At 36.6% G+C, this 108,727-nt stretch carries 92 protein-coding genes, 1 tRNA gene and 1 riboswitch (1 of these 94 running past the window's edge); of the genes, 47 read left to right on the top strand and 46 right to left on the bottom strand.

The window, feature by feature from the left end; translation table 11 throughout:
- Nucleotides 1-2: 2 nt before the first annotated feature.
- A tRNA-Met gene (locus ACFRAE_RS07830) sits at nucleotides 3-75 on the bottom strand.
- 113 nt (nucleotides 76-188) lie between these two features.
- Here ACFRAE_RS07830 and era point away from each other — a divergent pair.
- Nucleotides 189-1,067 carry a GTPase Era gene (era, locus tag ACFRAE_RS07825; RefSeq protein ID WP_422796583.1) on the top strand — a complete coding sequence of 293 codons (879 nt, stop codon included), beginning with the start codon at nucleotides 189-191 and terminating at the stop codon, nucleotides 1,065-1,067.
- 144 nt (nucleotides 1,068-1,211) lie between these two features.
- Here the strand turns inward: era and ACFRAE_RS07820 are convergent, their stop codons facing one another.
- The 3 genes from ACFRAE_RS07820 to ACFRAE_RS07810 all read right to left on the bottom strand — a co-directional run bounded on the left by ACFRAE_RS07820 (nucleotide 1,212) and on the right by ACFRAE_RS07810 (nucleotide 3,860).
- Entirely contained in the window at nucleotides 1,212-2,513 is a 1,302-nt protein-coding gene (locus tag ACFRAE_RS07820; RefSeq protein WP_422796582.1) for a cation:proton antiporter, read from the bottom strand.
- A 10-nt stretch (nucleotides 2,514-2,523) separates the two neighbouring features.
- Nucleotides 2,524-3,003: a cation:proton antiporter regulatory subunit gene (locus ACFRAE_RS07815; protein ID WP_422796581.1), complete on the bottom strand. Its 480-nt coding sequence runs from the start codon at nucleotides 3,001-3,003 to the stop codon at nucleotides 2,524-2,526.
- 77 nt (nucleotides 3,004-3,080) lie between these two features.
- On the bottom strand, nucleotides 3,081-3,860 hold the full coding sequence (locus ACFRAE_RS07810; protein WP_422796580.1) for an MBL fold metallo-hydrolase: 780 nt from the start codon (nucleotides 3,858-3,860) through the stop codon (nucleotides 3,081-3,083).
- Nucleotides 3,861-3,974: 114 nt separating this feature from the next.
- Here ACFRAE_RS07810 and recJ point away from each other — a divergent pair, with 114 nt between their 5' ends.
- The 4 genes from recJ (at nucleotide 3,975) to ACFRAE_RS07790 (ending at nucleotide 9,772) form a co-directional block, all read left to right on the top strand.
- Nucleotides 3,975-5,675, top strand: a complete 1,701-nt coding sequence (gene recJ, locus ACFRAE_RS07805) for a single-stranded-DNA-specific exonuclease RecJ (protein ID WP_422796579.1) — start codon at nucleotides 3,975-3,977, stop codon at nucleotides 5,673-5,675.
- 30 nt (nucleotides 5,676-5,705) lie between these two features.
- Entirely contained in the window at nucleotides 5,706-6,440 is a 735-nt protein-coding gene (gene lptB, locus ACFRAE_RS07800; RefSeq protein WP_422796578.1) for an LPS export ABC transporter ATP-binding protein, read from the top strand.
- 23 nt (nucleotides 6,441-6,463) lie between these two features.
- A complete protein-coding gene (locus ACFRAE_RS07795) occupies nucleotides 6,464-7,975 on the top strand; it encodes a GH3 auxin-responsive promoter family protein (RefSeq protein ID WP_422796577.1) in 1,512 nt (503 codons plus the stop codon).
- A 726-nt stretch (nucleotides 7,976-8,701) separates the two neighbouring features.
- Nucleotides 8,702-9,772 carry a branched-chain amino acid aminotransferase gene (locus ACFRAE_RS07790; protein ID WP_422796576.1) on the top strand — a complete coding sequence of 357 codons (1,071 nt, stop codon included), beginning with the start codon at nucleotides 8,702-8,704 and terminating at the stop codon, nucleotides 9,770-9,772.
- A gap of 72 nt (nucleotides 9,773-9,844) precedes the next feature.
- Here ACFRAE_RS07790 and idi read toward each other — a convergent pair whose 3' ends face one another.
- The 12 genes from idi to pdxA all read right to left on the bottom strand — a co-directional run bounded on the left by idi (nucleotide 9,845) and on the right by pdxA (nucleotide 20,722).
- Nucleotides 9,845-10,381, bottom strand: coding sequence for an isopentenyl-diphosphate Delta-isomerase (gene idi, locus ACFRAE_RS07785; protein WP_422796575.1), 537 nt, complete (start codon nucleotides 10,379-10,381; stop codon nucleotides 9,845-9,847).
- A gap of 8 nt (nucleotides 10,382-10,389) precedes the next feature.
- On the bottom strand, nucleotides 10,390-11,688 hold the full coding sequence (locus ACFRAE_RS07780) for a cryptochrome/photolyase family protein (protein WP_422796574.1): 1,299 nt from the start codon (nucleotides 11,686-11,688) through the stop codon (nucleotides 10,390-10,392).
- Between the two features lie 3 nt (nucleotides 11,689-11,691).
- The gene (locus ACFRAE_RS07775) at nucleotides 11,692-12,402 is read right to left on the bottom strand and encodes a lycopene cyclase domain-containing protein (RefSeq protein ID WP_422796573.1); all 711 of its coding nucleotides are present in this window, start codon (nucleotides 12,400-12,402) and stop codon (nucleotides 11,692-11,694) included.
- Complete coding sequence (locus ACFRAE_RS07770) at nucleotides 12,403-12,852, bottom strand: beta-carotene hydroxylase (RefSeq protein WP_422796572.1); 450 nt, start codon at nucleotides 12,850-12,852, stop codon at nucleotides 12,403-12,405.
- A 2-nt stretch (nucleotides 12,853-12,854) separates the two neighbouring features.
- A complete protein-coding gene (locus ACFRAE_RS07765; protein WP_422796571.1) occupies nucleotides 12,855-13,310 on the bottom strand; it encodes a hypothetical protein in 456 nt (151 codons plus the stop codon).
- Nucleotides 13,307-14,143: a phytoene/squalene synthase family protein gene (locus tag ACFRAE_RS07760; RefSeq protein WP_422796570.1), complete on the bottom strand. Its 837-nt coding sequence runs from the start codon at nucleotides 14,141-14,143 to the stop codon at nucleotides 13,307-13,309. Before ACFRAE_RS07760 ends, ACFRAE_RS07765 begins: the two co-directional genes overlap by 4 nt.
- Nucleotides 14,144-14,153: 10 nt before the next feature.
- Nucleotides 14,154-15,617 (bottom strand): phytoene desaturase family protein, encoded by a 1,464-nt coding sequence (locus ACFRAE_RS07755; RefSeq protein ID WP_422796569.1) that lies wholly within the window; start codon nucleotides 15,615-15,617, stop codon nucleotides 14,154-14,156.
- Between the two features lie 6 nt (nucleotides 15,618-15,623).
- A complete protein-coding gene (locus ACFRAE_RS07750) occupies nucleotides 15,624-16,289 on the bottom strand; it encodes a MarR family winged helix-turn-helix transcriptional regulator (RefSeq protein ID WP_422796568.1) in 666 nt (221 codons plus the stop codon).
- Between the two features lie 231 nt (nucleotides 16,290-16,520).
- Nucleotides 16,521-17,459, bottom strand: coding sequence for a tRNA (adenosine(37)-N6)-dimethylallyltransferase MiaA (miaA, locus tag ACFRAE_RS07745; protein ID WP_422796567.1), 939 nt, complete (start codon nucleotides 17,457-17,459; stop codon nucleotides 16,521-16,523).
- A gap of 77 nt (nucleotides 17,460-17,536) precedes the next feature.
- Nucleotides 17,537-18,118: an IS1096 element passenger TnpR family protein gene (locus ACFRAE_RS07740; protein WP_422796566.1), complete on the bottom strand. Its 582-nt coding sequence runs from the start codon at nucleotides 18,116-18,118 to the stop codon at nucleotides 17,537-17,539.
- Nucleotides 18,119-18,179: 61 nt separating this feature from the next.
- Complete coding sequence (locus ACFRAE_RS07735) at nucleotides 18,180-19,592, bottom strand: CCA tRNA nucleotidyltransferase (RefSeq protein ID WP_422796565.1); 1,413 nt, start codon at nucleotides 19,590-19,592, stop codon at nucleotides 18,180-18,182.
- 74 nt (nucleotides 19,593-19,666) lie between these two features.
- A complete protein-coding gene (gene pdxA, locus ACFRAE_RS07730) occupies nucleotides 19,667-20,722 on the bottom strand; it encodes a 4-hydroxythreonine-4-phosphate dehydrogenase PdxA (protein ID WP_422796564.1) in 1,056 nt (351 codons plus the stop codon).
- A 136-nt stretch (nucleotides 20,723-20,858) separates the two neighbouring features.
- On the opposite strand from pdxA, the gene rsmA reads away from it, so the two are divergent.
- The 3 genes from rsmA (at nucleotide 20,859) to ACFRAE_RS07715 (ending at nucleotide 24,134) form a co-directional block, all read left to right on the top strand.
- Entirely contained in the window at nucleotides 20,859-21,638 is a 780-nt protein-coding gene (rsmA, locus tag ACFRAE_RS07725) for a 16S rRNA (adenine(1518)-N(6)/adenine(1519)-N(6))-dimethyltransferase RsmA (protein WP_422796563.1), read from the top strand.
- A gap of 416 nt (nucleotides 21,639-22,054) precedes the next feature.
- Nucleotides 22,055-23,086: an acyltransferase family protein gene (locus tag ACFRAE_RS07720; RefSeq protein ID WP_422796562.1), complete on the top strand. Its 1,032-nt coding sequence runs from the start codon at nucleotides 22,055-22,057 to the stop codon at nucleotides 23,084-23,086.
- Between the two features lie 118 nt (nucleotides 23,087-23,204).
- On the top strand, nucleotides 23,205-24,134 hold the full coding sequence (locus ACFRAE_RS07715) for an NAD(P)-dependent oxidoreductase (RefSeq protein ID WP_422796561.1): 930 nt from the start codon (nucleotides 23,205-23,207) through the stop codon (nucleotides 24,132-24,134).
- Here ACFRAE_RS07715 and ACFRAE_RS07710 read toward each other — a convergent pair.
- On the bottom strand, nucleotides 24,111-24,983 hold the full coding sequence (locus ACFRAE_RS07710) for a hypothetical protein (protein WP_422796560.1): 873 nt from the start codon (nucleotides 24,981-24,983) through the stop codon (nucleotides 24,111-24,113). The genes ACFRAE_RS07715 and ACFRAE_RS07710 overlap by 24 nt on opposite strands.
- 180 nt (nucleotides 24,984-25,163) lie before the next feature.
- On the opposite strand from ACFRAE_RS07710, the gene acs reads away from it, so the two are divergent.
- Together acs and ACFRAE_RS07700 are read left to right on the top strand one after the other, a co-directional pair.
- The gene (acs, locus tag ACFRAE_RS07705; RefSeq protein WP_422796559.1) at nucleotides 25,164-27,077 is read left to right on the top strand and encodes an acetate--CoA ligase; all 1,914 of its coding nucleotides are present in this window, start codon (nucleotides 25,164-25,166) and stop codon (nucleotides 27,075-27,077) included.
- A gap of 648 nt (nucleotides 27,078-27,725) precedes the next feature.
- On the top strand, nucleotides 27,726-28,997 hold the full coding sequence (locus ACFRAE_RS07700) for a hypothetical protein (protein ID WP_422796558.1): 1,272 nt from the start codon (nucleotides 27,726-27,728) through the stop codon (nucleotides 28,995-28,997).
- Between the two features lie 22 nt (nucleotides 28,998-29,019).
- Here the strand turns inward: ACFRAE_RS07700 and ACFRAE_RS07695 are convergent, their stop codons facing one another.
- Complete coding sequence (locus ACFRAE_RS07695; RefSeq protein ID WP_422796557.1) at nucleotides 29,020-30,174, bottom strand: acyl-CoA dehydrogenase family protein; 1,155 nt, start codon at nucleotides 30,172-30,174, stop codon at nucleotides 29,020-29,022.
- Nucleotides 30,175-30,392: 218 nt separating this feature from the next.
- Between ACFRAE_RS07695 and ACFRAE_RS07690 the strand changes: the two genes are divergently transcribed.
- The 6 genes from ACFRAE_RS07690 to ACFRAE_RS07665 all read left to right on the top strand — a co-directional run bounded on the left by ACFRAE_RS07690 (nucleotide 30,393) and on the right by ACFRAE_RS07665 (nucleotide 37,955).
- On the top strand, nucleotides 30,393-31,922 hold the full coding sequence (locus ACFRAE_RS07690) for an aldehyde dehydrogenase family protein (RefSeq protein WP_422796556.1): 1,530 nt from the start codon (nucleotides 30,393-30,395) through the stop codon (nucleotides 31,920-31,922).
- 5 nt (nucleotides 31,923-31,927) lie between these two features.
- On the top strand, nucleotides 31,928-33,220 hold the full coding sequence (gene lat / locus ACFRAE_RS07685; protein WP_422796555.1) for an L-lysine 6-transaminase: 1,293 nt from the start codon (nucleotides 31,928-31,930) through the stop codon (nucleotides 33,218-33,220).
- A gap of 177 nt (nucleotides 33,221-33,397) precedes the next feature.
- Nucleotides 33,398-35,260 (top strand): DNA mismatch repair endonuclease MutL, encoded by a 1,863-nt coding sequence (mutL, locus tag ACFRAE_RS07680; RefSeq protein ID WP_422796554.1) that lies wholly within the window; start codon nucleotides 33,398-33,400, stop codon nucleotides 35,258-35,260.
- A 14-nt stretch (nucleotides 35,261-35,274) separates the two neighbouring features.
- On the top strand, nucleotides 35,275-35,973 hold the full coding sequence (locus tag ACFRAE_RS07675) for a rhomboid family intramembrane serine protease (RefSeq protein WP_422796553.1): 699 nt from the start codon (nucleotides 35,275-35,277) through the stop codon (nucleotides 35,971-35,973).
- Between the two features lie 9 nt (nucleotides 35,974-35,982).
- Nucleotides 35,983-36,858 (top strand): rhomboid family intramembrane serine protease, encoded by an 876-nt coding sequence (locus tag ACFRAE_RS07670; protein WP_422796552.1) that lies wholly within the window; start codon nucleotides 35,983-35,985, stop codon nucleotides 36,856-36,858.
- Complete coding sequence (locus ACFRAE_RS07665) at nucleotides 36,858-37,955, top strand: endonuclease/exonuclease/phosphatase family protein (RefSeq protein ID WP_422796551.1); 1,098 nt, start codon at nucleotides 36,858-36,860, stop codon at nucleotides 37,953-37,955. Before ACFRAE_RS07670 ends, ACFRAE_RS07665 begins: the two co-directional genes overlap by 1 nt.
- A 7-nt stretch (nucleotides 37,956-37,962) precedes the next feature.
- On the opposite strand, the gene ACFRAE_RS07660 is transcribed toward ACFRAE_RS07665, so the two are convergent.
- Entirely contained in the window at nucleotides 37,963-39,573 is a 1,611-nt protein-coding gene (locus ACFRAE_RS07660) for a S41 family peptidase (RefSeq protein WP_422796550.1), read from the bottom strand.
- A gap of 137 nt (nucleotides 39,574-39,710) precedes the next feature.
- Between ACFRAE_RS07660 and ACFRAE_RS07655 the strand changes: the two genes are divergently transcribed.
- From ACFRAE_RS07655 to ACFRAE_RS07645, 3 genes are all read left to right on the top strand, one after another.
- Nucleotides 39,711-40,277: a hypothetical protein gene (locus ACFRAE_RS07655; protein ID WP_422796549.1), complete on the top strand. Its 567-nt coding sequence runs from the start codon at nucleotides 39,711-39,713 to the stop codon at nucleotides 40,275-40,277.
- Between the two features lie 81 nt (nucleotides 40,278-40,358).
- Nucleotides 40,359-41,759, top strand: a complete 1,401-nt coding sequence (fumC, locus tag ACFRAE_RS07650) for a class II fumarate hydratase (RefSeq protein WP_422796548.1) — start codon at nucleotides 40,359-40,361, stop codon at nucleotides 41,757-41,759.
- A 1-nt stretch (nucleotide 41,760) separates the two neighbouring features.
- Nucleotides 41,761-42,294, top strand: a complete 534-nt coding sequence (locus ACFRAE_RS07645; protein ID WP_422796547.1) for a fumarate hydratase — start codon at nucleotides 41,761-41,763, stop codon at nucleotides 42,292-42,294.
- 67 nt (nucleotides 42,295-42,361) lie between these two features.
- On the opposite strand, the gene ACFRAE_RS07640 is transcribed toward ACFRAE_RS07645, so the two are convergent.
- The 3 genes from ACFRAE_RS07640 to ACFRAE_RS07630 all read right to left on the bottom strand — a co-directional run bounded on the left by ACFRAE_RS07640 (nucleotide 42,362) and on the right by ACFRAE_RS07630 (nucleotide 45,972).
- The gene (locus ACFRAE_RS07640; RefSeq protein ID WP_422796546.1) at nucleotides 42,362-43,468 is read right to left on the bottom strand and encodes a toxic anion resistance protein; all 1,107 of its coding nucleotides are present in this window, start codon (nucleotides 43,466-43,468) and stop codon (nucleotides 42,362-42,364) included.
- A 7-nt stretch (nucleotides 43,469-43,475) separates the two neighbouring features.
- Nucleotides 43,476-44,261, bottom strand: coding sequence for a hypothetical protein (locus tag ACFRAE_RS07635; protein WP_422796545.1), 786 nt, complete (start codon nucleotides 44,259-44,261; stop codon nucleotides 43,476-43,478).
- Between the two features lie 196 nt (nucleotides 44,262-44,457).
- Nucleotides 44,458-45,972 carry a hypothetical protein gene (locus ACFRAE_RS07630; RefSeq protein WP_422796544.1) on the bottom strand — a complete coding sequence of 505 codons (1,515 nt, stop codon included), beginning with the start codon at nucleotides 45,970-45,972 and terminating at the stop codon, nucleotides 44,458-44,460.
- Nucleotides 45,973-46,101: 129 nt separating this feature from the next.
- Between ACFRAE_RS07630 and yiaA the strand changes: the two genes are divergently transcribed.
- The 4 genes from yiaA to ACFRAE_RS07610 all read left to right on the top strand — a co-directional run bounded on the left by yiaA (nucleotide 46,102) and on the right by ACFRAE_RS07610 (nucleotide 49,184).
- Nucleotides 46,102-46,569 carry an inner membrane protein YiaA gene (gene yiaA, locus ACFRAE_RS07625; protein ID WP_422796543.1) on the top strand — a complete coding sequence of 156 codons (468 nt, stop codon included), beginning with the start codon at nucleotides 46,102-46,104 and terminating at the stop codon, nucleotides 46,567-46,569.
- An 81-nt stretch (nucleotides 46,570-46,650) separates the two neighbouring features.
- Nucleotides 46,651-47,610: a DUF2157 domain-containing protein gene (locus ACFRAE_RS07620; RefSeq protein ID WP_422796542.1), complete on the top strand. Its 960-nt coding sequence runs from the start codon at nucleotides 46,651-46,653 to the stop codon at nucleotides 47,608-47,610.
- Nucleotides 47,594-48,712, top strand: coding sequence for a DUF4401 domain-containing protein (locus ACFRAE_RS07615; protein WP_422796541.1), 1,119 nt, complete (start codon nucleotides 47,594-47,596; stop codon nucleotides 48,710-48,712). Before ACFRAE_RS07620 ends, ACFRAE_RS07615 begins: the two co-directional genes overlap by 17 nt.
- Nucleotides 48,699-49,184: a GDYXXLXY domain-containing protein gene (locus ACFRAE_RS07610; RefSeq protein WP_422796540.1), complete on the top strand. Its 486-nt coding sequence runs from the start codon at nucleotides 48,699-48,701 to the stop codon at nucleotides 49,182-49,184. The genes ACFRAE_RS07615 and ACFRAE_RS07610 overlap by 14 nt, the downstream gene beginning before the upstream one ends.
- Nucleotides 49,185-49,254: 70 nt before the next feature.
- Here ACFRAE_RS07610 and ACFRAE_RS07605 read toward each other — a convergent pair whose 3' ends face one another.
- Nucleotides 49,255-49,629: a DUF3127 domain-containing protein gene (locus ACFRAE_RS07605; RefSeq protein ID WP_422796539.1), complete on the bottom strand. Its 375-nt coding sequence runs from the start codon at nucleotides 49,627-49,629 to the stop codon at nucleotides 49,255-49,257.
- Between the two features lie 65 nt (nucleotides 49,630-49,694).
- Here ACFRAE_RS07605 and ACFRAE_RS07600 point away from each other — a divergent pair, with 65 nt between their 5' ends.
- The 9 genes from ACFRAE_RS07600 to ACFRAE_RS07560 all read left to right on the top strand — a co-directional run bounded on the left by ACFRAE_RS07600 (nucleotide 49,695) and on the right by ACFRAE_RS07560 (nucleotide 57,760).
- Entirely contained in the window at nucleotides 49,695-50,858 is a 1,164-nt protein-coding gene (locus ACFRAE_RS07600) for a THUMP domain-containing class I SAM-dependent RNA methyltransferase (RefSeq protein WP_422796538.1), read from the top strand.
- Nucleotides 50,836-51,504 (top strand): HD domain-containing protein, encoded by a 669-nt coding sequence (locus tag ACFRAE_RS07595; protein WP_422796537.1) that lies wholly within the window; start codon nucleotides 50,836-50,838, stop codon nucleotides 51,502-51,504. The genes ACFRAE_RS07600 and ACFRAE_RS07595 overlap by 23 nt, the downstream gene beginning before the upstream one ends.
- Before the next feature lie 55 nt (nucleotides 51,505-51,559).
- Nucleotides 51,560-52,411 carry a phosphodiester glycosidase family protein gene (locus ACFRAE_RS07590; RefSeq protein ID WP_422796536.1) on the top strand — a complete coding sequence of 284 codons (852 nt, stop codon included), beginning with the start codon at nucleotides 51,560-51,562 and terminating at the stop codon, nucleotides 52,409-52,411.
- A 19-nt stretch (nucleotides 52,412-52,430) separates the two neighbouring features.
- Nucleotides 52,431-53,192 (top strand): glycerophosphodiester phosphodiesterase, encoded by a 762-nt coding sequence (locus tag ACFRAE_RS07585; RefSeq protein ID WP_422796535.1) that lies wholly within the window; start codon nucleotides 52,431-52,433, stop codon nucleotides 53,190-53,192.
- A gap of 1 nt (nucleotide 53,193) precedes the next feature.
- Complete coding sequence (locus tag ACFRAE_RS07580) at nucleotides 53,194-54,030, top strand: endonuclease/exonuclease/phosphatase family protein (protein ID WP_422796534.1); 837 nt, start codon at nucleotides 53,194-53,196, stop codon at nucleotides 54,028-54,030.
- A 120-nt stretch (nucleotides 54,031-54,150) separates the two neighbouring features.
- On the top strand, nucleotides 54,151-54,981 hold the full coding sequence (locus tag ACFRAE_RS07575; RefSeq protein ID WP_422796533.1) for an endonuclease/exonuclease/phosphatase family protein: 831 nt from the start codon (nucleotides 54,151-54,153) through the stop codon (nucleotides 54,979-54,981).
- Between the two features lie 61 nt (nucleotides 54,982-55,042).
- Nucleotides 55,043-55,798: a DUF4197 domain-containing protein gene (locus ACFRAE_RS07570; RefSeq protein ID WP_422796532.1), complete on the top strand. Its 756-nt coding sequence runs from the start codon at nucleotides 55,043-55,045 to the stop codon at nucleotides 55,796-55,798.
- 96 nt (nucleotides 55,799-55,894) lie between these two features.
- Nucleotides 55,895-57,148, top strand: a complete 1,254-nt coding sequence (pepT, locus tag ACFRAE_RS07565) for a peptidase T (protein ID WP_422796531.1) — start codon at nucleotides 55,895-55,897, stop codon at nucleotides 57,146-57,148.
- 45 nt (nucleotides 57,149-57,193) lie between these two features.
- Nucleotides 57,194-57,760, top strand: coding sequence for a nitroreductase family protein (locus tag ACFRAE_RS07560; protein ID WP_422796530.1), 567 nt, complete (start codon nucleotides 57,194-57,196; stop codon nucleotides 57,758-57,760).
- A 65-nt stretch (nucleotides 57,761-57,825) separates the two neighbouring features.
- Here the strand turns inward: ACFRAE_RS07560 and ACFRAE_RS07555 are convergent, their stop codons facing one another.
- From ACFRAE_RS07555 to ACFRAE_RS07500, 12 genes are all read right to left on the bottom strand, one after another.
- Nucleotides 57,826-58,461: a hypothetical protein gene (locus ACFRAE_RS07555; RefSeq protein ID WP_422796529.1), complete on the bottom strand. Its 636-nt coding sequence runs from the start codon at nucleotides 58,459-58,461 to the stop codon at nucleotides 57,826-57,828.
- Nucleotides 58,461-58,997, bottom strand: a complete 537-nt coding sequence (locus ACFRAE_RS07550; protein ID WP_422796528.1) for an RNA polymerase sigma factor — start codon at nucleotides 58,995-58,997, stop codon at nucleotides 58,461-58,463. Before ACFRAE_RS07550 ends, ACFRAE_RS07555 begins: the two co-directional genes overlap by 1 nt.
- Nucleotides 58,998-59,073: 76 nt before the next feature.
- Nucleotides 59,074-59,883, bottom strand: a complete 810-nt coding sequence (locus ACFRAE_RS07545) for a LuxR C-terminal-related transcriptional regulator (RefSeq protein WP_422796527.1) — start codon at nucleotides 59,881-59,883, stop codon at nucleotides 59,074-59,076.
- Between the two features lie 51 nt (nucleotides 59,884-59,934).
- The gene (locus ACFRAE_RS07540; protein ID WP_422796526.1) at nucleotides 59,935-60,225 is read right to left on the bottom strand and encodes a hypothetical protein; all 291 of its coding nucleotides are present in this window, start codon (nucleotides 60,223-60,225) and stop codon (nucleotides 59,935-59,937) included.
- 263 nt (nucleotides 60,226-60,488) lie between these two features.
- Nucleotides 60,489-61,748, bottom strand: a complete 1,260-nt coding sequence (locus ACFRAE_RS07535; protein WP_422796525.1) for a YeiH family protein — start codon at nucleotides 61,746-61,748, stop codon at nucleotides 60,489-60,491.
- 4 nt (nucleotides 61,749-61,752) lie between these two features.
- Nucleotides 61,753-62,673 carry a TIGR01777 family oxidoreductase gene (locus ACFRAE_RS07530; protein WP_422796524.1) on the bottom strand — a complete coding sequence of 307 codons (921 nt, stop codon included), beginning with the start codon at nucleotides 62,671-62,673 and terminating at the stop codon, nucleotides 61,753-61,755.
- Nucleotide 62,674: 1 nt separating this feature from the next.
- Complete coding sequence (locus tag ACFRAE_RS07525; RefSeq protein WP_422796523.1) at nucleotides 62,675-64,108, bottom strand: phytoene desaturase family protein; 1,434 nt, start codon at nucleotides 64,106-64,108, stop codon at nucleotides 62,675-62,677.
- A gap of 130 nt (nucleotides 64,109-64,238) precedes the next feature.
- Entirely contained in the window at nucleotides 64,239-66,032 is a 1,794-nt protein-coding gene (locus ACFRAE_RS07520) for an acyl-CoA dehydrogenase family protein (RefSeq protein WP_422796522.1), read from the bottom strand.
- A gap of 95 nt (nucleotides 66,033-66,127) precedes the next feature.
- Nucleotides 66,128-67,300, bottom strand: a complete 1,173-nt coding sequence (locus ACFRAE_RS07515; RefSeq protein ID WP_422796521.1) for an acetyl-CoA C-acyltransferase — start codon at nucleotides 67,298-67,300, stop codon at nucleotides 66,128-66,130.
- Nucleotides 67,301-67,452: 152 nt separating this feature from the next.
- A complete protein-coding gene (locus ACFRAE_RS07510) occupies nucleotides 67,453-67,755 on the bottom strand; it encodes a four helix bundle protein (RefSeq protein WP_422796520.1) in 303 nt (100 codons plus the stop codon).
- Between the two features lie 64 nt (nucleotides 67,756-67,819).
- The gene (locus ACFRAE_RS07505) at nucleotides 67,820-70,246 is read right to left on the bottom strand and encodes a 3-hydroxyacyl-CoA dehydrogenase NAD-binding domain-containing protein (RefSeq protein ID WP_422796519.1); all 2,427 of its coding nucleotides are present in this window, start codon (nucleotides 70,244-70,246) and stop codon (nucleotides 67,820-67,822) included.
- A 24-nt stretch (nucleotides 70,247-70,270) separates the two neighbouring features.
- The gene (locus tag ACFRAE_RS07500; RefSeq protein ID WP_422796518.1) at nucleotides 70,271-70,720 is read right to left on the bottom strand and encodes a MarR family winged helix-turn-helix transcriptional regulator; all 450 of its coding nucleotides are present in this window, start codon (nucleotides 70,718-70,720) and stop codon (nucleotides 70,271-70,273) included.
- A 270-nt stretch (nucleotides 70,721-70,990) separates the two neighbouring features.
- Here ACFRAE_RS07500 and ACFRAE_RS07495 point away from each other — a divergent pair, with 270 nt between their 5' ends.
- From ACFRAE_RS07495 to ACFRAE_RS07485, 3 genes are all read left to right on the top strand, one after another.
- Nucleotides 70,991-71,953: an isopenicillin N synthase family dioxygenase gene (locus ACFRAE_RS07495; protein WP_422796517.1), complete on the top strand. Its 963-nt coding sequence runs from the start codon at nucleotides 70,991-70,993 to the stop codon at nucleotides 71,951-71,953.
- Between the two features lie 470 nt (nucleotides 71,954-72,423).
- Nucleotides 72,424-73,476, top strand: a complete 1,053-nt coding sequence (locus tag ACFRAE_RS07490; protein WP_422796516.1) for a sensor histidine kinase — start codon at nucleotides 72,424-72,426, stop codon at nucleotides 73,474-73,476.
- Nucleotides 73,477-73,489: 13 nt separating this feature from the next.
- On the top strand, nucleotides 73,490-74,194 hold the full coding sequence (locus ACFRAE_RS07485; protein WP_422796515.1) for a LytR/AlgR family response regulator transcription factor: 705 nt from the start codon (nucleotides 73,490-73,492) through the stop codon (nucleotides 74,192-74,194).
- Here the strand turns inward: ACFRAE_RS07485 and ACFRAE_RS07480 are convergent.
- Nucleotides 74,175-74,543 (bottom strand): MmcQ/YjbR family DNA-binding protein, encoded by a 369-nt coding sequence (locus ACFRAE_RS07480; RefSeq protein ID WP_422796514.1) that lies wholly within the window; start codon nucleotides 74,541-74,543, stop codon nucleotides 74,175-74,177. The two genes, ACFRAE_RS07485 and ACFRAE_RS07480, sit on opposite strands and share 20 nt — an antisense overlap.
- Nucleotides 74,544-75,210: 667 nt before the next feature.
- On the opposite strand from ACFRAE_RS07480, the gene ACFRAE_RS07475 reads away from it, so the two are divergent.
- Genes ACFRAE_RS07475 through ACFRAE_RS07465 form a run of 3 tightly spaced genes read left to right on the top strand, consistent with a single transcriptional unit; the run spans nucleotide 75,211 to nucleotide 80,345 of the window.
- A complete protein-coding gene (locus ACFRAE_RS07475; protein WP_422796513.1) occupies nucleotides 75,211-78,354 on the top strand; it encodes a SusC/RagA family TonB-linked outer membrane protein in 3,144 nt (1,047 codons plus the stop codon).
- Between the two features lie 11 nt (nucleotides 78,355-78,365).
- Nucleotides 78,366-79,832, top strand: a complete 1,467-nt coding sequence (locus ACFRAE_RS07470) for a SusD/RagB family nutrient-binding outer membrane lipoprotein (RefSeq protein WP_422796512.1) — start codon at nucleotides 78,366-78,368, stop codon at nucleotides 79,830-79,832.
- A gap of 6 nt (nucleotides 79,833-79,838) precedes the next feature.
- Entirely contained in the window at nucleotides 79,839-80,345 is a 507-nt protein-coding gene (locus tag ACFRAE_RS07465; protein WP_422796511.1) for a hypothetical protein, read from the top strand.
- Between the two features lie 81 nt (nucleotides 80,346-80,426).
- On the opposite strand, the gene ACFRAE_RS07460 is transcribed toward ACFRAE_RS07465, so the two are convergent.
- Nucleotides 80,427-80,984 (bottom strand): thioredoxin family protein, encoded by a 558-nt coding sequence (locus ACFRAE_RS07460; RefSeq protein WP_422796510.1) that lies wholly within the window; start codon nucleotides 80,982-80,984, stop codon nucleotides 80,427-80,429.
- 188 nt (nucleotides 80,985-81,172) lie between these two features.
- Here ACFRAE_RS07460 and dnaK point away from each other — a divergent pair, with 188 nt between their 5' ends.
- Entirely contained in the window at nucleotides 81,173-83,089 is a 1,917-nt protein-coding gene (gene dnaK, locus ACFRAE_RS07455; protein ID WP_422796509.1) for a molecular chaperone DnaK, read from the top strand.
- 396 nt (nucleotides 83,090-83,485) lie between these two features.
- Here dnaK and ACFRAE_RS07450 read toward each other — a convergent pair whose 3' ends face one another.
- From ACFRAE_RS07450 to ACFRAE_RS07440, 3 genes are all read right to left on the bottom strand, one after another.
- Nucleotides 83,486-84,151, bottom strand: coding sequence for a TIGR02117 family protein (locus tag ACFRAE_RS07450; protein ID WP_422796508.1), 666 nt, complete (start codon nucleotides 84,149-84,151; stop codon nucleotides 83,486-83,488).
- A 106-nt stretch (nucleotides 84,152-84,257) separates the two neighbouring features.
- Nucleotides 84,258-85,172, bottom strand: a complete 915-nt coding sequence (locus ACFRAE_RS07445; protein ID WP_422796507.1) for a nucleotidyltransferase family protein — start codon at nucleotides 85,170-85,172, stop codon at nucleotides 84,258-84,260.
- A 56-nt stretch (nucleotides 85,173-85,228) separates the two neighbouring features.
- Nucleotides 85,229-86,776, bottom strand: a complete 1,548-nt coding sequence (locus tag ACFRAE_RS07440) for a helicase HerA-like domain-containing protein (protein WP_422796506.1) — start codon at nucleotides 86,774-86,776, stop codon at nucleotides 85,229-85,231.
- Between the two features lie 193 nt (nucleotides 86,777-86,969).
- On the opposite strand from ACFRAE_RS07440, the gene ACFRAE_RS07435 reads away from it, so the two are divergent.
- The 3 genes from ACFRAE_RS07435 (at nucleotide 86,970) to ACFRAE_RS07425 (ending at nucleotide 89,738) form a co-directional block, all read left to right on the top strand.
- The gene (locus ACFRAE_RS07435) at nucleotides 86,970-87,332 is read left to right on the top strand and encodes a hypothetical protein (RefSeq protein WP_422796505.1); all 363 of its coding nucleotides are present in this window, start codon (nucleotides 86,970-86,972) and stop codon (nucleotides 87,330-87,332) included.
- Between the two features lie 108 nt (nucleotides 87,333-87,440).
- On the top strand, nucleotides 87,441-89,021 hold the full coding sequence (locus ACFRAE_RS07430) for a SulP family inorganic anion transporter (protein ID WP_422796504.1): 1,581 nt from the start codon (nucleotides 87,441-87,443) through the stop codon (nucleotides 89,019-89,021).
- Nucleotides 89,022-89,087: 66 nt separating this feature from the next.
- Entirely contained in the window at nucleotides 89,088-89,738 is a 651-nt protein-coding gene (locus tag ACFRAE_RS07425; RefSeq protein WP_422796503.1) for a carbonic anhydrase, read from the top strand.
- Between the two features lie 56 nt (nucleotides 89,739-89,794).
- On the opposite strand, the gene ACFRAE_RS07420 is transcribed toward ACFRAE_RS07425, so the two are convergent.
- Nucleotides 89,795-91,069, bottom strand: coding sequence for an FAD-dependent oxidoreductase (locus ACFRAE_RS07420; protein WP_422796502.1), 1,275 nt, complete (start codon nucleotides 91,067-91,069; stop codon nucleotides 89,795-89,797).
- Between the two features lie 94 nt (nucleotides 91,070-91,163).
- Here ACFRAE_RS07420 and ACFRAE_RS07415 point away from each other — a divergent pair, with 94 nt between their 5' ends.
- Nucleotides 91,164-92,837 (top strand): glutamine--tRNA ligase/YqeY domain fusion protein, encoded by a 1,674-nt coding sequence (locus ACFRAE_RS07415; protein ID WP_422796501.1) that lies wholly within the window; start codon nucleotides 91,164-91,166, stop codon nucleotides 92,835-92,837.
- Nucleotides 92,838-92,871: 34 nt separating this feature from the next.
- Here the strand turns inward: ACFRAE_RS07415 and ACFRAE_RS07410 are convergent, their stop codons facing one another.
- The 4 genes from ACFRAE_RS07410 to rimM form a co-directional block, all read right to left on the bottom strand.
- Nucleotides 92,872-95,883 (bottom strand): DUF2723 domain-containing protein, encoded by a 3,012-nt coding sequence (locus ACFRAE_RS07410; protein ID WP_422796500.1) that lies wholly within the window; start codon nucleotides 95,881-95,883, stop codon nucleotides 92,872-92,874.
- A gap of 165 nt (nucleotides 95,884-96,048) precedes the next feature.
- The gene (locus ACFRAE_RS07405; RefSeq protein WP_422796499.1) at nucleotides 96,049-96,255 is read right to left on the bottom strand and encodes a YwbE family protein; all 207 of its coding nucleotides are present in this window, start codon (nucleotides 96,253-96,255) and stop codon (nucleotides 96,049-96,051) included.
- A 124-nt stretch (nucleotides 96,256-96,379) separates the two neighbouring features.
- Nucleotides 96,380-97,336, bottom strand: coding sequence for a methylenetetrahydrofolate reductase (locus ACFRAE_RS07400; protein WP_422796498.1), 957 nt, complete (start codon nucleotides 97,334-97,336; stop codon nucleotides 96,380-96,382).
- A 47-nt stretch (nucleotides 97,337-97,383) separates the two neighbouring features.
- Nucleotides 97,384-97,481: riboswitch (SAM riboswitch) on the bottom strand.
- Between the two features lie 67 nt (nucleotides 97,482-97,548).
- Entirely contained in the window at nucleotides 97,549-98,076 is a 528-nt protein-coding gene (gene rimM / locus ACFRAE_RS07395) for a ribosome maturation factor RimM (RefSeq protein WP_422796497.1), read from the bottom strand.
- Between the two features lie 335 nt (nucleotides 98,077-98,411).
- Between rimM and ACFRAE_RS07390 the strand changes: the two genes are divergently transcribed.
- Both ACFRAE_RS07390 and ACFRAE_RS07385 read left to right on the top strand, forming a co-directional pair.
- Nucleotides 98,412-101,498, top strand: a complete 3,087-nt coding sequence (locus tag ACFRAE_RS07390) for a SusC/RagA family TonB-linked outer membrane protein (protein ID WP_422796496.1) — start codon at nucleotides 98,412-98,414, stop codon at nucleotides 101,496-101,498.
- Nucleotides 101,499-101,516: 18 nt separating this feature from the next.
- Nucleotides 101,517-103,220 (top strand): RagB/SusD family nutrient uptake outer membrane protein, encoded by a 1,704-nt coding sequence (locus ACFRAE_RS07385; RefSeq protein ID WP_422796495.1) that lies wholly within the window; start codon nucleotides 101,517-101,519, stop codon nucleotides 103,218-103,220.
- Between the two features lie 173 nt (nucleotides 103,221-103,393).
- On the opposite strand, the gene ACFRAE_RS07380 is transcribed toward ACFRAE_RS07385, so the two are convergent.
- Nucleotides 103,394-103,921, bottom strand: a complete 528-nt coding sequence (locus ACFRAE_RS07380; RefSeq protein WP_422796494.1) for a 30S ribosomal protein S16 — start codon at nucleotides 103,919-103,921, stop codon at nucleotides 103,394-103,396.
- A gap of 225 nt (nucleotides 103,922-104,146) precedes the next feature.
- Between ACFRAE_RS07380 and ACFRAE_RS07375 the strand changes: the two genes are divergently transcribed.
- Nucleotides 104,147-107,512 (top strand): UvrD-helicase domain-containing protein, encoded by a 3,366-nt coding sequence (locus tag ACFRAE_RS07375; RefSeq protein ID WP_422796493.1) that lies wholly within the window; start codon nucleotides 104,147-104,149, stop codon nucleotides 107,510-107,512.
- Nucleotides 107,513-107,518: 6 nt separating this feature from the next.
- Nucleotides 107,519-108,727, top strand: partial view of a PD-(D/E)XK nuclease family protein gene (locus ACFRAE_RS07370; protein WP_422796492.1) — the 5' portion only. The gene runs 1,698 nt beyond the window's last position; only the first 1,209 of its 2,907 coding nucleotides appear in the window; its start codon is at nucleotides 107,519-107,521; the stop codon falls past the right edge of the window.

The raw sequence follows: 108,727 nt of genomic DNA, 5'->3' as shown, positions 1-108,727 counted from the left end.
AGTAGCGGGGATCAGACTCGAACTGATGACCTTCGGGTTATGAGCCCGACGAGCTACCAACTGCTCCACCCCGCAATATATTTTTCGAAAATCTTGCTTCTGTTGATAATTAAGCAGATTATATTATCTCCGAATTGGAGCACAAAGATATTATTTGTTTCTTTGTAAAACAAATAAAAAATTAAAAAATGTCACATAAAGCAGGTTTCGTTAGTATAATTGGAAAACCAAATGCAGGTAAATCCACCTTAATGAACGCTTTAGTGGGTGAAAAGATGTCTATCATCACTCCTAAAGCACAAACTACACGTCATCGAATTATTGGCATTGTCAATGATGAAGACCATCAAATTGTCTTTTCAGACACCCCTGGAGTGATAAAACCTAATTATTCTTTGCAGGAATCAATGATGAACTTCGTCATGGGATCAATTATTGATGCAGATATTCTTTTATTTGTTACAGATATTCATGAGCGATATGATGAGAATGATGTTTTAGAGAAATTAAGAAATACCAGTTCACCTGTCGCTGTTATAATCAACAAAGTAGATAAATCCTCTGAGGAAGAAGTGAAAGCCAAAATAGATTTTTGGCAAGAGAAGATTAATCCAGCTATTATATTTCCAATATCTGCCTTATTAGGGTATAATGTGGAAGCGGTTATGAACTACATCAAAGATAACCTTCCTGAACATGCACCATATTATGAAAAAGACGAGTTAACGGATAAAACCCTGCGTTTTTTTGTTTCTGAAATCATCCGTGAGAAGGTTTTTAAGCTTTATGACAAGGAGATCCCTTACAGCACCGAGGTAATTGTCACTTCCTATAAAGAAGAGCCTCACATCACTAGAATTGCTGCAGAAATCATTGTAGAAAGAGATTCCCAGAAAAACATCATCATTGGAAAAGCAGGTGCAATGATTAAAAAGGTTGGAACTTACGCAAGAGAAGATATTGAAGTATTTATCGATGGAAAAGTATTCTTAGAGCTCTTTGTGAAAGTACTTCCAGACTGGCGTAGTAAAAAGAATTATTTGAAAAGATTTGGATACGAAGATTAGTCCAATTGCTTTAAACATAGTACATCAACTAAAAAACGTCCAAAGAAAATCTTTGGACGTTTTTTAATTATCATGTTTCTTTTTTCAAAATATAATATCAGCGCAATTAGTAGTCGATATAAACTTATAAAGACTTATCTGTACTTAGGATTCTGAAACAGAAGATTCCAGATCGCTCAATTTCTTTTTCATCTTTTTCGGCGCTTCTTTTTGACCCGCCAATCGATTCCAAATAGTCCGAGATTCTTTGGTCAATAAGGGAGAGATCACAGAAAGTATCAATACATAGACTACCACAAACGATTGAATGATGGGCAGTAGTTTTCCGGCTTTTCCAATATTGGCCATAATGATTGAAAACTCCCCTCTTGCGGAAAGGGTAAAGCCTATATCCACGGAAGTTTTGGTTTTCAAGTTAGAAAATCTACTTGCAAAGTACCCTGAAGCTACATTACAAATCACAGTAATAACTGCGGCAAATGCTGCCCAACCTACAGCCCCTCCAAGGGAATACATATCTATGGATAATCCAAAACTAAAGAAGAACATGGCTCCAAAGAAATCTTTATAGGGCAATACCATAGCTTCGATCTTCTTCAGATACTTAGAATCTGCAAAAACAAGACCGGCCATTAATGCGCCAATAGCTTCCGCTACATGGATGGTCTCAGAGAAACCAGCAATACAGAACAATAAGCTAAAAATAACTAAGATGAAGAGTTCAGAGGATTTATCCTGTAAGAGTTTATCGATGAAAGGAACAAGTTTACGACCGAGTATTAGAAAAGAAAGAATAAACGTTAACGCTAATAAAGAGGTTCCGGCAACCGTCCAAAATGAACTACTGCCAGTCAGAATCAATCCTGATAAGAAAGAAATATGCATGGCAATAAATAAATCGTCAAACATAATCATCCCCATTATTACTTCCGTTTCTGGATTAGCTGTCCTTTTTAAATCGGTTAATACTTTAGCCACAATTGCAGTAGAGGAACTGGTCATAATACCACAAAGAACCATCATTTCTTTAAATGGAAGATCCATCATCCAGCCTACTAATAATCCTGAGAAAAAATTAAGCAGCACATAAATGGTTCCTCCCGATACGATAGATTTCCCTGATTTTATCAACCTACCAACCGAAAATTCTAGCCCTAGATAAAACAACAGAAACAGTACACCCAATCTCCCCATAAAATCGATGAAGGGTTTACTTTCCGTAAAAGTGAAAAATCCCCAAATGGAATTCACCGAATTTGTAAGGGTTGAATTTCCAATACTATCTAACCAATTGGCTATAAATGTCGGATAGGTTTCATTGCCCAATACCATACCAATGACAATAAAAAATGGAATAACAGAAAACCGAAGTCTGTTGGCTAAAAGTCCTACAGAAGCAACTAATAATACAGCGATTCCTATTTCAATGATAATGGTGTTTTGCATAAATATGATTTTACAATAAAATTTCTTTCAATAGTTTGATGTTTTTTTGCTTGCCTGCGATGACCAACGTAGTGCCTGGCGTAATGATATAATCAGGACCTGGATTAATAATGGTTTCCTCCTCGCGTATAGCAGCTATGATGGAAGCGCCTGTACGATGCCTAACTTCCAACTGACCAATGCTTTTATTGACACCATCATTGGAAGGTTCTACTTTATACCATTCAATCCGCAAATCATCCAATGCAACTTCAATGGTTTCTAACGCTTTAGGTTTATAAGACAAACCGCCTAGAATACCCGCTATTTGTCGGGATTCTTCATCAGAAAGCGTCATGACACAATGGGTTTCATTATCTTCATCTTCATGGCGATACAACTCTCGCCTACCATCATCATGAATGACAACGACCATATTATCGCCAGCTTCTGTTTCTATTTGGTACTTTTTGCCAATACCAATAAGATCACTTTCTCTAACTATCGACATGATTTTAAAATATTTTTTTAAAAAGTTAAATTATTAAAATTAAGGCTACTATCTCAAATATAGGGAATTGAGGGGAATTATTCCCCTGGAATGAGTTTATATTGCCCATCTTCCTTAAGTGCTGGTTTTCCAACTGTTATATTTTTCGAATGATAAAACAAATACAACCAACCTGCGGATGCTCCTTCTGCCCAATATGCTGCACGTAAGTCTCGCGCTCGTCGCCCATCGAAATCATATTTTGCAATAAAACTTCGGAAAATCTCCTCAGGTTCTGGTAATTCATCCCCACCGAAAAAATAATGCTTTCCTTCGGTTTTTATATGAAAGACTTGATGGAATTTACTGTGTCCACTAGACAACTCAAAACTTATTTCATCATTTAATTGGCCGTCACCCTTCACAAATAAGATGTTTCCACTTCGTTGCAGTACATCAAAAACATCGGTTTTATACGAACTGGATTCCGTACTATAGGCATATTCCCATTCTTGTTCTTGAATAACATATTCCGCATTCGGAAAAGCCAATCGCTTAACACCATCTTTGACATCAACCATACCATTCGCATGATCTTTATGCAGATGTGACATTAAAACGTATCGAACATCATCAATGGCAAAGCCAAGTTTTTTAATATTAGCATGAATGACTAATTCATCATCCACTGTGCGTTGTCCTAATCCAGTATCAATGACTATTAATCCATTTTTTGTTTCAATTAAAAATGGATGAACCTGGATAAATAAAGACCCTGGTCTATCTTTAGGATCGTCCATTGCAGGATCAAAAGGGATAAATTGTTTGCTGGAATCAACCGAATAGGAACCTTCAAATAAGGAATATGCTCTCGCCATTATATGTATTTGTATTCTTGATAGTTAAGTATTAACAAGCTACTCTTACTTTCGCCACATTAGGTTAGTAGCTTCAGATAACGTATATTTACACGTTAATAAGTATGCAAAGATATGCAAAAAAGGTGGGTCCTGAAACCAAAAAAGAATATCCAAAAGATCACCAAGATTCAGCAAGAACTTGGTGTAAATCCCATAATTGCAGAGCTCTTAATTAATCGTGAAATTGAAACCTTCGAAGAAGCCAGAATATTCTTTAGACCATCCTTAGACTATCTTTTAGATCCTTTTTTAATGAAAGATATGGATCTCGCTATTGCTCGGATAGAGCAAGCAATTGGCAATAAAGAAAAAATACTGATTTATGGCGATTATGACGTAGATGGCACCACTGCCGTTTCGGTAGTTTATAGCTTCTTTAGAAATTTCCATTCAGGAATCGCTTATTACATACCCGACCGATATAGTGAGGGCTACGGCATCTCTACCCAAGGAATTGACTATGCAGAAGCGCATGGCTTCTCCCTGATTATTGCATTGGATTGCGGCATCAAAGCACTCGATAAAATTGAATATGCAAATTCAAAAAACATAGACTTTATTATTGGTGACCACCATTTACCTGGTCCGGAAATCCCAAATGCGGTGGCTGTATTGGATCCAAAACGATCCGATTGTCCTTACCCCTACAAAGAACTATCAGGATGCGGTATAGGCTTTAAAATCATACAAGCATTTATCCTTAGGAATCAAATGCAAATGGAGTTAGCCTACCAATACCTCGACTTAGTCGCTGTCTCCATTGCTTCTGATATTGTTCCTATAACTGGTGAAAATAGGTTACTTACCCATTTTGGACTCAAGAAATTAAATAGCAATCCATCCTTTGGTTTACGGGCATTAATTGACCTATCCTCCAATAAAACGGGAAAATTTACGGTTAATGACATAGTCTTTCAAATAGGTCCTCGGATCAATGCCGCAGGAAGAATTGACCATGCTAAAGACGCCGTACAATTGCTCAACGCCAAGTCTCTAGCGGAAGCGAAGGGATTTTCAGAAAGCATCGATGATCAAAACAACACGCGAAAAGGGTTTGATTTACGAATAACCGAAGAAGCCTTATCTTTATTAGACAATAACGAATTACTGCAAAGTAAAAACACCACCGTACTTTATAAAGAAGATTGGCATAAAGGAGTCATTGGTATTGTGGCATCAAGGCTCACGGAAAAGTATTACCGCCCTACCATCATCCTAACAAATACCAATGGACACATTGCAGGCTCTGCTCGATCGGTCATAGGATTTGATCTTTATGAGGCCTTGAGTGAATGTAGTGATTTATTAGACCAATATGGTGGGCATAAATATGCCGCAGGATTAACCATGAAAGAAGATAATATTTCTTTATTTCAACAACGATTTGAAGAAGTCGTTAGCAAATCCATAAAACCTGAGATGCTTCAGCAAGAGGTGTTAATAGAACGTGAAATTGATTTTGAAGATATAGACAGTAAATTTTACCGACTTCTTCAACAATTTGAACCCTACGGCCCACAAAACGAAGCACCAATATTTTTGACAAAAGGCGTAACATTTGCTTATCCAGCGTATATTGTCGGTAGTACGCATTTAAAATTTAGTGTTCGTCAAAAAGACTCTATCGTATTTGAATGTATTGGTTTTGGTTTAGCAGACCATGTCGATGCCATAAATGCTGGCAAACCCTTTGATATCTGTTACAGCATTGAAGAAAACAATTGGAGAGGCAAAAGAAATTTGCAATTAAATGTGAAGGCAATTCGATTTTAAAAATATATTTGCATGTAAAGTGTTTAACACATGATTCTAAAAGCGGAAAATCTAATCAAAAAATACAAACAACGTACAGTTGTAAATGATGTTTCCTTCCATGTAGAACAAGGGGAAATTGTAGGATTATTAGGCCCCAATGGAGCTGGTAAAACAACTTCGTTTTACATGATCGTTGGACTGATAAAACCCAATGACGGCCACGTGTATTTGGATGATCTAGAAATTACGCAAGACGCCATGTATAAACGAGCGCAGCGAGGCATTGGTTACCTAGCACAAGAAGCTTCTGTTTTTCGTAAGCTTTCTGTGGAAAACAACATCCTATCGGTTCTAGAAATTCATCATCCCAACAAAGCAGACAGAAAAGAAAAGCTGGAAGAGCTGTTGACGGAGTTTAGTCTTCATCGCGTTCGTAAAAATCGAGGCGATTTATTATCCGGAGGTGAAAGAAGAAGAACTGAAATTGCGCGCGCATTAGCGGCAAACCCTAATTTCATACTCCTGGATGAACCATTTGCTGGTGTAGACCCAATTGCTGTAGAAGAAATTCAAACTATCGTAGCAAAGTTAAAAACAAGAAATATCGGCATCCTTATTACCGATCATAATGTACAAGAAACCTTATCAATTACCGATCGGGCTTACCTTTTAACAGAAGGAAAAATCATGTTAACGGGCACCCCTGAAGAAATTGCTAATAATGAGCTTGCGCGTAAATTCTATTTAGGTAGACATTTTGAATTAAGAAGAAAAAAATTCTAAATTTAACCTAAACAACCAATTACATGGCATTACTTAATTCCCTTTTTACCTGGATCATGAAAAAGCGAATTCATCAAATTGAGCTTTTCATGAAGTATCCACATGATGTTCAAGATGAATGGTTTCAGAGTTTAATTTCTGCGGCAGAAGCTACAGAATGGGGTAAGATGCATGGTTACAACAGTATCTACACGGTTGAAGAGTTTAAAAATCGTGTTCCCATTCAAGATTATGATGACATAAAGGGTTACGTAGATCGAATGATTAAAGGAGAACAAAACATCCTTTGGCCTTCGGACATCAAGTGGTTTGCAAAATCATCTGGAACAACTTCTGACCGAAGCAAGTTTATTCCAGTCAGCATTGAAGCCTTGGAAGAATGTCATTACCAAGGAGGTAAGGATATGCTATCGATCTATTGCCATAACCAACCCGACAACAAATTATTCAGTGGCAAAACCGTTGTTATCGGAGGATCTTCACAGATCAATAATTTTAGTCCAGATTCCTATTACGGAGACTTATCCTCAATATTAATTCGAAACTTACCTTTTTGGGCAGAGTTTAAACGTACTCCAAATATTGAGGTAACCTTAAACCCTAACTTTGAGGAAAAAATTGAACAAATTGCCCAAATCACCATTAAAGAAAATGTGACCAGCCTAGCGGGAGTTCCAACCTGGAATATCGTAATGGCCAATCGTATTCTTGATATCACGGGTAAAGACAATTTACTTGAAGTATGGCCCAACTTAGAATTCTATGGCCATGGAGGGGTAAGTTTTAAACCATACCGGGAACAATTTAAAAAGCTGATCCCTTCCGACAACATGTATTATCTTGAAAATTACAATGCCTCTGAAGGTTATTTTGGTATTCAAGACCAGTCCGATTCTGAGGATTTATTACTCATGTTAGACTATGGTGTTTATTATGAATTTTTACCCACAGAAAACTTACAGGAAGCGCATCCTAAAACGCTCGCATTACACGAAGTAGAATTGGGGAAAAATTACGCTTTAATCATTTCTACCAATGCAGGATTATGGCGATATAAAATAGGTGATACCATTAAATTCACCTCCATAGCGCCTTATCGTTTTCAAATTTCAGGCAGAACAAAACAATACATTAACACCTTCGGCGAGGAATTAATCGTTGATAATGCTGAGATGGCCCTACAGGAAGCCTGCCGCCAAACAGACGCTTCCATTCGTGATTACACCGCCGGACCTGTATATTTTAAGGAAAAAGGAGTAGGTGCTCATGAATGGATTATAGAATTTGAAAAATCCCCTAGTAATTTCAATAGATTTTGTGAATTGCTCGATCAAAAACTACGTGAAGTCAATTCCGATTATGACGCTAAGCGCTACAAAAACATGGCTCTAAACAGCCCTATCATTCATGAAGTAGCCAAAGACACCTTTTACAATTGGATGAAAAGCAGAGGTAAATTAGGGGGGCAAAATAAAGTTCCAAGGTTAGCAAATAATAGAGAATTTATTGACTCCATTTTAGAACAACTAAAATAACAAGATTTTACTAACGAGGCTTGAATCAACACAAGGCAAGATAAATTAGATTATTAAACTATCTAACAGCCTATTCAATGCATTGAAAAGCGCTGATGGGTTATTCCTATGAAGTATAAAACCTCCAATAAACCCCAAAGAAGAGAATAATTAAGGACGAATAGCTGTTTTATATAAAAACACAAAAAATCCCATAATGAATTTCCATGTACTTAAAGGCTTGGTTTCACGCACTTCTATATTTGTCAGATTCCTTTCCATAAATTTATTATTAGATTAATATCTTTTTTTGAGAATTCTCACCACTGTTGTCTGAAAAGACAACAGTCCTAACCTATCCTAAATCTATATAACAAAATAAAGAATAGCTTAACGTATTTCCTCAAATAGAAAATAGGTGAGAAAGCATATATACTTTTACCCAAAAAGCAATCACGTATACCAAATACTGTACCGAACCCTAAAATCTCTGAAATTAACTTATTGCAGATCAAATTTATCGGGCAGTGTATAGTAAACGATATACCGGATTGCCTAGGAAAACAGACAATCCATGGTGTTAAAGACTTAAGTAATTCCAATCAAGTCGACTAGGGAACACTAATTCCAGATTTTGGTCCAGAACTATCTTTCAAATCTCTAGCTATACATCATATTTTACAGACTAATTTCAGCCATGCTATAAATTATTTTAATTAACTTGCACCATTTAACATACAATTTGATATGAGCGCGACAGAACAAATTTCCATTCGCGTAGAGCCAACACAAAATTCAAGACTCTCGCAAGTAGATTTCAACAACTTAAAATTTGGACAAATCATGTCAGACCATATGCTAGTTGCTGAATATAGCAATGGCCGATGGGAAGACATCAGTATTGTACCCTATGGTGACCTGACCATGAGCCCTTCCATGTCTGCTTTGCATTATGGCCAAGCAATTTTTGAAGGTATTAAAGCTTATAAATTTGAAGATGGTACAGTCAGTGTGTTTCGTGCTGACAAAAACTGGGAAAGATTTAATAAATCAGCACATCGTTTACAGATGCCAGAAGTGCCACAAGAAATCTTTCTAGATGGCTTAAAACAATTATTAGACATCGATCGTAATTGGATCCCTTCCAAAGAAGGAACTTCATTATACATTCGTCCTTTTATGTATGCGACGGAATCAGCATTAGGCGTACACCCATCCATTTCCTATAAGTTTATTATCATTACTTGCCCTGTAGGAGCATATTATAGCAAACCTATTAGTTTAAAAGTCGAAACCCATTACACTCGTGCAGCTGAAGGTGGTGTAGGATTTTCTAAAAATGCAGGAAACTATGCATTGTCTTTATATCCAACCCAATTAGCTAACGATGAAGGATACGATCAAATTATGTGGACTGATGCCTTGGAACATAAATATATTGAAGAAGCGGGTACTGCAAACTTAATTTTCCGAATCGGAGATACCATCATCACTCCTCATGGAGACACTATTTTACATGGTGTAACCCGAAGAACGATTATGGAATTAGCGGAAAAATGGGGATTCCAAGCAGAGCAAAGAAGAGTTTCTGTACAGGAGTTAATCGACGGAATTAAAGATGGTAAAGTAACGGAGGCATTTGCAGCTGGAACGGCAGCTACCATTACGCATATCGATCGTATAGGTTTCGAAGGACAGGATTATCAACTTCCTCCAATTGAAGGTAGAGATTTCTCCAATAAAGTACTAAGCTACTTGAATGATTTACGTTACGGAAAAATTGAAGATCCGTATGGATGGAATATACTCGTTAAATAACGAATAAATAAGGTCAACAAGAAGGAGCAACTTAAGATTGCTCCTTCTTGTTTTAGTATACTCGCAATTAACCTATTTATAATGGATAGATAAACGATCTAATACGTTGGGCAAAGCCTCTTTAAACCAATATGTAAATTCTTGAGGACTTGTTTGGGTTAATGCATACACTTCTTTCGGGTTAATCCAACGATATGCGGCCACTTCATCAGCATGAATACGCGGTTCATCATCCGAATAACCTACAAAAACATGGTCAAACTCATGTTCTACCAATCCTTTTTCCACTGTAGCATGGTAAAGAAAGGAGAATAATTTCTCCAATTTACAAGACAATCCCATCTCATATGCTAATCTCGCTTCCGCACTAGCTATTAATTCATCTCCCCATTGCGGGTGAGAACAACAAGCATTCGTCCATAAGCCTCCACCATGGTATTTGTCAAATGCCCGTTGATGAATGAGCATATCCCCTTGGCTATTAAAAATAAACACAGAAAATGCGCGATGAAGTAATCCTAACTGATGGGCTTCCAATTTATCCATCTCCGAAATACCTTCATCCGATTCATTCACCAAAACCACTTTATCCCAAGTCTTATTTTCCATAGTATACATTAAAAACTTTCTCTAAATTGCCGATACACTGATAAAGCCCGTTTACTCGCTTCCTGTAGGTCAACAATAGGTTTTATATCCTTTTGTTCCCATTCAGGCACCCACCTTCGCACATAGACCGCATCAGGGTCAAATCGCTTAGCCTGTACTAAAGGATTGAAGATTCTAAAAAATGGAGCAGCATCACATCCCGTACCTGCTACCCATTGCCAGTTACCATTATTCGAGGATAAATCATAATCCAATAATTTCGCTGCAAAATATGCTTCTCCCCATCGCCAATCGATCAACAAATGTTTGCATAAAAAGCTAGCAACGATCATGCGCACCCGATTATGCATAAATCCAGTCTCATTCAATTCGCGCATTCCTGCATCCACCATGGGGATCCCAGTTCTACCTAAGCACCAACATACAAATTCTTCTTCATTATTCCTCCATGGAAAGGTTTCAAATCGTTTTTTAAAGGGTTGATGTTCCACATCAGGAAAGTGGTACAAAATCTGTTTAAAAAATTCCCTCCATATCAATTCATTCAGCCATACTTCACTTAAATTTATCGCTTTTAGTACACATTGTCGAATACTGATCGTTCCAAACCGTAAAGCCACCCCTATTCTGGTAGTCGCACCCTTGCCTGGAAAATCACGCAAGTCGCCATATTGACTTATCTGATATTCATCCCATTCATAGGCCGCAAATTCAACATCTGTTTTCAAGTAACCCAATTGCCTAAGGCTCAAAAACTCTTGCCATTCTGTTTGGTAGAAATTAGTCAAAGCTGCAGGTTGCGCCTCCAGCTGAATCGTCTGTAATTTTTCCTTCCACTTCCTTGCATAGGCACCATAAACCGAATAGGGTGTACCATCTTTCTTCAAAATATCATGCTGCTCAAAAATCACCTGATCTTTAGCATCCCATAGTAAAATCCCAGTACCTTGCAGTTGATCTTTTAAAATGCTTATACGCTGATAATAAGCTGGCTCATAATCACGATTACAGTATATGCCTTGAATATCAAATTGTTCTGCTAGCGATTGGAAGACCTCTAATGGCTTACCTATATACCCATGCAATCGGGAACCATAAGTTTTCAAATTCAGATTGACATGCACTAATGCCTGATGCATATAATCTATAGATCGATCTTCGATACATTCATGCTCATGAACCAAAGTAGGATCAATAATAAATACAGGATATACCGGAATCCCTTGCGCCAAAGCAAGCGCTAAACCTACATTATCCGCTATCCGCAAATCCCGTTGAAACCAAAAGATAAGTACCTTTTCCTTCATTTGCTAGGCGGTCTGGGTCGGGAAGAATCCTCGCTTAATCAATTCGAAGAAATAAATATTTAACAAAAATTGACTATAGCCATATACTGCATCTTCAATCGGAATGGTCCACATTCTAATCCCCAAAAACTGTTCTGGATTATAATTTACAATGGGAGAAGGGATTCCTGAACCGGTCAATACCCCATTCACAGGAAAAAAACCAAGCATTAATATCCCAAAAACCAAAGATGCTTGCCCTATCCAAGGACATTTAGCTATAAAATGCAAGTATATTAATGTACCCAAGGTTACTACAGCAGTAACTAAGGTGTAGGTTTTATCAGGGTGCAATAAAGCAATCAATACACAAACTATGGATGATAAGAATACGATGATATTATTAAACGCATTTGCCCAAGACAAATTGAAAAATTTATTCAAACAGAAATAGGTAAAAACACAAGCAAAAGGAATACAATAAAAAAATAAGATTTCTTCTATTGGCAAGCCTGCCAGCGTAAACCCTAAGGTATATTGCAGATCAAACCACCAGATTCCATGCGCTGTAAACCAAATATCCCACAGGATAAATGGAATTGCGACAATCGTACTTGAAATCAGAAAGGTGAAAAAATATCGATCAAATCGAATCCTTTTGTCAAAAGATGCTATAAAACAAATGATGATTGTCAAGAAATTGACGAGCAAATACGTAAAAGAGTAAGCAGTCATTTATTTTTTAAAATAGAGTTTAAAATATTTAATAGGAACCCACAAAAACCCAAAGCACTCGCCTTCCTCTTTCCCCAAATGCTTATGATGTTGTTTATGCGCTCGCCTTATTGCTCTAAAATAGGGACTCTCCGTTTGTCTGAAGATACTTAAACGCTGATGGATAAAGACATCATGCACTAAGAAATAAGCAAGACCGTACAACGTGATTCCTAAGCCAATATAAAAGGATGGGCTATACCCATTTTTTACACCTACAAACATCAATAAGATGGCTGGAATAGCGAAAATGATAAAGAATAGATCATTGCGCTCTAATGGTCCATCGGTACTGTGGTCATGGTGATCTCGATGCAACACCCATAGAAAACCATGCATTACATATTTATGGATGAGCCAGGTTGCGCCCTCCATCGCAATAAATGTGATCAATACAATTAGTATATTCATCCTTAATTACCTTTTGTTATTAGATCTTGGCACATTTCCTTCAGTTTTACAGAGGAAATTTTATGCAAATGATCTTTTATAAATTGTTTATCTTCTTTGATATGCTCATCATAACCTAAAAACTTTGGACAATTCAATTGTACAGATAATCGAACAAATCGGATATCTATATTCTTAGGGTCTTTCCGAACAGCTTCATCTATATTTTTTTTCCCTTTATTAAAGGTTTTCAATTTTTGAATAGGATTGAATACATGATTTGCCCAAATGGTTTGATAGCCACCCAAGTACGCCTGATGTACTGCTGATAATTCCTTCTCTTCCAATTCGTTTATGATTTGACTACAAATTTCTTTTTGATGAATCGCCTCAGGATAATTCAACCGCAGGTCTTCTGTAGAAAAGCCAGCGAACATAGGTAGGCTCAACATCGCGATTATAGCGATCCAATTCATCATAAGTAAGCCATTTTATACTGCACATAACTTCGCATCATCAACGACATCTTATGGCTATTTGGAATACGTATTCTTTTTTGCATGATTTCATGCGGCGCAGTTTTTTTAATTTTTTTAAACAAGGATAAATAATATCGATAAGCCAAATACACCCCAAATTTCGAATTGTTAGGAAGCATCTTTATGCCACGCAAAGCTTCCTTAAATTCACACTCTATTTCATGTTCAATTTTAACTTTCGTTTCATGATCAAAAATATTTAAATCTATATGTGGGAAATATGATCGTCCTAAATCCTGAAAATCATCTTTAAGGTCTCTTAGAAAATTGACCTTTTGAAATGCCGAGCCCAATTTTTTGGCAAAAGGTTCCAATTTTAAATACTGACTTTTATTCCCCTGCACAAAAACTTGCAAGCACATTAAACCAACCACCTCGGCAGAACCTAAGATATACTCATTGTATTGTTCTTTATCATAGGTCACTTGGGTTAAATCCATTTCCATGCTATGCAAAAACTGCGCGATCAATTCCTTATCGATCTGAAATTGATTGACCGTATGTTGAAAAGATTGCAAAATTGGATTCAATGAAATACCCTCTTCTAAAGCGCTCCAGGTTTGTTCTTTAAAACGACTTAATAAGGCCTTTTTATCAAAATCATGAAAACTATCGACAATTTCGTCTGCTAAACGCACATACCCATAAATCGCATATATGGAGTTTCGAATAGTAGGACTTAAGGCATAAATACCTAAGGAAAAACTCGTGCTGTATTTCTTCGTTGTCTCTTTACTTACCTTAAAGGATAATTCATCAAATAACTTTTTCATAGGCTTTTATTTATAGTTTTTGGAGTTGCTGGGCAGCGATTTTGCCAGATATAATTGCCGGAGGAACCCCCGGACCAGGTACTGTCAATTGACCTGTATAATAGAGATTTTTTATTTTTTTGTTTCGCACAGCAGGTTTCCAAACTGCGGTTTGTTTTAAGGTATTGGCTAGCCCATAAGCATTGCCTGCATACGCATGGTAGTCTTCTTGAAAATCACGAACACAATAACTTCGTTTATAATCGATATGCTTCGCTAAGTCCCTTTCCCCAGTGTGTTTTTCTAATCGATTTAACATCAATTGAAAATAGGTCTCCCGATTTTCCTCATGATCATCTAATCCACAAGCAATAGGCATAAGTAAAAATATATTTTCATGTCCTTCTGGAGCTACCTGTTCATCTGATTTGGATGGGCAGCACACATAAAACAAGGGTTTATCGGGCCATTTTTTATCTTCATAAATCGTTGCTAAATGCGTATCGATTTCATGCTCGAAGAACAAGGTATGATGATGCAAATGATCTATACGTTTATTAAATCCTAAATAATAGATTAGGCAAGATGGTGCAAATGTCCTGGAGGACCAATAACTCTCCGAATAATTTCGAAAATGACTAGGCAACAAGCTTTCCGTATGTTCATAATCTGAAGAAGCTATTACTTGGTCAAAAACATAGGCCTGCTTTACCGTACGTAAACCTTGCACCTGATTTCCTGCAAAGTAAAAACTTTGAACCTCTTCGTCCAGGTGAAATACAACGCCCAACTCCAGTGCCAAGGATTCCATGGCTAAGACCAATTGAAAAAAACCTCCTTTAGGATACCATGTGCCTAAGGCATATCCCCCATAGTTCATCAAACTGTACATTGCAGGAATATGCTTTGGTGATGCCCCTAGAAATATGACTGGAAACTCCATGATACTTCGCAAATAAGGATGCTTAAAATACTTATTTACATAATTTCGAAAGCCCGTCAAAAGATCAAGTTTAAAAGCCGATTGAAGAATTTCTAAAGACAAAAATTCACCCCAATGGTGACATGGCTTGTAGATAAATTTATCCATCGCAACATGATACTTCACTTTTGCGGCTTCCATAAATTGATCCAGCTTTGTTGAAGCATTAGGTTCTAAGTGCTCGAACAGCAACCTAATAGCCGGATAATCAGCCGGAAACGGAAAGTGATCCTGATCAAAAACAATTTCAAATTGCGGATCCAACCGCATCAATTCATAATAGGAAGATCGTTCCTTACCAAAGTCTTTAAAAAAAGCATCAATCACATCAGGCATCCAATACCAACTCGGCCCCATGTCAAATGTGTAACCATTATCCGTCACAAACTGCCTTGCCCTACCTCCAATGGTCGCATTCTTTTCAAAAACATGGACCTCATGACCCGCTTTTGCAGCATAACATGCGGCAGATAGACCCGCTATTCCTGAACCAATAATTGCTACTTTCCCCATTCCTAATTATCGTGATTTAGTATATTCTTCCACAAATGCCAACAATGCTGTAGAATCTAAATTTTTATTGAATACGTCCAAATGAAAATGATCTAATTTGGTCAATAACTTGATCAAATCCATTTTCTCTTTGCTAGTTAAACGACCTGTAACCATGGAACTTGCTTGACGGATACGATCCATTTGAGCATCTAATACCTGCTCACCAAATGCATTGAGCTGAATCAATTTACTCCGTTTATCGGAAGTCGATTCTTGCTGATCAATCCAACCTTGTTTCAAGAGGCGTTCAATAATTTTCATTCCTGAAGCCTTGTCTTGAACATTTTTTTTAATCAAATCCATTTTCGACATCGCACCAAATGCTTTTAGATTGATTAAATAAATAAATTCATCTTGCGTCGAAAAAGTTGAACCATGTATTGCCGCCTTCGAATAACTTTTAGCATACCGATTCATATGTACCAATAATGTGCTAATCACACTTTCTGCAGATCGACCATTTACCTTTCCTTCCCAATCGAAATTATCCTCCTCCTGATTCGCCAACATCGCTTCGAAAATCCAATTCTTAAACCCTGCAATAGAAGGTGAATACGATTGCCCAGAGTCGACAGCCAATTCAAATTCTTCCAATAAATTGATAACTTCTTTTATTAAATCGTATTTCAATGTGATTTTGATTTATAGAACAAATATAAACAAAATGTTATTTAGTCTAATATTATTCTTAATATTTTTAATTGGTATATTTTTACACTATATAATTCCTATACTATAGGATATAGCTATCCATAATTGTTTATCTATCTAATATATACAACAATAATTAGATACAGTTTTTTTTCAACCACTATTATTAGCGAATAAGAAAATAAAAATACAGGAGAAGGAATAGGTAATTTAATGATCAGATTTCGAATGTTGGGGAATTTGATGCATAATATGCTTTAAAATTCCATCAAAATCTTGGGGGTCAAACCAGGTTGTTTGACCATATTTTTTAAACCAAGTGATCTGCCTTTTAGCATATCGCCTGGAGTTTTGTTTAATCAATGCTACAGCTTCGTCGAAACTGCGCTGTTGATCTAAAAATTCAAATAATTCTGCGTATCCAACAGTTAACAATGCGGGTTTATGTCGATACTCTTGAAGCGATTCAACCTCCTGAAGCAAACCCGATTGAATCATCAAATCCACTCTCAGGTTAATGCGATCGTAAAGTCTGGCTCTGTCCATGTTCAAGCCGACACAGATCACCTGGAATGGCCGCTTTCTTTGCTCATTTTTTAAAAAATGAGAAATAGGATAACCAGAAGCTTCAAAAACCTCTAATGCACGAATAACACGCTGAGGATTATCAACGTCTGCAACTGCATAATATGCAGGATCTATTGCTTTTAGTCGACTTTTTAAGGGCTCTAAACCAAATTCTTTAAACGCACTATTTAAGGTATTACGAATTTCATCACTTGCCTTCGGCAAATCGTCTAAGCCTTCCATCAATGCTCGAACGAATAAACCAGATCCTCCCACAGCAACGACGACATCACTTGTTTCAAAAAGATCCTGAAGTTTTGCTAAGGATTCTCTTTCAAAATCGCCAGCACTATACTCTGAAGCAATGGAATGTGAATTAATAAAAAAATGTGGGGCTTCGTTCAGTTCTTCCGCTGTAGGCTTAGCAGTACCTATAGACATTTCCCGATAGAATTGCCTGGAATCCGCAGATATAATACTGGTATGGAAATATGTTGCCAATCGAATAGCCATTGCTGTTTTTCCAACTGCTGTTGGACCCACGACCATGATTAACGTTTTACTATTCGGTTGGATTGACATCGTATGATAGTTCCATTAAAAAAACAGATGATAAGTACTACCTATCATCTGTCTTGATATTAAATTTTCAATTCCTATTAATAATCATCTTCGGAAACACGATTTCCTCCTGATTCATTTTCCTCACCTTCCTCTTCCTCATCATCAAATAAATCAAAATCATTCTCCTCATCGACGCCATATTCTTCCGTACCTTCTAACAATTCCTCCTCATCATCTACCTCTGCTCCATCAGGTAAACTTGCCGAATTCAGCACTTTAGGTGCTTCTCCAAACTTTTTAAATAATGCAGGATACACTTTAGCGTCTTCTTCTTTCAATATCTTAATCAACTCCACATGAAAATCATAGGGGCGATCAAAATTATAGATATAATAAAATTTTTGATGCGGATCATCAATAAATTTACTCAAGCGTATATCATCCATTACTAATACTTCCGCTTGTTTTTTACGTTCCGATGGCAAATACGTAATTTCCGTTCCTTTCTTCCATTGATCATTACTCACGTAAAAGGAAGAAGGCTTTTCCACATCGTAACCAATAAATTGTTGAATTGCTGTATGTAAATCTACAAAAGTACTTTTTGAAGGCATATCAATCTCCCTATATACGTCCTCATAGTCTTCAAAAGTCACTCTAAATCTATAAATTGCCATTGTTTATTGTTTAATATATGCTATTCTTTTACCTATAAAGGTACATATTTTCTTAAAATTTTTAACCCTTAATCGTAGATGTTAGGCCTAAACTTTTTCCTTTTTCTATCATAAAAGCATACGCTTCCGCCCGAGCATTCGGAATTTCACCTTCCAAAATAGCTTCTCGAATTGCATTTTTTATCATACCCACATATCGACCAGGACCTATAGAAAAAGACCGCATAATATCCTCTCCATCAATGGGCGGTTGCCAATTTCTGAGGTGATCACGCTCTTCCACATCTTTTAATTTCTGCTTTACTAATTCGAAATTGTCTCGATATTTTTTCTTTTTAAATTCGTTTTTAGTCGTCACATCGGCATGACATAGCATCATCAACGAATCGATATCATCCCCCGCTTCAAATAACAATCTTCGCACAGCCGAGTCAGTAACGATATCCTGTGCTAATACAATAGGGCGTAAATGCAGTTGTACTAATTTTTGAACGAATTTCATTTTTTCATTCAAAGGAAGTTTCAATTCAGCAAATAGCTTGGGAACCATTTTCGCACCGCGATCCTCATGGCCATGAAATGTCCAACCTATTTTTTTATCGAAGCGTTTGGTAGCAGGTTTAGCAATATCATGCATTATTGCGGCCCAGCGCAACCATAAGTCGTTGGAGACTTCCGCTACATTATCCAGCACCTCTAAGGTATGGTAGAAATTATCTTTATGACCTTTACCATCGACATAGTCCACTCCATACAATTGAACCATGGCCGGAAATATCAATTGCAATAACCCTGTATCAAACAAGTATTTAAAACCAATGGATGGTTTCGCTGCTAAGATTATTTTATTGAGCTCATCCGTGATGCGCTCCCTCGAGATAATTTTTATCCGATCAGCATGACTTGAGATAGCCTCCATAGACTCACTAGCTATTCTAAAGTTAAGCTGCGTAGCAAAACGAATAGCACGCATCATGCGTAAAGGATCATCTGAAAATGTGATGCCTGGATCTAAGGGAGTACGGATTAGTCTATTGGCAATATCATCCACCCCAGCAAATGGATCCACTAAGGCTCCATAGTCGCTAGCATTTAAAGAAAAAGCCATGGCATTGATGGTGAAATCCCGTCGGTTTTGATCGTCTGTAAGACTCCCATCTTCGACTATTGGTTTTCGGGATTCGGAACGATAGGATTCTTTTCGGGCTCCAACAAACTCCACTTGCAAACCTTCATACATCAACATCGCTGTACCAAAAGATTTATATACCGCAACTTTTGTATGTAATTGTTCTCCTAATTTGTTAGCGAAATCAATTCCACTTCCTAACACTAAAATATCAATATCATCTTTTAAGGGACGCCCCATAATTCGATCGCGCACATATCCTCCAATCACATAGCAGGAAACCTTTTCCTGCTGCGCTAAACCTTTGATGATAGAAAAAATGGGATGACTTAAATTCTCACTCATAGCAACAAAGTGCAAAAGTAATGAAATTTATAGAGATCAGGGACGCTTAGCTTGCTAAATTATTAAGAGAATATTTAATCTCTATCTTTCGACAGTCTTCTAAATGCTAAAGGATTCGCCGTCAATTCTGCTTGCTCTCTCCTCCTATTCACAATATGCACTGCTTCAAAGATCGCCTCTAGGAAAGAAGTGTGTGAAGCTAGGTTTTTACCTGCAATATCGTATCCTGTACCATGATCAGGAGATGTTCTGACTACCGGTAGACCTGCTGTAAAATTAATACCTGTACGAGAAGCGATATGCTTAAATGGAATTAGTCCTTGATCGTGATACATCGCTAAGACCGCATCAAACTTCTTATACGTATCTGCCGCAAAGAAACCATCTGCTGGGTATGGTCCAAAACAAAAAACACCTTCTTCATTTGCCTTTGCAATTGCTGGAATTATGATATCTTGATCTTCAGAGCCAATTAAACCATCGTCACCTGCATGTGGGTTTAAACCCAATACTGCAATTTTAGGTTTATCGATCCAAAAATCTGTGCGTAAGCTTTGGTTCATCATATGCAGCTTCTTAAGGATGGATTCCTCCGTAATAGCCTGAGAAACATCCTTTACGGGAATATGTCCCGTAACTACTCCAACCCGCAAATCTTCACTCACCATAAACATCAACACGTCCTCTGCTGCAAATAAATCCTGTAAATATTCGGTATGTCCCGGAAAGTTAAATCCTTCTTGTTGTATATTATGCTTATTAATTGGCGCGGTAACCAAGGCATCAATTAAGCCATTTTTCAAATCCTCCGCAGCGCGTTGAAGCGAAATAAAGGCATATTTCCCCCCAATTTCTGTTTGTTCACCCAATGATAACTTGACATCTTCTTGCCAACAGTTTATCATATTAGGTCTTTTAGCATTCGCTTGGTCAGCCGAATTAATCACATTAAAGCTAAAATCATTGATCCCAATGGCTTTACGATGAAATGAAGCAACCTTGGTATTTCCGTATACAATCGGCGTAAAAAAATCCAGTATACGACTATCCATCAAGGATTTAATAATTACCTCTAGACCGATACCGTTAATATCACCTACCGAAATTCCAATTTTTAATTTTTCACTCATTATTCTAGCGCATTAGACAGTCAAAAATAACAAAAAAACCCAAACATCAGGGCTATAGTATCCTATTTCATAGATAAGCTTTGAAATTCTTAAACGTAGGCCATTCGAAAATAGTATCTTTGCTTAATTTCAAGCTATGAGTATAGTTCGCGCAAAAAAACATCTAGGACAGCATTTTTTAAATGACAAGAATGCAGCACAACGTATTGTTGATGCTTTGACTCCATCATTAGGATTTAAACAAGTATTAGAAGTAGGTCCTGGAATGGGGGTCCTTTCCGATTTCCTACTCCAAAACGATCAGTACGAAACATTCCTTATTGATGTCGACGAAGAGTCTATTGAATTTTTAAAAGGACAATACCCTCAGCTGGAACATCGTTTAATACACGGGGATTTCCTGACTTTGGATTTTAGTCAGTATTTTGAGGATCAACTAGCGATTATCGGAAACTTCCCTTATAATATCTCCTCGCAAATATTATTTAAAATCTTAGCGGAAAGACATCGCGTAGTAGAGATGGTGGGTATGTTTCAAAAAGAAGTTGCTGAACGTTGTGTCGCGAAGCCCGGCAGCAAAGAATACGGAATTCTATCCGTCTTTTTACAAGCGTATTACCAAGTCAGCTACCTATTTACCGTTAAAGCAGGCGCATTTAACCCGCCCCCTAAAGTACTTTCTGGCGTAATGCGGATGGTCAGAAATGAGCGAACTAGTCTTTCTTGTGATGAGAAATTATTTTGGAGAGTTGTAAAAGCATCCTTCAATCAACGTAGAAAAACATTAAGGAACTCTTTATCTTCGGTTATCCCAAAAGATAGAATGAGTGATAATCCTTTATATGAATTACGCGCAGAGCGGTTAAGTGTAGCGGATTTTGAAACACTTACCAACGAAATTGCGCAAAGCCTTTAACTTAACTTAAGCAATACAATTTTTGCACAACGTAGCTTCTTTGTTTCGAACAAATCTTGTATTGCTATTCATTTTATAGTTCTTAAATACCTGAGAACAGCCTATCCCCCTCTTACTATAGTTCAACCCCCTATATTATAAAGTTTATAATCGAACCGTAAAGTTGCATATGCAACTTTTATATAATGGCATATTATCTATAAATATTTATATTAATTTATAAAATAAAATACAATACCCACTGCCCGTAATTTGCCTAAATCAAAGCAGGACTAACTAAATTAACGGTTGTTAATTGGGCTTTTATCCGACGTATGGAAAATAAATATCTCTATAAAATAATTAATACAATTTAATTACATAAATTGCTGCACTTTAATAGCGCTAATTGTTAACAAATTAATAAATTTACTATAATGAAACTTGAAGGGCTGCAAGTAGTACGTGGAAGTGCTGCTACGTTGGTTGCTGTAGGCCATATTTATAATGATGGATGGATACCTAAAGCCATTGTAGATTTTGGAGGATTCAGAATTGATTTATTCTTCGCTATGAGTGGTTTTATTTTATGCCTAACCATGAGATCATTGAGCCCCTCTAGATTAATAAATTTGAAGACCTATTTTGTTAAAAAAATCATTCGAATATTTCCGGCTTATTTACTGTGCGCTCTTCCTTTAATCGCTTATGTAACATTAAAAACAGATATTCAAAGTCCGTTTTATTATTTAGGCAACTTATTATTATTACCCTCATTTACCAACGATCCAAACTATAGCCTTGCCTTACCGACAGCATGGACTTTAGTATATGAACTGCTCTTCTTCGGGCTATTCCTGCTTGGAATTATACTTTTCAATAGGAAGGACTATATCTTGATATTTATATTCATCGCACTCGTCCTAACAATTAGCCTGGTCAATTTTTTTAAGTTACAAGGCCCCAGGCTCTCTTGGGTCAATTTATCTTATATTATGGGCCATTTGAAGGTGTTAAATTTTGCAAGTGGTATGCTTATTTACAAAATTTTTATAAAAATAAAACAAAAGGATTTATTCAACATCACACAATGGACTTTAATTGTACTGTTTTCCAGCTTCATCTTAATACGATTACACACGCTAGAATTATCCAATGACTATATCAAAGTAAGCTTTGTATTTATCATCATCTTAGTAACCACACTAACAAAAAATGATTTTTCAAAACATAAATTTGGTCGAATACTGCTGCTTTTGGGAAATGCCTCCTTCAGCATATATTTAACGCATTTCTATTTTGCATTTTTTAAACCGAAGGTATTACTAATTGGAAATTACTTACCATTTAATAACGAAATAACCTTAAACATCATTGACTTTGGTTTATTAGGATCTGCATTGATTGCTGGAATCTATTTTTACCAACTCATTGAAAAACCAATGACAAAATTTTTAAAATCTAATTAAGGCTCTCTTAATATGATTATCTTCGTCAACGATAAATATGTTGACGAAAAGGCGGTAAAACTTCCATTTGTGGGAATTGAGTCAACAATAATTTTAACTAATTAACAGCTATTTAGCAATGAATATTCTAATTGTTGACGACTTACACGAAATCATTCTCCAAAAATTTGATCAGGCAAATATTGCCTATACCTACCTGCCAGATTGTACCCGTACAGAGGCAGAACAGCTCATTCCTTCTTACCAGGGATTGATAATTAGATCGAAATTTCAAGTCGATCAAGCATTTATAGACTTAGCAAGCCAATTGCAAATCATAGGTCGTTCTGGAGCTGGAATGGATAATATCGACGAGGACTATGCCGCAAAAAAAAATATCCAACTATTTTCTGCCAATGAAGGAAATAAAGATGCTGTAGCGGAGCACATGATTGGCATGTTACTCAGTCTGTTGAACAAGCTCAATCGCGGTAATTTCGAAATAAAGCATGGCTTATGGAATAGGGAAGAAAATAGAGGCTATGAGTTAAAAGGTAAAACGGTGGCTATTATAGGCTATGGCCATAATGGACAAGCCATGGCCAAAAAACTATCGGGATTTGAGGTTCAAGTCATTGCTTACGATAAGTATAAGACAGGATTTACGGATCAATATGCGCGCGAAGTATCTATGGAAGAAATTGTAAAACTGGCGGATATCTTAAGTTTTCACATTCCATTAACTCGAGAAACAAAAAACATGGTAGATAAAGAATACTTGTTCCACTTTAGAAAACCTCTATTTTTACTTATGGGAGCACGTGGAGGAATTGTTGATATTCCTGCAGTCATTCATTATTTAGATTCCGGAAAAATTTTAGGTGCCGCATTTGATGTGCTTCCAATCGAAAAATTTCCTTTACTCGCTGAACAGGCATGGTATCAAGAACTAATTCAAAGGGATAATGTTTTATTGAGCCCACATGTTGCTGGATGGACTTATGAAAGTTATTTCAAATTAGCAGACCTTTTAGCCGATAAAATATTAGCTTATCTGCAAGGTAATTAATACCAATAACCATTGTAAAATTAACGCAACATCTAAAAGATAAACATGATGATAGTGTTTATCTTGTTTAAATATCAGCGTTCGAAAAAGCAATAATATGATGCAACTGCAGCTGATCATACCCAGTTTTATAGGCCAGGAATAAGGAGAAAAGTAAATAAGCAGCAAATGTATACATCCTATTGCGTAAGACAGTTGAACACTTCTTTTAAAGCCTAAGCAAGTAGGAATGGTTTTTAAATGATATAAGCGATCTTGTTTTTCATCTCGAATATCGAAAGGTAAGGTACACAGCAAGAGAAAGACAATTTTCACCAACCCCAAATAATTAGCCTTAAACCAATCCATTTCAGCCCCACTACTCCACAGTTCTATAACGGGCAATCCTACACTACTTAGGGACCACAATAGGGCTATAAAAAACACTTTTAACCCTGGAACTTTCCGCAATTGAATCCGATGTCCTGCAATTTTAAACAATGGCACAGCATAAGCAATACTCAAGACCCCAATGATCAGCAGATAGCCCAAGGTATAAAACGAAATGTGAAACAAAGACCAGCAACAAAGAATGAATCCGAATGAGCTAATCGACCAAAAAACAGACATATGGCTAAATACCCATCGTGTTCTTACATATGGCGATTGTTGAGGATTTTTAGGTTTAGAAAGGTACAAACTCAGATTATACAATAAAATCGTACTCCCACCTTCTATACCTAATATCGCTCCATTGACAGGAAAGTCCAGAATAACATAAGTCAGCGCACATTGTGCCACCGCCGCTAGCGCAATTAGCAAATTGGTATGCACCAACCCATAAAATATTTTACTTACCCAATTCACCATTTTTTATGCTCAAGATGCTGTTCAATTAAAAGCTAAACCTCAAAAAATTAGTAAAACAATATAAAAAAAATTAAATTAGCTTTACCGAGTGTATGATTTACTTCATCAAATAAGTACTTGACCGAATTAGATAATATTCTCCAATAAAAAGCTAGTAAACCTATAATTTTTTAATAAAAAATGAGTTTTCAAATAAAATCTTTTGAAGAGTATCAAAATGCTTACAAAAAGAGTGTAGAAGAGCCGGAGCAATTCTGGGGAGAAATCGCTGACCATTTCTTTTGGAAAAGAAAATGGACCAATGTCCTGAATTGGAATTTTAAAGAACCCGAAATAAAATGGTTTGAAGGTGGTAAACTAAACATCACTGAAAACTGCTTAGATCGTCATATCTATAGCCTAGGCGATAAGCCTGCTATTATATGGGAGCCTAATGACCCAAATGAAGCTCACCGCGTATTATCATACAAACAACTTTTACAAAAAGTAGAGCAATTTGCCACGGTACTAAAGAATAATAACATTCGCAAAGGTGACCGTGTATGCATTTACTTACCCATGGTTCCCGAATTGGTGATTGCAGTATTAGCCTGTGCACGTATTGGAGCGATTCACTCCGTTGTATTTGGCGGATTCTCCGCACAATCTATTGCAGATCGTATCAATGATGCTGCTTGTAAGCTTGTGGTAACTTCTGATGGAGGCTTCCGTGGTAAAAAAATATTAGAATTAAAATCAATAGTTGACGATGCATTAATGCAATGTCAAACGGTAGAAAAAGTCATCGTATTAACGCGTGCACGCAATCCTGTTTCCATGATTAAAGGCCGCGATGTATGGTGGGAAGATGAAATCAAAAAGGTGGAAACCCAAGGAAATCCGGCCTGCCCAGCAGAAGAAATGGATGCGGAAGACACGTTATTTATCTTATATACTTCCGGATCTACAGGAAAACCCAAAGGGGTGGTACACACCACTGCCGGCTATATGGTTTACACGGGATATACATTTGCAAATACCTTCCAATACCAACCAGGTGAGGTATTTTTCTGTACTGCAGATATCGGCTGGATTACTGGTCATAGTTATATTGTCTATGGACCACTATCTCAAGGTGCTACTTCCCTAATGTTCGAAGGAATCCCTACCTATCCAGATGCTGGACGGTTTTGGGACATTGTTGAAAAATACAAAGTAAATATCTTATATACGGCTCCTACTGCGATTCGTTCGCTCATGGCTTTCGGGGATGATTTTGTGGACAATAAAGATTTATCTTCCCTGCGTGTATTGGGTTCTGTAGGTGAGCCAATAAACGAAGAGGCTTGGAATTGGTACCATGAAAAAGTAGGAAAAGGAAAATGTCCTATAGCAGATACTTGGTGGCAAACTGAAAATGGTGGTCACTTGATTACACCCATTGCCGGAATCAGCCCTGAAATCCCAGGATATGCCATGTTACCTCTACCTGGTGTACAACCTTGTTTAATGGACGAGAACGGACAAGAGATTGCCGGAAATGATGTTTCCGGAAACTTATGTATCAAATTCCCATGGCCAGGAATGTTACGTACTACTTGGGGAGATCATGAGCGTTGCAGACAAACGTATTTCTCAACCTATGAGGATAAATATTTTACAGGTGATGGCTGTTACCGAAGCCCAGAAGGCTATTACCGAATTACAGGTCGGGTAGATGATGTGTTAAATGTATCTGGACATCGCATCGGTACTGCAGAGGTTGAAAATGCTATAAATATGCATGCAGATGTGGTAGAATCAGCAATTGTTGGTTACCCGCATGCGGTTAAAGGCCAAGGTATATATGCCTATGTTATTGCTAATCACCATATCGATGAAGAAAAAACACGTCAAGATATATTACAAACAGTAACGCGTATTATTGGCGCAATTGCCAAACCAGACATTATCCAATTTGTTACGGAATTACCAAAAACAAGATCCGGAAAAATTATGCGTCGTATTCTTCGCAAAATTGCCGAAGGTGAACTTAGCAATTTAGGAGACACTTCCACCCTTCAAGATCCTACGGTCGTAGAATCCATTATTGAAGGAGCAAAGAAAATGAAATAAATTAGCCCTCATAATGCTTAAAAAAAGAGCTTCTAAATCATGATTTAGAAGCTCTTTTTTTAATTTTTGCAGTGTTCATCAAGCACTTAGTGTGAGCTTAAACGCATTTCTGAATGTAACTTTTTGTGGATTATTGCCTATTCAACAAATAGACTGCTCTTTAAGGAACCAAGCCTCGGCTATGGTAGTTTCCGAAATACTTTTTTCCATTAAGTGAAGTATTTTAGAAAGCTAGACAAAAATGCTGGAAGCAGATCTTCAAACAAATTGCTAAGGGAACATGCAGGTAAAACGAATACCTATTGATCATATAATTATTGATTTATTCAGCTATTGTAAAATTAAAAATTGTCCTGCACTTCCAAGTGCTCATCCATATGGAAAACCTATTTCCGTATAAGACAACATCATTTAATAGTAATCTTCGTTGGATCTTCTTTGGATCTCCTTCGGATCTTCTTCGAATCTAGCTTCCGTTTATCCGAATAAGATCCAAAGGAAATACGTGGATATTCTGCACTGGTGTAATTAAAACTGCTAAGGATTTTAAAAAAAAATCAATCGGGTTATAGACATTGGGTTAAATAAATTTATAAATCGCCTAAAAATTCGGTAGATTTAATTGGTAAACCACTATAAACCAAAACTATGGAATTGAATAATCAATCTTACTCACATTTCCCCAATAACCCGTTTATATTTAAATTCTGTTTTCTATTTATCGTATTCTTTATTTTAATATTTAACAATAATTCTTTTTGGTTTTTATCCATCATAAGCCCATTCACTCATGCGGCATTGATTTTCATTATTTATTTTATCACAGAAAACAAAGAAGCCTTACCTCAATCAAAATATCAATTAACCAATGGTAGTGGTGATACACATTATGCCTGGTATGCCTTATTACTGATCTTGATTATTTCAATAATTGGAGCTATTTGTTGGCATTACCTGAACAGAAAAGATAAAAACCTTAGTCTTTTACATCGGATCCTCACAGTGGTCATCCGCTATTATGTTGGGTTTACACTCTTCAAATATGGATTAGTTAAAATTTTAGGTTTACAATTCAACTTTCCGAGCCTCCTAAGTCTTACAGAACCATTAAGTCAATTTTCACCTATGGGATTAGCTTGGAGATTTATGGGTTTTTCCTATGGTTATCAATTAACTATGGGAATTATTGAACTATTTGGCCTGTTACTTTTGTTTAAGAAAACAAGTTTATTGGGAGCCTGTATAAGCCTGATGGTGAGTGTACAAGTGCTTTTAATCAATTATTTTTTTGATGTTCCTGTCAAAATGGTCTCTACTGCCCTAGTGATTTTCAGCTTATTTTTATTAGCCCCAAATATTAAACAATTTTATCGGTTATTTTTCTCCAATCAACAGGTCATGCTGATCCGCGATCCTACTTTTCACTCCAGTAAAAAATGGGTAAACCGAACGCTAATAGCCTGTAAATACTTGATTATCCTAAGCTGCTTCGGCTTCTTTGGGTTTATCCTCCAAAGAAACATTAATACTCTTAAGACGTTAAATAAGGATAGATCTAGCTTGTATGGAGCCTATTTTATACCCAATGAGGAATACAGCAAACGTAAACATTTCAATATCCCCGCCGATTGGGATTTATTAGTTTTTCAGCAAAAAAACCATGTTTTTATAAGAGATCAAGTAGGTAGCTTAAAGGCATTAACTATAGATTTGGACACTATAAAAAAAGATTTATACCTCAGCATGTTGAAAGAAAACATACTTCAAGTCCACTATCAGAAAGATAAAGATGGAAACCTTATTTTCACTCTGCCTCAAAATGATACCATCACACTTCGCTTAAATAAAATAAATCTAGACGACATCGATCTTAAAACACGTGGGTTTAATTGGATACAGAACTTCCCTTATAATAAATAGATCAAATGTACTAGGCTAAAATTTAATTAAACGCATTGAACCCGGTAATATCCTGCCCTGTAATTAACAAATGAATATCATGGGTTCCCTCATAAGTAATAACAGATTCTAAGTTCATCATGTGCCTCATAATTGAATAATCGCCGACAATTCCCATGGCTCCTAGCACTTGCCGAGCCTCTCGAGCCACTTGCAAGGCCATATGTACATTATTACGCTTGGCCATGGATATTTGAGCAGGTGTTGCCTTATTTTCATTTTTCAGCATGGCTAATCGCCAAGCGAGTAATTGGGCTTTCGTAATTTCAGTGACCATTTCGGCCAGTTTTTTTTGTTGCAATTGGAATGACGCAATAGCTTTCCCAAATTGCTTTCTTTCCTGCGCATACTTCAAGGCAGTTTGGTAACAATCTACGGCAGCACCTATTGCTCCCCATGCGATACCATATCGAGCTGAATTCAAACAAGATAAAGGACCTTTCATACTTTGCACAGCTGGAAGGATTTGTTCTTTGGAGATATAGACCTGATCAAAAACAAGCTCTCCCGTTTTAGACGCACGTAAAGACCATTTATGTAATGTCTCTGGCGTAGAGAATCCCTCCATACCGCGTTCTACAATAATTCCACGAATTTTATGCGCTTCATCTCGAGCCCATACAACAGCGATATCGCAACTAGGCGCATTGGTAATCCACATTTTAGATCCAGATAGTCGATAGCCATCTCCATCTACTAGTAAACGCGTGTCCATAGCTGCTGGATCTGAACCATGATTAGGCTCGGTTAAGCCAAATGAGCCAATATATTCGCCTTTGGCCAATAAAGGCAAATATTTTCGTTTTTGTTCTTCAGACCCATATTGAAAAATGGGAAACATCACTAAAGAAGATTGTACTGAAGCCGCAGACCGAATGGCTGAATCTCCATATTCCAGTTCCTGCATAATTAAACCATAGGCAAGCTGATCCAAGCCACCTCCTCCATATGTTTCTGGAAGAAAAGGACCTAAAGCACCAATTGTCCCTAATTTTTTCATTAATTGTGGAACTTCCTGATGGTCTTGCGCATAAGAATCAATATCAGGTAAAATATCTTTCTTTATAAACGCCCGAACACTATCCCTGATGAGCAGATGCTCTGCACTCCATAGTTCTTCGATTTGATAGTAATCCATAATTAAATGATATTTGGCTTTTTATTTAAAAATAACGAATAAATGAACGCAACAGATGGGGCTCATTCAGCTTCGTCAACGCGCTCATCAAGCATTTAAATTTACAAACTATTAAATTAATATTAATAACAGAATAAAAATTTTGTTCGAATATCATTTTATAAAAACAAAATATATTCGTTATATTTAACAAAAAATCGAATAATATAAGCCATATTATGACATCAAAGGAATTAAAGACGCTTGGAATCGACTCAGAAAATCTAGGCAGCTCCACTGGGAATACCTGGTTTGCGGAAGGTTCGATCATTCATTCTACTTCGCCAACGAATGGGATTCATATTGCAAACGTTCAGTGTGCGACTAAAAAAGAATATGAAGAAGTTATTCAACAGGCAGAAATTGCCAAATTAATTTGGCGTGATATTCCAGCACCTAAACGTGGAGAAATAATCCGTCAATTAGGAGAAAAACTTCGTGAATTGAAGCCTGTACTAGGGAAATTAGTATCCTATGAAATGGGCAAATCCTATCAGGAAGGTTTAGGTGAAGTCCAGGAAATGATCGATATCTGCGATTTTGCGGTAGGTCTTTCCCGACAATTATACGGTAATACCATTCATTCGGAACGACCAGGTCATCGCATGTACGATCAATACCATCCTTTAGGGATAGTGGGAATCATCACGGCATTCAATTTCCCGGTGGCAGTATGGGCATGGAATGCCGCTTTAGCCTTAGTTTGTGGTGATGTAATCGTCTGGAAACCTAGCGAGAAAACACCATTATGTGCAATAGCTTGCCAAAAAATCATAGCAGAAATACTCAAGAACAATCAATTACCCGAAGGAATATCTTCCTTAGTGTGTGGCGATGCCGAGGTTGGAAAATGGATTTCAGCGGATGTCCGAATCCCTTTGGTATCAGCAACTGGATCTACCCGAATGGGAAGACAAGTGGCAACTACTGTTGCACAAAGATTAGGTAAAACATTGTTGGAACTAGGTGGTAACAATGCAATCATAATCACCGAAAGTGCGGATTTAAAAATGACCATCATAGGTGCAGTATTTGGTGCGGTTGGTACCGCAGGGCAACGATGTACAAGCACGAGAAGATTAATCATTCATGAAAACATCTATGATCAAGTGAAGAAATCACTTGTGGAAGCCTATAAGCAAATTAAAATTGGGGATCCATTGGACAGCAAAAACCACATGGGACCACTCATTGACCAAGATGCCGTTAGCCATTATGAAAAAGCGCTCGAAAGAATCAAACAAGAAGGCGGACAATTATTGACTGAAGGATCAGTATTAGCAGGTGAAGGATTTGAAAGTGGTTGCTATGTGAGCCCAGTACTGGCTGAAGTCGCTAATCACTTCGAAATTGTTCAGGAAGAAACCTTTGCGCCTATTTTATACTTAATCAAATATCAAGGAACAGTACAAAATGCCATTGCTTTACAAAATGATGTAAAACAAGGTCTTTCTTCAGCTATAATGACGAATAGTCTCCGAGAGGCCGAACTGTTTTTAAGCCAGAATGGCTCGGACTGTGGCATAGCTAATGTGAATATCGGCACCTCTGGTGCGGAGATTGGTGGCGCATTTGGCGGTGAAAAAGAAACTGGAGGCGGTCGGGAGTCTGGATCTGATGCATGGAAAACTTATATGCGAAGACAAACCAATACCATCAATTATACCGCCAATTTACCATTGGCGCAAGGGATTAAATTTGATTTATAAGCAAAATGAACGAGATACATCAACGATTAGCAAAACACATATTGGCAGATGGGCTGCCGATGGTGATCGATTTAGAAAAATCGCATGGTTCTTACATTGTGGATACTGAAGGGAAACAGTACCTGGATTTATTCAGCATGTTTGCCTCCTCCCCAATTGGTTATAACCACCCATATATCGTAAATCACGCAGAAGACTTAACGAAAGTGGCAATCAACAAACTGGCTCTTTCAGACATTTACACCAACTCCTATGCTGATTTTTTAGATACTTTTGAGCGTGTTGCGATTCCTGCCGAGCTGAGCTATTGCTTTTTTATTGATGGAGGCGGATTGGCAGTTGAAAATGCACTGAAAGCAGCATTCGATTGGAAAACTCGATTAAACCATATGAATGGAATTGAGCAAGAAGCTAGCCAAGTGATCCATTTTAAGCAGGCATTTCATGGAAGAACAGGTTATACCCTGTCCTTAACCAATACGAAGGATCCTAGAAAATACATGTATTTTCCAAAATTTAATTGGCCAAGGATTACCAATCCCAAATTGACCTTTCCATTGTCTGAAGATTCGATTGCTGAAACCATTACGTTGGAAGAACAAGCTATTCGAGAAATTGAGTTCGCCATTGCTCAGCATCCGCATGACATCGCTTGCCTGATATTAGAACCGATTCAAGCGGAAGGTGGTGACAACCATTTTAGAAAAGATTTTTTCCAAAAATTGAGAGCTATTTGTGATGAACACGATATCTTATTAATCATGGACGAGGTTCAAACCGGCATTGCCATGACTGGTAAAATGTGGTGTTATGAGCATTTTGATATTATTCCTGATTTGTTAGCCTTTGGAAAAAAGACCCAGGTTTGTGGAATGTTAGCAAATCGTAAGAAATTTGACCGTGTGCAGCAGCATGTTTTCCAAGAATCCAGCCGAATCAATTCTACATTTGGCGGTAATTTGGTAGATATGATGCGATTCAAATTGATTCTTGAAGTTATAGAGCAAGAGCAATTGGTAGAAAAGGCCGCAACACTTGGAGATCATCTTTTAGCCAAATTGCAAGATTTATCCGAGAAACATACCCAAATACATAATGTACGCGGACGTGGATTGTTATGTGCATTTGATTTCTCCAGTCCTGAAGAACGAGATGAATTTGTGCAACAAGCCTTAGAAAAACGCTTGGTCATTTTAGGCTGCGGAGAGCGAAGCATTCGTTTCCGACCGCACCTCACTGTCACTACAGAAGAAATAGATGAAGCTTTAAGCATCATCGATGCTATATTAGCGAATTAAGCGACAAGATGCCAGCCACGAAATGCTGGCATCTTTTTTTACTGAAAGCGGGTATAGCATGCAAACAATTGCCCTGTTTGCTCGTTTACTCATCCAGGTATAATCCAGTAAAAGAAATGAGAAAGAGTTCAGGAGATTTTCCAATCGATTACAGGCAAATTTGTACCTTTGTAGATTATGTCGGATATTATTCAGTTGCTTCCCGATTCAGTTGCAAATCAAATAGCAGCGGGTGAAGTAGTTCAAAGACCAGCATCTGCTGTCAAAGAACTTATGGAAAACGCTATAGATGCGGGGGCAGATCATATAAAACTTATTATTAAAGACGCTGGGAAATCATTAATTCAAATTATTGATAATGGTTGTGGCATGAGTGTGACCGATGCGAGGCTGTGTTTTGAGCGGCACGCAACATCAAAAATCCGAAAAGCGGAAGACCTTTTTGCTATCCGTACGATGGGTTTTCGTGGAGAGGCTATGGCATCCATCGCAGCGATTGCTCATGTTGAATTGAGGACAAAGCGAGTGGAAGATGAATTAGGAACGGTTATCGAAATCGAAGGTTCGGAGGTCATTCAACAATATCCAGATCAAGTGCCTTCCGGGACAAGCATCGCTGTTAAAAATTTATTCTACAACATTCCTGCTCGGCGGAATTTTCTAAAAAGTAATTCCGTAGAATTAAAACATATCTTGGATGAGTTTCAGCGGATAACTTTAGCCCATCCTCAAATCTTCTTTTCCCTGCATAGTGATGGTAATGAAATCTTTCATTTACCAAAAGAAACATTAAAACAACGCATCGTTCATCTTTTTGGAAATAATTATAACCAACGGTTAGTTCCGGTAGAAGAAACCACAACGATAATAAATATCAAAGGGTTTATAGGAAAACCTGAATTTGCTAAAAAAACCCGTGGTGAGCAATTCTTTTTTGTCAATAACAGGTTTATTAAAGATCCCTATTTAAACCATGCGGTAATGAATGCATATGAGGATATCTTGTCTGCAGAAACTTTTCCACTGTATGTGTTATTTATCGATATAGATCCTGCTAAAATAGACATCAACGTTCATCCGACAAAAACCGAGATAAAATACGAGGATGAAAAATCCATTTATGCAATTTTACGCTCGGCGATAAAACGAAGTATCGGTCGGTTTAATATTGCCCCGACTTTAGATTTTGAACAAGAAACTGGTTTTGACACCTTGATTACACCCAAACCATTGGATGAAATTCAAATCCCGACCATCAGTTTTAATCCGAACTTTAATCCGTTTGATGATGGGACAAAACCTAAAAACAACCGAAGCTATACCTATCCGGAGCAATTAGAACGAAAATCGAGCATCCCTCAAAATTGGGACAGTCTTTATCAGGTGACTGAATCATTGGAAAATGAGCAACTTCATTTACATTCTAGAGATGAACTTCAGGATGTATCCATCATTCAACCTTCGGATCAACCAAAAAAGCAATTCTTTCAATTGCATAACCGATACATCGTTTCTCAAATCCATTCTGGATTTATGCTAATAGACCAACAAGCAGCGCATGAACGCATTCTTTTTGAGCAATTTCAGCAACAATTAATGCAACATCAGGGCGTAAGTCAGCAAAGTCTATTTCCACAAACGATAGAATTGAATGGTTCAGATTTCGCTTTAGTGGAAGAAATGCTACCTGAAATAATTTCTTTAGGATTTCAGTTGAGGCCTTTTGGGAAATCTACGTATATTGTAGATGGAATTCCCGCTGACTTAGAAAACATCAATGAAAGCCAGATCATTGAAAAATTATTGGAAGATTTTAAAAACCAAAGTGACCTCCGACTGAGTAAGCGCGAAAAGCTAGCTAAAAGCTTGGCTAAAAATGCCGCAATCAAAGCTGGAACAAAATTGGAAAACGAAGGAATGGCCGATTTGATAGATCGCTTATTTGCTTGTGAATCTCCTAATATTTCTTTGAATGGAAAACCAGTAATTATTACATATACTTTACAAGAACTTGCAGAACGATTCGGTAAAAATGTTTAACATCAAAATTAACAATGAATAATATCTTAGGAAACCTTCCCCCTGTTGTAAAAAACTTACTCATTATCAATATTATTGTTTTTATTGGTACCTCATTATTTGAGTCTTTTTTCATCAGTAATTTTGCCGTTTTTTACCCAGATTCTCCCTTATTCAAGACTTGGCAAGTCATCACGTATATGTTTATGCATGGAGACCTTTGGCATATCTTTTTTAACATGTTTGCCTTAGTGATGTTTGGTGCTATTATCGAGCGAGTTTTAGGATCTAAGCGCTTTTTAAATTTTTACCTCATCTGTGGACTAGGAGCATTGGTACTACAATTTGGAGTTCAAGCAATTGAAGTTTATCAATTATCTGGGTCTATAAGACCAATCCATGAATACGGAGATTTAAACAGTTCATTGCCGCAGATTACAAATATTAATTATCTAGAGGACATTTACAAGACGCCTTTGGTAGGTGCATCTGGAGCTATCTATGGCTTATTACTAGCCTTTGCGTATTTGTTTCCTAACATGGAAATGATGCTGATATTTTTCCCTGTGCCCGTAAAAGCTAAGTATTTCATTCCTGTTTTGATTGTCATTGAAATATTCTTAGGGTTCTCCAACAGTGGATCATCTATTGCACACCTTGCCCATGTAGGTGGAGCACTATTTGGCTATATTTTACTTAAAGTCTGGAAAATAAGGCGAACAAATTTTTATTAATCAATGAAAATGAAAAGGGAAAATGGACTGCAGGAATTCTTCCGAACCACCTATAATACGGGTTCACCAATTCCTTATATCCTGTCGATTCAAATTGGATTATTTATTATTATCCATATTGCTGACTTGTTGGTGGATTTAAATGTGATCAATTTCCCCTTGTATGATTGGTTTATTAGCAATTTAACCTTACCTAGTACATTTGGGCAATTCATTAAACAGCCCTGGTCCTTATTTACATTCCCATTCGTATACGATGGATTATTCAAAATTATATTTGATTGCCTTTGGCTTTACTGGATTGGAAATAGCTTTTTAAATTTTTTAAATAAAAGACAATTTCTAACTATTTATTTTAGTGCATTTTTCATTGGAGGTTTCGCTTTTCTAGGACTAGGAGAATTTGACTTCCTTAGGCAAGGCCCTCAACCCTATTTATTCACTAATGTTTTAGGATTAGCAGCGCTGGTAGCTTCATTAACCATATTACTACCCAAAATGGAAGTCTCGCTATTGCTATTTGGGCGGGTTAAATTTATCTATATAGCCTTGGTATTTTTTGGCTTACAATTGATGTACTATGTTATTTCAAACCAAGCAACAGCAATTTGCTTTATGATAAGTATAGGCTGGGGAATATTATTTATGAAGCAATTGCAATCGGGCAATGACCTGAGTCTATTTTTCAAAAAAAGCAAGAGAAACAATTTACGTATCATACATAAAACTGCAAAATCCCCATCGTATAAAAGTCATCAAGCTGATTTACCTAACCAGGAAGTCATCGATGAAATATTAGATAAAATTTCCCAAAATGGTTACGAAAGTCTATCTTCACGGGAAAAAGAAATACTATTTAAAGTAAGTAGAGAAGGAAAAGAATAATGTTCATCAACAAGAAGAATTTGGGTTTCTTTAGTAAGACCATCATGTTAGCAAACATGCTTGCCGTTTTGGTTCTTCTATTAAGCTATTCTGCTTCCTTTATCAATCCTAAATCCTTCTGGATTATTTCCTTTTTAGGACTAGCCTATTTACCTATCTTGCTCATTAACCTTGGCTTTATAGGTTATTGGTTATTGCGTAAACCTAAATATGCCTTATTTTCTTTACTTGGCATTCTATCCGGCTGGAACTTACTAACGAAGCACATCACCTTTAATAGCAGTACTTCACCCTCAGACTCAAGCCTTCGGGTAATGACCTATAATGTACACATGCTTAAGCCTGTAGAAAAAATAGATAAATCTGCTAAAGATGAATTTGTAGATATTATTAATTCCGCGAATCCGGACATACTGTGTGTTCAAGAATTTAGCAGTACCATTCGTGGGAAGAAAAAGTTCAGTGAATCTGTGAAGACCAAAGCAAAGTTTGAAGGATATTATTTTGCCCCCTCGGAACAAAATGATTACAATGCCTACGGACAAATCATATTCTCCAAATTTCCAATTATCAATTCAGGACTTATTACCAAGAATGAATATGGTATAAATCGGGTCATATATGTGGATATCGTGAAAGAACAAGATACCATTCGCGTTTATAATGTGCATTTACGCTCCTTCGGATTACAAAATGAAGACAAGGAATTCATTCAGAATCCTAGAAAAAATGAAGGGGACGAGGAAATTAAATCTAAACGTGTGGGAAGAAAATTAAAAGGAGCATTTGAACAAAGAAGCAATCAGGCGCAATCCTTAGCCAACCATATGGAGGCGACCCCATATCCCAAAATCGTAATGGGTGATTTTAATGACACCCCAATGTCGTATAGTGTCAACCTGATTAGCAAAAATATGTACAATACCTTTCAAGAGAAAGGAAATGGTTGGGGGGTCACACATTTTGAAATGCTGCCGATCTTACAAATAGATTATGTGTTTTGTGATAAAACCTTTAATGTAAATAACTACCAAGTTATTCACAATAAATTATCAGATCATTATCCAGTATATGCTGATTTAACCTTATCGAATTAAGGTCAGTTTAGGATGGATTCGGAACTATTTGCAGTTCCGTCAGGGCTTGATTAACAAATTGATCGTATCGATTCTTGACCTTAAAATACGCTTCTCTACCAAAATAATATCTTCCCAACAAGGCTTCAATATCACTTTGAATCAAATCGTGCAAATCCTCTTGCTTTTTAAAAGGAATGTTTAACCCTTGACTAGTCAAAAATTCGATAAAACTTTCATATTCTGCATCCGGTAACGTATAGCCTTGAAGAAAATTTTCGATGGAATATGCGGGTAATTTCTTAGCAAACCTGGAATATACAAACTGTTCGATTAAACTCGATTTTACTAATTCTTGATAGATTAAACTAATTTGATTGGAGTCAATTTCTACGCTGATATCCGGAACAATTCCACCTCCTCCATACAGTTTCTTTCCCAAGCCTGTTTGATAGGATTCATGATGATGATAAGTGGTGTCTAAATTCCAAAGTCCATTATACATCGTAACATAGTCTTTCATATTGGACCAGTTTGGACTATACTTTCGTTGAATACTTCGCCCCAATGGCGTATAATACCGCGCAATACTCAGGTTGATGGTAGATCCATCGGCAAAGTTAAATAATTCTTGGACGGTGGCCTTTCCATAGGTCCTTCTACCAATGATAAGTCCTCTATCCCAATCTTGCACTGCTCCAGCGACTACTTCAGATGCAGAAGCCGTACGCTCATTCACCAATACAATTAATTTTCCTTGGGTATAATTTCCAGATGCAAAGGAATGATAATCCTTGCGTAATTCATGCGCCCCTTCGGTATAGACTAACAAGCGTTTATCTTCAAAAAATTCACTCGCCATTTTAATGGCAATATGAAAATACCCTCCACCATTATCCCTTAAATCTAACACTAAATTTCTAGCGCCCTGTTTTCTTAAATCAATAATAGCATCTTTAAATTCTTCGGCAGTTTTAATACCAAATCTTCGGATTCGAATAAAACCTACGCTAGGTTTTAACATGTAAGCGACATCCAATGAACTGACATTAATTTGATCTCTAACGGCTTTCAAAAGGATGGGTTCCTGATCGTATTCTCGTTCTACAGCGATCTCAACTGTAGTTCCTCGTTTACCACGCATCAGTTTCTCAACTTCTTCTTTAGAAACTAAAGCTCCTGAGATTTTCTTATTGCCTATTCGTATGATTTTATCCCCTACTTTAAATCCACCCTTATCTGCAGGACCATTGCTTATTACCCCGACCACCATCAAGGTATCATTGAGATTGAAATACTCCATACCAATACCTTCAAAGGTACCTTCCAAGATTTCAGACTGGGCTTGTGATTCATTGGGCATCAAAAATGCAGAGTATGGATCTAGATGGGAGATTAAGTGATTGATCGCGCCATTTTGGGCCGAATCAATATTGATACTATCGACATATCGAGAGGAAATAAGGTCAACAACTTGTTGGATTTTATAGGAATTGTCTGACAATCCGATAGGTACAAGAGAGCCCCCAGAATTAAATCCTTGTTGATCGGAATAATTCTGACCTAGGATTAAACCTAATAACAATGTTCCAGCATATGTAGCTGCCACAAAAATATTCCTTTTTCTCTCTTTTTGCATGAATGACCTGGAGTGCAAAAATAAGCACTTAACAAATTGTTTAAAAGAATTTTAAAACAAATAGTTACCAACAATTCCCAGTCCAAAATACGGAATTGCTATACATTCTACTCATTTTTCAATAAATTTACGTTATAATGCATGAAATTGAACCTTTTTATAATTGGATAGACTACTATAGCGCCGCTGAGGATGAGCGTAGTCCCTTCTATGGAACTGTTTACAGTGAATTTGAATACGATAAACAGATCTATAATTTTCTTCTACATCCACAATGGGATCAGATTGGCTCTTTGACCCTTTATCTCAAAGTATTATTTGTTGATTATGACAAGGGATATAGCATCATCGAACTCATTGGCGAATGGAACGATGCCATATACAACGACATCATGATCCTAAAACGAGAGTTGATAGACCTGATGATTGGTGAAGGAATTACTAAGTTTATTTTAATAGGGGAAAATATTTTAAATTTTCATTCTTCGGATGATTCCTATTATGAAGAATGGTTTCAAGATATCGAGGAGGGTTGGATTGCTGGAATAAATTTTCGTGAACATGTCCTCACAGAATTTACGGCTAATCATATCGACTATTATATTAATTTTGGTGAATACCTAAATCACCTATCCTGGAGAACACTAAAGCCTGAACAATTGTATTATCATATTGAAGAACATGTTCAACGTCGCTTGAATTAATGAACTTTCGAAGATACAACTGTCTAATTTTAGCTTAATTATCATATTTTACGTAAATTTGCCTATCAAAATTTGTTATTTATGTCATTCAGAATAGAAAAAGATACGATGGGGGAAGTTCAAGTACCTGCAGACAAGTACTGGGGTGCACAAACGGAACGTTCTCGCAATAATTTTAAAATTGGTCCATCTGGTTCTATGCCAGAAGAAATTATTGAAGGATTTGCCTACTTAAAGAAAGCAGCGGCTTATGCGAATCATGAATTAGGCGTTCTTTCTGTTGAAAAAAGGGATGCTATCGCTGCCGTATGTGATGAAATCTTAGCTGGGAAATTGAATGATGAATTCCCATTGGTAATTTGGCAAACAGGTTCAGGCACACAATCGAACATGAATGTCAATGAAGTTGTTGCAAACCGTGCGCAAGTATTGGCTGGAGGAAAAATTGGCGAGGGTGATACCGTATTAAAAGCAAATGATGACGTGAACAAATCACAATCTTCCAATGACACATACCCTACAGGTATGCATATTGCGGCCTATAAAGCAGTGATGGAAATCACAATTCCTGGTGTTGAACAATTGCGTGATACATTGAAGAGAAAATCGGAAGAGTTCATGAATGTGGTAAAAATCGGTAGAACACATTTGATGGATGCGACTCCTTTGACCTTAGGTCAGGAATTATCAGGTTACGTAGCACAATTAAACCACGGTATAAAAGCGGTTAAAAATACACTAAGCCATTTATCGGAACTTGCGTTGGGAGGAACAGCGGTTGGTACTGGCTTAAATACACCAACAGGCTATGATGTGGTTGTGGCAAAATACATCGCTGAATTCACAGGTCATCCATTCATTACTGCAGAAAATAAATTTGAAGCTCTAGCAGCACATGATGCCATTGTGGAAACACATGGTGCATTGAAACAATTGGCTGTAGCCTTAAATAAAATCGCGAATGACATTCGCATGTTAGCTTCAGGTCCACGTTCAGGAATTGGAGAAATCATCATTCCTGAGAATGAGCCAGGATCTTCAATAATGCCTGGTAAAGTAAACCCTACACAATGTGAAGCTTTGACTATGGTTGCTGCGCAAGTGATGGGTAATGATGTTGCGATAACGATCGGCGGAACGCAAGGACATTACGAATTGAACGTGTTCAAACCAATGATGGCTGCAAACTTTTTACAGTCTGCGCGCTTATTAGGTGATGCTTGTGTATCGTTTGAAGAACATTGTGCTCGTGGTATCGAACCAAACTATACACGTATCAAAGAACTAGTTGATAATTCTTTAATGCTTGTCACTGCACTTAATACAAAAATTGGGTATTATAAAGCAGCAGAAATTGCACAGACAGCACATAAAAACAATTCAACTTTAAAAGAAACCGCTATCGCTTTAGGATATGTTACTGCAGAGGAATTTGAGGAATGGGTTAAGCCTGAGGATATGGTTGGCAGTTTAAAGAAATAAAGTGAAGATCAATAAAAAACATTTTAATCTAAAAAAAGTACACCTTGCAGCATTGCTGGGTGTACTTTTTACCTTTTACAATTGCAAGCGACATTCTGATATGCAAGACCATGGAGCGGAATTCTTTCAGGGTGTTTGGGTTCAAGATAGCATTGCAAATCAAGATCAAATGATTGGATATACAATCCATGAATTTAAAGTGACTTGTGATTCGATATACGCCAGCATGAAAGTGCATAGTAAAACCCAATCCATTCCTGATTCTTGTTATGGAGATGGAAACTGGATGGAGTATGCCAAAGCTGTATACGCCCTACGTGGGGATAGTATTATAGTGGATGGTGTTTATACTCGAGAGAATGGGAAGCAGAAAATATCAGGTTGCTACAAAACTGGACAATACGCACCAAGATTTAAGGTTGCTTATATAGGAAAGGACTCTGTAGTTCTAGAAAACAGATTTGATGCTAGACCTATCATCCTTAGAAAAACTAAAGACATCGTTTGTGTCCCTAAAAAACGTTGGGAACTGTAATTAGTCCTTCCTTACATAAACAACCTCTTGCATATTTTATTTCTTTTAGCTGTTTGCTTTAAGGGGTTTAATTAATGAGTTTTGTGTCGTCAGAAGTTTTTAAAATATGTGATTTTAAATCCGTTTCTGCTTGCAATAATTCTTGTTCAGCTACTTTACGTTTTTCACGTCCATCTTTCTGAATTCGCAATACTTCTTCAATGGTGGTAATAATATCGGTATTCGCCTTTTTAATGGTATCCATATCGATAATACCACGTTCTGTTTCTTTAGCGACATTGATGGTCGATTCCTTCAGCATTTCAGAATTCTTTTTCAGCAATTCATTGGTCGCGTCTGTCACTGCACGTTGAGCCTCCAATGCAGATTGCGCATGTGCAATACCTAGCGTTAAGACCATTTGGTTTTTCCATAATGGCAGCGTATTCACGATAGAAGATTGAATTTTTTCCATTAATGAACTGCTATTGCTCTGAATCATTCTGATCTGGGGAGCAGTTTGCAATACCACCATTCTGGTCAACTTAAGATCATGTATCTTTCTTTCAAAACGAACGACATGTTGTTCAAGATCTTTATATTCTTGAATCTTATGTTGATCTCCTGTCTTTTCGGCCTCTTCTCGCAATGCGGGAAGCGTGATCTGTGATACCTCTTGAAGCTTTTCTTCGCCAGCTTGAATGTGTAAGGATAGATCTTTAAAATATTGTTGATTCTGAACAAATAGCTTATCAAAAATATTAACATCTTTCGCTAAACTTTTGTAATGACCTTCTAACTTCACTTCAATACTATGGATATTCTTCTCTACTGAGGAATACTCTGTTCGCATTCTACCGATCTTCTTTTTTATCGTATCAAAGAAAGGTATTAAAGGCTTTTTGTTAACTTTTTCGTCAAATTCACGGATTTCTGAACGTAGATTTACAAGTATATCTTCGGCTCCACCCATATCTTTAGTCCGCACCTGTTTCAATATTTCATTGGAAAAGTTACTTACATTACTTTGACTTCCTACTCCAAACTGGATGATATCCATGGTAGACGTCAAATTAATCTTCTCTTTATATTGTTGGATTAACGCTTTTTCTTCCGCTGTAAAATTTACTTGTACGTCTGCTGGAGTTTTAGCAGGTTGATTATCCTCCAAATTTGTCAAATCTAAATTTGCCATAATATCATTAATCTTTTAATAGGTTTCTACTTTTTAAGGTCTGAATGTACACATCTGTTTCTGCAGAAACATCCAACATTCCCATTTTGAATTGATTGGTCACTTCCTCTTCTACCGCTATTGCCGCTTGTTGGATCACCGTTTCTAATTTCCGTTGAGATTCAAAGGTTACTTGATTATTTAATTTAGCATTTTCCAATTCATCGTATTGCATCAATACATTGACAATGGTAGAATGTCGCATTAAAAATTTTTCCGCTTCCCGAGCATCTTTTTTCTCTAGCAATTGGAATAACCTTAAAATCTTATCTATATCTTTTTGAATTTTAGGATTTTCAATTTCCTTTCTCCAATGTAATAGTCGTTCCACAAAATACTGTGGTGTATCTATACTGGGAGCTGAAATTTCTATCTGCTTTTGAGAATTTGGTGAGGAAATCCAATATAATTCGCGATGCTCTTTCAATTCTAATCGTCTTAAATAAGGCTTAGCTTGATTAAGCAGCAAACTATTCCCCACAATATAAGATAAGACAGATCCTGCCAAGGTCAATAACATGCCCTGACTCAAGGTACCAAAGAATATAACAAAGGAAACCAATAGACCTAATTCAACTAATAGTAGTGTCCAAGCCGTCAGCATCCAAGAGCGTACTTTAGATTGACTGGCTTGTTTCATCATCACCAGGGGATGTACATGTATAGGCAATGGTAAAACCAATACAATGGATAAAAATGTCCATATCAACTGCCTTATTTCCCAAGGTTTACTTTTCTTTGTTGCCCAACCCATTCTTTAAAATTAATTATTTTTTATAAAAATACAGCAATTCTAATTCCAATGCTAATTCTGTAAATTAATATTAGGTAATTAGCGTTTAATAGCCTGTGATAGGGGTCTTTTTGTCGGTGAAAAAATATCCATGACAAATAGATGATTTAAATTACTCTTGTATCATTATTATTTAGTTTAACATTCGTACAGTTGATTATTTAACAGGTAAATTTTCATTCTGAATTTCTGAAATCAATTCCAGTGTTATTTGATAAGAAGTTTCCTTCCTCCAAATAGCGATAAACCACGCGATAAAACTAATATTAAATATGTCTTTATTCTCTTCCATTTGTAACAGGGCCAATACTTCCTCTTGATTCCTCTTATCATGAATCATTTTAGGTTGCTGAATGTATTTTTCGATAATCTTCAGAAATTGCAAAACCCTAAACTCTTTTATGCTATTTAAATAAGATTGGTACCGCCTCTTAAACGATTTGATTCGAGATAAGGATAAATCAATTTGTTCGAACTGAAGGTAGACAAGTATTTGCATTAAATTTTTCCGAATAATCCAAAGCATTCCATATTTCTTTTCATACCATACATCCGTATGTGAAAGTTTGGAAAGAAAATGTAAGGCCTTGCTCTCGTTATTCTGCGCATAAAACAACACTAGACTAAGCGTCAAATCGTCGATCTCCTGCGGATTATTACGGCTACTCTTTAAAGTAAGCGCATGTTTGATGGTTTCAATAGCTCCCTCTCGATTCCCTGTGAAATACTGATTTAAACCCCAAATAAGTTGGTGTTTTTGCTGAAACTGTGGCAAATAACTGTTGTTGTTTGCCAATACACCCTGCATTTCCAACAAGTACTTTTGACTCTGTGCAAAGTCTTTACTGCGAAATAAAAAGTTTGCGATGTAATAAAGGATATAAAGATGTTGATAGGTATGTGCTTCTTTATTACTGCTATTGGCTTGTATATATCGATACGTTTTACGCACATAGGGCGCTATTAGATTATAATTTTGATAAATGGCAGCAAATTCATTAGCTATAAATAATATTTGATACAGGGATTTATAATTCATAAAATCTACCGTAGCTATTTTGAATTTCTGAATGGTATTGCCTATTAAATCCGTCAGATTGATAATCTTCCCTTGCAAATTAATTTCATTGATATGCTTACGAATAAATGCATAGGCTAAATTCATCTTGGCTTCCCGCTGCAAATTATTTAGATTAATCTGAAACTGCTCGGTCAATTGATCTAAGTCCATTTGCGGATACAAATGTGCGTATTGCAGCTTCGTGAGTAACAGCTCATTTAGCAAGCTGTACTGCTCCAGTTTTAAAGCCAACTTTTCTGCTCGAGCTATGGATTTTATAGCTAACTTTTCCAAATTGTTTTCAAATAGAAAATGGCTCATTAGTAAATACCTCAATATTTCATAGGTATCATTTTGACTGCTTTCAAAAGCCTTCTGTGAAATAAACAACAGGATGTTTTCGCTCAGACGCTTTCTCAAAGCATGGTATGCATCTAAATTTTTATCGTTAGAAAAAAGCTTTTTTTGTTTATTTATATCGTCAGTTTTTAAGATATCCAACAGCTTGATATTCTTTACGTCCAAACGCTTGTTTTTCTTGTTCAAAAAGGATTTTAAGTCAATAATATCATTTTCATCTAAGGTTCCTATCAATAATTTAAGCTGATCCATAGGGGTAATATTTTGATAAATATATCATTTATTACAAAATATATCATCAGTTTATACGAAAAATTAGCTTGTGAGGCCAGCAATTATCTTAGACATTTGAATCATATTTTAACACTAAAAACAAAAAATATGGAACCGCTAAATAACACAAACGAAGAATCAAACTTAGTTGTAAAACATCATGAACCGATTAAACAACCCTTAAAACCTACCTCCGCTTTCATTGGAGCGTCTTGGTTTGCGCTACTAATTGGAACAGTAGCTTATTGCATAGGCTTGTGGAATGCGGATATGATGCTGAATGAAAAAGGATATTATTTCACCTTATTACTTTTCGGATTATTCTCCGTGATCTCAGTTCAGAAATCGGTTAGAGATAAAGCAGAAGGATTACCCGTAACAGAAATGTATTATGGCTTGAGTTGGTTTGCCATTATAGCTTCCATCGTATTAATGACTATAGGGCTATGGAATGCAGACTTATTATTAAGTGAAAAAGGTTTTTACGCAATGTCATTTACGCTTAGTCTTTTTGCTGCCATTGCCGTGCAAAAGAATACGAGAGACGCTAAGTTATTTGATCTAGAAGATAAATAACTTAGCGGTTGCCCTGCAGTCTTAGGAAATACTCCTGGGCTGTGGGGTTTTTATTACTTTCATACCTTAGCCTTTAAAAAGATGAAAAAAATTAGGAATAAAGATTTTAGAATCTTAGCAAAACATAGCAATATTAATGCATCAGATTTGGGAGTATTATTAAAATCCTATTGTTATCCAGACAGAAATTCATGGATTAAAACGCTACAATTAAGCAGTTTAATTCTTGCTTTAGGATTTATGATATTGGGAATCGTTTTCTTCTTTGCATTCAATTGGGATTATATGCACAAATTCAGCAAACTAGGCATTATTCAACTGCTTCTTCTAGGAGGCGTAGGGTTTATATTCCTTCCCAAAATCCCTGCATTATACAAAAAAATAGCCCTTCTCTTGTGTTCTGTGTTAGTAGGCGTATTATTCGCCGTATTTGGTCAGATTTACCAAACGGGAGCCAATGCTTATGATTTCTTTCTAGCTTGGACAATTTTGGTCAGTCTTTGGGTGTTCAGCTCCTCATTTAGCCCAACATGGATTTTATATTTTGCATTAATTAACATCAGCATTTTCCTTTTCCGTGATCAGGTAATGCGAGATTGGAATCTTCCTTCAGTATTGAGCTTATTATTTTTAATTAATATTTTACCTGTATTTATTTGTATCTATTTAAATGATTTTAAAAAGAGCTCAAAAATCCCCCTTTATTTTATACAAATACTCAGTTTAGCTGCATTTTCTTTTTCAACATTTGGAATAGCCTATGGGATTTTTGTCTTTGAGAATAATGGCCTTAGCTTTTTGATAGGCTCAGCGATTATCATTTACTCCCTCTTATTTTGGTATGGTTTTAAATTTAAGCGAAGCTTCTTTTTAGCACTTGTTCCTTTTAGCCTAATCGTCATAGGAAGTAATTTATTATTTAAAATTTCAGATGAATGGTCTATGTTATTACTAATTACAGCTTTTATCAGCATTAGCACCATTCTCCTCATTCGTTTTATTTCAAAATTTATTAAAAACACTCATGAACAATCCATATAACTTCAGCCCCATTTTAGAAGTTTTAGAAAAATCTAAAGTGGAGGATTTAAATTTAGATGTAGAAAATTTTAAAGCGGAATATTCTTTAAAACAACATGATCAACCATTTATCATCAAATTTATTTCCATATTAGGCGGTATTCTTGCCAGCTTATCTTTTTTCGTGTTTGTCTATTTATTTGATTTATTGGATAGCTCTATTCATTTATTAAGTATAGGTGTATTTGCCATTATTCTGACCATTTGGCTTAATTACAAATCTGAAAAAATAGTATTGAGTAGTTTCTCCGTTAGCTGTTATATCATTGGATTTTATTTTTTGAACACCGGCTTAAATACGATCGGACTTCCATATAATAGCTCGCAAATAATCATTATGGTTATTTGCCTTGTTGTTCTAATTTACTCGCAAGGTTTTTTGTTAACTTTTCTTTCGGCTATATTTTTTAATTTATCTTTTCAGTTATTTTACGAGTATTTCTACTCTGGTCCTGGAAATATTCATTTGGGGGAGAATGCAGCACGAATTCATTTCATCATATACACCTTTCACTATATAATTTTACTTGCCCTTATTCTATTCACTTATGGAAAAGAAGCCAAATTGTTAAGCTATAATACTTTTTCAAATAGAATTTTATACCCCATTAGGTTAGCAATGGTCGTTTTTTACATATTCCTCTTGTATAATTATAAAGAAAGATCACTTTTGGGTGAAGGCTTCCCATTTCAAATCCTATTAAGTATTGTTCAATGGGGTGCTATTCTTTATATAACAAACAATATAATTGAGGAATTCAAATTCTTTACAGGAACCAAAAAATGGTTATTTATTGTTTTATTAGGATTAGGTTTAGCATGTAGTGTATATGCTCCTGGCATTACTGGAGGTATTTTATTGATGCTATTAGGGTATAAATATTCCGATAAAACTACGCTGATAATGAGTATTGTTGTCTTCCTGTTTTTCCTCGGTAAATATTATTACGACCTGGACTTAACTTTATTAGCCAAATCCATCATGCTGTTCTGTTCTGGCATATTGTTTTTTATCATTCAGCATTTTTTAACCCCTAAAAAGATTGAAAATGAAAAAATCTAGTTTAATTATCATCGGAATAAATCTCATTATCCTACTTACCTATTTCAACTATTCTGTATTCAAAAAAGAAGAAATTCTTAAGCATGGACAAACCATTTACTTAAAACTCGCACCAGTAGATCCAAGATCCTTAATGCAGGGTGACTTTATGGATTTAAGGTATGAATTAAGCAATGATATCGTTGTCGATAGTTTATCCAGTAGAGGATATTGTGTGGTTAAAATGAATGCGGAAGGAATTGCACAGTTGGTTCGCTTCCAGAAGGAAAAATTACCATTGAAGAATGAGGAACATTTAATCGCCTACACTCGACCTGATAAATTTCGCTTAAATATTGGCGCTGAATCATACTTCTTTCAAGAAGGTAAGGCAGATCACTTTGCTGAAGCAGCATTTGGTGGAATAAAAATAGATCAGCATGGCAATAGTCTTTTGATCGGATTATATGATAAAAAGCTTAATAAATTATAAAGCATATTCAACAAAGGGCATAAAAAAAGCTGTTTTCTTGTAAAACAGCTTTTTTTATATTATCCTTTAATTAGAAAGGTAAATCGTCATCATCAGCTGATGATGCAGAAATATCAACTGGAGGCATATCTGCAAAGCCAGGAGTTGGAGCTGCAGCAGCCGTATTTGCTAATTTAGTCACTCGCCATGCTACTAACGAATTGAAATAAGTAGTCAAACCATCTTTATTGGTCCAAGGGCGTCCACGAAGATTAAATGACACTTCGATATCATCGCCAATGGCAAGGTTGTCAAATATATTTACACGGTCTTGTGTAGACTCAAAACGAATATATTCTACGAATTGTGGATTTTCTGCATAGGCAACAATTAAATCTCTCTTTTTGAAAGACTCCGTTACTTGTTGAGTTGCACCTACTTCATGTACTTTTCCTCTAATTTCCATATCTTAACTATTAAAGCGTAAAATTAAACATTTTTTGCTAAGAGATTAAGTAACTTTGCAGAAATATGGCAGAAGTTTTCAACAAACAAAGCAAGGTAATCATCACCTGCAATAGACGCTTGTCTCCTTTTCTTGAACAAGAAGTTCGCGAATTAGGATATGAAATAAAACGTAGCTTCAATACTGGAGTAGAATTGTATGCATCTGTAAATGAATGCATCAAGTTAAATCTAAACCTTCGAACCGCTAGTCAGGTTTTATATGAACTCAAATCCTTTAAAGCTAGTAATGCAAACGATCTTTATAAACAATTATTAGGTATAGCTTGGGAAGATTTAATTGCCATTGATGGTTATTTTACGGTAACATCCAATGTGCATAATGAAACTATTACGACCCCACTCTTTGCGAATGTAAAGGTTAAAGATGCGATTGTAGATCGCATCAAAGAAAGGAAAGGCTTAAGACCAAACTCAGGTCCTGACTTAAACCGTGCAGTTATTCATTTGCATTGGATGGATGAACGTGCGGAAATTTTTCTTGATACCTCTGGTGAAACATTAGCAAAACATGGTTATCGCAAGCATCCCGGAAAAGCACCAATGTTAGAGGCATTAGCGACTTCCACTATTATGGCTACGCAATGGGACGGAAAATCTCCATTTGTGAATCCCATGTGTGGGTCTGGTACATTAGCGATTGAAGCTGCATTAATGGCGCAAAATCGTAAACCAGGATTACAACGTATGAATTATTCGTTCATGCATTTCATTGGCTATGATGAGGAAGCTTTCTTTAATGAACGTAGAATTTTAAAAGATATCACGGATAAAACAAATTTACCAGCAATCATAGCTTCTGATATTTCGGAAGATGCTATCGAGATCGCGAAACTGAACGCTAGAACGGCTGGAGTAGAGCACTTAATAGAATTTGAAGTTGCTGATTTTGCAAAAACAACGATTCCTGAAGAACCAGGAGTTATAATGTTTAACCCAGAATATGGTGAACGCCTAGGGGTACATAGCAAATTAGAAATGACTTATGCCAGAATTGGTGATTTCCTGAAGACCGATTGTAAAGGTTATCGAGGATATATATTTACTGGAAATCCTGAATTAGCGAAAAAAATAGGCTTAAGAGCTTCTAGAAGATTTGAATTTTTCAATGGTAAATTAGATTGTAGATTATTACAATATGAATTATATGAAGGATCTAAAGATAAATAAGCAAGAAATTATTGATAAAACAGCAGCATTCGTTCAAGACCAGTTGAAAGATGCGGAATCTGGTCATGATTGGTGGCATATCGTCAGAGTATGGAACAATTGCAAGTTAATTCTGAAAACAGAAGATGCAGATCCTTTAGTCTGTGAATTAACGGCCCTACTCCACGATATCGCTGATAGTAAATTTCATGATGGTGATGAAGAAATTGGTCCAAGGATAGCTGGTGAATTCTTAACTAGCCTGAATGTGGATCAAAACACCATCCTTCATGTACAACAAATCATCCGAAACATGTCCTATAAAGCTTCTTTAGGACAATTGGATTTTCATTCCAAAGAATTAGCTATTGTTCAGGATGCAGATCGTTTAGATGCTATTGGTGCTATAGGCATTGCTCGTGCTTTTAATTATGGTGGATTTAAAAACAGAGAGATCTATAATCCAAACATTCCTCCGGCATTAAATCAGGATAAGGAAACCTACAAAAACAGCGTTGCACCAACCATCAATCACTTTTACGAGAAACTGTTATTATTAACAGACAAAATGAATACAAGTTCTGCGAAAGCGATTGCTACCGAAAGGCATCGTTATATGGAGGATTTTCTGCAACAATTTTATGCCGAATGGCAAGGCGAGAGGTAAGTTTAATAATTTGTTAATATAAATTGGGTAACTTCGTTAAAGTTGTATAAAAAGTATGCTTCGAAGATATACCTTAACCTTAAACCTTATCCTCGTTCTTTGTACGTGGATAAATTTACCAAGTGCACATGCACAAGATGCTGATTCCTTACAAATCGTCACCAATAAATGGAATAAAAAGACTATCCGTAAAGGTGTCGTATGGAATCAAGGGCATTTTGATAATTTATTTAATGCTGTACAAGAAATAAATTGGGTAGAGATTGATCTCAAAAAAAACAAAAAGAAAGTCTTTATTGCAGCAGACGCTAAACAACTAAAAACAACCGCCACCTTTGCTGCTGAAAATGATGCTCTTGTTGCCATTAATGGTGGTTTTTTTGATATGAAAAATGGAGGTTCTGTTGATTTTATTAAAGTAGGTGGTACGGTAATAAATGAAACTAACGCGCCTTCCTCAAGAGCCAATGCCGTATTCAGCATTCAGAAAAACAAAGTACAAATTTCCTCTGCAAATAAAGAGAATACTGAAAACTCTCCAGCTCATGATGTGATGCTTTCTGGACCACTATTGCTAAGTGAAGGCAAACGTATCCCATTGAGTTCAAACCCTTTCAATAGCAATAGACACCCGAGAACAGCACTTGGAATCACAAAAAACAATAAGCTAATCTTAATTGTCGTTGATGGCAGAAATAGCCTAGCGAATGGCATGTCATTGGATGAACTGGCAAAAGTTCTCCATTGGATAGGTGCCCAAGAGGCCATGAACCTAGATGGCGGGGGAAGCAGCACCTTATATATTAAGGGTGAAAGTGCTAATGATATTGTCAATTACCCATCTGATAATAAAAAGTTCGATCATGAAGGACAACGAAAAGTTGCCAACATTATTTATCTTAAATAAACCTTTCAAAAAAATAAAAATGAAAAATTTAATTCTAATTACTTTGATGACCATTGCACTTCACTCTGCCTCTATGGCGCAAACATCTATCATTGCGCACCGTGGTTCTTGGAAGCAATCGAATAATCCACAAAACTCCATAGCTTCATTCAAAGAAGCAATTTCTCAAAAAGTTTATGGCAGTGAATTCGATGTACATTTAACCAAAGACAATATTTTAGTATTAAACCATGACCATGATTTTAATGGGTTAGATGTTGAAAAATCCACCTATCAAGAACTGCTAGCAAAGAAATTACCCAATGGAGAATCCATCCCTACAGCGGAAGAATTCATCAAAGAAGGTCTAAAACAAAAACACACTAAAATGGTTTTTGAACTAAAAACCAGCAGAATAAGTAAAGAAAGAACATTAGAAGCTGTCAAGCAATCGATAGAATTAGTGAAAAAATTGAAAGCAGAAAAAATGGTAGAATACATCGCTTTTGATTGGGACGCTTGTTTAAAATTCAGAGAATTAGATAAAAAAGCGAAAGTCTTCTATTTAACAGGCGACAAAACCCCTGCGGAAATTAAAACAGCTAAATTAACAGGTCCAGACTATCATTTTACGATTTTCAAGAAAAACCCTACTTGGATTAAAGAATGTAAAGACTTAAAATTAAAAACCAATGTTTGGACGGTAAACAGTGAAGAAGACATGAAGTTTTTTATCCATGAAAAAGTAGACTACATTACGACCGACGAAACCGAGTTATTGACTAAAGTATTAAATAAGTAACATGAAAAAACTAATCCTGAGTTTGGTATTATTAGGTTTGACCAGCATTTCCTTTGCTCAAAAAAAATTAACTGTCGCTACCTTCAATATCCGGATGAAAACGCAGGCCGATGAAGGCAACTTATGGGATGACCGTAAGAAAGCTGTAACAGATTTAATTCGTTTTCACGAATTTGATATTTTTGGTGTACAGGAAGCTTTTAAGGTCCAATTAGATGACATGAGTGCCAATCTTCCAGATTACCAATACATCGGCGTTGGGCGTGATGATGGCGCACAAAAAGGCGAATATTCAGCGATTTATTTTAACAGCAAACGGTTTAAAATGTTAGAAAACGGTACCTTTTGGTTATCTGCTACAGATACTGAAAAACCCAATAAGGGATGGGATGCCGCATTACCTAGAATTTGTACTTGGGGTATATTTAAAGACCAACACAGTGGGAAAAAATTCATATTAATGAATACGCACTTTGACCATATAGGAAAAGAAGCCCGCAAAGAAAGCGCAAAACTCATTTTATCCAAGGCCAAAGAGCTCGCTAAAAATCTTCCTCTTATCCTGACCGGAGATTTCAATATAGACGAAAAGAATGAAGCTTATTTTACCTTAGCAAACAGTGGTATAGTAAAAGACAGCTATGATTTGGCGAAGATCGTCTATGAGCCAAACTCCTCATTTAATAGCTGGGGAAAATCCATCGCTCCAAAAGGCAGAATTGATCATATTTTCATCACTAAACCATTTACAGTTCATAAGTTTGGTATTCTTACCGATACCTATATGGGAAAATTTCCATCGGATCACTTTCCAGTAGTTGCTGAATTGGAATGGTAAATAAGACTGTTAAATATTACTGTCATTAAAAAATCTAAGGAGCATAAGCTCCTTAGATTTTTTAATTAAACAGCTTTTACTGCTAAGCCTACTCTTTCCAGATTTATATTACGCTCATTTATGAAGAAAACCATTACCTATCTTATTCTATTTTTCATTCATTCCTCCCTTATCGCTCAAGAAAAACTGATCGTTGGAACATTTAATATTCCTGTACGTGCAGCAGCTGGTTATTTGTGGGAAGACAGAAAACAACCCATCATAGACTTTTTAAAGTATTATGAATGGGAAATTTTTGGTGTACAAGAAGCACAATATCAGCAGTTAGTAGACATCTCCACCTTAGTCCCCAACTTTTCCTTCGTTGGTGTCAGCCGAGATGATGGAAGTAAACAAGGTGAACATTCTGCCATCGTTTATAATCAACAATTATTTACGCTCCAACAGAGTGGTACGTTTTGGTTATCCGGCACCGATCAAGAACATGCCAATAAAGGATGGGATGCTGCCTATCCAAGAATCTGTACCTGGGGAATATTTAAAGATTTAAGAAAAGGAAAAACCTTCTTATTCATGAATACTCACCTGGACCATCTAGGAGAAGTATCGCGAATGGAAAGTGTTAAATTGATCCTAGCCAAAGCCAAAGAAATTGGGAAGAACTTGCCGATCATATTAACCGGAGATTTCAATTTCGATGATCAATCCAATGCTTACAACTACTTGAAGCAAAACGCTATGCTCAAAGACAGTTACCAACTCGCAAAAATAGTTTATGAACCAAATTCAACATTTCAAGGATGGGGAAAATCTTTCAAAGAAAAAAGCCGAATTGACCATATCTTTCTGAGCAAGCATTTTCGAGTACAAAAGTATGGGATATTAACCAGCACTCATATGGGCGATTATTTATCCGATCATTTCCCTGTCATGGCAGAAATAAATTGGTAATATCTGAAGGATATAGTTTTTAGACTCACATAAATATTTAATTTTGTTAAAATTACACGCCATGAAATATATTACTTTAATGAGTATTGCTGGGCTTGCCAGCCTGTTAAGTAGCTGCGACACCCTCCACCAAGCTGGCATCTCCTTACCTAACTCAGGTACTGGAAGTAGCACAGGAAATACAAGTACGGGCTCTATTTCTCAGGCAGAAGCAACCTCAGGCATTAAACAAGCCTTGAACAATGGTTTACAACAAAGTATTCAAACATTATCTACGAAAGATGGATTTTTAGGTGACGCTGTTGTAAAGATCATGATGCCCCAGGAGGCACAAAAAGTTGAGTCAGCTTTACGTGCTGTAGGCATGGGTAAGCTGTGCGATCAATTTATTACAAGTATGAATAGAGCTGCTGAATCTGCAGTCAAAGAAGCTTCAACAGTTTTTGTTAATTCACTAACAAAAATGACAGTTACCGATGCGTTTAATATTTTATTAAGTGGACAACAAGATGCGGCAACCACATTTTTCAAAAGAACCACATCCCAAGAACTATCCAGCAAATTTAATCCTATCATTCAATCTGCAATGGGTAGAAACAATGTGACTACCTATTGGAGTCAATTAACATTAGCCTACAATAAATTACCCCTAGGTAAAAAAATTGAAACTGACTTAACAGCCTATGTTACGCAAAAAGCCATTGATGGATTATTCGTAAAAGTCGCTGATCAAGAAATAAAAATCCGCCAAAATCTTGCAGGATCCCGTAATTCCGGCATTCTACAAAAGGTTTTCGGATGGGCAGATAAGCAATAATATCACCTGCAGAAATTATTATTCAAAAGGCTGAGTAAATGATATTACTCAGCCTTTTTTTAACTAATCTTTAATATAATTAGTAGTTTTGTACCTATGGAAATTAATGAAATTAAGGACTTTCAAGTTGCTGAAAATTTTATCCGATATGTACAAATCGACACACAATCTGATGCATCCTCCGATACAGTACCTTCGACCGCTAAGCAAAAAGACCTCAGTCGAATTCTAGTCCAAGAGTTGATTGCTATGGGTATTACAGATGCACATCTAGATGATTTGGGTTATGTATACGCTACAATCCCCGCTAATACCGATAAAGAAGTCCCTGTCATCTGTTTTTGCTCCCATGTAGACACGTCACCAGATAGCTCAGGAACCTTTGTAAAACCTATTGTCCATAACAATTATCAAGGGGAAGACCTCGTATTACCAGACGATCCGAATATCATCATTAAAATGGCTGAACATCCTGACCTTAAGGAGCAGTTCGGCAATGATGTCATTACAGCAAGTGGAAAAACCTTATTAGGAGCAGATGATAAAGCAGGAATTGCCGAAATTATGGATGCTGCACGACTATTAATGAGCAAGCCAGAAATAAAACACGGAACTATAAAAATCCTGTTCACCCCAGATGAAGAAATAGGACGAGGAGTAGACCATGTAGATCTCGATAAACTTGCTGCGCACTATGCTTATACCATGGATGGTGAACGTGCTGGAACCTTAGAAGATGAAACCTTTTCGGCAGATGGAGTACATATCCATATCGACGGAGTATCCATACATCCAGGATATGCTAAAAATAAAATGGTAAATGCATTGAAATTAGCCAGTACTATCATAGCGCAATTACCCAAGGATAGACTATCTCCAGAAACTACTTCCGGTAAACAAGGATTTATACATCCTACCCATATTCAAGGGACAGTAGAAGAAGCAGAAATCGGATTTATTATTCGTGATCATGACACAAAGCAACTTGCAGTACATGAACAAGAGCTAGAACTTATTGTAAAAAACGTATTGAATCAATTTCCTGCGGCAACTTACACGTTTAAAGTAAGTGAACAATATCGTAATATGAAAGAGATTCTAGATCAACATCCAAGAGTGGTTGATATTGCCCTTATGGGGATAGAACGCGCTGGAATGAAAGCAGAAAAGAGAAGTATACGCGGTGGTACCGATGGTTCTAGGCTATCCTTTATGGGATTACCTTGTCCTAATATATTTGCTGGAGGGCATGCGTTCCACGGTAAACAAGAATGGGTTTCCATTCAAGATATGCAAAAAGCCGTCTTGACGATTTTACACATCTCGGCTTTGTGGGAAGAAATTTCTTAAAATAAATGCCTTTAAATCAATAACATTAAAATTTAACAAAATCATATGTCTCAGAACGAAGTATTAAATGCCATAACATACCGTAGATCCATTTTTCAAGCCAACTACAATGAGCAAGAAATAAGTAAGGAAAATCTACTGACTATTTTAGAAGCCGCAAATGCTGCTCCTACGCACAAGAGAACTCAACCTTGGCGATTTGTAATCTTTAGAAATGATGGCCTTGTTCGTTTAGGAAACGAATTAGGAAGGATTTATAAAGAAGTGACGCCTGCCGAAAAATATACGGAACTTAATGAACAGAACATGGTCAAAAAAGCAACCATGTCTAAAGCAGCCATGGCAATTATTGTCAACTATACAGGAGAACTACCTGAATGGGAAGAATTGGCAGCTACAGCTTGTGCAGTTCAAAACATGTGGTTAGCCGCTTATTCATTGAAAATTGGAGCATATTGGGCAACCCCAGGTTTAATCAATCATTTAGGGTCTTTCTTAGGTTTAGCAGAAAATCAAAAATGTATTGGCTTATTTTATTTAGGTCATCATAGCTCCGAAGATCGTGAACCTGTTCGTTCTCCTATTGCAGAAAAAATCCGTTGGGAAGAATAATTATTCAAAATATATACTGAAAAAAGCAGCCAAAAGCTGCTTTTTTTATTCCTTTATCTTCGATGTTACTTCCCTACTTCGATGCTAATATGAAGTGACTCTCCTTGCCATCTTACTTTTTGTGCTACAAACTGAGAAACTATTTCACCCAATTTTTTATCGGAGCTCTGTAAAATCTGAATATCCTTAGCCACCGTATTCTCTATACGAAAAGACAAATCGACTATTCCTGTTTGTCTTACATCCCGTAATTCCGAATTCAACTCTTCATTAAATTGTTCCCATCCACCCATAGGGTTTGCAAGCGTACTGGATTTAACTTCTGTTCGTATCCGCAAATGTTCCTCCATCAATATCACTTCTGTATTCTTATCCGTCGTGCGCAAATTAAAATAGTTAAATAAGATGAGCGAGCAGGCAACTAAGAACAATACCGCCGCTGCCATAGCCACAGTAAGACGTTGCCAACTGTAAAATCGCTGTTTCTTTTCCTGTTCTTTATGCTGAAGCTTCGTTGCCAAACGCTGTTGAAGCAAGCTTAATTTATTCGTATCGACACCATTTTGCATGCGGTAACCATCAATAGCATCTTGTAAAAATGGATCGTTTAACGCTTCACGTTCCATGTCATACATTTCCTCCTTGGTCATTAAACCCATGACATAATTATGAATCCTCGATAATTGATAATTATTTTCCATTACTTTTTCTCCATGCAAATTTTAAGATTACGTCTGCCATTTTGAATATAGCTTTTCACTTTTGCCAATTCAAAACCAGTAAGCTCTGCAATATCTTTATAACATTTCTGTTCCAAATAAAACATGCGAACACAATGCCCTTGTTCTTCACTTAAAGCAGACATACAAGTAGCGAGTTTCTCAAAATCTTGTTCTTTCCAATTGTGTTCTTGATCTTCCTGAGGCTGATATTCCAATTCCACTAAATGATCTTCAATGGCTACATTCCGCACATTCTTTTTCTTCCGCAAGGCCATCAAACAATAATTTCGCGTATAAATATAAAGCCAACTTTTAAAGTTTTCGACTTCATGTATGCGTAATTTGCTGATTAACTCATCAAAAATCTGCATCACCGCATCTTGGCTCTCCTCTGTATTTTGCAAATATTTGTAGCATACCCCATACATTAAAGACATATATGGCGCATACAATTTACCCAAAGTATCTAAGTTCCCCGTCTGCTTATAATAATGAAGTAAATCCTTTTCGTCCATATATATTACTCTTCCTTATAAAGATGTATTTCGTACCCGTATTCCATAAATTTCAACCAATGAAATCCGTAAAAAATTATAACCATCCTTCAACTAAGGCTTTTTTTACCACTTCGGTCATATTATTACAAGACAATTTCTTAAGTATATTTTTTCGATGTGTCCTTACAGTGTGTTCACTTATAAACAATTTATCCGCGATTAGTTTACTATCCAAACCTTCAGCAATTAGTTCTAAAACCCGCAATTCACCTTTAGAGATTGTTAAATTGGAACAATCTGAATAATCCTGCTTGTCAAATAAAGAAATCTTTTTAGGATGGTTGATTTCACTCGAATCGATAATATAATGTGTGTATTGTCGATTAAACTGCATATCACTGATATCGGAGTAAATATTTAACATATAAATAGGTTCCATATTTTCATTAAACAATACTGGAATACTTTGGGCCAAGACAAATAAAGTCCTTCCATCTTTGCATTTCATTTCTAAAGTTCTATTAACCTTGATGTATGGCCTTTTTTCTGCAGGTTGATCGTACAAGTATTTAAAATATTTAGTCCCTCCCCGGGTAGCCCGTATCGTATCCCTAAGATGATGTATTTCTAACATCAAGCGATAGCCTTTTTTAATGACCTCCTCTTTGGAATAGCCCGTAAATTGTTCGATTGGACCACCTGCATCAATTATACGCAAGGTACTTATATCTGCCAAAGAATAAAAGTAAGTATCAAAAGCATGAAAAATTCTAAGATTATAATTGAGATCAAAATCTTTCTTTCGATGCAAGGTATCCGAATTCCCTAAAGAACGTTGAGAATATCGACTAAATTCTTGAAATGACTCTGATATTTTACGAAAAAGAAAATGATCTAATTTCATGTAGTTTTGAAGAAATGGAGTTGATGTATTGAGTACAATGCACTAAAACTATTAGGGCTCATCCGCATAATATAAATGATACTTTAATCCCATACCATTTAATTTCATATGCTCATACACTTCTTTATGCTCCTTAGAGGCATTCAAAGCATTTTCTTCCACTTCAAAAGAATCTGTAATCGCGATAATTTCCCAATTTTCCTTTGAAACATAATAGGTAGCCAGCTGATGTGCCCCATCTTCATCTTTAAAATCAATGAGTACAGTCACATATGCTCCTTCTACATCCGAATAATATACATTATCCTTTTGCGGTTTACAATGAATTTGAAAATAAAACATAAAAGATTCGATTATCTTTAAAAATTGGTTAAATCAGTTAGTACAAGACCAGCAGACGATATAAATATAATCAAACTATGTAATATCTTTCATTAATTGTTAAATATATTTAGTCATAACAAAACCCTATAGGGATAGCTATCAGCACAATACATTAACTTTCGCTAGTCGACTTATTGCCAAAAACGATATCGCTCAGCAGATATTCGAAGCCTTGATCAAAAAATCTGATCAATAATACCTAAAAATAGGTATGCTTAACATTAATTATTAAACAGCGCCATCGCGATTATCAAGGTAACGATAATGTTAAAAGTTTGTGCAATTAAGAACGCATACAATGGCTTCTTATTATTCTGAGCAAATAAGTCTTTAAAATTAGTTTCCAAACCTATTGAAACAAACGCTAATACAAACCAAAGTCCTTGAATATTTTTGAGACTATCTTTAATAGCAAGATTCGTTTGTTCAGGAATAACAAATGAAAACAACAAAGAAACCAGCACAAATCCAACGACAAATTTTGGAAACCTTTCCCAAATAAGTTTCAAACTAGGCTTGTCTTTTTTTATTTCATCATCCACAGATTTCGAATACGTCCAGTAAATACTAATAAAAAAAGCAGCAATACCTAAAAGTACATTTTGCGAAAACTTCACAATGGTACTTATTTTCAAAGCTTCCTCCCCAACTAAAGACCCAGAAGCCACAACGGCTCCTGTAGTATCGATACTTCCCCCTAACCACGCTCCTGTTACTGCTTGTGACAAGTTTAACCATTCTGCCAAATATGGCATAAAAATCATCATGGGTATTGCGGTGATTAAAACCAATGAAATGACGTAAGATAACTTTTTGGTGTCACCTTTTATGGCGCCAGAGGTAGCTATAGCTGCAGATACCCCGCATATGGATACGGCACTAGAGAGCATCAAGGACATCTCTTTATCTATTTTTAGTTTTCTACAGACCCAGTACGAAAAATACCATACCGATACCACCACCAAAAGGGCCTGGATTAACCCTAAAGATCCCGCTTTTAATATATCACCGAATATGACCGAACTTCCTAATAATACCAATCCGACCTTGACATACAGTTCCGTACTTAAAGTTTGCTTAAACCAATCTGGTAATGTAAAAAAATTACTAATTAGCAGACCCAATCCAAGACTAAAAATGACGGCCTCTAAATTATATTCCTTAACCCAACTATTCCCTGCAAATAACATTGCTACAACTGCAAGCAGATAGATAATGGGAAAAACAATCAATAAAAATTTTAATGGTTTTTTAAGAAGCAAGGCTCCTAAAATAGCAACTGCATAGACCAGAACAAACTGTTTTACTAGGATGAGCAAATTTGATCCGGCAAAAACTTTCGAAAATAACTCCGACGAATCTGACCAACTAAAACTAGGTTTTGGAAGAACCAAACCACCTATAGCTAACAAGATGATTAAAAAACCTAAAATAACGACTACCCAGTCTTCTGAAATTTCGAATGGTTTACTTGATTTCATTGATTTACTTTGATCTATTAATTATTTCCCCAATGGCTTGGTCAATATAGGGAAATTTAAATTTAAAGCCATTTTCGATAGTTAATTTTGTTGTTACAGGGACACTATCCAATAATAATCCAGCATCAACACCTTGAAAGAAAGCTCCCATTTCAGCTAATAATTTTGGAACTGGAAGCCCCAATTTTCTTCCCACTTCATTTCTGAGTTGAGCCATAAATTCAGCATTGCTTATTGGGTTTGGACTACAGGCATGGAAAAGGTTATTTTCAGTTCCATTTTCCATTATCCAAGCGACCATCGCTACAAAATCTTCTTCATGAATCCAGGAAACCAACTGCTTTCCATTGCCTACATGCCCCCCTAAACCCCATTTCGCTAATGGAATCAAGGGTATAAGCATGCCGAAATTTAAAGACAATACGGGACTTATTCGTAAGATAATTTTTCTTGTCTGTACCAAGTCGATAGCGTTAAATGCAGCCTCCCATTCTTGCACAAGTGCTGCTAAAAACCCCTGTCCTGTTGCAGTACTCTGTTCATCATTGATTTCAACTAGTCGTTGAAACAAAGAAACACCAGAAGCATTTATCCATAATTTAGGAGGATTAATCAATCCATTGATCGCTTTTCCTAACAGCAAGGTGGGGCCAATTCTAGAATCTCTTAATAATTTTCGGTTCGCAGAGCTAAATCGTCGATTAATAGATACACCACTTAAGTTGATTAATACATCGGCATCTTCTAGTGCTTTTGTCCAATCGCCAAGCTGCTCCCCATCCCAAGGAACATACTGCAATCCCGCTTGTGAAGTTTCTTGGATCGCTCGACTTAAGATGTACACATCATGCCCTTGATTTACAAAGTAGTTACTTAATAATTTCCCTAAATTCCCAGAACCTCCGGCAATAATGATTTTCGACATGTTAATCTTTTAAATAGATGTTAAAATGATCTTTTAAAGCCACTTTTGCGGCGAAGTACCCACACAAACCATGTACTCCCCCTCCTGGCGGAGTAGAAGAAGATCCAATATAAATATTGGGATTTGAAGTTCGATAAGGTACAATCCTTTTGCTTGGCCGAGTGAACAACTGCGAAAGATGCATTGATCCTCCACTGATATCTCCTGCTCGGTAGTTGGGGTTATAGGCTTGGAGTTGCAGCGTATTCATGGTCGACTTTCCTAAAATGGAATCTTTAAAACCTGGTGCAAATCGTTCCATTTGATTTTCTATTCTACTTGTAAAATCAACAGTCGAACCCAAAGGAACATGACAATAAGCCCATCCAATATGTTTTCCTGCTGGGGATCTACTGGCATCAAATTGACTAGGTTGCGAATAAAGTACAAAAGGTTCATCGCCTATATTACCTTGATTTGTAGCGTTCTCATAATTGGCAATCGCCCGATATCCCCTACCTATATGAACTGTTGCTGCTTGTCGACAACGCTCATCCTTAAATGCTGCAGGTGATGATAATGCCCAATCCACTTTAAATATCCCCATACTTTGTTTGAACTTGCTTAATTCTTTTTGATAAGAAGCCGACCATTTCAGTCCTTTTAGCTCCAACATTTGTTGAGGAATCAGGTCCAACACTAAGACCTTATGCGCTGGAAGTGCACGAATATCTTCTACCCAATAATTCAGTTGGATCTCTCCATTAATTGACTGGTAGTATCCTGCTAAGGCCTGGGCAATAGCTTTTGATCCACCTATAGGTATTGGCCAACCCTGATCATGGCCTGCAGTAGCCAATATCAAGCCAGCGGCTGCACTACTGAGTTGATCAAAGGGTTGAACCCCATGTGCTACCAAACCAGCCCATAAGGCTTTAGCTTTTTCCGTCTTGAATACATGACTCAACTTTTCGGCAGACTGAAGCGCTTTAATTCCAAACTTAGCCATTAACCAAGGATTCTTAGGTATTCTTAATGGCCCTAAAATATCATTGGATAAGGTTTTCCAATTTAATAAATAGGGATTGATTAGATCCAGGTAGCGAGGCCCATCGATTCCTAATTCTGCCTCCATGTCGGCAATATTTCGATGCAATATTGCAGCTGGTCCATCTTCCATTGGATGTGCCAGCTCAAAGGGAGCATTCGTAAAAGTTAAGCCAAATTTTTCAAGTGAAAGTTTTTTAAAAAAAGAGGATATAAAAAACAAGGGATGAATAGCTGAGCATACATCATGTTGATAGCCTGGCAAAGTAAGCTCTTCCGTTCGCATCCCTCCTCCTACGGAGTTAGCCCCCTCTATGATCAATGTACTTAAACCTTGCTGTTGGAGGGTAATCGCAGCGGCTAATCCATTTGGGCCTGAACCAATGATAATGGCATCGTAGCTTTTCATCCAAGTACTCGTTTTATATACAAATTCTCAATTTACAAAATAAAAGAGGTAAATACCTATGTAGCATCTGCTAAAGATAAAAAAAAATGCCTCGCATTGCGAGGCACATTTTTCATAATCAACATGATACTTAAAAACAGTATTTATTTTCTTCAATCAGCTTTTTAGCAATACGCTGACGAGCATCCTTCACATTAAAAGGCTGCGCCTTGGTAAATCTACGTAAGCCTACCAACATCATATTCAGTTCATCACCCTCAGCGAATGAATACAACGCTTCCTTGCCTGCGACATTTACTTTATCAATAGCGCCATATAAATATACCTTAGCCATATCAGTAGCATAATCAGCATGAGCACCTGGTTGCGTTTGTTGTAACTTTTCCGCTCTCAATAAAACCGATTCAGCCACATACACGTAACCAATAATATCAGCAATATTCATCAGGATTTCTTGTTCCTTAGCCAACGACATCATTAATTTTTGCACTGCAGCTCCAGCTATCATCAATCCTGCCTTTTTCAAATTTGCCACAATTTTCTTTTCTGCAGCAAATGCGCGGTCATCCTCTTCACCGAAATCCGGAATAGCCATTAATTCAGATACCACAGCCTGGGCTGGCCCCATCAAATCCAATTCACCTTTCATCGCACGTTTTAATAACATATCCACGACTAATAGTCGATTAACTTCATTGGTCCCTTCAAAAATACGATTGATACGTGAATCGCGATAGGCTCTTTCCATAGGGGCTTCTGCAGAATAACCCATACCTCCATAGATTTGCACTCCTTCATCTACCACATAATCTAACATTTCAGAACACCATACTTTGATAATCGCACATTCGATGGCAAACAATTCTACAGATTTTAATTTTGCTTTCGCTTCTTCCATCCCCCCAGCAATCAATGATTCATACGCATCATCGATATTCTGACCTGCTCTATACGCCGCAGATTCCGTAGCAAATAACCTTGTGGCCATTTCGGCCAACTTATATCGGATTGCTCCAAATTTCGAAATTGGTAGATTAAATTGCACACGCTCATTGGCATAATTAATTGCTGTCGAAGTGACAGACCTTGCGGAGCCAATTGTTGCTGCACCTAATTTTATCCGACCAATATTTAAAATATTAACCGCTATTTTAAATCCATTTTCACGCTCAGACAACATATTTTCGACAGGAACGAGACAATCGTTGAAAAATATCTGACGTGTCGAAGAACCCTTTATCCCGAGTTTATGCTCTTCAGGATTCATACTTATTCCACCAAAATCCTTCTCCACAATAAATGCAGTTAAATTCTTATCCTCTTCAATCTTTGCAAAAACAATAAAAACATCTGCAAATCCTCCATTGGTAATCCACATCTTTTGACCGTTCAGCAGGTAATGTTTTCCATCAGCGCTCAATTTTGCAGAAGTACGACCAGAATTAGCGTCAGATCCCGAATTAGGCTCTGTTAAACAATAGGCCGCCTTCCACTCGCCGGTTGCCAACTTTGGAATATATTTTTCTTTCTGGGCATCATTTCCATAATATAATATTGGCAAAGTACCAATTCCAGTATGTGCCGATAAGGCTACCGCAAAGGAAAATCCTCCTCCTACGGCATCTGCTACAAGCATAGACGTATTAAAGTTTTTACCAAATCCTCCGTATTGCTCCGGAATGGAAACACCCAACATACCCAGTTCACCCGACTTATCCATTAGCGTCTGCATCAATCCTTCTTCTTGCGCATCTATACGATCCAATTTATTCAACACCTCTGTATCTAAAAAATCAATACAGGTCTGACGGATCATTTTAGCTTCTTCATCAAATTCTTCTGGAATAAACACATCGGAGTAGGCTGTTTCGCGAATGACAAACTCTCCTCCTTTTATAGCTTTAGTCTTTAAATCTTCACTCATGATGGTATAATTTTTTCAGTTCAGAACCCTAAACTGTTTTCTTTAAAATTCAATTGTATTTCGTTCGTTACCTAGCACTTGCTGCTAGAAGCCATTTATAATAATTCAAATATTCCTGCCGCTCCTTGACCTGTACCTACACACATCGTCACCATGCCGTATTTTTTCCCACGACGTTTTAATTCATTTAACACTTGAACGGTCAGTTTTGCACCTGTACATCCGAGTGGATGACCTAAGGCAATGGCTCCACCATTCACATTCACTTTTTCTTCATCAAGCCCTAATTCTCGTATTACAGCTAAGGATTGCGAAGCAAATGCTTCATTCAATTCATATAAATCGATATCCTCCTTGCTTAATCCAGCCATCTCTAGGGCTTTAGGTATCGCGGCTATTGGACCAATTCCCATAATTCTTGGTGGAACTCCAGCCACCGCATAACTTCTCAACTTAGCAATAGGCGTAAGGTTCAGTTCTTTCATCTTTCTCTCTGAAACAACTAATACAAATGCGGCACCATCGGAAGTTTGCGATGAATTTCCGGCCGTCACACTTCCTTTAGCATCAAAAACAGGTCTTAAATTAGCTAATGCTTCAAGCGAGGTATCTGCTCTAGGCCCCTCATCGGTATCAACCACATATTCTCGGCTCGCTAATTTACCATCCTTCACATAATTTTCCTTTACTGTAATTGGAACAATACCATCTTTTAGATGACCGTTTTGCAATGCTGCAACAGCCTTTTGGTTGGATTTCAAAGCAAATGCATCTTGATCTTCACGAGACACCTTAAATTCTTGAGCCACTGCTTCCGCGGTTAATCCCATTCCCCAATACCAATCTGGATTTTCCTTTGCCACGACTGGGTTAGGAACAATCTTCCATCCTCCAAATGGCATACCCGACATCACTTCCACGCCCCCCGCAATGATCACATCCGCCATTCCTGCTTTTATTTTAGCGACTGCTGTGGCTATGGTATCCAGGCCAGAGGCACAATACCTATTCACCGTTACACCAGGTACTTTATCTGTACCTAATCCCATTAAGGAAATTAATCGACCTACATTTAAGCCTTGTTCCGCTTCTGGCATCGCATTTCCCACGATTACATCGTCTATTTCTTCTTTATTCAGATTAGGCACCGATGCCACCAAATGTTTGATGACCAAAGATGCTAAATCATCTGCACGCATAAACCGAAAACCACCCCGCGGTGCTTTTCCTACTGCTGTACGATATCCTGCTACAATGTATGCTTCCATCTTTTTATAGATTTGAGAGTTAAGATATGAGACTATCGAGCCTGCATACCTGCTACTTTTTTATTATAGATTTGAGATAGGAGTTAGGAGACATTAGAGTCTACATAGCTGCTACCTTTTTATTATAGGTATGAAATACTTATACCTGTATATCAATCCTTTTTTAACTTTTTTGTAAATCCATAGATCATTTTTTGAACTTCCTCAATTTGAGCTATAAGATATGCTGTCTGAATCGAATCAACCAAATTCAGATTTTTAGCTATCAAAATTTGGGTAAGAAGTTCGTATGAAGAGCCATTTGCAATATTAGAAGCAATGGATACTACCGATCGCTTAATTTGTGAGGATAATCCATACTTTTCTTCATAGGGAAAGTTGGAAACAGCTTGATATACAACTGTAGATAATTCTATCTGCTTTCTCCAAACTTTTATCTCCCTTAAATTATGCATAATATTAAATCCGAGTTAGAAACGAAACTCTCAAATCTTATGTCTATAGTCATTTATCTAATTACTAATTCCTCAAAGGTTTACCCTTGGTCAACATATGTTGAATTCGTTCCAATGTTTTACGTTCGGCACATAACTCTAAGAAGGCTTTACGTTCAAGATCCAATAAATATTGTTCCGAAACCTCGGTAGGAGCTGAAAGGTCACCGCCAGACATCACCCATCCTAATTTCTCTGAAATCTTTCGATCGTGTGCCGAGATATAATGCCCTGCTTCCATCGAAGATGCACCCACATACACAATTCCTAAGCCTTGGTTTCCAAGTACGCGAATATCCTTGCGAGGAACAGGCTGCACATACCCTGCATTTGCCAATGCTAAGGCTTTTGTCTTCGCATCTGCAAGAAGGCGAGCCCTATTCATGCTTATGGCATACTTACCAGTCTGCAAATAACCTAACTCAAATGCCTCTACTGCAGAAGTAGATACTTTTGCCTGACCTATGGTTAAGAACCGTTCTTTCAAGAAATTTTGATCAATCTGATCCGCTTTATAATCATCAGATGCACGGAGTGCAAATTCTTTCGAACCGCCGCCACCTGGAATTACACCAACACCAAATTCCACCAAGCCCATATAAGTTTCCGCATGTAACTGAACGAAATCCGCATGCATAGAAAATTCACAGCCTCCGCCTAAAGTCAGTTGGAATGGCGCAACAACAACAGGTATAGCCGAATATCGAATTCGCATAGCTGTATTTTGGAATAAACGAACAGCCAGATTTAACTCTTCGTAATCTTGTTCTACAGCCATCATAAAGATCATCCCAATATTTGCCCCTGCAGAAAAGTTTTTACCATCGTTAGAAATCACTAGCCCCTTATATTCTTTTTCTGCTAGATCAATCGCTTTGTTGATTCCTTGAATAACATCCGCTCCAATGGTATTCATTTTAGTATGGAATTCACAATTTATAATCCCATCCCCTAAATCGATGATGGACACCCCAGCGTTCTTCCAAATAGTTTTTTCATCGCGAATATGATCCAGCACAATCAATCCTTCACTTCCAGGAATTGCTTTGTAGCTTTTGCTTGCTAGGTCATAAAAATGGCGAACCCCATTTTCTACTTTATAAAAACGTTCACAACCCGCGGCTAGCATTTCATGTACCCAGGAGGCCACCTCACCCGTCTGTCCTGGTAACCTTTTCTCTTCTGCTTTTATTTTTGTTAGGGTCTCCCGAACACCCAAGGCATCCCATACTTCAAACGGCCCTATTTCCCAACCAAATCCAGCACGCATGGCATCATCAATACGGAAAAACTCATCTGTAATCTCAGGAACACGGTTTGAAACATATTCAAACAAAGGATAATGCATTGCTCGAAATAATACGCCAGCCTGATCGGTTCCTTGTTCATAGACTTTCATCCTTTTACGGATATCTTCCACCAGTTTGGTTGCCTCCAAGGTACTAGACTTAACCTTTCCTTGAGGACCAAATTCAAGTGTCTTTAAATTCAGCGATAATATTTCGGATCCTCCCTGATCATCCTTCACCTTTTGATAAAATCCTTTTTTCGTCTTTTCCCCTAGCCATTTATTTTCTATCATTTTACTGATAAAACTGGGCAGTTGAAATACCCCCTTTGCCTCATCGCTCGGTGCATTTTGCTCCAATCCTTTCGCCACATTTACTAAGGTATCTAAGCCGACTACATCCGCTGTACGGAAGGTGGCCGATTTAGGGTGTCCCATAGCAGGACCCGTGTATTTATCTACTTCCTCTACAGAAAGATTGAGTTTTTCTACTAAATGTGTTAATGCCAACATGGAATATACGCCAACACGATTTCCAATAAAAGCAGGGGTATCTTTACACAATACCACCGTCTTGCCTAGCATTTTATCTGCATAATCCATTAAAAATGTCAACACCTGCGCTTTGGTATGAGCTGTTGGAATAATTTCTAATAATTGGAGATACCGCGGAGGATTGAAAAAGTGTGTCCCACAAAAATGGGCTTTAAAATCTTCAGAACGTCCTTCGGTCATTAAATGAATTGGTATTCCAGATGTATTTGAGGTAATCAGTGTTCCTGCTTTGCGAAATTGTTCCACTCGCTCGAATACCGACTGCTTAATATCTAAACGCTCCACCACCACCTCAATGATCCAATCTACCTGAGCAATTTTTTCCATATCGTCGTCAAAATTCCCCGTACTGATACGTTTGGCAAACGACTTACTATATAAAGGAGCAGGATTTGATTTGATAGCTGTTTCTAGTGATTGGTTTACTATTCTATTTCGAACAACTGGATTCGTTAATGTAAACCCTTTCGCTTCTTCGCCAGGTAATAATTCTTTTGGAGCTATATCCAAAAGCAAAACCTCTACACCTATATTAGCAAAGTGGCAAGCAATGCGAGAACCCATAACTCCAGATCCTAATACTGCAACTTTCTTAATATTTCGATTCATATCTTCCATGTTTTCACGATTTCATTATGCTGTTTCTTCAGGCACCACTGGCATATATTGACTAGCCAGTTCATTTACCTTTATTAATATCTTCAGTAAGGAGGCCCTTTCCTTCTCCGTGAGCGAAGAACTTAAATATTCATTAAACTCACGTACGACATCCTTTGCAATTTTTCGCTTTTCCCGACCCAATTCGGTTAAATACACTTTCACCGAACGCTTATCTGTGGCACTCGTTTCTCGATATACAAAACCTAAACTTTCCAGGTTATTTAACACCCTAGATAGGGAAGTAGTTTTTACTCCTGTTGAATTGGCAATTTGGGAAACTGGCGTCCCATCCCTATGGATATTTATCAAGATATACCCTGCAGCTTGCGTAAACCCATGTTGGGAAGCTATAAAGTTATATTTGTTGGCAACAGTTTGCCATGCAGTTTTTAAAAAATAGTCTATGGTATTTTCTTGGCTCATATTTCGGTTACTTTAGCTATTTATTATGCAAGCATAACAAATTTAATAGATTGATTTGATAATTCAAACAAATATGTGATTTTTTAATAAATTAGTGTCCTTATTGAATTATAAGCTAAAATAGCTAAATAATTTTATTTAATAATTTAAAATGTGGATAACTTTTAAAATCTGATTCACAAACGATTAGCACTAATTATTTGCAGGTTATAAACAGTTTATTCCTCCCTGTGTTAATATTCCATTAACTTTGCATAAAACAGAATGGATATGGCATTAGTAAATATACCAAGACTAGATTTATTACATTATACAGCTGGCGATGAGGAACAACGTCAACAATTTGTACAAGATATTGGAAAAGCTTTCCATGAAACCGGATTTGTAACGATTGCAAACCATGGTCTTTCCCCAGCGCTGATTGATGAACTTTATGAGGTGGTCAAATCATTTTTCGATCAACCCGAAGAAATTAAAAGAACGTATGAATTTCCTGAATTAGCAGGTCAACGAGGATACACCGCAAAAGGCAAAGAGAAAGCAAAAGATTCCACAACCCCAGATTTAAAAGAATTCTGGCAACGTGGACAAACCATTGTTGGAGAGGAATATAGCAAAACAGATTTCCCTGACAACCCATTGGTAAAAGAGCTTCCACGATTTAATGAAGTTACTGCTGAGATCTATAAAAAACTAGAAGATGCAGGACGTAACCTACTGAAAGCTATAGCGACTTATTTAGAATTACCAGTAGATTATTTTGAACCGTATGTGATTAATGGAAATTCCATCTTAAGGGCAATCCATTATTTCCCTATCGAAAATCCAGCATCCATTTCCCCAGATGCTGTCCGTGCAGGAGCACATGAAGACATTAACTTAATCACGTTATTAATTGGAGCAAGTGCCGATGGACTAGAAGTATTAACCAAAGATGGCGAATGGTTCGCTATTAAAGCCAAAGGTGAAGATATTGTAGTGAATGTTGGCGATATGCTTCAGCGATTAACCAACAATAAATTAAAATCAACTACGCATCGTGTGGTAAACCCACCCCTTGAGCTGATGAAAAACTCGCGCTACTCTGTGCCATTCTTTCTTCATCCAAAAGCGAGCATGAATTTGACCAGTTTAGAAACTTGTATATCTGAAGCTTATCCAAAAGCTTACGAAGACTATACAGCAGGACAATATTTAGATGAACGACTTCGTGAAATAGGGTTGAAAATGTAACAGCTATTTTCTTTTCTTATATAAAGGCTATGCAACAGCAATGCATAGCCTTTTTTAATATCCCTCTCCCAAATCTAGACCGTCTTTTTCCAATACCCTTACAATTCATCATTTTTTATCAGCCATTCATCACTTTTTAGGTTATAGGCTTTCTTTTCTACCTTATTATTGAAGAAAGAAAAATTTCAGCAACTATAAACTATTAAAATATGTTGATGTATTATTTAATAAAGCTTCTCTTACCCTCCATGTACGAGGAAGGCTTAACTTGGATAAATAAAGATGATAATCCGATTAGAAAAGAAATTTTCACCTATTCCATAAACCCATGCATTGTTAACCAGTACCAAAGCATGGTATGGACTAGCAGTCCATCTACAACCTATGTTAGCTTTAAACTTTCAAGAATCCATAAACAAAAAACCTATTTTATTAAAAAAACTTATTTAAATTAATGCGATCATATGGACATGAATAAATCAGTATCAAACCTTGGCTTTTGGTTCAAGAAAATTTTTCTAGAAACACTAGTAATAGTCGTTCTTTGTGTAATTTTCGTTCGCTTTGGTCAGGAAATTAACCGAAGTATTGGTTTATTTTTTGTGGTTATTCCGTATGGCTATTTTTTGTATAGTACCCATTATTATTTTTTATTAGAAAAACGTTATGAAGGAAAATTTAACGCCTTCACCTATTATACATCAAGTCTATTAATCGCTCTTACTGGATACATTTGCTTAGCCTTATTAATCCAAATACTAGCTACTTCTACTCGTTATCATGCAGATCTATTTGTATTTTGTAGCATTTACTATCTCTTAATTATACCCATTACCATCCATCAATTTGATAAAAAAAACAAAAACAAAGAGCAGTTATCCAGCCTGCAAAAAGACCTAGGCAAATCAGAAGCTGACTTAAAATTAATCCAATCGCAAATAAATCCTCATTTTTTATTTAATGTGATGAATTCTATTTATGGATTAGCAATTCAGGAAAATGCATCTAAGACAGCCGATAGTGTGCAACGCCTGAGTTCCATGATGCGATTTATGCTTTTTGAAAATCAAAAGGAACATATTCTACTTTCGAGAGATTTAACCTATTTAAAAGAATACATTGAAATACAAAGTTTACGGATAGACCAGTCGGATCAAATAAAATTAGAATATGAAATCTCCGAGATATTTGAAGAATACTATATTGGCCCCATGCTTCTCATTCCCTTTGTAGAAAATGCGTTTAAGCATGGCATAAGTATGGTTAATCCATCATGGATTAAAATAAACGCTGAACTAATAGACGCTCAGCTAAAATTTTCTGTATACAACAGCATTCATAAGCTACAAGAAAATGATTTGGAGCGCACAAAATCTGGAATAGGTTTAGAAAATGTTAAAAGCCGTTTAAATTTACTTTATCCAAATAAGCATATGTTAATTATTGAACAAAACCAGCAGGAATTCTTTGTCTTTTTAACCATTGATTTGGAAACTTCATCGAAAAGAGAATCCATTTCTTAACTGAAATATAAACATGATCAAAGCTATTGCCATAGACGATGAACCTTTAGCACTTGAGGTAATAAAGCATCACGCTAAAGATATTTCCTACCTCCATATACAGCAGTATTTTACCAATGCATTCGAAGCCATAAAATACCTACAATATCATGACATCAACCTCTTATTCTTAGACATTCATATGCCTGATATTAATGGGATAGATTTATTTAAAAACCTTAAACACAAGCCATTATTAATCTTCACCACAGCTTATAGCGAGTATGCGTTGTCTGGTTTTGAGCTGGATGCTTTAGATTACTTACTAAAGCCATATTCAAAAGCTCGCTTTTTGAAAGCCTGTCAGAAAGCAAAAGAATTGCTGGAACTCAAAGGTGTATTAGGGAATGATGCCCATTTATATGTAAAAGATGGCTACCAGTTGGTGAAAATAAATTTAAATGAAGTCTACTATTTAGAAGCCGATGGAAATTATATTCGCTTCCAAATGCCGGATAAACAAATTCTAGCAAGATTAACGATTAAAGAATTCCTAGAAAGCTGCCCTGACCAGCGATTTATCCAAATTCATCGTTCTTATGTTATTAACAGCAATTTTATTCAAAAAATTGGAAAAACTAGCATTCTTATTCAGCAAGAAGACTTGCCTATAGGCGTAAGTTTTCAAAAAGTTATTCTTGAAAAATTAGCACTGTTAATCAATTCATCCCCGATTTAAGATGAGCACGAATTTTCAAGGGCAAGCCTTTCAGCACCAAGTCATAGCTATGATCAACCAATTTATACAATAACTCATCGGAAAGCTGCCTATTAGCAAATACGGTATTCCAATGTTTTTTATTCATATGATACCCAGGAAGTACGGAATGGGCATATTGTTGACGCAATTCTAAGGCATACTCTGGATCACACTTTACATTAAAAGACAGCTGATCAATTTGATCTAAACCCAATAACAAGAACACCTTCCCAAAGACTTTAAACACTAAGGTATCTGGTCCAAAAGGTGTTTCTTCTGCAACCTCCTCTTTAGCAATACAGTAATCTCTTAATTCTTCAATATTCATAATACAATATCTTGATTTTATTATGAATATGCAATCTCCCCTCCTTTTCTAATTTTAACAACTCAATCCAATTAGCGCCAAATTACCTTAAAAGAATGCTATTTTCTTAACAAGACAACCCGGTCTCCTTCGGATCTTCATCGGATCTTCATCGGAGTACCATCGAAACATCAACGAGTATATCCGATGAAACCCCAAAGGAGATGCATACGAGGTGCATTCAAAACGACTAATTAATGTCATTTATAATAAATGAATCTTGTATCTGAAAAATAGTAAATAGGGTTTAGGAGAAAAAATAAATCTATACCATCAATGAGTACATGAGTTAGATCTAGATCATGATTAAATCGTTTTATGAGTTATTTTAAATTAAAAATAAAATATATTTTGTTATTTTATTTTAAAGAAAATTAATATTTAGTTATATTTGACATAACAACCGATTATTTATAATAATAAACATAAGCGAATAAATATTAATTAATATAGTTTATACTTATCTTTTTATATCGTATTTAGATATAAATAAAATATTTTAAGTAAAAAAACTTGTTTATTTTCTTAAGAAACAAATAAGGTTAATATTCTTAGTAAAACAACCAATGAATTTTACTAAGAATGTTTACAAATAAATTTTATTAACTAAACAATTAAACACAGAAACATGAAACTAAATTTACTCAGTGTAGTCATGCTCTTACTGTTAGTAACAACAGCGGGGTATGCTCAAAACCGAAGTATCTTCGGAATTGTGAGATCTGCTTCAGATGGAACCCCATTAGCAGGAGTCTCTGTCAAGTTGGTCGGCACAAATTCGGCCACACAAACAGATGCCGCAGGAAGGTACAACATCCAAGCTAGAGAAAATTCCACCTTAAATTTCTCTTTTATTGGGTTTACAACGCAGAATATTAACATTGGAACTCGCTTAGAAATTAACATCAATTTAACCAGTACTGATGAGGCGATAGAAGAAATTCTGGTTACGGCACAAGGTATAGAACGTACGGCAAGGTCCATCGGATATGCAACTCAAAAAGTTAGCGGAGATGAGTTAACCCAACGTTCAGAGACCAATGTGTTAAATTCATTACAAGGAAAAATCGCCGGGGTATCGATAGGTAGCTCCTCAGGTCAACCAGGATCTTCGACCAATATCAACATTCGAGGTATTACCTCATTTGGCGGCAACAACCAACCCTTAATTGTTGTAGATGGCGTGATATTTAGTAATGATACCGATAATTCTCAAAACACCTTGTTTGGGTCTCAACCAGCCAACCGACTAAATGACATTCCGCCAGACAATATTGAATCTATTAACGTTTTGAAAGGTCCAGCCGCATCAGCCTTATATGGATCTAGAGCTTCTGCTGGGGTGTTAATCATTACCACAAAAAGTGGTAAAGGAATGACTGGAAAGACAGAGGTTTCCATAAATTCCTCCATCAACTTTCAGAACATCGGATTTCTTCCAAAACTCCAGTCCAGCTACGGTCAAGGTTCACAAAACATATACAACAATACATCAACAGCTTCTTGGGGCCCAGCTTTCGGAACAGTTGATGAGGTAATTCAAGGCGGTACCGAAAAACTTGTCCCTTATCGCGCTTATCCTAATAATATAAAAGACTTTTTCAATACAGGATCATTCCTGCAAAATTCTTTAAATCTAGCTGGTGGAGATGAGAATAGTAATTTTGCAGCAGGGGCATCAAGCACCATTCAACAAGGTGTAGTCCCAAATAGTAAATTCAACAGGCATACCGTCAATATTGGCGGAAACCGAACATTGAACAACGGCATTCGCATTTCTGGGGTATTAAACTACGCTAAAACTAACCAAAGAGGTTCTACTATGGGAAATGGAGGTAGTGCTTTTGGTCAGCTATCGAGAATCCCAATATCCTACGACTTAATGGGCACCCCTATATTGAATGAATTTGGTCAGCGACAATATTTCTTAAGCACTCAAAATAGTCCACTTTGGAGTGTAGAAAACGAGTTTTTCACCTCGAATGTCAATCGTGCTTATGGTAATCTAAGCGTGGGATATGATATTACAGATTGGCTAAATGTAAACTACCGCATTACGGGAGACACTTACTTCGACATCAGAACCCAAGTTTTAAGACCAGGTGCTGCAAGAGCTCCATTAGGATCAATTGATGAAGATAATCGTTTCCGTAGCGAGTTAAATGGAGATTTATTGATTACGGCTAAAAAAGAAAATTTATGGATTGATGGTTTAAACGCGAATTTGCTACTAGGACATAATATCAATAGCAGAGATTTTAGATCATCTGGAGTTATATCTAGTGATTTAGCGATTCCAGCGTTTGATAATGTAGGTGTTGCAGCGGTATTTACCGGCTCATATTCCGAAAAAACAACAAGAAGATTGATTGGATATTATGGTCAAGTAGGTCTAGGATATAAAGATTATTTATTTTTAGAATTAACCGGGCGTGCCGATCAATCTTCCACACTTCCAAAAAGCAATAATACGTATTTCTACCCTTCAACATCCATTAGTTTTGTACCTACCAGCGCTTTCCAAACGCTCAAATCTGAAACGCTATCGTACTGGAAAATTAGAGCTAATGCTGCTCGAGTAGGGCGTGATGCTGATCCATATTTATTAAAAACACTGTATACTTCTAGTTCATATGGCAATAACACCGCGAGCATTACATTCCCTTTATCAATAGATGGCTCCAGTATTCCAGGTTTTCAAATTAGCTCTCGTATTGGAAATAATGCCTTGAAACCTGAATTTGTAACATCCTATGAAATCGGAACGCAGGTAGGATTATTTAACAATCGAATTGATTTAGATTTCACTTATTTCAGCACAAAAAGTAAAAGTCAAATATTCAATGTAGCCGTTTCAAACTCTTCTGGTTTCAATAGTAAAACCAATAATATTGGAGAAATGACCAATCGTGGTATAGAAATACTATTGGGAGGCTATCCAATTAGAAAAGAAAAATTCAGCTGGCACATGAATTTTAACTTTACCCGTATACGCAATAATGTAGTTGCTATTTTTGGGGATAAACCGGTTGGAGGAAATATATTAACGAGTTCAGTAATTCCAAACATAAACTCCTTTACAGGTATTGCACCTTCTATCGCTGAAGGCCATCCTTATGGCGTAATTGTGGGCAGTCAACATGCTCGCAATGCAAATGGGGATTTTTTGATTAATCCAGTCACAGGGGGATTTGAATCTGCTATTGGCAACAAAGTGATTGCTAACCCTCAAAAAGATTATACCCTGGGCTTTACGAACACATTGAATTATAAAGGCATTAGTTTGATGGCTTTAATCGACATCCAAAAAGGCGGACAAATTTTCTCTATGGGACAGGTTGATTTGCGCACTGCGGGATATTTAGACTTCACTGCTGTAGATCGAGATCAACCAAGGATTTTACCAGGAGTGATTGAAATAATTGAAAATGGGGAAGTAAAAGGCTATAGACCAAATGATATTCAAGTTTCGGCTCAAACTTATTGGTCAGGCTTAGGGGGAATTGGTTCTGAAGCTGCTGTGTTCGACGCAACCTCCTACCGTCTTCGGGAAGTTTCTATTTCTTATGCCTTACCAGCATCCCTGCTACATAAAACTCCGTTTGGACAACTATCATTTGGCTTTAGCGCCAGAAACCTTTGGATGTTTGCTCCAGGTTTTCCAAGTGACCCAGAGATCAACACCCAAGGCGCAGGTAATGTGCAAGGTCTAGATTTAAACGGTATTCCAACAACGAAGAATTATGGATTCAATATCCGTATAACATTTTAATTCGACATCCAATGAAACACAATAAAAATATATTAAAAATATCCCTATTGGGATTTGCATTGACCTTAGGAAGTTGCGACAGATTTCTTGATGTCAACACCTCTCCTAATAATCCTGAAAAAGCTACGGTAAAAACATTATTACCCACCGCATTGGCTGGTACAGCATTTGCCAACAGCAATGAGTTAAATCGATTTGCATCCACCATTATGAGTGTAACAGCTGGAGTAAGCAATAGCCCCTCTAATTATGATATTTATTTGATTACCGGTGGTGATTTTACAAACCAGTGGAACTTCGAACTGTATGGCGGTGCAATGGTAAATTATTATAAATTAATCAAATTATCCGAGGAAACAAAAGCGACCTATTTTCTTGGAGTAGGTAAGATTATGTTAGCCTATTCCTTTGCATTAACCACAGATGTTTGGGGAGACATCCCATATTTAGAAGCACTACAAGGCGATTTAGGTATAACTGCCCCAAAACTCACTGCACAAAAAGATATTTATTTAGGTACTGATCAAGTGGAAAGTCTATTTGATTTAGTGAAATCTGGATTAAAAGATTTAGATGAAACGAACCCCCTGCAATTAGGAGGGGAAGACATCGTTTACCAGGGCAACATTTCAAAATGGAAAAGAGCTGGCAACTCTTTATTACTTAAGTTAGCAACACAAATTAGCTTAGTCGAACCTGCGAAAGCAAAAGCTATATATGAAGAAGTAATTGGCAAAAAACCCATAATTGAAGCTAATGATCAAAATTTAGCAGTAAATTTTGGAGGTCAAGTAGGATCTACAGCTCCCATTTGGACCTTAACTCACAATTCCCTTTTTCAAAACGATTTATTAATCAGCACTCGATTTGTTAATTTATTAAAATCCAAGGATGATCCTAGACTTCCTCTATTTGTCACCAAGCCTAGTGGAGATTATGTAACTATCGATAATGGATTTCGAGGTATACCGCCACAACCCAAAGTCCGATCCACCTATAGTAGCTATGTAACTGGAATAAACGGAGAAGGTCCCACACGTTTAATCACTGCTTCTTCCACATCCTTTAATATTGCAGAAGCAATTATACGATTAGGGATTTCCGGAGATGCCCAAGAATATTATAAAAAAGGGATAGCCTATTCGCTCAGCGACGCAGGATTATCCAACGAGCAGATTACGCAATACAGCAACACACATGCCGATGAATTCACCTTGTCGGGAACAAATGAAAATAAAATCAAGCAAATCATCACCCAAAAATACATTTCCCAATTTTCTAATGGATTGGAACAGTGGAATGACTGGAGAAGAACCGGTTATCCCGATTTGCCTGAGCACCAAAATGCTGGAGGTGAAGATGGGAAAAGACCAGTTCGTGCCATATACTTATTTACTGAACAACAGCGTAATCCAAATTTTCCTCAAGGTACAAGCGTACCAAAATCGAATGAAAAATTATGGTGGGACATTAATTAAAACAAAATGAAAACAATATATAACATAATCATCGCCATCCTCGTCATCACTGGACTTTCAGCCTGCAAGAAAGAATACTACTCTTTATATAAAGACAATAAACCCGAAATCCCTGTAACCTATGAGGGCGCCAGAACAGCTGGATTCAATCCATATATTGAAATTCCTGCTACCCAAAACAACATTAGTGTCACCTTGCTGATACCAGAAACTTCGGGTCGAAAGATTAAGGAAATATCAAAAGTAGAAGCGGGGTCTACAGCAATCAATGCCAACGGAGCTCGCAAAGGGAAATACATCTCATCAGCAATTGCTGGACAAGGAAATAAAGTCACATTCAGTACAACCCTAAGCAGTTTTAAAGCATACAGTCCCAATAATGAAAAACTAATAGCTGATTTTATGACAAATGCAAAAGCGAATGAATTGCAAATCGCATTTATGTTTTTAATCAAATTGGATAATGATCAAGAAATCATTCCAGTACAATTAAGAGTTGTTTTGAAAAAGTAATTTCAGAGACCGTAAAAAAAGCGCTACTCATATGGGTAGCGCTTTTTGTATTTATTGAAAATCTTGATCTTTAATAAAAAATTATTCAGCCAACAAAGAAGTGAGCTCCTTTTGGATCTCTTCCCCTTTATCATCATTATACCATTTTTGCAAGGCTTCTTTAAGTACATCAAAGGGTTGATCTTGAGCCTTCAACTCTTCAAAAAGTTGTTGCAATGCTGCCGGTCTAGGTCCCCAAACCAACTTATCATGCCCCACTTCATTTCGAATAATTAATTTCGGAATCGATTTTCCCCCATTAGTCAAATACTCATCGATAAGAAAAGGTTCAGCATCGCGTAGTTGAATATCAAAATCAATCATTGGATTATCTTTTACGATCAAATAGAGCTGAGCCACTGAATGAGCGGCATCTCCACACCATGGTTCAGTAATCACAATCCAATGCTGCGGATCTTTAATTTGCTGAATACAATTTTTCATTTTTTCTGAAGGCTCAAATTTTTTAAGCCATCGATTCATTCTAGACCAATTGAGTTTGGTGTAATTTAAATAATCAGGATTATTGGCGTAAATTTCGTGTGCTGCAGTATTCGTTAAGATATCTTCAAAGTAACTCTGGTATTCGTCGAAAGTCATGTTTGTTTATTTTTCTCAAAAATAAGGAATTAAATAATAATAAAAAAAATGACAGAATGTCACAACGCTATGACAAAGCCCCGCATATTTTTCAGCATTCGGGAAAAATTTTAAGAAAAAAACCGTTTGGCACAAGCGTTGTTGAGTTAATATAAATTGAATTATAATATAAGATAACAAAACAAGATATGTCAAAAATAATAGGAATCGACTTAGGAACTACCAACTCATGTGTAGCCGTAATGGAAGGAAATGAACCGGTAGTTATTGCCAACAACGAAGGTAAACGCACCACTCCTTCTATCGTTGCATTTGTAGAAGGTGGTGAACGTAAAGTTGGAGACCCTGCCAAACGTCAAGCGATCACCAATCCACATAAAACCGTTTATTCCATTAAACGTTTTATGGGTGTTTCTTTTGACGAGGCAAAAAATGAAATGAATCACATTCCCTATAATGTAGTTAAAGGGGATAACAACACACCTCGTGTGGAGATTGACGATCGTAAATACACTCCACAAGAAATCTCGGCAATGATTCTTCAAAAAATGAAGAAAACAGCTGAAGATTACTTAAATCAAGAAGTGACTAGAGCGGTCATTACTGTTCCTGCGTATTTTAATGATGCACAACGTCAAGCGACTAAAGAAGCCGGCGAAATTGCAGGTTTAAAAGTAGAACGTATTATCAATGAGCCTACAGCTGCTGCATTGGCATATGGTCTTGACAAGGCGGATAGAGACATGAAAATTGTGGTATTCGATTGTGGTGGTGGTACTCATGACGTTTCTGTTTTAGAATTAGGCGACGGCGTATTTGAAGTAAAAGCTACTGATGGAGATACTCACTTAGGTGGAGATGATTTTGACAATGCGGTTATCTCTTGGTTATCAGAAGAATTTGCTAATGAAAACAATGGTTTTGATTTGAAAAAAGATGCGATGGCTTTGCAACGTTTAAAGGATGCAGCAGAGAAAGCAAAAATTGAATTATCAAGCACCAGCTCAACTGAAATCAATTTACCATACATTACAGCAGATGCTACTGGACCAAAACACTTAGTTCGTACTTTATCACGTGCTAAATTTGAAAGCTTAGTAGCAGACTTAGTAAAACGTACCATAGAACCTTGTCGTACTGCATTAAAAAATGCGGGATATAGCACATCGGATATTGATGAAATTATTTTAGTAGGTGGGTCAACTCGTATACCTGCTATTCAAGAGGCTGTAAAAAGTTTCTTTGGTAAAGAACCATCGAAAGGGGTAAATCCAGATGAGGTTGTTGCATTAGGTGCAGCGATCCAAGGTGGAGTTTTAACTGGAGAAGTTAAGGATGTATTATTATTAGATGTTACTCCACTATCTTTAGGTATCGAAACCATGGGTGGTGTTATGACGAAATTAATTGAAGCAAACACGACAATCCCTACACGTAAATCGGAAGTGTTCTCTACAGCTTCTGACAATCAACCTTCTGTAGAAATACATGTATTGCAAGGTGAACGTCCGATGGCAGCGCAAAACCGTACTTTAGGTCGCTTCCAATTAACAGACATCCCTCCTGCTCCACGTGGTATTCCTCAAATTGAAGTAGTATTCGATATTGATGCTAATGGTATCATTAAAGTATCTGCCATCGATAAAGCGACTGGAAAAGAGCAAAACATTCGTATCGAAGCTTCCTCAGGTCTTTCTGATGAAGAAGTGAAAAGAATGAAACAAGAGGCAGAAGCGAATGCTGAAACGGATAAAAAAATCAAAGAAGAAGTTGATAAATTAAATGCTGCTGACGCATTGGTATTCTCTACAGAAAAACAATTGAAAGAATACGGCGATAAGATATCTGCTGATAAAAAAGCGCCTATCGAAGCAGGTTTAGAAAAATTGAAAGCAGCTCATGCAGCGAAAAATTTTGCTGATATTGATACCGCTTCTGCTGAATTACAAAACGCTTGGAATGCTGCATCGGAAGAAATGTACGCAGCTTCACAACAAGGTGCGCAAGGGCAACAAGCTCAAGGCGACGCTGGTCAAGCCAATAATGCGGATAACAAAGCGGGTGGAGATGATGTTCAAGATGTAGATTTTGAAGAGGTTAAATAAGTAACTCCACTATACATAAAAAAGCTCGGTTTCTTTGGAAACCGAGCTTTTTTTTATGGGTATAATCCCTTGGTATAAGCCCAGGCAGATCTAAGTAATTCATTAGCGCCAGCTCATTTTTAAGTATCCCTATGGTTGAAAGAAAGTAATGAACGGGTCCTTGAGAATGCTAAGTTGCTGGACAAACACCTAATTCCATTGCCATCGTATTTGCAAATAGCTTGGTTAAACGTAAAATGATTTTGATAGATGATGCTTCCTATTGCCTAATGGGGAAAAGCAATGGTAGATTTTGTGAACAAAAAGGTACTAAAGGAACGTTCCTGCAAAAACTTAGGAACTAATTAGCGTATATAAAGCGTATTTTTTAAATACATTTCAAAGCTACAGGTCAGTTTACCGGTAATGTTTTAAAATCCCTGTATCGAATACAGTCCAATAAGCACTTGGGAGATTTGCGTTTTTTAATGCGGTATTGGTCCAGGTATTACATGAAAAGAATAAACTGTAAGCCCCTTTAGCTTCGTAAAAAGCATCATTTAATCCATACTGTGCTTGTGTTTGTATTAAGATGGCTTCATTGGACGAACTTCTATCCAATGCGGCTTCCACATAGTCCACTAATTGCTGGTATTGTTCCGCATCTATTTTAACCTGGTAACATAATGAATCTTCTTGAATATGGGAGTAATAAGTAACATGCAAGGCTGTTTCGCCAATTCCTAATCCAGCTACTAAGGCTGTTTTCAGACTAAGGTCTTTCCATTCTGGAGTGTTTAGATAAAATCCCTTATCTCCCCAACCTATAGCCACATATTCAAAGTCTTTTGTAGGACCTTTATTGTTTGCTAAGGGAAATGTATTTTTCCAATCTACATGAGCTTGCTGAACAGGAAACACCAAATCCGTATGTACCCCATTTGATTTCACATAAATGCTTATATTTTTATTTCCACTAGCCTTGATATTTCCAGCAATGCTTGATAAGATCCAATCTGCGGCCAAATAAAGTAAAAAGAAAGCTATAATACCTCCCAATACATAAGCTATAAATACCATCATTTTTTTCAATACACCAAGAATTAGCAATCAGGATACAACTAATTTAAGAAAATAAAAATGGCAAGTATATCCTACCTGCCATGCACTAAAAAGATCTTCTATTTGATTAGAATAGTTTTGCTGGATAAACTCCATCAGCAACCAATGTGGAGATACATTCTTGAACAATTGGTTTATCTTCAACGTAGGTTACTCCAAACCATTTACTACTGGTAGGAATAACTTTAAAATCTGCCAATTGTTGTTTCACCATATAATCAGGTACACTAGGAATAAAAAATTCAGCTTTTGGATTATCGGCATTGTCTTCAACAAATTGAGGAAACATCTGTTGAGCTATATCAAATACTTTAGGTGTAAATCCCCAGAAATTCATAGAAACACGAGTATTTGCATCTAAATCATGTTGCACTCCATCTTCTTCAAAAACAATCTTCCTATTTCCAGCTTCATCTGTTACGTAATAAATATTTGTACGCTCTGTAACGGATGCCATATTTCCTGCTTCGGTAACTTCACAAACGCCTCTAGACACATACCCATAATCTGACATGGTATTACCCACAGCAAAACCCATTAATGACATCGTTGAATCGCTCACTTCTTCAGTAAGAAATTTAGCCATTTTTTGAAAGGCATCATAGCCATAAAAATCATCCGCATTAATCACACAAAATGGTTCATGGACAATATCTTTTGCACTCATTACTGCATGTGCAGTACCCCAAGGCTTCAAGCGTTCAATTTCTCTATTCACACCAAACTTCTTCAAATTGAAATCCTGAAATGCATATTCCACGTCAATATGACCTGCTAGTTTTGCGTCGAATTTTTCCCGCATGACTTGTTCAAATTCTTCTCGAATAATAAAAACTACTTTCCCAAAACCGGCACGGATGGCATCATAAATGGAATAATCAATAATAGACTCTCCATGTGGACCAAAAGCATCTACCTGTTTTAAAGAACCATAACGGCTCGCCATGCCTGCAGCTAATACTACCAAAGTAGGTTTTCCCATATTATAAATTTTAATTAAGTACCTGTAATTGTGTGCGCAAATATACTACTTTCTAGTTATCTCTTTTTGAAAATGGAATTTAAGATTCCAGTTGCAATCTTACCCAATAATTTCGCACCCTCTCGGGCTAAAGTACGACTAGCCTGGTTCTTAGCCGCTTCAAATGGAGTCTGTCGAGTAGAACGTGAAGATGTCGACGATTTAGAAGCTTTCTCAGCCTCCTTAGCCTCTTGCTCACGCGCTTCTTCCTGATCATGCTGTGCCATACGCTCCTCTAATATTTCGGAGGCTGTACGCCTTTCTATGCGCTCTTGATACTTATCTTGGTAAGAGGATGAATTTAACAACTGTTGGTATTGATTAGGCTGACAAGGTCCCATAACAGCTCTGGCGGGCACTAAATGTGTCGCCACGACTTCCGTAGGAATTCCCTTATCATTCAATACTGTGACCAAGGCTTGTCCTGTGCCTAAGGAGGTTAATACTTTATCGATTTCATAAAAATCGGAGGTAGGATAGGTTTTTACCGTTTTTCGAAGATTTTCAGCATCATTTGGCGTAAAAGCTCTTAATGCATGTTGAATTCGATTTCCTAACTGTCCTAATACAGACTCTGGAATATCGGCAGCAGCTTGGGTACAAAAAAATACACCAATTCCCTTAGACCTAATCAATCGTACGATTTGTTCAATTTGGGTAAGAAATGTTTTGGAAGCTCCATTAAATAATAAGTGAGCCTCATCGAAAAAGAAGACTAATTTAGGTTTATCTAAATCGCCAACCTCCGGCATCTTTTTGAAAAGCTGCGCTAATAAACTCAATAAGAATGTGGAAAACAACAATGGCTGATCTTGAATATCCGATATATTGAGCAAGGATATCACCCCTTTACCATCCACTTTCCCGAATAAATCTTGAATATCAAATTCTTTTTCTCCAAAAATATGCGCTAGGCCTTGTTGTTCAATTGCGACTATCTTTCGAAGGATGGTACTGGCACTGGCTGTACTTATTTTACCATAATCTGCTTTGATTTCCTCCGCTCCTGGCCCTTCAGATAAGTAACTTAGTAGTTTCTTTAAATCAGCAAAATCAACAATAGGCAATTGATTATCATCGGCATATTTAAATATGGCACTTAAAACTCCGGATTGGGTATCGTTTAAATCTAATATTCTAGACAATAATACGGGTCCAAAATCTTCCACAGTCACTCGCATAGAGGCTCCTAACTGCCCACTTAAGGAAAAAATCTCGAGTGGGAAGCTTGAGGGAACAAAAGGTATCCCTACCGCTAAACCGCGTTCTATTAATGCCTCATTGCTATTTCCTGGTTCAGCAAGACCCGATAAATCACCTTTCACATCCAACATAAATACGGGAACACCCGCGTCAGAAAGTTGTTCAGCCATTAATTGCAAGGTTCTTGTTTTACCTGTACCTGTAGCACCTGCAATAAGACCATGACGATTCATCATTTTTAATGCTAAATTAACTTTCGCATCAGTTACAATTTCACCATTTAAAATACCTGAACCCAATTGAATAAAGGGTCCTTTCGGATTATAAGAATGTATTACTTTCTCTATAAATTGTTCTTTCATAATATTATAGAACTGAAGATCTAAATGTTAAAATAAAAATAAAGATAATACAATAGTATTTAAGAATTAAACAGATTTAATATTAATAAAATGTTAAGTATTCAGTAGAAAAGCAATCCTTTTGTAAAATAATCACAACAAAATTTCAAAAAACATGATTATTTAAAATTAAATTTTATTTTTGTTGAAGTTTATGATTGCAAAAACACGATTGATTACTAAATCCTATAGAATAATAGCAGCAAAGATTTGCTTTTTAGTCTTCTTTACGAAGATGCTAATATCTATTACACCGATGTTTATCGATGTATTGGATCAGGGTACAGTGCTTCAAATTGTGATGCAATTAGAGATTGAAAACACCGCCAAAGGTGCCAATAGTAACAATGAAGACATTCATGAAACGGGCGTAAAAATATTTAAACCCGATGCCATGGATTACCTTAGCTTCAACCCTACTATTGAAAATTCAGGACAAATCAAACATTACTTACGTAATGAAAAAACGATTTGTGCTTTCCATCCAACAGTGCCAACGCCGCCTCCTAACAGTTAATTCAACATTTTTCTTATTTATCAGCTTATTCTGACCTGTAAACAGGGTCTTAATGGGATTATTGATTGTTTATTGTTAAAAATTGAATTAAATTAAAACGTAGTTTTTATGTTTGGTACACGTACGTCTGCTTTTCTAAAATTGTCGAAAAGAGACTTAAAATATGATTTCCCGGCAAGTATAGTCGTTTTCTTAGTGGCATTACCACTTTGTTTGGGAATTGCAATGGCCTCTGGTGCCCCACTTTTTGCTGGGATATTAACAGGGGTAATAGGAGGTATAGTTGTTGCTTCCTTATCTGGATCACCATTAAGTGTGAGTGGTCCTGCGGCGGGTTTAACCGTCATCGTTTTAGGAGCTATTGAAAAGTTAGGGGCTTATGACACGTTTATTCTAGCAGTACTATTAGCTGGAGCAATCCAATTAGTTTTAGGCTTTTTGAAAGCGGGAATGATTGGAAATTACTTCCCTTCCTCGGTAATCTTAGGTATGTTAGCTGCTATTGGTATTACCATTATCCTGAAACAAATACCTTTAGCATTCGGCATGACTGAAACGAATGCATTTGATGTAGAAAATGGGGGAGGTATATCGGCATTTACGAATACCATTATCTCCAGTGTCAATTGGGGAGCCACTTTAATCTGTTTACTTTCCATAGCTATACTTATTGTTTGGCCTAACTTGAAAACCTTAAACAAGGTTCCAGCTCCGTTAATGGTGGTATTGCTAGGTATAGGTTTAGGTTTTGCTTTTCAAGGCACTTCGTTAGCGCTAAATCCGAATCATTTTGTTTCGATTCCAGTAGTTTCTTCTTTTACGGAATTTAAAGGTTTATTTATATTTCCGGATTTTACCCAAATATTAAATAAAGAAGTATGGATTGTGGCGGTCACTATCGCTATTATCGCAAGTTTGGAAACCTTATTGAGTATTGAAGCTGTCGATAAAATTGACCCTTTCAAACGTAATTCACCAACTAACAAGGAGTTAATTGCACAAGGTATTGGTAATATGACAAGTGGTTTATTGGGTGGTTTGCCTATGACATCAGTTATCGTTCGTTCCTCTGCCAATGCAAATTCTGGAGGAAGAACTAGGCAGTCGGCAATTATGCACGGTATTTGGTTATTATTAGCATTACTAGCAATTCCTAGTTTGATAAACTTAATTCCTTTAGCAGGTCTAGCAGCCATTCTTTTACATACAGGATTTAAATTAGCAAAACCAGCTTTATTTAAACAAATGCTAAAGAAAGGATTGGATCAATTTATTCCTTTTACGATCACCGTTATCGCTATTGTCTTCACTGATTTATTAACAGGAGTTGGGGTAGGTATTTTAGTCGCTACATTCTACATTTTGCGTGCGAATATGCACAATGCTTATCAATTCAACATTCGACCTACTGATGAAGAAGACAAGTCTGTCGCTGTATTAACATTGGCTGAAGAAGTGACCTTTCTTAATAAGGCTCCAATTCAACAAAAATTGTATAACCTACCTAAAAATGTAAAATCGGTAGTGATTGATGGACACAAAAGTACATTTATAGACAAAGATGTCATCGATGTGATCAAAGATTTCGAGCAAAATGCGATAAGTAAAGGAATCGAAATTGAACTTAATGAAGTAACTTACAAGAAGAAAGTGTTAAGTAAAAAACAAAAACTTCAAAAAGTGGTTTAAATAAACCGAAATAATATTGAACATTGTAAATAATTAATAACTCAACGAATAAAAAATATATATAAAATGGGCATTAAAGAATTAGAAACTGGACTAAATACGATTATAGAAGGAAATAAAGGTTGGATGGAATTTGTAAAAAATGATAATACAGGTCGTTTTCAACAATTAGCTAAAGGTCAAAACCCAGAAATTCTATGGATAGGTTGTGCTGATAGTCGTGTTCCTGCCAATGAATTGACAGGTACTAAACCAGGAGAAGTTTTTGTTCACCGTAACATTGCCAATATGTGTGTGCATTCGGATATGAGCATGTTATCTGTTTTAGACTATGCCGTTAATGTACTGAAGGTAAAACATATTATTGTTGCAGGTCATTACGGATGTGGTGGTGTTGCAGCATCAATCAGCAGAAAACAATACGGTATCATTGATAACTGGTTGAGCCATATTAAGGATGTATATCGTCTTCATGCAGAAGAGATTGACAACATTGAAGATCAAGAAAAGAAAGCAGACAGATTAGTCGAATTGAATGTAAAAGAGCAAGTATTAAATCTATGTACTACTTCTATCGTTCAAAATGCATGGAGTAATGGTGCAGATTTAGCTATTCACGGTATGGTGATTAATATCGGAACTGGTGAATTAATCAATCAAGATTGTACATTTACAAGTAACGATTCTTTAGGAAAAGTTTTCCAATACGCTAAATAGGTTTTAGAACCAAAAAAATAGAGACACACAGCAATGTGGTCTCTATTTTTTTTATCTTATTTTTTAAAACTTCCGTCTTCTTTTATCCCTTTAGCAAATGAATCGGAATACAAATCGGTCATAACTGCAAATTGTGTTTTAGTAAATCGCTGTTCTGCCTGGTATTGTCCTTCAAATTTGCGCTTGCTATTCCAATCTTTTACCAATTGCTTTTCGACTTCATCTCCTCTGAAAAATATGAATTTGATTAAGCTTAGTAAATCCTTCCATTGCATCTCATCCTCCCGATAATTATCTAAAAACCACAATTGACTTCGTGTATACATATCATTCATGACCGCTTTTATTTCACTAAATTGAACATAATCGTCTGCATTTAGCTGGTATTTTCCGTCTTTGTTTTCCCCAAGAAAGAAACCTGTTAAAAATAACTTTTGAAGAGATTGGTAATGCACATTCGTAAATAACACGTCTTGATAAGGCATCATTCGCATTTTGTAAGTCATTAATTCTGTTTGTAATTTCCTTACATCAATTTGTTTACTTTCGGTTTTAAAAAAAGCAACAAAACCAGCAGTAGCCCCTAATACTTGTCCATAAACTGATTGGAAGGCTATAGATCCTTCTCCCTTCTTAAGTTTACGTAATAAACCAACATCAAACAGATTGTCTTGTTCAAAGGATAGGATATCTTTTAATAGGATCATTCGCACATCCGTATCTAATGCCGCCACCCCTAATGTCGTTCTACTTAATGCTAAAGTCAATTCTTCAGGTTTTAAAAATGAAGTTGAAGGAGTTGATTTCTCTTTCCAAACGACCTGTTTTACTAAATCAGAATTGTAGCTAGCGTCTATCAAGGAATGCACCACGTATTGTTCCTTATTGGACAATTGAACTGCCCAATTTCTTTTATTCCGGGTAACTTTGATAGCTTGCTGGTTTTTAACGATTTTTAAGTCGGGGAATGCTGACAACATTTTTTCTGCGGCATTCCAAGCTAATTGATTATTAAAATCCTTTTTAACCACTTGGGCCAATGAATCGCTGGTCGTATTACTCATGGCCATTTTCATCAGTAATTCCATCCAGATTCCTGCGTCCAAGAACTCATTGTTATTAATCTTCAAGGGGCCCTTTCGAAACTCTGGAAGCATATTTTCTTCATCAACCACCCAAATGGTAGGCACATTCGACTTTGCAGCTTGCAAGGCCGCAGAAAAGGCTGTGATGTCTGATCCATAAACTAACAATCTTGGCTTCTGTTTTTTCTGTGCCCATAAAACCATTGGAAAAAACAAGCATATTAATACGACGATTCGAAAATTCATAATTCAGTAAATATAAACCTAAAATACATAAAATAGCGTTAAGTATTCGTTAATGACTCATCCAATATATCGTTGAAATAGCTAACTTTGCTACATGGTAGAAGAAGAAAAATCATTAAATTTTATTGAAGAAATTATCGAAGAGGATCTTCGCAGTGGAAAACATGAGGGTCGTGTATTGACTCGTTTTCCTCCTGAACCAAATGGTTATCTTCATATTGGACATGCAAAGTCAATTTGTCTAAACTTCGGATTAGCACAAAAATATAATGGAAAAACAAATCTACGTTTTGATGACACCAACCCCGTAACGGAAGATGTCGAATATGTAGAAAGCATCAAAAAAGATATACAGTGGCTTGGTTTTGAATGGTCTGAAGAATTATATACCTCAGATTATTTTGAAACCCTTTATAATTATGCAGTTGACTTAATTAAAAAAGGACTGGCTTATGTAGATGATAGTTCGGCAGAGGAAATTGCGGCAGCAAAAGGATCACCTACCGTCCCTGGTACTCCTACTCCTTACCGCAGCCGATCCATTGAAGAAAACCTGCAATTATTTGAAGAAATGCGCGCAGGTAACTATCAAGACGGTGAAAAAGTTTTGCGTGTAAAAGTAGATTTGGAGAATCCAAATATGCACATGCGCGATCCCATTATTTACCGAATTAAACATGCGCATCATCACCGTACTGGGAATCAATGGTGCATCTACCCGATGTATGATTTTGCTCATGGACAATCGGACTCCATAGAAAAAATAACACATTCGGTATGTACCTTAGAATTTATCCCACATCGTCCATTGTACGACTGGTTGATTGATCAATTGGACATCTACCCTTCCAAACAATATGAATTTGCTCGTTTGAATATGAACTATACGGTGATGAGCAAAAGGAAATTATTGCAACTGGTGAATGAGCAGGTTGTCGAAGGATGGGATGATCCTCGCATGCCTACGATATCCGGTTTACGAAGAAGAGGATATACTCCTGAAAGTATTCGTAACTTTTGTGAACGTATAGGCATTCAAAAAAGAGAAAATATGATTGATGTAAGTCTTTTGGAATTCTGTATTCGAGAAGATTTAAACAAAAGTGCTTGGCGTAGAATGGCTGTGCTTGATCCAATTAAATTAGTTATCAGCAATTACCCCGATGGCCAAGTGGAAGAATTACATGGCGAAAATAACCCCGAAGTGGAAGGTGGAGATGGTAGCAGAACTATCCCTTTTTCTAAGGAATTGTGGATTGAACGTGATGATTTTATGGAGGATGCTCCTAAGAAATTCTTCCGTTTAGGACCAGGATTATCCGTACGATTAAAACATGGTTATATTGTCACTTGTACAGACTTCAAAAAAGATGATCAAGGAAACGTAACCGAGGTTTATTGTACTTATGCTCCAAATTCTAAATCGGGTGAAGATACTTCTGGACTAAAAGTGAAAGGAACGATTCATTGGGTATCTGTAACGCATGCTAAGGAAGCAGAGGTCCGTTTATATGAACGTCTGTTCTCCGAAGAGAACCCTGCAGCAGCAGAGGATTTTAAATCGTCTATCAATCCTGACAGTTTAAGCATCATTGAAAAAGCATATATAGAACCTGATTTGGAAAATGCTATTCCTGCTAAAGGATATCAATTTATACGATTGGGCTATTTCACACTAGACGCTAAGAATAGCATAGCTGAAAAACTAGTATTTAATCGAACAGTAACCCTAAAAGACTCTTGGGCAAAAGAGGTAAAGAAAGGTTAAAAATATAAAAGGAGGCTTAATAAGCCTCCTTTTTTTACATCCATGCTTCTTGATATTTCTTTTGCATTTGTACTAAACTTGCGAGCATTTGTTCGTCCTTAGCCTGTTGCGCCACTTCTAAATACCGATCAAGGGTCGCTAATCCTAATTGTATGACATATGGATCAAATCCAACATTAGCTTTTTTAGTTATGGCAAGCTGTTGATTAAGATATTCATCTAACGCATTTATATTCTTATTTCCTAATAACTTTGCTTTCTCCACTTCCGCGACTTTATACAGAGTGTCAACGACAATACTATTCATATAAGCTTGCCGAACGGTTTGGATAACTTCTGGTTGGAAATCATATGCTTTCAATGCAAGATCCTTCGCTTTTTCGGTTTCCCCCGCTTGCATTAAGGCTGCTAGTCCTTGTTGATAAACTTTAGGGAATACCCAATTCTCATAATAAAAATTTGAATCGGTATCCAAATGACTTATCGTCGATATATCCCCCCATGCATAAGTATGCTTCACATGATCATATAGCTTATCCGTATTCACTAATGTGCTTTCTATATCCGGTTGTCCTACTTCTACTGGCAATAATTGATAAACTAAACCTTCTGATGCTAAATATTTATCCATCCCCATGAAGATACTATTAGGACTCATACTCGTAAAATAAATGGGTCTTTCCCAATTATTATTGACCAATATGCCCATCAAACTTAATTCTGCTCTAGAAACGTAATTTTGTTTAAACTCCCACTGCAAATACTCTGGTATTGCCGATTGCCATTTCTCAGGAATTGTAAGGTTACTAAGTACAGATTCCCGGTTTACTTTCAACTGCCATTTCTGATTGGCTAAAATATTTTCCGAAGTGCCGTCTGGCATTTTGACTTGGTCTTCCGGTTTATCCGATAACATAACAGCCAACAGCTTATCAATATCTGAATAGCCTTCAATTCCCATATCCATCACACGGATTCCATCTCGAATACCTTTTTTCACTTGTTCATAAGAGAAGCCTATAGGTAATGCTTTGGATTGATTCATATCCCGCATCATTTGCTTAACATACCAGTCAGATTGCAAATAACCATAATTGATCACCCGAACATCGGTCCTAACGCCTTCTACTTCTTGCAAATACCAAAGTGGAAAAGTGTCATTATCCATGTAGGTAAATAATATGGCATTTGGATCACAGGACATTAAGGTATTATAGGCAACATCTTTACTCATCGATCGAGCAGATCGATCGTGATCGTCCCAGTTTTCTTTTACTAACAACATAGGTCCCATTAGCAACGACAAGGCTAAAGAACCATAGGCAATCGGTTTACTGAATGAAAAAGAATATTTCTGTAAAAACTCCGTTAATCCAATCATTCCTAATCCAATCCAAATAGCAAAAACATAAAAAGAACCCGCATACGCATAATCACGCTCTCGAGGTTGCAATGGCGTTTGATTAAGATACAATACGATAGCTATTCCTGTAAAGAAAAACAACAGTCCAACAATTGCTGTGTCTCTTTTGCTTTTCTTCCATTGCCACAGAAAACCTATAACACCTAAAATCAAAGGCATAAAGAAATAGGTATTTCTACTAGGATTGCTTTTAAAAAAATCACTTATATTACCTTGCCCCGGTAATCTCATTTCATCTAGAAAAGAAATTCCAGATATCCAATTCCCAGCGGTATATCCTTGTTGTGCAGGCTGATCATTCTGCCTACCTACAAAATTCCAAAGAAAATAACGCGTGTACATATGGTTTATTTGGTATTCGAAAAAGAAGCGCATATTATGCATAAAGCTAGGTTCCTCCCCATCTTTTAAACCCAGGTATTGTTTATAAAACTCACTGTGTTTTTCACTATAAACCCGTGGGAATAGGACTTCCTTATCATACTGATACCCAGAAGTACTGTGTATTGGGGCATAACCATCTTTTTCTTTCCGATAGTCTGTTTTTGAATTAATGCCTACAATCTGCGAAGTAAATTTAGGCCCTTTTAGTAAAGGTTCACTTTGATATTGCTCACGACTTAAATACCCTAAGAAAGAAAAAACATTGTCTGGAATATTATTATTTAAAGAGATGTTGGTCTGTGCTCGAACAACCAATAAGGCATAGGAACCAAAACCAAAATAGATAAATGCAAAACAGAGCAAAAGCAATTGAAGTGTGGGTTTATTTTTCTTCTTTGCGATCCATAAACCATAAAGCATTAAACTTACTAAGAGCACAATAAAGGTCATTATTCCAGTCCCAAAAGGTAGGCTCAACCCATTCACAAAGAATAAATCAAACTGTGCTGCTAACTTTACAGAATATTGAATTACTCCCCAAAGAATAAATGCTAACAAAGTCAATCCCCCAATAAAGGATTTCAGGATTCCTTGCCAAGAGATACGATTGGATTTTCTAAAATATACCAGCAATGTTAAAGCAGGAATACTGAGTAAATTCAGCAAGTGTACACCGATGGATAAACCCATCACAAAAGCAATAACGATTATCCAACGATTTGAATCTGCTTCATCTGCCCTTCGCTCCCACTTCATCGCCAACCAAAAAACGACAGCCGTACACAAGGAAGACATCGCATATACCTCCGATTCTACAGCAGAATACCAGAAGGTATCTGAAAAACTATAGGCCAATGCACCTACCATGCCTGCACCTAAAATTTTAAAAATATTTAAATCATCATGGGGATTCGTTTTGCTAAGTATTTTTCGAGCTAAAGCCGTAATGGTCCAAAATAAAAATACAATAGTTAAGCCGCTGCAAATAGCAGATCCCACATTCATCATGTAGGCTATTTTTGAAGTATCACCGAAAGCTAAATTGGAAAATAAATTCTGAATTAAAAGAAATAATGGCGCACCGGGTTGGTGTACAATTTCTAATTTATAGGCCGAGGCAATAAACTCTCCCGTATCCCACCAACTGGTCGTTTTATCGGTACAAAGGATATAAACGATCGTGGAAATCAATCCACACATCCATCCAAGTAGGTTATTCCATTGATTATACTTCATCATAGCTTAGCTGTTAGTTACAATAAATGTAAAGAAGTTTCTTTACTCCATTGTGGGATTAACAGTATTTAACAAAAGAAGGTTTTATAGCTTGGGAAAATCGCTTCAAATTAAGGATTAGTGGATCAGGTATTGTGGCAATGCTTCTTGTGGTATTAGGGGTATGATTTAAAAATCATCTTCAATTATTTCTGCCACGCGGCCCACCTGCCCATCCGTAAGTTTCACCTTTATCCCTCGGGTATGAAAATTTGCAGAGGTCAAAATATTTTTCACAATACCTTCCGTCAATTCGCCAGTACGTTGATCTTTTTTTAGGATGATATTGACTAACATTCCCACCTTTATATCAGCTCTATTATTTGGATTTGGCATATGTATTTTATTTTCAACAAAAATAGGTTTAATATCATCGACAGCGAAATAAAACTATTAAATAACAAGAGAGTCAAGCTGTTTTTGCTTGACTCTCTTATTATTTGAGCTAATCGTAGGGAACTTATACAAGTTTCTCCACAATCTTTTTAGTAGGACCTGGATTACTCATGGTATAGAAATGCATTACTGGTGCTCCAAATTCAATTAATTCTTTACATTGTTGCACCAACCATTCCTCTCCTACCTGTCTTACATCAGCATTTGTCTTACAATCTGCTACGGCATCACTCAAGTCTTCTGGGATATCTAAGTGAAATATTCGAGGTAAAGTAATCAATTGATTTTTACTAGTCAATGGTTTTAACCCTGGAATAATAGGCACATGAATATCATTTTCCCGACACTTAATGACAAACTCTTTATACTTTTCAACGTTGAAAAACATTTGGGTTACAATAAATTCGGCACCCATCTCTACTTTCTTTTTCAACCATTTAAAATCTGTATTAAAATTGGGGGCTTCAAAATGTTTTTCAGGATAACCCGCTACACCGATACAAAAATTTGTTTTCTCGGCAATAGTAATATCCTCATGCAGGTATCGGCCTCTATTCATATCCACCACCTGCTCTAGCAATTCTGTGGCATAGGCATGTCCACCTGGGGTTGGAATAAAATCAGCATCTCCTTTTCGAGCATCACCTCGCAGTACCAACACATTATCGATTCCTAAAAAATTCAAATCGATTAAAGCATTTTCCGTTTCCTCCTTCGTAAAACCACCGCAAATAAGATGCGGAACTGCATCCACTTTATATTTACTCATGATAGCTGCACAGATAGCAACGGTTCCTGGTCGTTTTCTATAAGAAACTCGTTCCAATAAGCCACTGGAATGTTGCTTATATAGATAATCCTCCCTGTGGTAAGTAACATCAATGAATGGTGGTTTAAACTCCATCAATTCATCCATAGTTTTAAAAATACTCTGTATACCTTGTCCTTTAGCTGGAGGAAGTAATTCGAAAGAATATAAGGTTTTACCTTTTGCGTTTTTAATATGATCTATAATTTTCATAAAAATATATTAAGGCTTAGAGAAAACGCAGTGTGGGTCTGGTTTGCAGCTTATCTTTCCCTTTCGGGGTAGAATGTAGCACCTTGAATGAATCAGGTTGCTAAGGCTTCAGCGGGTCTATTCCCTCTACCTTTCTCTATAAGCGATGGCTAATATCGTCAATCCTAGAGGAATGACAAAATATAATACTAAAAAAGATGATAAGAATTGGATTATTGCTCTAAATACATAGCAATCAAACCCTCTGGTAGTTTAACGACGATCACCTCTTCCTCCTGATCAATGCCTACGATTAGATCTTCATTGAGTGGAAATAAGACTTCTTTTTCCTCCATAGCGATCGTCGCAATAAATTGTTGGGGCATTTCCTGAACTTCTGTAATTTCTCCCAATTCACCTTCCACCTCATCAATTACCAAATATCCGACTAAATCAGTATACCTAAAATCATTGGGATCACGCTCCGGCATTTTTTCAAGGGGTAAATACATCTTTTTACGCACCAAAGGTTGTGCTTTATCAATATGATCGACATCTTCAAAAGAAACATAAGCTGTACTATTGTTGTGGAGTTTTATCTGATCCACAAAAAAAGGCACTAATTTATTATCAATTTCTATAAAGATAATATCCAAATCTAAAGCTGCATATTCTTCGAACTCGAAGAATAGTTGTAATTCCCCCTTCAATCCTCTCGATTTACTAATATAACCTATATAAAAACTTTGATCTATTGTCATGATGTATCTTAAACGACAAAAATACGCAATATAAGTGGAAAAGGTTCATCGTACATCACTATAGCGTTTAGATAAATGTTCCAAACCCAACAAAAGAACTTAAGCTATCCTAAGAATAATCACACTTGAATTAAATAAAAACAACTAATTGACCTAATTAAATAAATATTAATTTAATAATTCAATTGTTCGTTACAATATCAATCGTTTGCACAATTTAAGCAATCGTTTGATATGGCTTCACTAAAATTATTAATTAACAATTACTTTATCATTGTATTAAACAAACCCTAATTATGGTTCCCCAGAACCTTAAAACTTTAATTGAATTAAATATGTATAAAAAAAGATTACTCAATTTTTTTTTAGCTAGTACACTATGCCCCTTTTCAGCAGCATTTATACTAGCATCCTTCAGTCAACTTGAAGCAAGGGCAACGCCAAACACTTGGCCAAGTCCCATCAAGGAGTCTAATTTCCAGCAAAGCATCCAAGGAAAGGTAAGCAATAGTGCTGGTCCTATAGAAGGAGCGACTATTGCAGTCAAAGAAAATCCAGCAAAAGCAACATCCTCAAATAATAAAGGTGAATTTTCCATCGATGCTAGTGTAGGACAAACATTAATTATCACAGCTATAGGCCATGAGAAAAAAGAAGTCAGCATTACTGCTGCGACTTTAACCATCAGCCTAACAGAAACCAGTGATAATATTGATGAGATCATTGTTGTTGGATACGGATCAACCCAAAAGAAAGAAAGTCTAACAGGATCCCTATCTACGGTATCGGGTTCCAAATTAAGAGATGTAACCAATCCATCAGTAGAAAACATGTTGAACGGTAAAGCCCCTGGAGTATATGTTGCTCCTGGAACGGGACGTCCTGGTGCACGCGGTGGCGTTGTTATTCGTGGACAGGCGACATTAAGTGGATCCACAAGTCCTCTATGGGTGATTAACGGGGTAATTTTCGGAAATAATCCCGGCGATTTAAATCCGGATGATATCGAAAACATCGCCATTCTAAAAGATGCTGCTTCTACCTCCGTTTATGGTTCTCAAGGAGCTAATGGGGTTATCGTCGTAACGACAAAAACCGCATCTTCAAAAGACCTTAGCTTATCCTATTCGACCAAGGTAGGTTTTAACCAATTGACCAACGGAAATCTTCAGATGATGAATGGCTCCGAACTCTATGATTATTATGCCTCATTTAGCAATGCCGATGTCATTAAATTCCCACGTTGGAAAGAAGATCTTAAAAACAGCAATTTTGATTGGTGGAATTTAGCTACCCGAAATGGTTTTACACAAAACCATAATGTTTCCCTCAATGGAGGAACAGAGAAAGTGCAATCTTATTTATCACTTGGATATTATAATGAATTAGGAGCTGTAAAAGGATACGACTTTGACCGTTACAATGTGCGGTTGAATACGGTTTTCAAACCTTTCTCTTGGTTAGCAGTAAAACCTAGTTTAGTTGGAGCTAGACGTGGAGTAGATGATAGGCAATACTCAACTACAGCGATGTACTCCAATTTACCTTGGGATAGCCCATACGATGAAAACGGACAATTAGTACCACATCGTGCCAGCTCATGGGTCAATAATGCCAGTACCAATTACTTATATGACCTTCAGTGGAATAAATATGGTAATACGAATTATGAATTGATGGGTAACTTAGACTTTGATGTAAAAATTACAGATTGGTTAACTTTCTCTTCTGTGAATAATTACATTGTGAATACCTATTCCTCTTTTGGCTATGAAGATCCAAGATCAAATGCAGGAATTGGTGTAACAGGTCGTTTGACAAATTACCGTTCAGAATACAACAAAAGATACAGCAGTCAGATTTTCCGTTTCAACAAAACATGGAATCAACACAACTTAAACGGTTACTTAGGATATGAATTCAATGATTATACCACTAAAACCTTAGATGTTGCTGGAACAGGATTTATCCCTGGATTTGAAGTACTCGATGTCGTAGCAAAACCAGAAAAAACAAAAGGTGGAATCAGTGAGTGGGCAAAACAGTCGGTATTATCTGTTGCAAATTACGAATACGCTAATAAATATTTAGGTCAGGTATCCTTCCGTAGAGATGGAGCATCTTACTTTGGTAACAACAATAAATATGGTAATTTCTTCTCGATTGGTGCAGGATGGAACATCCATAATGAAGAATGGTTTGATGTGAATTGGATTGATGCCCTTAAAATTCGTTCCGCTTACGGATCAGTAGGTAATGTACCAAGTATCTTATACCCTCAGTACAGCTTATATTCAGTTTCCTCGGCTTCCGGATACAATGAACAACCAGGCGCTTTAATCAGCCAAATTGGTAATCCAGATTTAACTTGGGAAAACACCTATACTTCTGGAGCAGGTCTTGAAGCTGCATTTTTGCAAAACAGACTTCGCTTAACAGTAGATTATTACAGCAAAGACACTAAAAACATTCTTTATGCAGTGCCTATTACAGGCTTAGTCGGTGTAACCTCATTATGGAAAAACATCGGAGAAATGAACAATAAAGGTATTGAAGTATCCTTAGGTGCAGATATCATCAGAAAAGATGATTTATTATGGAGTTTAAATGTGAATGTTGGTCATAACGTTAACAAACTAACTAAATTATATCCTACTCGTGATGCCGCTGGAAATTATGTCGTTAGACCAGTAATCATTGGTGATGGATCCAATATTGCAGGTTCAGCGCAACGTATGTTAGAACCAGGACTACCTGTAGACACCTATTACATGAAGGAATGGGCGGGAGTAAATCCAGATAATGGTTTACCATTATGGTATAAAGTAGAAAAAGATGCTGATGGTAACGAAACTGCCAGAACAACAACCTCTAACTATTCAGCTGCAACTTTCCAAAAGTTAGGAAACGCTGCTCCAAAATTATTTGGTGGATTCAGCACGTATTTAAGCTACAAAGCATTTGATTTAAATGCCAATTTTGGCTATTCCATTGGTGGAAAAACCTATAATTATTTCCGTCAAGAATATGATTCAGATGGTACTTATACCGACAGAAATCAAGTAAAACTACAAGATGATTGGGTTAGATGGGAAAAACCAGGTGATCAAGCCACTCATCCCGTAGCAAAATACAACAATCAAGATAAGGGAAATTCTGCTTCATCCAGGTATTTAGAGGATAACGACTTCTTAAGACTTCGTACCTTGACTTTAGGCTATAACCTAGATCTATCAAAATACCATATGAAAAATGTACGTTTATTCTTAACTGGAGAAAACTTATTTACCATCACCAATTACTCAGGGGTGGATCCAGAGATGTCAATAAACGAAAGCACAGGTGGTATTTTAGGTACAGCGGGACCTTCCATTTACCCAGCAACTCGCAAATTTATGTTTGGGTTTAATGTTACATTTTAATTTTTTTGATTACAGGATATGAAAAAGATATATTTAGTATTGATGTCAGCAGTGTTTTTAAGTTCCTGCGAAATTGATCGAGTACCCTACGGATCGTTAGATTCAGACAAAGCTAGCCAAAACCCGGATGCCTTGATTACAGGTGCTTATGCACAGCTTAAAGCATGGTCAGACCCCATGCATAGAGCCGGTGCATATGCGGGCGATAACATGATGATTCGGGGGTCTTCAACCGATGCGTTCTACGAATTTATTTCCTTTGCGCGTACTCCAAATAACGGAAGACTTACAACTTTTTGGAACTCCAGTTATAAAGCTATCGCGCAAGCTTCAAATGCTATAAAACTATTGGAAGAAGGTAAGAGTGCAGAAATAGATCAAAACATTGGCGAGTGTTATTACATACGCGGAATGATGTATTTCTATTTAGTACGTGCCTATGGTAAACCTTATTACCAAAACCCAGAAACGAACCTAGGTGTCCCTATTGTCAATGGAACTCCAGAAGATGTCTTTGGGGATTTAAATCTACCTGACCGTGCTACTGTGAAAGTAACGTATGAACAAGTCATTGCCGACCTAAAAAAGGCAGAGTCTTTAATGACTTTAAGTAAAACAGCGATATACGGAACTAAAGAAGCGGCTCAGGCTCTTTTATCTAGAGTGTATTTATACATGAGTGGTACATATGCAGCGCCTAATACAGAATTTGCTAACCTTGCCGTTGAATATGCTAATAAAGTAATAGCTTCCAACAAGTATAGCATATTGCCTAGAGAAGAAGCGTTAAAATATAACAGCTTCAAACCAGAGGACAACAAAGAAACCATTTTTGCCATCAAACGTGTTGCTTCAGAATACGCTGGTTACGACCATTACTACGGTATCGGTGGTATGTACGCTAACATTGGTGGAATGGGATGGGGAGAAATGTATGCAAGTGCAAAATATATTGATCTATTAAACGAAACTGGTAGAAACGACTGGAGACCCGATCATTATAAAATTGTAGATGCAAGAGCTGCATTTATTGAACCAACCTATGCTACAGATGAAAACACAGGAGAATATACCGAAGTTTTCCGTTTCATTAAAGATGATGCAGGAAATACGTTAAATTACGTTCAAGCACCTACTACAAGAACTGGAAATACCATTACTTGTAAAGATGGAGAAGATACGTATACCTTAACTGCAATCGATGCAGCACAAGGAATTTACAGCATCAATTACAAAGGAGGTAAAACATATAAAGGATATATTGATTATTACATTTCATTAAACCGTGTATATCCACAGTTTTACATTACAAAATGTTCTAAAGAAGGCGAAAATTCACATTTACACTCACCTATTATCAGTCGTTTAAGTGAAGTCTATTTAAATCGTGCAGAAGCTTTAGCTAAACAAGGAAAATATAATGAGGCCTTAACGGATTTAAATTTGATTAGAACAAGATCCATCGTCGATGGCGCTTATTCCTCATTGACTTCGGCAAATGCGAGCAAGTTAATCGATAAAGAAAGACAATTGGAATTAGCCTACCAAGCAGAACGTAGTTATGATGTTTTCCGCAATGGTGATCCATTAGTAAGAAAATATCCAGGACCACATAATCAAACCGAAGATGTGCCTGCTACTGATTTCAGAGTAACTTTTTATATCCCTCAGGATGCAATCAATTCATACCCTGGAACATTAACACAAAACCCTACACAATAAATTTTCATAAGTTTGATTAATTCTTAGGGCTTGTCCAATTGGACAAGCCCTTTTTTTAGGAATACATTATTAGAAATACCCAAGACTGCATCAAACAACTATTGATTGAATAAGGCTATAAACAAAAAAGCCGATCTCTAATGAAATCGGCTTCTTCGAATAATAAAAAAGGACTAGCCTTCTGTTTCTTCCGTGTTTTCAGCTGCTTCTTCAGTAGCTTCCTCCGCTGCTTCTTCAGCAACTGGAGCGTTTTTAGCCGCAATAGATGCTGCTTTTTCTTCTTTTTTCTTAGCTTCAGCTACTAAAGCTGCTTGCTTAGCATCATCTTTAGTTTTAGCTAAACCTGATTTTTTACCTTCAATTTGAGCAGTTTTTCCTTCTGACCAATTTGCGAAAAGCTCTTCAGCTTTTGCTTCATCGAAAGCACCTTTTTTCACACCACCTTGCAAGTGTTTTTTGTATAAAACACCTTTGTAAGAAAGGATAGCGCGAGCTGTTTCAGTAGGTTGTGCACCTTTGTTCATCCAATCTAACGCTTTATCGAAATCTAATACGATAGTCGCTGGATTAGTGTTTGGGTTATAAGAACCTAAACGCTCGATGAATTTACCATCACGTGGAGCACGTGCGTCTGCTACTACTACATGGTAAAAAGGTTTTCCTTTTTTACCTTGTCTTTGCAATCTGATTTTAGTTGCCATTTTCTATTTTTTTTATGTATTCAACATATCCCCCGAGCTACGTGCTAGAGGGGACGCAAAGATAAGCATTATTTTTTTATTTGAAAAACAAGGTTTTATCTTTTAAAGGAAGCCGCGAAGTACCCTAAAAAACTAAAATATTGGTTGACACTAAACTATATATCCATGCCAATCATACCTAGCCTATATCTTCCATTATTCCATTTACTTTCTTACCTTCATAACATGAAAAATGTAGCTCCTTTATCGATTCTAAAGGCATCCGCGGGATCTGGCAAAACCTTCAGTTTAACCATTCATTATATTGCTCTTTTACTTGAAAAAGAAACTAATTATCGTGAAATATTAGCGGTCACTTTTACCAATAAAGCTACAGCAGAAATGAAAGAGCGAATCCTTTCTGTACTGAAAGGGCTTGCCTTAGGGCATGAAAGTAATTTCATTAATCAATATCGTTTTCAAATTCTCGATCAATATCCTCAATGGACTAAAATAGACCTTCGAGAAAAATCCTACCGAATATATCAACGAATTCTACATGATTACAGCCATTTTTCCGTAAGCACGATAGATGGATTTTCTCAAAAAGTTATTCGAAGTTTTACCTACGAGCTCAATTTAGATGCTGGCTACCGTATTGAAATGAATACGAGTAAAGTGAAACAAGATCTAACCATTATGTTAAATCACTTACTCGATGAGAAACCCGAACTACTCGATTGGATTATTAGATTTGCCGAACAAAAAATTAATAATAATGAAAACTGGAACTACCGCCAACAATTAACATCACTGGCTAGTTTAATATTTTCTGAAAACTTTCAAGAATTTGATAGTTATATCCAAGGAGCAGATAGTCATCAAATCTTCAACCTTCTCCATACAGAAATATCTAAAAAAAGTGAAGAATTCCGCACAGCTTTAGCAAGTGCTATCACTGCATTCCATGAAGAATTTCAAAAATTAGGAATTGATGAATCGGAGATGAAAGGAAAATCTAGAAATAAAGTAGTATCCGCTAGCAAAATATCACCCCATATCCATAAACTCTCCAATCAAGAACTTCAGGAAAAAATATTTGACAAATTCATTGCATTAAATGATAATGAAGCAGAATTTACAGATCAAACTAAAGAAATTCGTTACGATCTTATTTTTGCCCTTCAACCCTATATCGACAGCATTGTAGCTTTGCAAAGACATTTTGCTAGGTATATCGCATTTCAAGCTGTAGATTCCAATTTGTATTATTTAAGGTTACTCAAAGAAATGAGTGAATTACTCAGCGTTTGGAGAAAAGAAAATAGTGCACAATTAATCTCAGATGCCCAAATCCTATTGAATAAACTTGGTTTAGACGAACATAACGACCCTACATTTATATGGGAAAAAATAGGAAATCGGTATAATTATTTTCTTTTTGACGAATTTCAAGACACGTCAAGAATTCAATGGAAAAATTATAGTCCATTACTATTAAATGCCCTAAGTACCAGTGCAGGAAAATGGAATGAACACCTCATCGTTGGCGATGTAAAACAAAGTATTTACCGCTGGAGAAATGGCGATTGGCGGATTTTACTAAGCCAAGTAGAACAGCAGGTTATGGACAATTTTCATTTATCACAAACAGATAAAGATCGTTTCTTAAAAATTTCCAGCTTAGATAATAATCATCGCAGTTTAGCAAACATTATCAAACTAAACAATTACTTGTTTTCAAGCATACCAAATCTACTTCAAAACGTATTAAACGAAAAGGTGAATGAGGTATTGAATGAGGAGGGTAAAAATTGGTGGAATACTTCCGGAAATGCCGAACTATTGATCAAAGCGTATGCAGGAAGTGAACAACAAATTCCTGTAAAAAAATTAGATTCATCCCATCCTCAAGGTTCAATAGAAATAAATTTCTTCCCTGTTTCAGACAATAGATACCGCAACAATCAAGTCATGGAGCTTGCCACGGCAGCAGTATGTCAGAAAATTGGCGAATGGATACAATCAGGTCGATATGAGCCTGCTCAAATTGGCATCTTAGTCCGGAGCAATAAACAAGCACAAACGATCATACACGCATTAATGCGTTATAAGTACGAGCAAAATCTCAATTTTGATGTGGTTTCTGGAGATGCCCTCACCTTATCTTCCAATCATGCGATAGCACTCCTCCTGGAAACATTAAAGGCATTTGTATTTCAATCGGATCAGCATGTCATCATTCATGCGAATATGTGCTATTATTACCAATTAATCAATGGACAATCATCCTTTGAACCTTCAACATGGTTAACATTTAAACATAATTCACTAGTTGATTTAGCAGGAATCCTACCACATCAACTGATTGAGCAATGGGCTATGTTACAGAAGATGCCGATGGTTCATCTTATTGAAAAATTAATTGAAATATATGAATTAGGATCAACTGGGAGTATACATCTACCCTATTTATTAGCTTTTAAAGATATCATCACGCAATTTTCCAGTCGTGGAGATCGAGGCATTATACAATTTCTGGAATATTGGGAAGAAGATGGGCAACGCGCTGTATTACCTACGAATGGTGAAATCAACGCGATTGAGGTGACGACTATCCATAAATCTAAAGGCTTAGCCTATGATGTCGTGATGATCCCCTATTCTTCCTGGGCCATAGATGGAATGATCAATTCAGATTTTTGGATTTCCGTAGCCGATACTGAATTCGAAACCTTGGGAAAAATCCCGGTAAAGTATACCCAAATCTTAGGTCGATCTATATTTTATAAACAATATTACGAAGAAATGCTCTTTAATTACATGGATGCATTGAACACCTTCTATGTTGCCAATACTCGCGCGAAACAGCACTTGTACATCTCTGCTCCTGCATTTAAAGAAATTAGGGATAAAAAGAAAGAGGACGAAATTATTGGCTTTGATGTTAAAAGTGAATATATTTCTGATATTCTCTATCAGGCACTTTCGGCAGCGCAATCTCCCTTCAAATTACAAGACCTACAACTGAATATTCAAGAAATAATTCTTCCAAAACCAGCAGAAAAAGAATCCTTATTACATATTCCTACCGCTATAAACCATTACCCTGTTTCAACAGAACTCGACAAGGTATTTAACCGAACAGTAAAAGAGAATGTAAATCAAATATTACTCTTAGAGAAAGCTGCACAATACGGGGAATTGGCGCATGAGATTATTGCACTAGTTTATGAAGAAAAAGACATCCTAAGATTAGTAGATCAATATATTCAAGAAGGAATTATCGCCAGTGCAGAACGGGAGATTCTTCTCGATGAAATCAACCAGATTTGGAAACACCCGCTAATTAAACAATGGCTCTCTGGGGATTATAAAATCTGGAATGAAGCTAGCATTCTTATTGCAGGTGGTGAAACCAAAAGACCAGATAAAGTCTTTACGAGCCCCAATGAAACTATCGTACTGGATTTTAAATTTACACAAGGAAATTATTCCAAACACAAAGAACAGGTAGACCTGTACATGGAAGCATTAAGGAGTATTGGCTATCAAAACGTAAAAGGCTATTTATATTATGCTAAGACTCGAGAATTAGTTCAAGTTATCTAAAAAATTATGAAACAACCTTTTCTACGCATTATTGCAGAACATATACAACAGCTTTTTGGATCAGAATTAGCAGATATCGCTATCGTTTTCAATAACAAGAGACCTATTACTTATTTAAAAAAACATTTAGTTGATGTCTATCAACAAGCATTATGGTCTCCACAGTTTTTTACCATCCAAGAGTTCCTTGCAAAATCAACAAGCAAGACACAAGCAAGTCCACTCAGTCAATTCTTTTACTTGTATGAACTTCACAACGACTTATTAATGCAAGAAGGCCTAGAGCCCGAGTCATTAGAAGAATTTTATCCCATTGCTGAAATTATTTTAAGTGACTTCAACCAATTGGATTATGACTTAGTACCCATAGATCAGGTTTTCCTAGAACTAAACGATCAAATGGAAATTGATTTAGCATTTCAGCATTTTACGGAAGAGCAATTATACTTTATCAAGCAGTTTTGGCAAACTTTCAGTCAGCAAGGACATTCAGCAGTCCAGCAACGTTTTTTAAAATTATGGAGAAGGCTTCCCAAATTATATCAAGCATTCAAAGAAAAATTAGCGGCAGAAAAACAAACTAATCATGCGAGTATCTATCGTGAATTGGCAGAGGGACGTGCAGAAAACAATGAATTTATTAACGATTACAAAAAAGTATTATTCATCGGGTTTAACGCTCTAAATAAAGCAGAAGCAACCTTATTCAAGTCCTGGCAAGAGCAAGAAAAGGCTTTGTTTTACTTTGATGCAGATCGGCATTATACAGAAGATAACATGCAAGAAGCAGGGTTATTTATTCGGAAAAACTGCTATCAAACAGGCTTAGTTAATGCATTGGGTCCATTTCAAGATCATATCGCTAGTCAGACTACGGATGTACATCTATACCAATGCTTAGGAAAGAATAGTGAGACGAAACTCTTATACGATATTCTCTCCAATAATCGCCCCCTACTAGAAGACCCTACTAAAACCACAGCCATCTTATTGGCCGATGAAAGTCTATTAGTTTCTTTATTACAAAGTTTACCCGCCTATCATGTTAATATTACCACCGGTTATCCGTTGATCCAATCCCCTATTTACGGATTCATCGACCTATGGATGGAGGTACAAGTACAGATATCGCAATATAAAAAAGATAAAATTCCGTATACGTTATTGGAGACATTCATCGCTCATCCATTAGCACGAATGAGCGCGATTCAACAA

This window comes from Sphingobacterium sp. HJSM2_6, from assembly GCF_049316305.1.
Lineage (GTDB): Bacteria > Bacteroidota > Bacteroidia > Sphingobacteriales > Sphingobacteriaceae > Sphingobacterium.
The sequence above is the reverse complement of the archived record's forward strand: the minus strand, read 5'-3'. Positions and strand labels throughout refer to the sequence as shown.

What these genes read in the sequence shown, in the direction of transcription:
- era (WP_422796583.1), top strand. Translation starts at nt 189, where the DNA reads ATGTCACATAAAGCAGGTTTCGTTAGTATAATTGGAAAACCAAATGCA.
- ACFRAE_RS07820 (WP_422796582.1), bottom strand. Translation starts at nt 2,513, where the DNA reads ATGCAAAACACCATTATCATTGAAATAGGAATCGCTGTATTATTAGTT.
- ACFRAE_RS07815 (WP_422796581.1), bottom strand. Translation starts at nt 3,003, where the DNA reads ATGTCGATAGTTAGAGAAAGTGATCTTATTGGTATTGGCAAAAAGTAC.
- ACFRAE_RS07810 (WP_422796580.1), bottom strand. Translation starts at nt 3,860, where the DNA reads ATGGCGAGAGCATATTCCTTATTTGAAGGTTCCTATTCGGTTGATTCC.
- recJ (WP_422796579.1), top strand. Translation starts at nt 3,975, where the DNA reads ATGCAAAAAAGGTGGGTCCTGAAACCAAAAAAGAATATCCAAAAGATC.
- lptB (WP_422796578.1), top strand. Translation starts at nt 5,706, where the DNA reads ATGATTCTAAAAGCGGAAAATCTAATCAAAAAATACAAACAACGTACA.
- ACFRAE_RS07795 (WP_422796577.1), top strand. Translation starts at nt 6,464, where the DNA reads ATGGCATTACTTAATTCCCTTTTTACCTGGATCATGAAAAAGCGAATT.
- ACFRAE_RS07790 (WP_422796576.1), top strand. Translation starts at nt 8,702, where the DNA reads ATGAGCGCGACAGAACAAATTTCCATTCGCGTAGAGCCAACACAAAAT.
- idi (WP_422796575.1), bottom strand. Translation starts at nt 10,381, where the DNA reads ATGGAAAATAAGACTTGGGATAAAGTGGTTTTGGTGAATGAATCGGAT.
- ACFRAE_RS07780 (WP_422796574.1), bottom strand. Translation starts at nt 11,688, where the DNA reads ATGAAGGAAAAGGTACTTATCTTTTGGTTTCAACGGGATTTGCGGATA.
- ACFRAE_RS07775 (WP_422796573.1), bottom strand. Translation starts at nt 12,402, where the DNA reads ATGACTGCTTACTCTTTTACGTATTTGCTCGTCAATTTCTTGACAATC.
- ACFRAE_RS07770 (WP_422796572.1), bottom strand. Translation starts at nt 12,852, where the DNA reads ATGAATATACTAATTGTATTGATCACATTTATTGCGATGGAGGGCGCA.
- ACFRAE_RS07765 (WP_422796571.1), bottom strand. Translation starts at nt 13,310, where the DNA reads ATGATGAATTGGATCGCTATAATCGCGATGTTGAGCCTACCTATGTTC.
- ACFRAE_RS07760 (WP_422796570.1), bottom strand. Translation starts at nt 14,143, where the DNA reads ATGAAAAAGTTATTTGATGAATTATCCTTTAAGGTAAGTAAAGAGACA.
- ACFRAE_RS07755 (WP_422796569.1), bottom strand. Translation starts at nt 15,617, where the DNA reads ATGGGGAAAGTAGCAATTATTGGTTCAGGAATAGCGGGTCTATCTGCC.
- miaA (WP_422796567.1), bottom strand. Translation starts at nt 17,459, where the DNA reads ATGTCAATCCAACCGAATAGTAAAACGTTAATCATGGTCGTGGGTCCA.
- ACFRAE_RS07740 (WP_422796566.1), bottom strand. Translation starts at nt 18,118, where the DNA reads ATGGCAATTTATAGATTTAGAGTGACTTTTGAAGACTATGAGGACGTA.
- ACFRAE_RS07735 (WP_422796565.1), bottom strand. Translation starts at nt 19,592, where the DNA reads ATGAGTGAGAATTTAAGTCATCCCATTTTTTCTATCATCAAAGGTTTA.
- pdxA (WP_422796564.1), bottom strand. Translation starts at nt 20,722, where the DNA reads ATGAGTGAAAAATTAAAAATTGGAATTTCGGTAGGTGATATTAACGGT.
- rsmA (WP_422796563.1), top strand. Translation starts at nt 20,859, where the DNA reads ATGAGTATAGTTCGCGCAAAAAAACATCTAGGACAGCATTTTTTAAAT.
- ACFRAE_RS07720 (WP_422796562.1), top strand. Translation starts at nt 22,055, where the DNA reads ATGAAACTTGAAGGGCTGCAAGTAGTACGTGGAAGTGCTGCTACGTTG.
- ACFRAE_RS07715 (WP_422796561.1), top strand. Translation starts at nt 23,205, where the DNA reads ATGAATATTCTAATTGTTGACGACTTACACGAAATCATTCTCCAAAAA.
- ACFRAE_RS07710 (WP_422796560.1), bottom strand. Translation starts at nt 24,983, where the DNA reads ATGGTGAATTGGGTAAGTAAAATATTTTATGGGTTGGTGCATACCAAT.
- acs (WP_422796559.1), top strand. Translation starts at nt 25,164, where the DNA reads ATGAGTTTTCAAATAAAATCTTTTGAAGAGTATCAAAATGCTTACAAA.
- ACFRAE_RS07700 (WP_422796558.1), top strand. Translation starts at nt 27,726, where the DNA reads ATGGAATTGAATAATCAATCTTACTCACATTTCCCCAATAACCCGTTT.
- ACFRAE_RS07695 (WP_422796557.1), bottom strand. Translation starts at nt 30,174, where the DNA reads ATGGATTACTATCAAATCGAAGAACTATGGAGTGCAGAGCATCTGCTC.
- ACFRAE_RS07690 (WP_422796556.1), top strand. Translation starts at nt 30,393, where the DNA reads ATGACATCAAAGGAATTAAAGACGCTTGGAATCGACTCAGAAAATCTA.
- lat (WP_422796555.1), top strand. Translation starts at nt 31,928, where the DNA reads ATGAACGAGATACATCAACGATTAGCAAAACACATATTGGCAGATGGG.
- mutL (WP_422796554.1), top strand. Translation starts at nt 33,398, where the DNA reads ATGTCGGATATTATTCAGTTGCTTCCCGATTCAGTTGCAAATCAAATA.
- ACFRAE_RS07675 (WP_422796553.1), top strand. Translation starts at nt 35,275, where the DNA reads ATGAATAATATCTTAGGAAACCTTCCCCCTGTTGTAAAAAACTTACTC.
- ACFRAE_RS07670 (WP_422796552.1), top strand. Translation starts at nt 35,983, where the DNA reads ATGAAAAGGGAAAATGGACTGCAGGAATTCTTCCGAACCACCTATAAT.
- ACFRAE_RS07665 (WP_422796551.1), top strand. Translation starts at nt 36,858, where the DNA reads ATGTTCATCAACAAGAAGAATTTGGGTTTCTTTAGTAAGACCATCATG.
- ACFRAE_RS07660 (WP_422796550.1), bottom strand. Translation starts at nt 39,573, where the DNA reads ATGCAAAAAGAGAGAAAAAGGAATATTTTTGTGGCAGCTACATATGCT.
- ACFRAE_RS07655 (WP_422796549.1), top strand. Translation starts at nt 39,711, where the DNA reads ATGCATGAAATTGAACCTTTTTATAATTGGATAGACTACTATAGCGCC.
- fumC (WP_422796548.1), top strand. Translation starts at nt 40,359, where the DNA reads ATGTCATTCAGAATAGAAAAAGATACGATGGGGGAAGTTCAAGTACCT.
- ACFRAE_RS07640 (WP_422796546.1), bottom strand. Translation starts at nt 43,468, where the DNA reads ATGGCAAATTTAGATTTGACAAATTTGGAGGATAATCAACCTGCTAAA.
- ACFRAE_RS07635 (WP_422796545.1), bottom strand. Translation starts at nt 44,261, where the DNA reads ATGGGTTGGGCAACAAAGAAAAGTAAACCTTGGGAAATAAGGCAGTTG.
- ACFRAE_RS07630 (WP_422796544.1), bottom strand. Translation starts at nt 45,972, where the DNA reads ATGGATCAGCTTAAATTATTGATAGGAACCTTAGATGAAAATGATATT.
- yiaA (WP_422796543.1), top strand. Translation starts at nt 46,102, where the DNA reads ATGGAACCGCTAAATAACACAAACGAAGAATCAAACTTAGTTGTAAAA.
- ACFRAE_RS07620 (WP_422796542.1), top strand. Translation starts at nt 46,651, where the DNA reads ATGAAAAAAATTAGGAATAAAGATTTTAGAATCTTAGCAAAACATAGC.
- ACFRAE_RS07615 (WP_422796541.1), top strand. Translation starts at nt 47,594, where the DNA reads ATGAACAATCCATATAACTTCAGCCCCATTTTAGAAGTTTTAGAAAAA.
- ACFRAE_RS07610 (WP_422796540.1), top strand. Translation starts at nt 48,699, where the DNA reads ATGAAAAAATCTAGTTTAATTATCATCGGAATAAATCTCATTATCCTA.
- ACFRAE_RS07605 (WP_422796539.1), bottom strand. Translation starts at nt 49,629, where the DNA reads ATGGAAATTAGAGGAAAAGTACATGAAGTAGGTGCAACTCAACAAGTA.
- ACFRAE_RS07600 (WP_422796538.1), top strand. Translation starts at nt 49,695, where the DNA reads ATGGCAGAAGTTTTCAACAAACAAAGCAAGGTAATCATCACCTGCAAT.
- ACFRAE_RS07595 (WP_422796537.1), top strand. Translation starts at nt 50,836, where the DNA reads ATGAAGGATCTAAAGATAAATAAGCAAGAAATTATTGATAAAACAGCA.
- ACFRAE_RS07590 (WP_422796536.1), top strand. Translation starts at nt 51,560, where the DNA reads ATGCTTCGAAGATATACCTTAACCTTAAACCTTATCCTCGTTCTTTGT.
- ACFRAE_RS07585 (WP_422796535.1), top strand. Translation starts at nt 52,431, where the DNA reads ATGAAAAATTTAATTCTAATTACTTTGATGACCATTGCACTTCACTCT.
- ACFRAE_RS07580 (WP_422796534.1), top strand. Translation starts at nt 53,194, where the DNA reads ATGAAAAAACTAATCCTGAGTTTGGTATTATTAGGTTTGACCAGCATT.
- ACFRAE_RS07575 (WP_422796533.1), top strand. Translation starts at nt 54,151, where the DNA reads ATGAAGAAAACCATTACCTATCTTATTCTATTTTTCATTCATTCCTCC.
- ACFRAE_RS07570 (WP_422796532.1), top strand. Translation starts at nt 55,043, where the DNA reads ATGAAATATATTACTTTAATGAGTATTGCTGGGCTTGCCAGCCTGTTA.
- pepT (WP_422796531.1), top strand. Translation starts at nt 55,895, where the DNA reads ATGGAAATTAATGAAATTAAGGACTTTCAAGTTGCTGAAAATTTTATC.
- ACFRAE_RS07560 (WP_422796530.1), top strand. Translation starts at nt 57,194, where the DNA reads ATGTCTCAGAACGAAGTATTAAATGCCATAACATACCGTAGATCCATT.
- ACFRAE_RS07555 (WP_422796529.1), bottom strand. Translation starts at nt 58,461, where the DNA reads ATGGAAAATAATTATCAATTATCGAGGATTCATAATTATGTCATGGGT.
- ACFRAE_RS07550 (WP_422796528.1), bottom strand. Translation starts at nt 58,997, where the DNA reads ATGGACGAAAAGGATTTACTTCATTATTATAAGCAGACGGGGAACTTA.
- ACFRAE_RS07545 (WP_422796527.1), bottom strand. Translation starts at nt 59,883, where the DNA reads ATGAAATTAGATCATTTTCTTTTTCGTAAAATATCAGAGTCATTTCAA.
- ACFRAE_RS07540 (WP_422796526.1), bottom strand. Translation starts at nt 60,225, where the DNA reads ATGTTTTATTTTCAAATTCATTGTAAACCGCAAAAGGATAATGTATAT.
- ACFRAE_RS07535 (WP_422796525.1), bottom strand. Translation starts at nt 61,748, where the DNA reads ATGAAATCAAGTAAACCATTCGAAATTTCAGAAGACTGGGTAGTCGTT.
- ACFRAE_RS07530 (WP_422796524.1), bottom strand. Translation starts at nt 62,673, where the DNA reads ATGTCGAAAATCATTATTGCCGGAGGTTCTGGGAATTTAGGGAAATTA.
- ACFRAE_RS07525 (WP_422796523.1), bottom strand. Translation starts at nt 64,108, where the DNA reads ATGAAAAGCTACGATGCCATTATCATTGGTTCAGGCCCAAATGGATTA.
- ACFRAE_RS07520 (WP_422796522.1), bottom strand. Translation starts at nt 66,032, where the DNA reads ATGAGTGAAGATTTAAAGACTAAAGCTATAAAAGGAGGAGAGTTTGTC.
- ACFRAE_RS07515 (WP_422796521.1), bottom strand. Translation starts at nt 67,300, where the DNA reads ATGGAAGCATACATTGTAGCAGGATATCGTACAGCAGTAGGAAAAGCA.
- ACFRAE_RS07510 (WP_422796520.1), bottom strand. Translation starts at nt 67,755, where the DNA reads ATGCATAATTTAAGGGAGATAAAAGTTTGGAGAAAGCAGATAGAATTA.
- ACFRAE_RS07505 (WP_422796519.1), bottom strand. Translation starts at nt 70,246, where the DNA reads ATGAATCGAAATATTAAGAAAGTTGCAGTATTAGGATCTGGAGTTATG.
- ACFRAE_RS07500 (WP_422796518.1), bottom strand. Translation starts at nt 70,720, where the DNA reads ATGAGCCAAGAAAATACCATAGACTATTTTTTAAAAACTGCATGGCAA.
- ACFRAE_RS07495 (WP_422796517.1), top strand. Translation starts at nt 70,991, where the DNA reads ATGGCATTAGTAAATATACCAAGACTAGATTTATTACATTATACAGCT.
- ACFRAE_RS07490 (WP_422796516.1), top strand. Translation starts at nt 72,424, where the DNA reads ATGAATAAATCAGTATCAAACCTTGGCTTTTGGTTCAAGAAAATTTTT.
- ACFRAE_RS07485 (WP_422796515.1), top strand. Translation starts at nt 73,490, where the DNA reads ATGATCAAAGCTATTGCCATAGACGATGAACCTTTAGCACTTGAGGTA.
- ACFRAE_RS07480 (WP_422796514.1), bottom strand. Translation starts at nt 74,543, where the DNA reads ATGAATATTGAAGAATTAAGAGATTACTGTATTGCTAAAGAGGAGGTT.
- ACFRAE_RS07475 (WP_422796513.1), top strand. Translation starts at nt 75,211, where the DNA reads ATGAAACTAAATTTACTCAGTGTAGTCATGCTCTTACTGTTAGTAACA.
- ACFRAE_RS07470 (WP_422796512.1), top strand. Translation starts at nt 78,366, where the DNA reads ATGAAACACAATAAAAATATATTAAAAATATCCCTATTGGGATTTGCA.
- ACFRAE_RS07465 (WP_422796511.1), top strand. Translation starts at nt 79,839, where the DNA reads ATGAAAACAATATATAACATAATCATCGCCATCCTCGTCATCACTGGA.
- ACFRAE_RS07460 (WP_422796510.1), bottom strand. Translation starts at nt 80,984, where the DNA reads ATGACTTTCGACGAATACCAGAGTTACTTTGAAGATATCTTAACGAAT.
- dnaK (WP_422796509.1), top strand. Translation starts at nt 81,173, where the DNA reads ATGTCAAAAATAATAGGAATCGACTTAGGAACTACCAACTCATGTGTA.
- ACFRAE_RS07450 (WP_422796508.1), bottom strand. Translation starts at nt 84,151, where the DNA reads ATGATGGTATTTATAGCTTATGTATTGGGAGGTATTATAGCTTTCTTT.
- ACFRAE_RS07445 (WP_422796507.1), bottom strand. Translation starts at nt 85,172, where the DNA reads ATGGGAAAACCTACTTTGGTAGTATTAGCTGCAGGCATGGCGAGCCGT.
- ACFRAE_RS07440 (WP_422796506.1), bottom strand. Translation starts at nt 86,776, where the DNA reads ATGAAAGAACAATTTATAGAGAAAGTAATACATTCTTATAATCCGAAA.
- ACFRAE_RS07435 (WP_422796505.1), top strand. Translation starts at nt 86,970, where the DNA reads ATGATTGCAAAAACACGATTGATTACTAAATCCTATAGAATAATAGCA.
- ACFRAE_RS07430 (WP_422796504.1), top strand. Translation starts at nt 87,441, where the DNA reads ATGTTTGGTACACGTACGTCTGCTTTTCTAAAATTGTCGAAAAGAGAC.
- ACFRAE_RS07425 (WP_422796503.1), top strand. Translation starts at nt 89,088, where the DNA reads ATGGGCATTAAAGAATTAGAAACTGGACTAAATACGATTATAGAAGGA.
- ACFRAE_RS07420 (WP_422796502.1), bottom strand. Translation starts at nt 91,069, where the DNA reads ATGAATTTTCGAATCGTCGTATTAATATGCTTGTTTTTTCCAATGGTT.
- ACFRAE_RS07415 (WP_422796501.1), top strand. Translation starts at nt 91,164, where the DNA reads ATGGTAGAAGAAGAAAAATCATTAAATTTTATTGAAGAAATTATCGAA.
- ACFRAE_RS07410 (WP_422796500.1), bottom strand. Translation starts at nt 95,883, where the DNA reads ATGATGAAGTATAATCAATGGAATAACCTACTTGGATGGATGTGTGGA.
- ACFRAE_RS07405 (WP_422796499.1), bottom strand. Translation starts at nt 96,255, where the DNA reads ATGCCAAATCCAAATAATAGAGCTGATATAAAGGTGGGAATGTTAGTC.
- ACFRAE_RS07400 (WP_422796498.1), bottom strand. Translation starts at nt 97,336, where the DNA reads ATGAAAATTATAGATCATATTAAAAACGCAAAAGGTAAAACCTTATAT.
- rimM (WP_422796497.1), bottom strand. Translation starts at nt 98,076, where the DNA reads ATGACAATAGATCAAAGTTTTTATATAGGTTATATTAGTAAATCGAGA.
- ACFRAE_RS07390 (WP_422796496.1), top strand. Translation starts at nt 98,412, where the DNA reads ATGTATAAAAAAAGATTACTCAATTTTTTTTTAGCTAGTACACTATGC.
- ACFRAE_RS07385 (WP_422796495.1), top strand. Translation starts at nt 101,517, where the DNA reads ATGAAAAAGATATATTTAGTATTGATGTCAGCAGTGTTTTTAAGTTCC.
- ACFRAE_RS07380 (WP_422796494.1), bottom strand. Translation starts at nt 103,921, where the DNA reads ATGGCAACTAAAATCAGATTGCAAAGACAAGGTAAAAAAGGAAAACCT.
- ACFRAE_RS07375 (WP_422796493.1), top strand. Translation starts at nt 104,147, where the DNA reads ATGAAAAATGTAGCTCCTTTATCGATTCTAAAGGCATCCGCGGGATCT.